This is a genomic window from Streptosporangium vulgare (assembly GCF_042428775.1).
Taxonomy (GTDB): Bacteria; Actinomycetota; Actinomycetes; order Streptosporangiales; family Streptosporangiaceae; genus Streptosporangium; species Streptosporangium vulgare.
Genome location: NZ_JBHMBS010000011.1, coordinates 1 through 111,357 on the forward strand (window position 1 = coordinate 1; position 111,357 = coordinate 111,357).

Below are 111,357 nucleotides of genomic sequence, written 5' to 3' on the forward strand. Positions count from 1 at the left end.
GTGCCACGAGCGTAGGTCCTTGCGTAGTGCGAACTTTGGTCGGTTCAGCACGGCAACCTACGCTCGTTCCCTTTTACACCGCATCTCGGACGCGACCTCACGGTTTGCACCGTGGGTGATCGAGTCATGGAGCTATCCAGACGAGAACTCATAGCCAGTTTGGAAGATTTCGGTACACGGCTTCCTGAACTGCTGCGGTGCAGGTGAGAGGCGGTCTTCCCCTGTCCGTGAGTCCCCGTGATTCCCCCTGTTCCCCAGCCGTACTGGCACGCGGGTGGCACGTCACCTACGACTCTTGATCGCTGTCTCAATACGTAGCCCAATTCCGACGGTCGCGAAGATGAGCGCTCCAAGGAGGGCGTTAGTTGTGAGCTCTTCTTCGATGATGAAGCCGAGGATGGGAACCGCTGCGCTCAGGGCAAGAGCTGCGTTCCCCCACCCATCCACTGATTCGGTGCCGTCAGTTGCCTTCCCCTGACGTGCGGCAGGGTCTTCTTGTTCACTCATGTGCTGAGCCTCCCATTGGTGTGTGAGGCCGGCAAAGGGATAGACCATGCGTACGCACGCACCTTCTCGCCGGATCTTCCCGTCTGCCTCGTCCCACCCCGGAGGGGCAACAGCTCGGAGACGGAGGGGCAAGGCCGTCTTCGCGTGTGCGTCAGCCGGTAGACGTTCCTCGGTCATGGGATGTCAACGGTCACAGACGGCCTTGATCCGGAGGAGTCGAGATGTTGGGCTTGCCTGGGACGTGGCAGGCGGGAAGATCCGGCTTCACCTTGTTATGACTTGGGAAGAGGTGGAGCTGGAGCCAGAGGTGGACACGTGGTTCGACACGCTTGATCAAGAAGGTCAGGAGACGGCGGCGTTCTATGTCGACCTGCTGGCCGAGCGGGGTGTCCTGCTTGATGAGCCCTACACCCGGCAGTTGCGCGGCAAGTTGCGTGAGTTGCGTTTTCACCTTGAGCGAGAGGCGGTGCGCGTCAGCTACTGGATCGCACCGGGCAGGCGGATCATCCTGTTGACGGTCTTCCGTAAGCAGCGGATGCGTGAGACTGCCGAAGTCGAACGTGCATGGCGAGCCATGCAGCGATGTGTTGCTGAGGCTCACACGGCAGACGAGGAGTGAGCGGAATGAGCGAGCGTAAGACGTGGGCCGACAAGCGAGAAGAAATCATGAGTCGTCCCGGTGCGGGGGCCGCGTACGAGGCGGCGCGGATCCGTTTCGAGCTTGGTGAGGCGGTACGACTGCGCCGCGAACAGCTCGGGCTGACTCAGGCCGAACTAGCCGAGCGCGCAGGGTTGAAGCAGCCCGCGGTGGCGCGGTTCGAGGCAGGTGGGACGATGCCGACGATTCCGATGCTGGAACGGCTCGCGGAGGCGTTGGAAATGCGGCTTAGCGTCCAGTTCCAGCCGTTGCGTGAAGCGAGCTGATCTGTTGAAGAGGTACTGAAGCCATCGAGTACGCAATGGCATAGGTGGTCGTTGAGGTGCCGGAAAAGATCAAAGCCCAGGTTTGAGATTCATTCCTGACCTGGGCCTTTGTGGGTGGAGCGGGTGACGGGAATCGAACCCGCGCTGTCAGCTTGGGAATCATCTGCTGATCTTGCCGCCCTGAGCTGGGGGAACGGGGGGCAGGTCAGGGATGGTCGAGTCCCCGTGAGTCCCCCTGAGTGACCGTGGTTCCCCGCCTGTTCTGGCACGCATCTGGCACGAAATCTCGATGTCGAGAGATTTCTTGACACTTTAAAGGACAGTGACCGGTTGGCTTATGGCCGTTGGCGTGTACGCGCTGCTGCCGCAAGCGGAACCACGTGCGTAGACTCGTGTTCATGACCGTTGGACATGCGCATGAGGAGCTTCACCACCTGGTGGACCGGCTTTCGCCGAACCAGGCGCGTCGTCTACTGCGCCTGGTGAAGACAGATCCAGAACTGGCCGAGGCCGCGGAGGATCAGCCGGATGAGTCCGGTCGCCGTCGTCGGTTGTCGATTGCCGGGATCGGCGCATCCGGGGAGGGCGATCTGTCGGAACGGGTCGAAGATCTGCTGGCGGAGCGATTCAATCGGTCAGTGTGAACGCCACGCTCTTGGACACCGGACCTTTGGTCGCCGTCGTTGATCGAGATGACAAGCACCACGCCTCATGCCTGCGCCTCCTGGAGGAGCTGGAGGGACCACTGCTGCTGCCTTCGACGGTCCTTATCGAAGCTGGTTGGATTATCAACAGGCATATGGGCTCCGCAGTACACGCGCAGTTCCTTGATCACGTGGTTGAAGAGTTCGAGTTGGTCGATCTGCTTCCTGCCGATGTGCGGCGCATGGCCGAGCTCGTCCGGCTCTATAAGGATGCTTGCCTCGACCCTGCTGACGCGTCCGTAGTCGCCATCGCGGAACGTCTCGGTGTTACCCAGATCGCCACGATCGATCGCCGTGACTTCACCCTGATTCGGCCTCGGCATGTGTTGGCGTTCGCATTGCTGCCTGAAGTGCTCGTCTGAGTGGATCTCAAAGCGTGGAGCGGGTGACGGGAATCGAACCCGCGCTGTCAGCTTGGGAAGTCTCTAACGCACATGGTCGCTGAGCAGGGGAGACGCCGACCTGCGGGAGAGCGGGCCGAGTGTCCGTGATTCCCCGTGGTTCCCCCTGATTTCCCTCCTGACGGGCACGCAACGGGCACGGGGTCATGCGCCAGCGTGATCGGTGAAGTCTCCACGTGCCATGGCGATGGCCTACCAGGCCGGCAAACCGCCATGCAGGCAAATCCCCCTAATCTCAACCCCATAGAGGCTTAGCTGAGGTTCCCCCCGTAGGACGGACGACAGGGCCAACTATCGCCTCAGCTAGGCCAAGAGCGCAGTTGAGGACATAGCGGCTGATCTGGGATGGCAGGCAAGATCAAAGAGTGGACGCGAGGTCAGGCCTGGTGCTCGTCTCCGCCGCGAGTTACCATCAAGTGCATATACTATTGATGGTATGTCTCAGTGGGAGATCGACCTGGAGCCGGAGGTGGAGTCTTGGCTGGACGGACTTTCCTTTCCGCTCTATCAGCGGGTCATGCGGAACGTGGACGACTACCTCGTCACCGGCGGCATCCCTGATGGGGATCACGTGAAGAAGCTGAAGGATGCCGAAGGGGTGCACGAGCTGCGTGTTGCTCTCGACCGTACGACCTGGCGGTTGACCTTCTGGAAGCCGTCCAGCAAGGTGATCGTGATCCTGACGGTTTTCCGCAAGACACAGAATGGGACGCAGGCCGCCGACCTCGACCGAGCGATCGCTGCTAAGAAGCGGTGTGAGGCAGAGCACGACCTAACCACCACGCACGTATTTGAGAGGAGCGCATGATGGGACACAGCCGTTGGGAGACCTACAAGGCGAAGCGTCTGCGCGAGATGGAGGCGGATGCGCAGCCCCACTCCGAGTACGAGCAGGCGGGCCGTGACCTGGAGCTTGGAGACCAGTTGCGTGAAATCCGTAAGCGCCGAGGCTTGTCTCAGAAGGTCGTAGCGGAGCGCTCCGGGATGTCACAGCCCGCCCTGTCTCGCATCGAGGGCGGTGGTGGCATTCCGGATATAGCGACACTGCTGCGCCTTGGGGCGGCAATGGGGGTTCGGTTCCGCGTCGAGCTCGTCGTCGACGACGACACCACTGAAATCGAGCCCCTAACAGTGCATCACCGACAGCTCACGAACGCATAAGTCGCAGGCGTAACTTCGAGGCTCAGACCGTAGGCTTCCGCTGTTCCTTCCGCGGTAGCGGTCTTCAGCCGTTAGAGGCTTGCTCGGGAGTCGCCAGCACCAGGAGAACGAGAAGGGGCCCAGCTCTAGATCACATTCTTGAGCTGGGCCTTCGAGTGTGGAGCGGGTGACGGGAATCGAACCCGCGCTGTCAGCTTGGGAAGTGCATCGATCACGCCTTGTGGGGCGGCTGAACTGGGCGTTCGGCCGGTCGTGAGTGACCGTGGTTGACCCCTCGTCACCCTGGTTAATGGCCCGCTAATGGCCCGACGGTCAAAGCTCTGGAGGGGGTGCGGTAGCGGACTCAGCAGCGATGCTGCAGGGTCACTCGACCTTTCCGAAAATCTCCTGATCACTGAGTACGGATGGGCCGAGTCGTCTCCAGTTTCCGGGCACTGGCAGGGGACAGGGTCATGGGAGTGACCCATCCCTGCCGTGTCAGGACCACTTGGGCGGGGAGAGGGGTGACCGGGTAGACCTCGACGCCCTGTGCCCAGTTCATGAGCAGTCCTTCGGTGCCGCTGGAGTCGATCAGGACGATCGAGATGGGCTGGCCGTCCTTGGCCCAGGTGTTCCAGACCGCCCACCCTTCGGGGCGGGCTTCGACGTCCAGACGGTCGCAGATCTCGCTGTAGCTCTCTTCCATGCCGACGGGAAGGGCGTCCGGCCGGAGGATGACCACTCCGGCGAGTTTCATCAGGGGAAGGTCCTCGTCGAGACATCCGTCCCCGTCGAAGTGATGGTGACGGAGTTGGCGGGCTGTTTCGATCACTGCTCGCTGAAGTGGCGTGGCCTCATCGGAGATGGTGGCAAGAGTGAGCCATCCCTCGTTGTCTGCCGCGTTGACGATCTCGCGTGCCAGGTGCTCGATGTGACGTAGGTACTCGATATCGCTGAGGTCGGTTCGGGACACCGCGACAGTGTGACATCACGGCATGAGCCTGAGCATGTGGGTTATCCGGCCGATCGGAAGATGCCGTTTTCCTGAGGTGGAGCGGGTGACGGGAATCGAACCCGCGCTGTCAGCTTGGGAATCATCTACTGACCTTGGTGGTCTGAGCTGGGAAAACGGGGGTGCAGGTCAGGGCGGGTCGAGTCCCCGTGATTCCCCGTGAGTGACCGTGGTTCCCCGCCTGTTCTGGCACGCATCTGGCACGTGATCAAGGCCGGGTCGTCGACAGGAGGAAACACGGTAGCGGTATGGATACAGGTCATTGGAGGTGGTCGCTTGCACCGGTCAGGGCATCTCGGGCGTAGTTCCTCTGTGAGAAACGCACACCAGTGGCGCGGGATGCGAAGGCGAGAGCCGCGGGGACGGCGTTTTCGGTGAAGTCATCACGGTCGAGGCCCAGTTCGTGAAGATCGGGGAGAAGATGTTCGGGGACCTCTCCGGAGCGATAGGAGTAACCGTACAAGCCGAATTCGGTGATCGGATCCCCGTCGATGAGGAGGCTGAAATCGTCGCCCTTGATGTTGGCAAACACCGTGGCCATCGTCGTGCCCGACGACAGCAACCCTGGCGCCGTGCCCCCCGACGTGCCCCATCCGTAGTCGATCAGAACTGTTCCTCCGTTGGCCGCGTAAGCTTCGACTCCGAAATCGCCGACGGTTCCAGGAACGACGTCGATTCGGTGCAGAACTTCGCGAGGGGGTAGGCCTTGCACGAAGCTGGCGCAGAGCCAGGTATCGCCAGCACCATCAGTGAACTCTTGATAGAGCCATTCGTACTCTCCTGCCGCTGCGCCGCTCATCAACATGCCTTTCCTGAAGGATTAAACCCACGATGATCTTCGCAGAGGAGACCGACAACTGTCCGCTCTGGCTGTGTTCCGTCCTTGAGCTGTCAGCTTGGGAAGTACACCGAGTACGGCAGGTGAGGCGGTTGAGCAGGGCGTTCGGCCGGTTGTGAATGACCGTGGTTGACCCCTCGTCACCCTGGTTAATGGCCCGCTAATGGCCCGGCGGGCAGCCTGGCCAATCTTTGCTCGGCGACCGTTCCGGTCAGGCGCACGACCAGCAGTAGAGCTGCTGCCCATGGTCCTTCGCGCGACGGGACAATCCGATGAGATCCTTGGCCACGGGCATCAGATACTCCAGGTCGGCTGAGCTGAAGTGTGAGAACTGCTCGCTCTTCGCCCAGCGCTCCACCACCCTCGGCAGGTGCGCGTCGTCGGCGCCGGCGAGCAGGTCACGCACATTCGTTGAGAGCTCTTCGATGCCCATGTCGCTGAGGTAGGGCGAGTCCTCAGGCAGGGCGTCCCACTCCTCGTCAGTCTGCGGGGCCGGGTCGGGATACAAGGGGTACAGGTGTACCGTGGCGACCAGTTCTGTGGACAGGTCGACGTCACCGATGAGCGCCACCAGCTCGTTTAAGGTTCCCCACGGGTCGAGCCACTTGGTCTCCTCCACGGCGTCGAACCTGGGGACGCCGTACTTGGGGTTGGCGATCACACGGGAATGCTCCGGCTGGGTGATCGCCGTCTCACGATCCGCGGCCCGGTAGTACTCATAGAAGCCCATGCGAATGATCCTGGTCCGGTACGCACAACAGGACAACTCTCATCAACGACGACGTCGTATTCCTGGCATCCTGCTTGCAAAGACGCATGCCGATCTTGCTCGACCTGCGAAGACGCAGCTCCACGCCCTGATCGCGTTCCCCGCGACTCCCGGCTGTTCTCCCTCGTTTCCCGTCCCATCGGGCACGCAACGGGCACGGCGATCATGTGGGGTCACGGGTCTGTTCTGCCGGACCTCTGTCCTACGGTGTGCGGTCACCGTATTTTTCGATGATCGAGCTGAGAGTTTGTGGGGCTGACGGCATCTCCTGCCCCAGTGGATCTGGTGAGGTGACGCCAGTGTGTACGGATCGCATCCATTCGTCGTCGACCACAGCCTGACATAGCGCTTCGGCGGTGATGAGCGTGGCGAGACCGCAACTGTTCTCCCAGGTCTCCCGACCTGCTGGGCTGGCGGCGATCCATTGCTCGACGCTGGCGAGATCAGGAACTGGGTACCAGTCCCACTCCAGCATGTCGAATTCGACCACCAGGCCGCTTTCCGTGCGATACGAGACCATCGCTGGGGCGTCATCGATCCATGTAGCGCTCAGGCAGGGGCCGTACTGCGCCAGAATGGGAAGAGCTTGATCGGTGGTGGAATCGACGCGGTAGTCCATGATGACGGTGCCCTTGCCGAGGCGCCCGATGAACATGTCGACGTCGTCTGCGAGGAAGCGCGCCGGCTGGGTGCTCTCGGGTGAGATGGCATACGCAGCCAGGACGTCGTCAATCTTGGTGGCAGAACACCACGTCAAGTTGACGACCAGCCGAGTGCGCAGGTAAAACCAGTCGCGGTAGGTTGAGTCGATCACGGACGTTCCTCTCGGCTGACAGTATCCGCTATGGGCCAGCTCAATGATCTTCGCGTATCCGCGTACCGTCCGCCACCGAACTGCGATCAGCCACGTTGCTCGGTGAGCCAGGGTGAGGAACGAACCCTGGATCGTCGATCGCCCCCAGCATGCACGGCCTCCAGCCATCCAGTGGCGATCGTAGGGCTGCATCTGTGCGGCGGCGGGGCAACCCCGGTCGGTGCGTTCGGTTGGTACGGCGGGCCGGCGTGCAGTGCCCGGCCCGGTGTCCCGCCGCCGTCCGGGACCGGCCCCCAGGCCGCACGCCCGGACGGCGGGCGGGCGTAGGGCCGGGGGTACGGCGGCGCGCCGCGCCGCCGCTTGATCCATATAAGAACAATTCGGCAGTGCGAGGAGTCTGGTATCTCGCATCCTGGGAACGAGATCATCTTGTGATGCGGGGACGGCAGGATGCCGTTGGCCTACCCCTGGAGGAGCTCACATGAAGCGTCTCGTCATCGTTTTGGCCGTGGCGGCAGTTGTTACATCTGTTGCTTATAGCGCTCAAGCCGACGCTGCCATCTCCGCTGATCCGATCAAGAGCCTGAAGCGCCAGTTTGCGGCTGGACGCGGTGTCTTGGTCTCGGAGACAACTAAGAGCACGGTCGTGGGGGTCAAGGGCTACTTCCTGACTCGAACCACCGGCAAGATCGGGTTCAGTAAATCTGAGGCTGTGAACTACGATCTGAAATCGAGATATAAGCCCAACCCTGAATTTCTGAAGACTTTGTCAGAGGCAGAGTTGGAGGACGTGGGTACTCCACTGCATGCGATTAAAGTCGGTCGGTATACGTACGTATCCGGTTTCAATTGGGGGCGGATGCCTGACGGCGTGACCTGGATCCGCTTCGGTGGTAAGGACAACAGCGGATGGGGCAGCGAAGGGCAGCGAGGCGATCAGCTTGTCGACGTCTTCAATCCTGAGATCTTGAAGAAGGTACTGGCCAAAGCGACCCTGGTCAGGCCCGGTGAGTACAGGGGCACGCTTGTTCCCAAGAAAGACCTGTACAAGGGCTGGGAGCTTCACGACGACGTGCGCAAGGTTTCCTTTAGGCTCTTCGTCAACAAGGACCAGGTGCCTGTGCGTTTGATCACGGAGTACAGCGATAGGGACCGTATGCCGAACTCCGATGGCAAACTGGTCAATCGTACTCACCGTGAAGTTGTTGACACGCGATACAGCGGTTGGGGTGCGAAGGTGGAAATCACCGCTCCGCCGCTCGACGAAGTTATCGACAAGATTGACTTGGATCATCTCAATCGAGGAGATCAGGGCGGCGGGTGGTGAGAGCTCGTTGTGCCGCCACGAAGCGCTCGTGGAATTCTTGTGCGAGGGCTTCGCGGCAGTAGCGCCGGCGGAGCACGCGGTCGAGATCTCCGGCACGGTTGACGAGGTCGGTGAGGGACTTACGGTCGATGTCGAAGGCAGCCATGCCTTGTTCGACAGCGGCGTCGAGGTTGCCGCGTCGGGCGTGGACGATGCCGAGGTCGATGTGGGCGTCGGCGACACGCATGGGAGCGTTGGATGTGCCGTCTGGTCGAGTGTGCATTTGGATCGTCTCAAGGGCGTGTTCTTCGGCGCGGTCGTTGTCCTCAAGCCAGGTGTATGCGGTGGCGGCATAGAAGACCCACTTGGCGTGGTCAAACACGAAGTGATGGTCAGGATTCCCAGGCAGGGGAAGCTTGGCGAGAGCGTCGGCTCCTCGGGTGAGAGCCTTGTCCGCTTCGCGGCGGTTGCCGATTCGGGCCAGTCCGCGGGCTTCTTGCAGAGTGAGCTGAACCTGAGCGCTGGATTGGCCGGCGACGGCCTGGCCCATGCGGGCAGAAATTACGACATCTTCATAGCGGCCCTCGACCAGGGCGAACCACGCGGACATCTCGTGTGCCCAACCCATGAGTTCACCGTGCCCGACCTGGCGGCCCATTTCATAGGCGGCGCGGCGGGCCGTCTCGGCCTCCTCGCGCTCTCCCAGGTCGTAGTGAACGCACCCGAGCAAGGCTGTCAGCCATCCAGTGATGACGAGGAGTTCCCGGTGCTGGGCGAGGGTGATGCGTCCGCCGAGTAGACCGTTGACCTGAGAGAGGCGTTTCTGGGTCCGGTCGCGCAAGGTGGCGGCCGAAACGACGGGGTAAGCGCGGCAAAGCAGGTCGACGGCCTCGGCGAGAGCTTCGAGGGTGCCGGTTCCGACGTCGGACGCCTGGAGCTGCTGGGCGAGTTCCATGGTGCCGTACAGGTCGGCTTCGGCTCGCAACGCGTCCATGGGGATGATGCTGGTGGCCTCGATGAGCTGGCCGGCTCCGCGTCTGTTCGGTCGGAATCCCAGGTCTTCGGGTTGAAGTCCGGTCAACTGAGTGATGGCGAGCCGGTACGGAGAATGGGGCCACCTGACCTCTCCGGCCTCCCAGCGCCGAATGCGCTCCTCATCGCACGCCAGGGACTCCTTGATGCCGATCAGCGTCGTATTGATCCGGTGGGCCAATTCGGCGCGCGTCAGACGGTGCTCGTTACGCCACGCCCGGAGCTGGACGTTGGGGATGTTGTCGGGCATCTAGGGCCTTCCTCCCGGCTGGGGGCTCAAGAGGGGGGATTCAGGGGGGCCGTTTGGGGGTCCTGTCCTTCTCGGATTGCCGGTGGACTTGCCATCAAGCAACACGGTACGTCAGCCCGCTTTCCGCCGCAGGGAACGCGGATCAAATTCGAGGAGATGGCGACGGTGACCCGGCCAGAGGAGACCAGCGAGACACGCCCCTGCCCCGCGTGCCGGGGACGTGGAACCAAGCTGCGCAGCTCGCGCCGTGCCCTTCTCGTCGGCGAGAGCGGTGGTGATCCCGAGACGCAGGGAGAACAGGAATGTCTCGACTGCCTCGCAACCGGCCGGGTCGAAAGGAACGTGAGATGAATCCGATCATGCAGACCGCTGCGGCCTGCCTCCAGCAGGAGCGCCAGCAGAACGAGGCGCATGCCCTCACCCGGCTGCGGAACGCGTTGCTGCGGCTCGACGTACGGGCCGAACTACGCGACAACGACAGTGCGCTGATGATTCCCCGTCCACAGGTCGGCCTACCGGTGTGGGTGTTCGTCGGCTACGGCGGCGCCTTCTACTCCTGGCAGTCGGCCGAGAAGCGCCACCCGATCAGCGACGTGGCGGGCGCTGCCCAGGTTCTGGCCGATTACGTCGGTCGATAGGCGGGCGCGGCGGGGTGGTGTCCTTTGGTGCGGAGGGCACCGAAGAGCGTTACCGCTGCCCCGTCGCGTCTGATCACGTCCCGGCAGGTAGCAGAGACGGCGTATGCGGCCCCACCCGTGTAACCGCGGCGCCCTTCTTCCCTCTCTCTGCCTGCCGGGACCTTCTCTGCTCTCGCTCCCCTTGCCTTCCGGTGACGTGACAGGCGGGGGGAGGCCAGGTTACGCTCTGACTTGGTCAAACAACCTGTCGGGTGATGGACGGTCGTAATGTCACTAGAGTCCGTGCCTCCGAAGTACGCCCAGCTTGTTCAGGCACTTCAACGGCGCATCGAGTCGGGGGACTACCCTCCGGGCTCACTCCTGCCCAGTGAGAACCAACTCATCAACGAGTTCGGCGTCTCCCGGCCCACCGTCGTCGCCGCACTGCGCGTGCTGCGCGAACAGGGCTGGATCGACTCCCAGCAGGGCAAGGGCCGCTTCGTGCGCGGTCGTCCGGCGATGACCTCGATGGAACAGCCCCGTCCCGGACAGGCATACCTGACCAGTCCGGAAAGTGCCTCCGACGGTGAGGTGGTGGAGGCTGCGGCGCTGTCCGTACCCAACCGCATCGCGGCCCTGCTGGACATCGCCCCAAAGAGCAAGGCGTTCCTGCGGCGTCGCCTGGTCAGCCGGAACGGCGAACCGACCGAGATCGTCTCGGTGTGGCTGCCGCTGGAACTGTCCGAGGGCACCGACCTGACCAGCGCTGACCTGCTGACCGAGGGACTTCGCGAGCATCTCCAGTCGCGCAAGGGGGTGCGCTTCGACCACATCGTGGAACAGATCGTCGCGCGCATGCCCACGACCGAGGAGGTCAAGCGGCTCGGCATGCCGAAGAACGTCCCGCTGCTGTGCGTCTACGCGGCGGTGCGTGATGCGACCGGTCATGCCCTAGTCGTGGCGGAGGTGCTTCTCCCGGCCGATCGGCATGAGCTGGAAGACGCCTATCCGATCGGTTAGCTCAGTCTCACCCCGCGAGCCCGCTTAGGTACTTGACCTACCAAGCGGGCTCTCTTATTCTCAAAGCACTTGATAGGTTAAGTGTCTGTCAGTTGATAAGAGGAGTGCCATCATGGCTCTGCAAGGACCCATCCCCGTCAGCTTCGCCCAGGTCTTCCCGCACGGCTGCTACGTCGTCGGGGAGGTCGAGGCGGTCAAGGACTTCGACGCCTCCACCAACGGTCGCTTCGTCCAGTCCCGCGACAAGACCACCGGAGAACTCGTCTGGCAGGTCGCGGTCATGGACGCCGACCCGACCGTCAAGCCCGGACAGAAGACCGTGGCCGTCAAGATCCTCGCCCCGGTCCAGCCCGTTCCGCCGGCCCCCATGCCGAACCTGCCTTTCACCCCGGTCGAGTTCGACCACGTCACCGCCACCCCGTACGTCAACGGCGCCGGACGCCTCGCCTACTCCATCAAGGTCCGCGAGATGCGCGCCCCGCGCACCGGTCCCGTCGCCTCCGCTCCCGCACCCGCCAAGCACACCTCCACCGCTGGAAAGGACGTCGCCTGATGACGCGTCGCAGGACTCACCACATCAGCACCATCACCCTCAACACCGGCCGTGGCGCCCGCGCCACCAACCACCCCTACCCGGCCCGGACCCCGGTCCTGGCGCTCGACTTCGGCGCCGTCTCGCTCCTGGTCACCACCTCGGCCGGCGACCTTGTGACGGCCTCCGACGTCGAGTTCGCCCGCCAGCTCGCCCACGAGGCCGACCAGTTCGCCCGCTCGGTCGAGAGCAAGTTCACCACCCCGGCCAACGAGTCCGACCAGGGCAAAGCGGCCTGACACGTAAGCGGGGCCGCTGGAACTGGCATTCCGGCGGCCCCTCGTCTCCCCAGACAGCAAATCAAGAGAGGGCTCAAGCCTATGTTCAAAAAACTGCCCGGTGACGAGGCGCAACACCTCGTCACCACGACCCCCGACACGGCTGTGGTGTTCCGCCCGGCCGTTCTCAAGACCCCTGCCATCGTCACCATCGTCATCTTCACCTGGCGGCTGCTGGCCGGTGCCGTGCGGCTGCTGTGGCGCTACCCGATCGCCTCATCCGTCGCCGTCGCTCCCGGCGCGCTGAGCTGGCTGTACGGCTGGCAGTGGGGCATCGCGCTTCTCGTCCTGGTGCCCGTCGCTCTTACAATGTGGCGGCTGGTCGATCGGGCCTCGTTCCTGCGTCTGGTGGGCTGGCGTCTGCTGGCCTGGTGGCGACGAGTGTGGATCTACCGGCGGCACTGGCAACCGGTGATGATCGTCTCCGGTCTCGGCCGTCACCTGCGGGGCCGTGACTACCTGCCCCGCCTCGTCCGCGTCACCTGCACCTCGTGGGCGGACCTGGTCACGGTGAGGATGCTCGCCGGACAGTCGGTCAAGGACTGGTCCGACCGCATCGAGAACCTGGCCCATGGATTCGGCGCCACCTCGTGCCGGGTGACCGTCGCCCGGTCGGGCCGTCTGCTGCTGGCCTTCCCTCGACGCGATCCGCTGGCCGTCCCCTTACCCGCGCTACCGATTCCCGCCGTGGCGTCGGTGGGGCCGGTCGAGATCGGCAAGCAGGAGGACGGCACCCCGTGGCGGCTCAAGGTCCACGGCACTCACGTCCTGGTCGCCGGGGCCACCGGGGCGGGCAAGGGCTCGATCATCTGGTCCACCATCCGGGGCCTGCTGCCTGCCGTCCGTTCGGGCCTGACGCAGATCTGGGCGTTGGATCCCAAGCTCATGGAACTGTCCTTCGGCCGTGACCTGTTCGACCGCTACGCCGCCGACCCGGCCACGTGCGCCGATCTACTGGAAGCCGCCGTGAAGATCATGCAGGAGCGGGCGGGCCGGTTCGCCGGAGTTCAGCGCAACCACGTCCCTACCGTCGATGACCCGTTCGTCCTGGTGGTGGTCGACGAGGTGGCGTTCCTGACTGCCTACCAGTCCGACAAGGGGCTCAAACTCCGCATTTCGGCAGCGCTGGCGACCTTGACCACGCAGGGCCGTGCGGTGGGAGTCGGCGTCCTGGCGGCGTTGCAGGACCCGCGCAAGGACGTGCTGAGCATCCGCAACCTGTTCCCCGACAAGATCGCGCTGCGGCTGGACGAGTCCGAACAAGTGGACATGGTCCTTGGTGACGGTGCTCGGGATCGGGGCGCGCTGGCCGACCTGATCTCACCTCAGCCGGACCTCGGCGCGGGCATCGCCTACACCCGACTGGAGACCTCACCCGAGCCGATGCGTGCCCGTGCCGGCTACGTCTCCGATGCCGATATCCGCGACATGGTCGCCGTGTTCACCGCTGACACGCTGCCGCTAACGGTCGAGGGGGCCTGATGAGAATCACCCTGTACGGCACCCCAGCCGAGATCGAGGGCCTGCCCTTCCGGCGGCTACGGACGTCCAACGGCTCCGACCTCGCCGAAGTGACGGTGATCGTCGATCTCGACACCGCTCGGCTCCGCAAAGACCTCTACAGCGACGCCTGCCGGATCACCGCTGACGTGGTCGACCGAGAGGAGGCCATGTGACCGACACCCCTCCTGCTCCACCGTCCACCACCCCACCGGATGGCTCCGACCGCACCTTGCCCCGCCTCGTTCGTGACACCCTGCCGTTCGCGTTGGACGTCGCGATCGAGGTCGCCAAGAACAACGGCGTCTGTATCCGCCCGATCGAGCTGCGGCGCCTCGACACCCACACCGGCACTTCCGAGTCGTTCAACATCCCCTGCGGCGCCACGCAGGAGGCCAAGTGTCCGCCGTGTGCCAACCGCAACCGCCAGCTTCGCCGGGCACAGTGCCGGGAGGGCTGGCACCTCGACCACGAACCGATCGCCGAACCTCATCCCTCCACCGAAGACCAGCGGTGGCTGATCGAGTTCCGGGCCGACGTGCAGGCCAAGCGGGACGAGGCCGAGAGGGACGGGGAGGACACCCTTGACTGGGACGAGGCGATAGCCGGGATCGATGCGGAGATCAATGCCGCTGGGATGCGGGGCAACGTCCTGGGTGGGCGGTCGGCTCCCAAGCGCTCGCGCTCGACGAGGCGGCGCCAAGATGCCCCGGACCTGCCCAAGCGGGCCAAGCAGGACACGACCCTCGGGCGGACCTTCATCGCCTCCGACGGCAAGGTCTACCGGCCGTCCCTGTTCGTCACGCTGACCCTTCCCTCATACGGACGCGTTCGCAACAGCGTGCCGGTCAACCCGAGCACGTACGACTACGCGGCGGCTGCCCGCGATGCCCTGCACTTCTCCAAGCTCGTCGACCGGTTCTTAATTGATCGCTCTCGCAGGTGTGTGGTACGTCCGGCGCGGCTCTCTCAGTCATCGTCACATGCGCGTTAATCTCCTGGTCATTGGGTGTGTGGCTCGTGCGACGGTGTCGGGGGACGCTCGTGGGGCGAAAGTTGATCATCGGTGATCTGCGGGTGCAGGAACTCGTGCATCACTCGGGCCGGGTGTCGTTCACGATCTTGGCTGCGGACGGTTCGGTGTGCGGGTTGCCCGACGGGTTCTTGCGAGGCCTGAGCGGCGGGACCGATCGAACGTATGCGTACCTGCTGGTGGATCATCTGCGGTGGCTGGAGTCTGAGGGGCTGACTGTCGAGGCGGTCTCGATGCAGGATCTCGAGCGCTACATGGGGGCGGTGGGCGCGGAGTTCCGCGGGCCGTTCGGGAATCCGTGGCGGGTGGGCAAGAAGCCCTATGCACAGAGTTCGCTGGACGGCGCGGCCGCGTGTCTGAAGGGGTTCTACGTCTATGCCGGATCACAGGGCGTGAACCCGGGCCTGGCGGAGGAGTTTTCGCAGCGGGGTGCGCGGCTGCCGACGAAAGCGGACCGGAAGCGGCTGTTTCTGGGGCATGTGGTCCAGCAGGTGGCGGCCAATCCGCTGCGGCCGGCCCGGGTGGTGCGGCGGCGACATCCGAAGATGCCACCGGAGGGCGCCCGGTCGGTGCTGCTGTCAGGGCTGGAGTCGGCACGCGACCGGATGACGGTGACCTGGCTGGCCGACGGGGGCTTCCGAATCGGGGAGTTCTGCGGGCTGCATCTGGTGGACCTGCATCTACGCGAAGGCGCGGCTTGCGGGCAGTGCGCCTCGCCGCACGTTCACATCTGCCATCGAGAGCTCAACCGGAACCGCAGCCGGGCCAAGAGCAAACCGCCTTGGGCGGTCCGGAACGGGGTGGTGACCGGCGGGCTGGTGCGGCGGGCGAGCCCTGCCATGATTCATACCTACTTCGAGTACATGACCACGGAGTATCCGCGCGACGCGGGGCACGGGATGCTGCTGGTTCAGCTGCACGGGGCCCGCAAGGGTGAGCCTTGGGCAGCGGCGGCGGCTCGGGGCATGCTGAACCGGGCCGGGAACCGGCTGGGACTTGGGAAGATCAATCCGCACTCCTGGCGGCATCAGTTCGCCACCAACGTACTGGACGCCTCCGACGGGAACACCGTGATCGCCCGAGACACGGGCGGCTGGGCCTCGGCGGTGACGGTCGATGAGACCTACGGGCACGCCGACGTTCATGACCGGAAGTTCGTTGCAGCGCTGGACCGGGCCTGGGAGATGTGATGACCACCCAGTTGGCCGTGCTCGGCGACGGCAGCAGCCGGGTTCGCCGGGATCGCCTGGAGATCCTGACCGCGCTCATCGACGGCCCGGGCTTCGATCCGCTGTTCCGGCCGGATCTGATGAAAATCCCGGCAGACCACCCGGTCTATGGCTGGGGCTGCATCGTCGACGGCTGCGAACGGATCCGCCGACTGCAGAAGAAGCTATGCGAGACCCACTTCCTGGAGTGCCAGGCCAGCGGCAGCAGCCTCATGACGTTCTTGAAGACGGCTCGGCCGTTGACCACCCGCGACCGCTTCGAGCCCCGGCCCTGCGCCATCTGCCCCGACCGGACCGTGCACAACACCAACACCGGGCTCTGCAAGTCGCACGACGCACGATGGCACCTCATCCTGAACAGCACACCCCAGGCCGACCTGCAGGATTGGATCAACGAACAGGTCCCGCTGCCCAGCTACGGCACCTGCAGCGTTCATGTCTGTTCCCGACCGGCAGCCACAGCGCTCAGGTTGTGTCGGGCCCACCTGGACCGCTACACCGCCGACGGCAAGCCGGGCGGCGCCCGAGTGCCAGGGGGATGGTGGCGCAAGGGGGACCACGCGGCCCCTCCCGCCCCTACCTATATCGACGCCCAAGCGTTCCGGAACTGGTGCCGGCAAACCGGGGAGGTCCACCAATTCGGCTCGATCAACCTGGCCGCGCTGCCACCACTCCTCAAAGCGGAGATCAAGTGGGGCCTGAACACCCACGCCCAGATGAAGCACCACTCAACCTGGGACATCCGCGACATCCAACGGATGGCGAACCGCTGCGCCGAAATCAACCTGACGTCACTGGCCGACTTCACCTCTCACGCCAAACAGGACGAAGTCTCGCACCTGACCACAGACTCCAAGTTGAAAATGATTTGTCTGGAGATCGCGGTTGGCCTGCGCATCATCAACCACAGTCCCGCAGACAGCAAGGAAGCGGGCTTCATCGAGACCGAGCACTTCGGCCGACGCTTTCCCCACTCAGGAAGCTACTTCGATCTCACCGGCGTTCCGCAAGTCTGGCTCCGGGACCTGCTCTGGGACCACCTGGCGGAGCTACTGCGCTCGGCCAAGTGCCCGCGGACTCGCGGCCACTTCGACTCGGCCCGGCGCGCCATGCTCGAACTCGGCGGCTTTCTCGCACTGGACGCTCCGCGAGGCGGCCACGACCCGAGCCTACTGGGCGCCGAGCACGCCCAGCGGTGGGCAGCCGATCTGCTGAACCGGGCACGGCACGGCATGCCGTCCCTGGGCACGATCCGCTCCGACGGCCAGCCCTCGACGGTGACCAGCACCACTCAGGGGCTCACGTTCACCTATGCCCGGAAGGTTCTGTTCCAGGCTCTCAACACGGGCCGGTCCGACCTGGCGGGCCTGGACCGGGCCTTCATCACCGCGTTGCCCCAGGCCGGCGCGATCGCCAGCACCACCCGGCATCCGTTCAACGACGAAACCGCCCGCGCTCTTGCTGACGAGACCAACCTGCAAGCCTTCGCCGACACCTTCGACCCCCACGACCGCGGCCTCCGCGACGCCTGGGAGACGATCGTGGCGACGGGACGGCGCTGCAGCGAGGTCCTCAAGCTCAGACTCGACTGCACCGGTCGCTACCGAGGCCATCCGATGCTCTGGCACGACCAGACCAAGGTCGGCAACTACAACGAAGGCATCCGTATCCCGGAGTATCTCTACACCAGGATCGCCGAACGCCGCGCCAAAACCCTGACCGCCTTCGAGGACAAGCACGGCAGAGCTCCGGCCATCGAGGAACGCAAGACGTTGGCGTTGTTCCCGAGCGAGTACAGAAACCCCAGGGGCGACAAGTCCATCTCCTACGGCCACTTCCATGCCTGTTTCAAGGAGTGGGTCACGAGCCTGGACCTGGCCGACAGCGTCATCCACCAGGCCCGCCACACCTTGGCGACCAAGCTCCTGGCCGCGGGCGCCAGCCTCGCCCATATCCGCCGCTACCTCGGGCAGGTCAGCGACCGGATGGCCGAGCACTACGCGAAGGTCGCGCACTCCGACCTCGACGACATTCTGGCGACGGTCTGGGTCGCCGGACCGGCCTCGGTCGATCCCGGCGCTCCCCTGGCCTGCAGCATCGAACCGCTCTCCCGCGAGGAGGCGACGGCTCTGGCGATCGACCTGAGCAAGCGCAGCACCCCGGTCGAGGGCGGCATCTGCACCCACCAGGTGGTCGTCAACGGTGGCGCCTGCCCCTGGAAGCTCGACTGTCACAACTGCGACAAATTCGTCCTGTCCGGCGCGGACCTGCTCTACTGGCGGCGCAAGGCCGAGCAGTGGCGGTCACTCGCCGAACGCGCGCCCACCGACGAGATGGCCGACTGGCTCCACAAGGTCTTCGAACCAACCGCCCGCGCCATCGAAGGCCTGGAGAAGGCCCTGGCCGCGATGGGGCTTCTCGACCAGGCACTCGCCCTCGACCTTCGCCGCCCTCAGGACTACTACCAGCGGATCTGGGCGATCAACTTCCGCGCGACCGACCTGGCAGAGGTCGCCGAGGCAGCTCACGAACGCGCCTTCGCCGAGGATGGATCCTGATGAGCACGCCCAGCTCGCGGACCGAGAACGCTAACCACGCCCGCCAGCGCGCTATCAAGACGATGCTGGAGCAGTTGGAGGCGACGCTGCGGCAGATGCAACGGGAACGCGCCCTGATCACCACCGCGGCGGCCGCGCGCAGAGCGCAGGTTTCGCGCAGCTTCATCTACCAGAATCCTCAGGCCCGCCAACTGGTCGCGCAAGCGGCAAAGGCCACCTCCGAGACTCGCGCAGACGACGTTGCTCGCAAAGCTGAGCAGGTCGAGGCCGCATGGAAAGACAGAGCCCTGAACGCCGAGGACGGTATCAAGGCCGCTCACGCCGAGATCGTCGCCCAACGCGGCCAGATAGGCCAGCTCCTGGCCCGCCTGCGCGATTACGAGACCGACCTCCCCGATGACGCCCACGGCAGGCTCCTCGCGGAGAACACCACTCTCAAGCAGAAGGTCCGCCGCCTCACCGACGAAACCCGGACGCTGAACGAACGGCTTCAAGCTGCCCGCTCCAACGCCCGGTTCGCCGATCGGCGCATCGCCGAACTCGAAGCTCAGCTGCTTGAACGCCTTGACTCCTAAGTGCCGTGTACAAACTGATCGTCAGGTCGATTGGCGGGACGCGGATCGTGCGAGTCGTCGTCCCATGAAGATGATCATCGCCCACAAGACCATGGCCTCGTGATGTTCGGATAACCGCTCATAGTCCCGCACGCACCGCCTGCGCTGACAGATCCACGACAGCGTTCTCTCCACCACCCACCTGCGGGGCAGGACGACGAAGCCGCTGACATCGTCGCTGCTCTTGACGATCTCCACGGTGAGCCGGAGGTGCTTTTGGGCCCAGGTCACGAGCTTGCCGGCGTAGGCGCTGTCGGCCCCAGATCGGCGCGATCCGCTCGTACCAGTCGCGCAGACGCGCCAGTGCGGGCTTGGCGCCGTCGCGGTCTTGGACGCTGGCGGCGGTGACGATGACGACCAGCAGTAGGCCCAGGGTGTCCACGATGAGGTGCCGCTTGGTGCCCTGCACCTTCTTGGCCGCGTCGTATCCGCGCGAGCTGGCGGCGACGGTCTCGGCGGCCCGCAGCGACTGCGAATCGATGATCCCCGCACTGGGCTCCGGCTCGCGTCCCTCGGCCAGGCGAACGTGTTCGCGCAGGTCATTGTGGAGAGCATAGAGATCACCGTCGGTCCACCGGCGAGTGAAGACCGAATGGACGGTGCGCCAGGGCACCAGGAAGTCCGCGGGCAGATTGCGCCACTTGCGGCCGTTGTCGACCACGTACCGGATGGCATCCATGATCAGGCGGCGGCAGTACTTCTCGGGTCGCCCGCCGTTGCTGTCCAGCCAGGCCGGCCAGGGCATCAACGGCTTGATGACCTGCCATTCCTCGTCACTCATGTCGGTGGTGTAGCGGGGCGCCCGGGTCGGGTGATCGGCTCCGCGGCCGTACCGGCAGGCCACACATGAGCAGGCAGTTTCTTCGTTACGGGAGACAACGATAGGAGCGGTGGCGTACAACGGCGGCAGACCTTCCGTTGGCGATGGGGCTTGGATAACCACCGTTGCTACCGAAAGGTCGCCCTATGTCGCCGAGAGTTTGCACTACGTCACCATTTCGCCTGATTATTGCCCCACGCCGCGGGCTCAGGGATCAGTTTGTACACGGGCACTCAGACCGTACGGTGTCCGGCGATCGCGAGCAGCGCGCGCAATGGGGCGGCGGGTGCGGGTTGGGTCCGCCACACCATGGCTTTGGTGTAGCGCACCGAAGGCTGCAGAGGGATGATCGCCACCTTCTCGTCGTGTAGTGAGGGGTCCGTCTGCGCCGACAACGCGGTGCCGATGCCTGCTTTGACCAGAGCGACTTGGAGCGCGACATCGTTGGTCTCACAGCCGGGCCGGAATGCTTCGTCCCCGTCGCAGGCCGCGAAGCTCTCTTCCAGAAGAGTGCGCAGGCCGCTGTCGCGGGCGTAGGTGATTGTCGTCGGCCCAGCCAGCTCGGTCAGCGGCAGTCGCGCGAGCTTCGCGCGATCGTCGGCCGCCGGAACGACGGCGACGATCTCGTCTTCGAGCATGGTCAGCATCTCCAGCGTCCCGGGCAGTGGCATGGTTGGCAGGGCGACCACGGCGGCTTCGAGCCCTCCGTGGCCGATCCTGGCCAGGAGTTCGGCGCTGGTGCCGCCAATGAGCTCGACGGTGACGTTTGCGTGCTGGCGGTGGAACTCGCCGAGGATCGCGGGCAGGTCCGTGCGCTCGACGCCGTCGACGGTACCGATCCTCAGGGATCCGGACAGCACGCCGGAGCGGGCGGCGAACTCCGCGACGGCGGCTGCCGTCGCGGCCAGCGCCTGGCGGGCAAAGGGCAGTAGGACGTCGCCGCCGCGTGACAGCCGGACTGAGCGCGACGTGCGCTCGAAAAGCGGCTCGCCGAGTTCATGCTCAAGCGCCCGGATCTGCTGGCTGATGGCCGGCTGGGCGACCCGGCAGCGGGCCGCGGCCCGTGTGAAGGACTTCTCCTCGGCGACGGCCACGAAGTATTCGAGGGTGCGTAGCTCCATGAGGAAATGTCCTTGACCTTTCTCATCGGGCGGCAGCTAGATCCTTGGCTTATCGATTTCAGGTTAACCCGCTTGCGCCGGGAACCGGCGCCGTCTGAACACCCAAGCGATCACCTCAGCAGCCGCGCCCCACAGCGCCAGGGGTGAGGATCGGCGTGGCGTACTGGTGATCGTAGAAGTAGATGGCGGTGTGCTGACCGCCCACCGAAGCGCAAACGGATGTACCGAAGGGTGGGCCCGAGCGGTCATTTCGTCGGGTAGCCGGAGCACATTGCTGTGCCCCGGCCCCCTCGGAACCGTGCGTGCGACTTTCACCGCACACGGCTCAAGCACGCCCTGATGGCTTCTGGGAAGGTTGCAGACTCACGCCCCAGCGAACCCGTCACCCACCATGGCAAGCGGATCCACGACCTCGTCGAATGTCTTCGCGTCCACATGTCCACTGGCCAAAGCAGCCTGGCGCAACGTCTGGCCCTTGGCGAGCGCCTCCTCGGCGATGTGCGCGGCGTTCTGGTAGCCGATAAGCGGACTGAGCACCGTGACGAGCATCAGACTCTCGTCCACGTACTGCCTGATCCTGCTCCGGTTGAGTTCGGTGTCCGCGACGGAATACACCCGGAACTTCTCCGCACCATCGGCGAGAACGCGCGAGGAGTGCAGGAAGTTGTTGACGATTATCGGGCGCATCGCGTTGAGCTCGAAGTTGCCCTGGCTGCCGGCGAAGGCGACTGCCGCGTCGTCGCCGAGTACCTGGATGGCGATCATGACCATCGCCTCGCACTGGGTCGGGTTGACCTTGCCCGGCATGATCGAGGACCCGGGCTCGTTCTGCGGCAGGAGCAGTTCGGCCAGGCCTGTGCGCGGCCCAGACGCCAGCCAGCGCATGTCGTTGGCGATCTTCATCAAAGCCACGGCGAGCCCGCGCAACGCCGCGTGGGCACGCACCATGGGGTCCAGGGAGCCCTGCGCCATGAACTTGTTCGGCGCCGTGATGAAGGGCTTTCCAGTCAGGTCGGCGATCCGGGCGGCGACATCGCGGCTGAAACCCTTGGGGGCGTTGAGTCCCGTCCCGACCGCCGTTCCGCCCGCGGCCAGCTCCAGAAGTCCCGTCCGGGCATGTTCGATCTCCGCGATACAGGCCTGCAGCTGGCAGGCCCACCCCGACCATTCCTGCTCGACGGTCAAGGGCACGGCGTCCTCCAGATGCGTACGCCCGATCTTGACCACGTCGTGCCACTGGCGGGCTTTCTCTTCGATCGTGGTGGCGAGCTGCCGGACCTGGGGCAGCAGGCGATCGTCGATCTCGAAGACCGCCGCGATGTGCATCGCAGTGGGGAAGCTGTCGTTGCTGGATTGGCCCATGTTGACATCGTCGTTGGGTGCCACCGGCTGTTGTGTGCCGAGTGTGCCGCCGAGCAGCTGGCAGGCCCGGTTGGCGATCACCTCGTTGACGTTCATGTTGCTTTGCGTTCCCGACCCGGTCTGCCAGACATAGAGCGGGAAGTCGTCGTCCAGCTCGCCGGCGATCGTCTCCTCGGCGGCCCGGACGATCGCCCGCAGCTTCCAGTCGGGAAGGCGTCCGGCGGCCGCGTTGACTTGTGCCGCCGCCTTTTTGACGTACCCGTAGGCGCGGTAGACGGCCTTGGGCATGCGGTCGTCGCCGATGGAGAAGTGAATCAGGGAGCGTTGTGTCTGAGCGCCCCAGTAACGATCCGCGGGAACGTCGATGCTCCCCATGCTGTCGAACTCCGACCGCTCGCCCGTCGCGTCGATTCCGACGGGCACGTCGCGCAAGACAGGGTGTTGTCCTTCGTCCCGGCTCATGAGCGTTCCACCGCTTCGTTAGGCTGCGGAAGGTCTCGGTAGACCGGCTGCCACATCGCCTCGCGGACGGCTTCCACAAGGTTGGCGTGGGATCTCGTGGCGACCCCGTCGACGGCGGCGGCCTGGGCCACGGCGATCGCAACTGTCGCGGACAGCGCCCGCAGGTTCGCCACTGGTGGCAACAGGGCGGCTCCCGGTTTACCGACGTCCACCTGCCCGGCCACGGCCTCGGCGGCGGCCAGCAGCATGGAGTCGGTGACGTGCTCGGCGCCGGAGACGATCGTGCCCAATCCCAGGCCCGGGTAGAGCATCGCGTTGTTCGCCTGGCCGATGAAGTAGGTGACGCCGTCGTAGTCGACGGGGTCCACCGGGATACCGGCGGCGACCAAGGCCTTCCCTCGCGACCACTGCACCGCATCCGACGGCATGACCTCGACGCGGCTGGTCGGGTTCGACAGCGGTAGCAGGATGGGCCGTTCCACTCCCGCCGCCAAGGCTTCGACGACTTCCCGGGTGAACGCACTGGCCACCGTGGAGGTCCCGATCAGGATCGTGGGCTTGACGTGCCGGATCGTGGTCAGCAGGTCGATCCGACCATCGGCCCAGTCCGCGACCTCGTCCTTCCGTCGCGAGTAAGGCTGCTGATAGTCCGGCAGGTCGGGCATGTCGTCAGTGACCAGGCCCTGCTTGTCGATGAGCCAGACGTTGTCCTTCGCCTCCTGTGCCGACGCGCCGTCCCGCACCATGGCAGCGTGGATCTGGTCGGCTATCCCGGTACCGGCGGTTCCGGCGCCGAACACCACGAGCCGCTGGTCCGCCCAGCGCTCCCCGGTCATGCGCAGGCCCGCGAAGACGGCGGCCATGACGATGGCGCCGGTGCCCTGCATGTCGTCGTTGAAGATTCGGTAGCGCTTGGCATTTTCTACCAGGATGCGCCGGGCGTTCCCAGGGCCGAAGTCCTCGAAGTGCAGCAAAGCGTTCGGGAAGAGCTGAGCCGCCGTCTCCAGATATTGGGCGACGAACTCGTCGTAGCGCTTGCCGGTGACACGCGCATGGCGGTTGCCGAGGTAGGACGGGCTGTTGAGCAGGAGCTCGTTGTCCGTGCCGGCGTCGATGTTGACCGCGACGACTCGGTCGGGGTCGATGCCCGCGGCGGCGGTATAGACGGCGAGCTTGCCGATCGAGATGTCGGTGCCGTTCACGCCCCAGTCGCCGATGCCCAGGATCTCCTGCGCGTCCGAGACGACGATGAGATCGACGTCCTCGGCGCCGAGACCCAACGAGCGAAACGAGCTCTCCACGTCCTCGGGGTGGTCGATGGACAAGTACACTGCGCGCGAATCGCGGAAGTCGCTGGACCACTGCTCGATCGCTTCGCCGACGGTGGGGTCGTAGACGATCGGCAACAGTTCGGTGAGGTGGTCTACCAAGAGCCGGTAGTACAGCACCTGATTCTGGTTGTGCACCTCGTTGAGATACAGGTACCGATGCATGTTGGAGGGCTGTTGCCGCAGCTGCGCGTAGGCACGGGCGGCCTGCTCGTCGAGGGTCTCGACGGCGGCCGGCAACCGGCCGACGATGCCCAGCTGGGCGCGCTGGGCCAGGGTGAAGGCGGTTCCCCGGTTGCGGTAGCGGTCTTGGAGAATAGTGGGTTTGACGGACATGCGGTTCCTTTGCGGTATGGCGGATTGAGGAGCCCGGCTCAAGCAGCGGTCGGTCCCGACATCTGCGTCTCGGGCCGCAGGTCGTAGAAGCCTTGCGGGTTGGCGGGCCGCTTTCCCTGCCCGATCTTCGCCGTCCGGCTCCAGGGCGCGCCGATGAGTCGTTTGGTCACCTCGAGCATCGATTTCGGCTCCAGGTTGCGGTTGGTGTCGACCTCGCTGGCGGCGTGGGCCGTCATCGTGGCGTCGACCGGCTCGGGGTCGAACCGCGCTCGGGAAAAGACCGGCTTCGGGTAGTCGACGAGCCGGTCGGAGGCGTCGTCCTCCCAGCCCGTCCTGGTCTGGAACCTGCGGTCGTTGAAGCCGGTCACCAACGGCCCCGGGTTAAACGGTCGCCACCTCGATGCCGAACTCCTGCAGTTCGTTGGCCCGGGAGGTTCAAACGGTCAGCACCACTTTGCCGACGACCTTGCCATCCGCCAGAAGTTGATGAGCTTGTGCCGCGTCGTGCATGGGCAGGACGGTGTCCACGATCGGCCGGATGCGGCCGTCGGCCACCATGGGCCACACGTTCGCGCGGACAGCGGCGACGATCTCCGCCTTCTGGCGGTGGCTGCGTGACCGAAGGGTCGTGGCCGCCACCGACCCGCGCTTGGCCATCAGCTCGCCGATGTCGAGGGCCGTAGGCGAAACGTCGCCCCCGATCATGACCAGACGTCCGTCGGCAGCCAAGGCGCGGACGTTGCGGGCGAGGTAGGGCCCTCCGACTATGTCGAGAATGACGTCCGCGCCGTGCCCTTGTGTGGCCTTCCAGACCTCGGTGGCGAAGTCCTCCTCGCGGTAATTGATCGTGACATCGGCTCCGAACTCGGCGCTTCTGGCCACTTTGTGTGGTGTTCCAGCGGTGGCCAGAACCCGGGCACCCAACGCTTTGGCCCACTGACTAGCGAAACTGCCGATGCCGCTGGTGGCGCCGTGGACGAGAAACGTCTCACCCGGCTTGAGGCGGGCCAGCATGGCGATGTTCGAGTAGACCGTGCAGGCCGCTTCAGGAAGGGACGCGGCCTGAACGAAGGAAAGGTTCGCCGGTTTGGGCAGCACCTGGCCCGCGGGGACGGAAACGGACTGTGCATAGCCTCCGCCGTTGAGCAGGGCACACACCTCATCGCCCACGGCCCAGCCAGCGACGCCTACACCGACTGCGCTGATGGAACCCGAGCATTCCAGCCCCAGCAGCGGAGAGTCGTCTGCCGGTACCGGGTACATCCCTTGACGCTGCAAGAGATCGGCTTTGTTGACGCCGGTCGCCCTGACATCGATGACGAGCTCACCCGGACCGGGGCGCGGCGCCTCAACGGTGACCCACTCCAGAACGTCCGGAGTTCCCGGCGTGCGTACCACCACGGCCTTCATTGGTCCCTCACCTTCCTCGTCTCGCTGATTTGCGTACGGACCGTGTCGGTCCCCACAGCGCGTTCCGCTGGGAGGCGACCGACACGGGTCGCCGCGTGGCGGTGGTGACCAGCTCGGCGAAGGACAGGCAGCCCGCCAGGACAGCAGCCGCGAAGCCGAAGTGGCGGAACCTGCCACGGAGCCAAACCGCCGGCGAACCGCCCGGCCGCGCCGGTCGACCCATGGGAGCAGGCGGTGACCTGCAGGACTGCAGGACGCCGGCTACGGTCCCTCACTCCAACAGCGTGCGGGCTGCGATCGCCGAGGCGCTGATGGCTGCGGGGAAGCCCGCGTAGAACGCGATGTGCGTGATGATCGCCCCGAGTTCGGCCTGCGTCACGCCGTTGTCGACGGCGTGACGCAGCTGCGCGGGTAGCTCGTCGGGGCGGTAGAGCGCCACCACCGCGGCGACGGTGGCGATGCTGCGGTCCCGGGGACTGAGGGCAGGGTCTGCCCACACCTCGCTGTACAAGGGGTCCTCCACCAAATCGGTGAGGGCCGGGGTGAAGGCGCGGGCCATTTCCCGGGGTGACACAGGCGTGGACTGAGGCTCGGGCTGTCCGGTCATTGTCAGCTCCGTGCCAGGGCATGGCGTGCGATGCTCGCGGCGAACAGCGGCGTCTCGCGGCTGTTGTGGTCGCCGGAGGCGGCCTGCCGGGCTGCGGCGGCCTCCTCGAAGGACTGCCCGTTCGCCTCCAGGAAGGCCAGGAAGTCGGTCGTGGGGTGACTGACGACACTGTTGGTGTAGGTCAGCGTGCCGTCGCCGTTGTCCTTGACGGACAGATCCCAGATCACCTGCACCGTGGTCCAGCCGTGCGGGGTCAGCACGTCAGAGGTGGAGACCATGTGGCAGTGCAGCTTCTCGGCGATCTCGGCGACATAGTGCTGGACCACCAGGCCGGTCCCGATCATCTCCACGTTGATCGACATCGGCCGGCCGTCGTCGGTCGTGGTGTAGCCCGCCGCCTTGTGATCCGGCGGAGCGCAGCGCTGGTACTCCTTGTCGGGCAGGTTCAGCAGCCAGTCGGCGATGTCGATCGACTCCAGCGGAGCCTCAATTGTGGCCGTGACCTGCGAGGACGACAGGACCATGTCGCTGACGACCTTGTTCTCCGTGCTCATGGCGATCCCTCTTTCTCTAGATTCCAGACCTCTCGATCCGACTGCCTTCCAGGCTCGCTGACCTCGAATGATAAGTCAAAGACATATTTCTTATGGTTTCAATAAGTACTCCTGATGAATCGCCGAAGCAGCGACCACCCCAGCTGGCGGCACCGGGGACAGATAGACGCCCAGAACCGCCACACGACTCTCGCCGAACCGGCGGGCCACCAATGCCCAGCACATCCGCACGTGAGCGGTCCAGCCATTGAAAGTCGTCGATGATGACCACCAGCGGCGGTCCGTGGTGCCCGCCGTCATTTCTCGTTCCGGTCCCGATGAGCGGCCAGAGCGCCGTTACCTCCAACCCTGGCCCCGGACAGTTCGCCGAGCAGTTGATGTCGGCCGAGGCCGACGCGATCTGCGGTGCGGACTACGGGCAGGTCGGCGAGCCCGTCTGAAGTCGGCCCATCCGAATTCCAGCCGGAGGGGCATTCCCGGTTTGTGATCGTCACACACATGCGTGCCGCGTGAAGTCCCAGGTCGCCCTCGTGAAGCAACAATCAGCGTTGAATAAAGAGAACGTGCAGAACCTTCGCCGGGTGGCGGGCTATGACGTGCAGTACTTCGCCTCCGTCGAACCGCAGAAGCGGCTCGCCCCGCACTTGCACATGGCGATCCGCGGGACCATGCCGCGTGCGGAGGTCAAGGCGATCGCCGCCGCGACTTATCACCAGGTGTGGTGGCCGTCCGTCGATGAAGTCCGCTTCGACGGTGACCATCTGCCGGTCTGGAGTGAGCGGGCCGAGCGTGCTGAGCCCTATCCGGACGGGCAGGCCGGCGACTACCTCGACCCGGCCACCGGTGAACTGCTGCTCACCTGGGACGAGGCGCTCGACCAGCTCGGCACCGACGAGGCGGCCGAACCGCTGCACGTGATGCGCTTCGGCGCTCAAGTCGATGTTCAGGGGGTGCTTGCCGGGTCGCCGGACGCTGACCAGTGCATCCGCTACCTGTCGAAGTATCTGACCAAGAGCCTTGGTGACCCCCTCGACCCTGAGGACCTGGACAACCACGCTCGCCGGGACCACGCGACTCGCATGGTCGAGGCTCTCCGCTACGAACCGTGCTCGCCGACGTGTCCGAACTGGCTGCGCTACGGCGTGCAGCCCAAGGGTGCCAAGGCGGGCATGCTGCCGGGTCGCTGCAAGGGCAAGGCGCACAAGGCCGAACACCTCGGCTACGCGGGCCGTCGCGTGCTGGTCTCGCGTAAGTGGTCGAACAAGACCCTCCGAGAGCACAAGCAGGATCGCCGGGCCTGGGTGCTCGACATGCTCGGCCTGCCTGACGAGACGGTGACCGACCCGCACCGCTACGTGTGGCGGCCGGTCTCCTCCAAGGATCCCAACCGCACCCCACTGGCCAAACGGCTGCTGCGTGAGGTCGCCAACCGCCAGCGCACCCGCGCACGCCTGATCGAACTCCAGGCCAGAGCGGACGGCCTCCCTGTTCCAGACCTTTCGGCAACTCCGGGACTGGAGGTGGCGGCATGACCAGGAAGACCAGGCAAGAGCCCACCTCGCCTCTCCCGGAACTCGCTCAAGGCCGGTTGCTCACCGTCGAAGAGGCGGCCGAACGGCTGAACACCTCGGTCCGCTTCCCTCGTCGCCTGATCGAGGAACGGCGGATCGCCTTCATTCACGTCGGACGCAACGTCCGCATCCCCGAAGCGGCGCTTGAGGCGTTCATCGCCGCCGGGGTCGTCGAACCGATCGCTCCAAGAAAGAGGAGGGCTGCCTGATGGGTGGCAACAACAAGGGACGTCGTCGCCGGTTCGGGGCCGTGCGCAAGCTGCCATCGGGACGTTTCCAGGCTCGCTACACCGGGCCTGACGACGTGGAGCGCACGGCACCGGAGACCTTCGCGAGCAAGACCGATGCGGATGTCTGGCTTGCTCGGAAAGAGGGTGAGATCCACGACCAGGAGTGGACCGATCCGGACGCGGGCAAGGTCCCTTTCCGCAGTTACGCGGCCTCGTGGATGACGGAGAGGACGCTCCGTCCCAAGACGGCTCAGCTCTATGAGGGCCTGCTTCGGTTGCACATCATGCCGACCTTCGGCGAGAAGCCGTTGACGGAGATCACCTCACGTCACGTTCGGCAGTGGCACACCAAGCTCATGGAGAGCGGTCCCGGCGCGTCCACCGTGGCCAAGGCGTACCGGCTGCTGCGGGGCATCCTGAATACGGCTGTGGAGGATGACCTGATCAAGAAGAACCCGTGTCGGATCAAGAACGCCGGGGTGGAGCGTCCCGAGGAACGTCCCGTGCTGACCGTCTCGGAGGTCTTCGCGCTGGCCGATGTCGTGCCTCGCCGGTTCCGCGCCCTGGTGCTCCTGGCGACTTTCGGCAGTATGCGATGGGGTGAACTCGCTGCCCTCCGGCGTCACAACCTCGACCTCACGGCGCGGACGGTGAAGATCGAGGCGTCGGTCTCGGAGATGAGGGCGGGGGAGCTCGTCACTGGCCGGCCCAAGTCGGACGCGGGCGCGCGGGTCGTCACCCTGCCTGAGGTCATCGTCGGTGACCTGGCTTGGCATCTCCAGCGGTTCAGCGAGCCGGAGCATGACGGCCTGGTCTTCGTGGGGGAGAAGGGTGCCCAGCTCCGGCGCAGCAACTTCACGAAGGTCTGGGCGAAAGCGCTCAAGGACGCCGGGCTTCCGCAGATCCACGTTCACGACCTGCGGCACACGGGCAACACCCTGGCGGCGATGACCGGGGCCTCGCTCAAGGAACTGATGGCGCGGATGGGCCACTCCAGCACCAAGGCCGCGATGATCTATCTCCACACGTCCAAAGACAGAGACCGCGTGATCGCCGATGCTCTCGGAGAGATCGTTAAGGCGGGACTCAAGAACGAGAGTAAAGATGATCGAGGCGATGATCCACTGGCCGATCAGCCAACCGTGGGCTAACCGGTTATGTGGGACTTAAAGGTACAAAGCCTACATTCGCCTGCGTTCCGCACGCGGGATAAGGGAGCATCCCCCTGCTTTACTGCTCCTTGCGTGAGAGCGGCGCATCGATCGCCCAAATGGCGAACGGCTCTCTGTTGGCGCAGAGAGCCGCTCTTACGTCCCTCGGTGATCGGTACAAGAGAGGACGTCGTTGATGAGCGTACGGAAAGGATCTCCGACAGACAAAGCGTCTGCGGCCAGCGGGGATGGGCGTCTGCCTCAGAGGTGGGTAACCATCCTGGCTGTCTCCTCCGCGATCGCCGTTGCTGCGGGGTTCCTGACCAATCCCATGGTTGGGGTGCCTGTCTGGTTGGCGGCAATCGGCCTGCTGCACCAGATCATGGACTGAGGTCCATCAGTGGGGGGTCGCCGCGCTCTTTAGACCTGATGATCGGTGGCCCCCCATGCCAAGATCAACCAATCTGGCACGGATCTGGCACGCGAGTGAAAGACAGCCGTGAAAACAATAAGGCCCGAGTCAGGATTGATGTCCTGACCTGGGCCTTAGTGTTGGAGCGGGTGACGGGAATCGAACCCGCGCTGTCAGCTTGGGAAGCTGATGTTCTGCCATTGAACTACACCCGCGTGCGGCGTGCCGCGCGTCACCACTCTAGCGGAAAGTTGGGCGACTCTCGTCCCTCCCGGGAGCAAGATTCATGCGGTCCTCCGGAGGCGGGCTTCGCGTGCCCCTCGCGGGAGCAGGATTCACCCTGTCCCTCCCAGAAGCAGGATTCATACGTCTCTCCCTGGAGCGAGCTTCACCGCTCCGCCGTTGGTAGGTTCCACACGTGCTGCTTTCCGATCGTGACATCACCGCTCAGATCGAGGCCGGAAGGGTCAGGATCGATCCCTTCCAGCCGGAGATGATCCAGCCGTCCAGCGTTGACGTGCGCCTGGACCGCTACTTCAGAGTCTTTGAGAACCACCGGTACCCCCACATCGATCCGGCGGTCGAGCAGCCCGATCTGACGCGGATGGTCGAGCCGGACAAGGACGAGCCGTTCATCCTGCATCCGGGGGAGTTCGTGCTGGCGAGCACGTACGAGGTCGTCACGTTGCCGGACGACATCGCCTCGCGGCTGGAGGGCAAGAGCTCGCTGGGCAGGCTCGGGCTGCTCACGCACTCGACGGCCGGGTTCATCGACCCCGGGTTCAGCGGGCACGTCACGCTGGAGCTCTCCAACGTCGCGACGCTGCCGATCAAGCTCTGGCCCGGTATGAAGATCGGCCAGCTCTGCATGTTCAGGCTCAGCTCCCCGGCGGAGTATCCCTACGGCTCGGAGAAGTACGGATCGCGCTACCAGGGGCAGCGAGGGCCGACGCCGAGCCGCTCGTACCTCAACTTCCACCGGACCCCCATCTGATCCTCTCCACCCGGGCGGGCTGTCAGGAAGGCTCTGAACGCGGTTTGGTGAGGGGCCGTGATGGAAATCACCCTGATTGTCCGCAGGGGCCACCGGTCTGCCCGAGCCTGGTGGATCTCGGGAAAACGTCGTGGAAGCGGGGGCTTCGGAGGGGAGTGCGGGCGACGCGCCGGACGACAGATCCGGGGGAGAGAGTCCCATACGTGACCTGCCTTCGGCATAATGTGGCCGAAAACTAGCAAAAACGGTCACCGGAAAGATGCCCGCAAGACTGCCTCAAGCCGTGTGTCGCCGGGTACCCGCCGGGTAACGACATCACGAAGAGTGCGTGTCTGGCGGGTGAAGTTCGCATTTCCGCTGGTAACCCGTACCCTTCTCTGCGGACCATCCCCGCACATCTGGAGAACGACGTGCGCCTGCGTCTCACACCTAGTGAGGACAGCTACTACGACTTGTTCGCCGACTCGGCGAACAACCTCGTCACAGCGTCCCGTCTGCTGGTAGAGATCATCAGTGACGGATCGGACCGGGAAGCCCTGGCCGAGAAGATGCGCGCATGTGAGCACGCCGGCGACGAGCGCACTCACGCGATCATGAATCGGCTCAACGAGAGCTTCATCACCCCCTTCGACCGCGAGGACATCTACCGTCTCGCCTCGAATCTCGACGACGTGATGGACTACATGGAGGCGGCCGCCGACCTGATCGTCCTGTACCAGATCGACCACCTCCCCAAGGAGGTCGTCCGGCAGGTCGAGGTCCTGGAGCGCGCCGCCGAACTCACCGCCGAGGCCATGCCGAGGCTGCGTTCGATGAAGAACCTCAACGAGTACTGGATCGAGATCAACCGGCTGGAGAACCAGGCCGACCAGGTCTACCGCCGCCTTCTCGCCAAGCTCTTCGGCGGGGAGTACGACGCGTTGACCGTCCTCAAGATGAAGGAGGTCATCGATCAGCTCGAGATGGCCGCCGACGCCTTCGAGCACGTGGCCAACACGATCGAGTCGATCGCGGTCAAGGAAAGCTAAGTGGATCTCACGCTCGCACTCGTCATCGGCGTGGTGGTCGTGGCGTTGGTGTTCGACTACACCAACGGTTTCCACGACGCCGCGAACGCGATCGCGACCTCCGTCTCGACGCGCGCGCTGACGCCGAGGGCCGCGCTGTTCATGGCCGCGGCCATGAACTTCCTGGGTGCGCATCTCGGTACGCAGGTGGCGGCGACCGTCGGCAAGGGCATCATCGACGCTCCACAGGGAAGCCACGGCCTCGTCATCGTCGGCTCGGGCCTGATCGGCGCGATCACCTGGAACCTCGTCACGTGGTACTTCGGCCTTCCCTCGTCGAGCAGTCACGCGCTGATCGGCGGCCTGGTCGGCTCCGCGCTCGCCTCGGCGAGCACCGTCCACTGGGACGGCGTGATGGAGAAGGTCGTCATCCCGATGATCCTGTCTCCGCTGATCGGCTTCAGCCTCGCCGGGCTCATCATGATCGGCATCCTGTGGGGATTCCGGCGCTCCCAGCCCACGAAGACCAACCGGGGCTTCCGCCACGCGCAGACCGTGTCCGCGGCGGCGATGGCGCTGGGCCACGGTCTCCAGGACGCGCAGAAGACCATGGGGGTCATCTTCCTCGCCCTCGTGGTCGGCGGCTACCAGAACGACGGTGACCCGATCCCCCAGTGGGTCATCCTCTCCGCCGCCACGGCCATCTCGCTCGGCACGTACGCGGGCGGCTGGCGGATCATGCGGACCCTCGGACGCCGGATCATCGCGCTCGACCCCCCGCAGGGGTTCGCCGCGGAGACGGCCGCGGCGACCGTGCTCTACACGGCGGCCATCGGCTTCGGCGCCCCGATCTCGACCACCCACACGATCACCAGCGCGATCATGGGCGTCGGCGCCACCAAGCGCCTGTCGGCCGTGCGCTGGGGCGTCGCGGGCAACATCGTGACCGCCTGGGTCCTCACGATCCCGGCCGCCGCGTTGGTCGCCGCGCTGTCCTACTTCGCGCTCCACTGGATGGTCGAGTAGTCCTCGGGTGACCGCGCCGGACCGGGGAGCCGACCCCGGTCCGGCGCGTCCTGTTTCCGGGGGCGCCCTCCCTGCCTCCGGCATGTCGGTTCCGGACGTCGGTTCCGGTACGTCGGTTCCGGTACCTCACGCGGAGACATCCGGCACGTCACATGAGGGCATCCCGTGCGTCACGCGGGGACACCCCTGCGTCACGCGGGAGGCGCCCCGTGCGTCACGCGGCGAGACCCCTCGCGTTACGCGGGAGGCTTCCTACTTCCGGTACATCACGTCGACGTCCCAGCGACTGAAGCCCAGCCTCTCGTACAGGCGGAGCGCCGCGGGGTTGCTCTCGTCGACGTACAGCATCACCTGGCTCAGCCCCCGCGAGCGCAGGTAGGCCAGGCCCGCGAGGGTGAGCGATTTGCCCAGGCCGCCTCCCCGCTCGTCGGGGTCGACGCCGACGACGTACACCTCGCCGAGGGGGGCGTGCGCGTGGTCGCCGTCGCCGTGGACCTTGGTCCAGTGGAAGCCCACCAGCCGGTCGCCCTCCCCGGAGCCGTCCGGTCGTACGGCGAGGAAGAACCCGGCAGGGTCGAACCAGGGCTCCCGCTCGCGCCGCTCCAGGTCCTCGATCGTCCACGCACCCTGCTCGGGATGCTGGGCGAACGCCTTGGCGTTGAGCGCCACCCACGCCTCCCGGTCGGAGGTGCCGGGCTCGAACGTGCGCAGCCGTACCCCCTCGGGGAGGTCGAAGGCGGGGATGTCGGCGGACAGGGGGCGGCGCATCCGCCACAGGGACCTGACCTTCTCGAATCCCGCCGACCGGGCGAGGGCCTCGGCGGCCGGGTGCCCGCCGTGCGCCCACAGGCGCAGGTGCCCGCCGGTGTGGTCGAGCACGGCCTCCAGCAGCCGCCGCCCGTACCCCCTGCGGCGGAACGCCGGGTGGACGACCAGCTCCCCGCTGGGGCCCTCGACGGGGTCGGTCGGATCGACGTGGGCGTAGCCCGCGAGATCGTCCCCGGCGTACAGCAGCACGGCTCCGGCTCGTTCGTCGCCGCCGTAGCGCAGGTGCAGCATCACATGTTCGTTGAGCGGCCTGACCCCGTCGGCCTCCGTGGCCGCCTCCACCACCGCGAGGACGTCGGACACCTCCTGCGGGCCGAGCGACCCCCGGTACTCCACACGCGCGTTCATGGTGTGGACTCTAAGCGGGCAGATGTTTCCCGAACCCACCGGGGGACTGGCAAAAGGCGCCATGTGTCCGTCGGGCGAATCGTTACCTCTCGGTCATTCCTTGCACAGACAGTCCCCTTAGTGTCGTGGTTCATGATGTCTCGTTCCTTCCAGCGGTTGGCCATGGCGAGCGTGCTCGCCGGGGCCAGTCTCGTGCTCGCGATGGGACCGGCCCAGGCGGGCAACAAGCCCGCCGCCAAGCCCGCCAAGACGGTGCCGGTCCGACTGCTCTCCCTCAACGACTTCCACGGCAACCTCGAGCCGCCGACCGGTTCGTCCGGCCGCATGGTCGACGAGACCGGCGCCACGGTCGAAGCGGGTGGTGCCGCCTTCGCCGCCACCCACCTCAAGCAGCTCTCCGACAAGAACACGCTGAAGGTCGCCCAGGGCGACCTGATCGGCGCCAGCCCCCTGATCTCCGCGGCCTACCACGACGAGCCCTCGGTGGAGTTCCTCGGCAAGATCGGCGTCACCGCCTCCGCCGTGGGCAACCACGAGTTCGACGAGGGGTACGCCGAGCTCAAGCGGATCATGAACGGCGGCTGCCACCCGGTGGACGGCTGCTCGCCCGCCGGTAAGTGGAAGGGCGCGAACTACGACTACCTCGGCGCGAACGTCATCTTCAAGCGCCCGGCGCGAGGCGCGGAGAAGCAGGCGCTGGAGGCCCTGGGCGGCACGAACAGCGGCTCGCTGCTGAGCCTCCTCAAGGACTACGGCATCCCCGCGCTGCCCCCGGTCGCGATCCGCTGGATGAACGGCGTGCCGATCGGCTTCATCGGCCTGGTCACCCAGACCACCCCGGGCATCGTCACCTCCGAGGGCATCAAGGACCTCGAGTTCATCGACGAGGTGAAGGCCGCGAACGTCGCCTCCAGGCTTCTCAAGATCGTCGGTGTCAAGGCCCAGGTCGTGCTCGTGCACGAGGGCGACCAGGTCACCGCGGGCCAGTCGCCCGACGCGTGCAGCGCCCAGCCGGGCGCGGGCAACCGGATCGCCACCCAGGTCGACGCCGAGGTCGACATGATCCTCAGCGGCCACTCCCACCAGGCGTACCTGTGCCAGGTGGCCGACCCCAAGGGCGGCACCCGTCTCTACAGCCAGGGCGGCTCCTTCGGCCGGGTCATCACCAAGGTCGACTTCCAGGTGGACGTCAAGACCCGCGACGTCGTGCGCTCCTCGGTCGTGGCCGACAACCAGGTCGTGACCAGGACCGTCACCCCCGACCCGGAGATCACCACGTTCGTCCAGACGTGGAAGGACCGCGTCGCGTCGGTGGCCAACAGGCCGATCGGCAGGATCACCGCGGACATCACCAACACCGCCGTGGCCTCCGGGGAGTCCCCGCTCGGCAACCTCATCGCCGACGGCCAGCTCGCCGCGACGAGGACCGGCGGCAACGCCCAGCTCGCCCTGATGAACCCGGGCGGCGTGCGTGCCAGCCTCACCTACGCGAGCTCGCCCGTCGGCGAGGGAGCCGGCGTGGTGACGTACGGAGAGGCGTTCACGGTCCAGCCGTTCAACAACCTCATGCAGGTGGTCACGCTCACCGGCGCGCAGCTCAAGACCGTTCTGGAGCAGCAGTTCGTCGGCGGCCCCAACGCCCAGGCGTTCACCAAGATCCTTCAGCCGTCGTCGAACTTCACCTACACCTACAGCGCGAGCGCGCCGTGGGGTTCGAAGGTCTCCGACATGAAGATCGACGGTGTCGCCGTGACGGACACGCAGACGATCAGGGTCGCGGCCAACAACTTCCTGGTCGGCGGCGGTGACGCGTTCCTCGCCTTCAAGGACGGCACGGACCTGTGGAGCGGCCCGTTGGACATCGACGCCTTCGCCGCCCACTTCGCGGCGAACCCGTCGATCACGCCCCCGGTGCCCAACCACATCACGGTCACCCCGTAACGCGGGCGAAAGGCACGCCACGCCGAGAGGATCGCGGCACGTCGTGAGGCGTGACACACCGTGAAGGCGTGACAGGCCAGAGGCCGAAGGCGTGACACGCCGGAGAGGCCCACCGGACACGGTCCGGTGGGCCTCTCGTCCTTGTGAGCCTTCCTCGTTTCCTGCGGGTCTTCCTCGTCCTGTGAGCCTTCCGCCCGGTGAGCCTCTGGCACGCGGTGCCGCCGGTGGCGTCTCGCCGTACTCCGGGAACCGCCCGGCCTGAGCCGTCCACCGGAAGCCGTGCACCGGGAGTGGTGTCCGGGGCCCGGCCGAGGCCGGCGTACGGCGGGGGATGTACGGGTGACCTCCTCCTTACAGGGGTCGGCACCGCGGGTACGGTGACCTACCGTGGCAGAGGTGAGGACCCGGAGAACCGACGCGCTGGTCGCGGCCGGGGTGCTGTCGGGGATCGTCGGGGGCACCTACGGCGGGCTGTCCAGCTCGGGTTTCCCCGAGCGCCCGCTGGACACGCTCGGCCTGGCGCTGGTCACGGTGTCGTCGCTGGCGCTGGCGTTCCGGCGGAGCGCGCCCCTGCCGGTGGGAACGATCACCGTGGCCTGCGCGGTCGCCTACTACGCCTGGCGGTATCCGGGGATCTTCGCCGCCGCGCCCGCCCTGATGTCGATCTACACGGCGGCGGTCCTCGGGCGGCGCCGTCTCGCGGTCCGGCTCGCCGTCGCGATGGCCGTGGGGGTCTACGGCCTCATCGCGCTGGCCGACGTCGACCCCGCCCCCGACGGGGGTTTCACCCTGCTCAGCGGCTGGCTGGTGGCGATGGTGGTCTTCGGGGAGACGACGAGGAACCGCCGCGCGTACCTGAACGAGGTCGAGAGACGGGCGGCCGAGGCCGAGCGGACCCGCGAGGAGGCGGCGCTGCGCCGGGCCGACGAGGAGCGGCTGTGGATCGCCCAGGAACTGCACGACACCCTCACCCACAGCATCTCGGTCATCAACGTTCAGGCCTCCGTCGCCATGCAGCTGCTCGACCACGATCCCGCGCGGTCCCGCGAGGCACTGACCGCGGTCAAGGAGTCGGGGCGGGAGGCGATGCGGGAGCTCCGCGCCACGCTGGGCGTGCTGAGGCAGGCCGATCCCGACGGTCCCGAGGCGGGCCTCGCCCGGCTGCCCCGGCTGGTCGCCAGGGCGGAGGCGGTGGGGCTGCCGGTCAGGGTCCTCGTCGTCGGGGAGCGCCTGGACCTGCCCCCGGACGTCGACCGGACGGCCTACCGCATCGCGCAGGAGGCGTTCACCAACGTGCTCCGGCACGCGGGGCCCGCGTCGATCACGCTGACGACCGAGTACCGGCCCGGGACGGTCGTGCTGCGCGTCGAGGACGACGGGGAGAGCGCCACGGAGGTCACGAGATACGGAATGGGGCTGATCGGGATGCGCGAGCGCGCCGTCGCCGCCGGAGGATCGCTCACCGCGGGCCCGCGCCCGCAGGGCGGGTTCGCCGTCCGGGCCGAGCTGCCCCTGGCGGGGCGGCCGTGATCAGGGTGCTGCTCGCCGACGACCAGGCGCTGATCCGCGCGGGCTTCCGGGCCCTGCTCGACCTGGCCGAGGACATCACCGTCGTCGGCGAGGCGGGCAACGGCGTCGAGGCCGTCGAGATGTCCCGCGCGCTGCGGCCGGACGTGGCGCTGCTGGACGTCAGGATGCCGCTGCTGGACGGCATCCAGGCCACCAGGAGGATCGGCGCCGACCCCGAGCTCGACGCGGTGCGCGTGGTGATCCTGACCAACTACGCCCTCGACGAGTACGTCTTCGCCGCGCTGCGCGCCGGGGCCGGGGGCTTCCTGCTCAAGGACATCGAACCGGCCGAGCTGCTGAGGTCGGTCCGGGTGGCCGCCGCCGGTGACGCGCTGCTCTCGCCCTCCGTGACCCGGCGGCTGATCGAGGAGTACGTGTCCACCCCGCCCAGGCCCGTCGCGGGTCCCGGCCTGGAACGCCTGACCGGCCGCGAGCTGGAGATCCTGGCACTCGTCGCCACGGGCATGTCCAACGCGGAGATGGCCGGGCACCTGGCCATCAGCCACGCCACCGTCAAGACCCACGTCAGCCGGTCGATGACCAAGCTGGGGGCGCGCGACCGGGCCCAGCTCGTCGTCCTCGCCTACGAGTCGGGGCTGGTCACGCCCGGAGCAGCCGGGGTGTCCAGGGCGTCCGGGGTATCCGGGTCCCCTGGAACAACCGGGGCGTCCGGCGCGTCCGGAGGGCTCGGCACGTCTGGCACGCCTGGTCCGTCTGGTATGCCCGGCTCGTCATCCGGTGGGCACGCTTGAGGCACGCGCGTCACGCGCACAGCCGGACACGGACGCAGACACGGCCGCGTACGCGCAGCCGCGTGCCCGCGCGGGCCTGCCCCGCTCCCGCCCTCGCCTCGCGAGAACTCCGCGGGGTGGGAGCGGGAACGTGCCACGGCCGTCTCCGGCGACTCCCGGGAACCCCGGGCTCCTGGAGGACAGGGCCGGGGAGACGAGGGGCCTTAGCGGCGCGCGGGCTCGCGCTCCTCGACGGGCTCGTTGCCGCGCTCGGGGACGAACCGGTAACCGACGTTGCGGACCGTTCCGATCAGCGCCTCGTACTCGGCGCCGAGCTTGGCGCGGAGCCGCCGGACGTGGACGTCCACGGTGCGGGTGCCGCCGAAGTAGTCGTACCCCCAGACCTCCTGGAGGAGCTGGGCGCGGGTGAAGACCCTGCCGGGGTGCTGCGCCAGGTACTTCAGGAGCTCGAACTCCTTGAAGGTCAGATCCAGCGCGCGCCCGCGGAGCCTGGCGGTGTAGGTGGCCTCGTCGATCGAGAGGTCCCCGTTGCGGATCTCGTCCGGCACCTCCTCGGCGGCGGACAGGTGGAGCTTGCCCACGGCCATCCTGAGCCGCGCCTCGACCTCGGCGGGTCCGGCGGTGTCGAGGATGACGTCGTCGGTGCCCCACTCCGCGGTGAGCCCGGCGAGACCGCCCTCCGTGACGATCACCACCAGGGGACAGGCGACGCCCGTGGTGCGCAGCAGCCTGCACAGGCTCTTGGCCTGGACGAGCTCGCGGCGCGCGTCCACCAGGATCGCGTCGGCGGGCGGGGCGTCGAGCAGGGCGGATGCCTCCGCGGGCGCGACCCGTACCGAGTGCAGTAGTAGCCCCAGCGCCGGAAGCACCTCAGTTGAGGGCTCAAGGGCGTTGGTGAGCAGCAGGAGATTGCTCACGATGCCTCCTTCCCGCGTCATGTCGGCGATAGCCGTACAAACACGTAAGGACCCGGGGGCTACGTTGCCCAGGTCCCGTAGTAGGTGAGGATAACCCACAAGGGTTCAGCGTCCAGCGAACGTCCACCTGGTGAACACCCGTTCTCCATGTGAATTCGCCGTAATGGTGCGGTAACCCTACGTGTGCTTGGGGAGTTGATTCACTGATGGCGACGGTCATTGTCAGATATTGGGCAGCGGCGAAGGAAGCGGCGGGAATCGCGGAAGAGCGTTCCGAGGCCGCGACGCTTGCCGAGTTGATGACGAAAATCACATCGAACCGTGAAGGACTGGCCCGGGTCGTGAGCCGGTCATCGTTCCTGGTGGACGGGGATCCGGTGGGCAGGCGGCCCCACGAGACGATCATCCTGACGGACGGCGCGACGGTCGAGGTGCTCCCGCCCTTCGCGGGCGGCTGAGCGGGGCGGCCCCGGGAGAGGAACCCCGGGAGGGCGAACCGGAAGGCGGGCCCTAACAAGGTGAACCTGAACAAGCTGAACCCGAACAAGGTGGGCCTGGGGCGCGTGGGCGCTACCACCGGCGCGGCGTTTCGGACAGGATTACCAGGGGAGGTCACGCGAACGGCCACCCTCGGACCGGAGAACGAACAGGGAGTCGGATGCGCAAGCTGATCGGTTTTCTCCTCCTGCTCCTCGTTCTCGTGGTGATCCTCGACAGGGTCGCCGTCACGGGGGTCCAGCGCGAGATCGCCACGCAGGCCACGGCGAAGTACGACCTCTCGACCCCGCCCGAGGTCACGATCGAGGGCATCCCCTTCCTCACCCAGGCGATCGCCGGGCGCTACGAGGAGGTCAGGGTCGCCGCGGGCGCGATGACCATCTCGGGCATCCGGCTGTCGAGCGTCGACTTCACCCTGCGCGGTGTCACGGCCCCGCTGGCGGACCTGGTGCTCCGCCCCCAGCAGGTGGACATGCGCGCCGAGCGCGTGGAGGGGGCGGTGGTCGTCCCGGTGGAGACGCTCAACCAGAAGGCGCCGCGCGGGATCAAGGTCAATGTCGTGGGCGACGAGCTCAACGTCAGCGGGGAGATCACCGTGCTGGGACAGAAGGTGCCCGTGAAGGCGGCGCTGAAGGTCGAGATCGTCGAGGGCGGCCTGCAACTCGTCCCCGGGAAGGTGACCCTGGGCGGAGGCATCCCGGTGCCCGACCCCGAGCGGTTCATCAACTACCGCATCCCGATCGGGAAGCTGCCGTACAACCTCAAGCTCACCGAGGTCAAGGCCGTTCCCGAGGGGCTGCGCATCTCCGGCGAGGCCACCGACGTGCCCCTCCGAGGCTGAACGTGCCCCGTGCCTGAACCGGATCGTCCCGCCGTACGTCGTGAGGATGTGAGCCAAGCCGGAACCGCCGACGAGCAACTCGTCAGGGCGCTCTTCGACGAGCACGGCGGGCCACTCTACGGCTACGTGCTGCGGCTGACGGGCGACTCGGGGAGAGCGGAGGATGTCGTGCAGGAAACGTTGTTGCGGGCCTGGCGCCATCCCGACGCGTTCGCCGGCCGCTCCATCCGCGCGTGGCTGTTCACGGTGGCCCGCAACCTCGTCGTCGACCAGCACCGCGCGCGCAAGGCGCGTCCCCCGGAGACGGGCGACGAGGCGCTCGCCGTGGTGCCCGCCGACGACGAGCTGGAGCGGGCCGTCGAGTCGTGGGCGATCGCCGAGGCGCTGGCCGCGCTGCGGCCCGAGCACCGCGAGGTGCTGGCCGAGGTCTACTACCAGGGGAAATCCGTCAAGGAGGCCGCCGAGTCGCTCGGCATCCCCGCCGGAACGGTTAAATCGCGCACGTATTACGCGCTTCGGGCGCTCAGACTGGCGCTGGAGGAGCGGGGGCTCGCGCCATGATGATGACCTGTGACGAAGTACGGATGTCTCTCGGGGTCTACGTCCTCGGCGCCCTGGAGCCGGACGAGCGCGTGCTCGTCGAGGCCCATCTCGCCGAGTGCGCCGAGTGCCGGGCCGAGCTGGAGGAGCTGGCCGGGGTGACGACGTTCCTCGGCAGGGTGTCCGAGGGCGACGTGGCGCAGGTGGCGAGCCCGCCCACGGCGGTGCTCGACCGGCTGCTCAGCGCCAAGGTCAGGCGGCACCGTACGAACCGCCTGATGCTCTCGCTGGCCGCCTCGGTCCTGGTGGTCGGGCTCGGCGGCGGAACCCTGTGGACCGTCACCCAGAGCCAGGGCTCCCAGGAGGCCGCCCCGGCGTCGGCGACCCTGGCGGACAGGCCGGCCGTGGCGAGCGAGGACCGGGAGAACGCCCGGTCCTTGGCGGACCAGGCCGCGCCCGACGCCGACGCCGAGGTCAGTGCCAAGGTCAGTGCCTCCAGAACCCCGATGGCCGCCCCCACCCCGTCCTCGACGGGCGGCTTCGCACCGGAGACCTCCAGGTCCTCGGCGGACGACTCCATGCCGAAGACCTCCGGGTCCCCGCTGTCCAGCCCCGCACCGCCGGACGTCCTGCTCGCCCCGAGCGAGCTGCGGTTCGAGGGAGCGGACGGCACGGGCACGGTCCGCGCGGTGGTGACCGCGTCCGTGGGCGAGGGGGCGACCACGGTCAAGGTCATGCTCACCGGGGTGGCCAAGGGCACGCGCTGCCGGCTGGAGGTGATCGGGGAGGGCGGTCGCAGGGAGACGGCGGGCAACTGGGTCGTCAACAGGGCCGCCTACGACGAGTCGGGCGGCTTCGAGGGCACCACGACGATCCCGCCGGAGCGGATCACGTCGTTCGAGATCACCACCGCCGGGGGACGGGTGCTGCTCACGATCCCCGCCCCCTGAACCCGTTCCGGCGGGGTGGTGCGGGAATGGCGGGGCGGTGCGGGAATGGGCCGGGGCGCACGTCTGTTGTCGTGTTCCGTGATCGGTTCGACGGTGGTGGTCGTCACCCTCGTCCTCGCCACGCTCGTGGGCGTGGTCATGCGGCGGCGGAACGGCGTGGCGCGGGAGGTGAGGGGCGACGTGGAGCGGCTCACGTCCGGCGACATCCACGCGGAGCTGGGAGAGCGGGCCACGCTCGTGCAGTTCTCCACCTCCTTCTGCCAGCCGTGCCGGGCGACCCGGCGGATCCTCGGCGAGGTGGCCGGGATGGTCCCCGGCGTCGCGCACGTGGAGATCGACGCGGAGTCCCGCCTCGACCTGGTCCGATCACTGAACATCCTGCGCACCCCCACCGTCCTCGTCCTCGACGCGTCCGGCCGGGTCGTGAAGCGCGCCTCCGGTCAGCCGAGGAAAGCCGACGTCATCGGCGCGCTCGGTCTGGCGGTCGGCGAATGAGCGGGGCACCCTATCGCCCATTGAACGATCATGTCTCAGAAATTGGACAGGGATGTGACAGATGGCGGGACGCCGGGGTAATGTCGTGGACATGAACTCCACGACAGAGCTGCTCACCAAGCGGCGCGCGGTTGATTTCTGCCGCGTGACCACCGCTCTCTGTCGCGTTTCCTAAGGGCGATCTCAAGCGGCCGTCGAGCCGCACCGATCTGCACAACCCTTCAGGAGCATCAGGCGATGCAGGTTGATTCCCGAGCCCTCCGCTTCGCAGCGGCCGTCACCACCGTCGTGCTCGCACTCGTCCTCGTGACGGGCAGCGCATGGCTGCTGGCCGTGCAGGCCGTCGTGTTCGCACTGGGCATTCTCGGCACCTCGCCGTACGGGATGATTTTCAAAGGGATAGTGAAGAGCCCGCCGAAGGAGTTGGAGGACCCCGCCCCGCCGCGCTTCGCGCAGGGGGTCGGCCTCGCCTTCGCTCTGGTGGGTTTGGTCGGATACGTCGCACAGATCACGCCGTTGGCCCTCGGCGCCGTCGCAGCGGCCCTTTTCGCCGCCTTTCTCAACGCCGTTTTTGGTTTCTGTCTCGGCTGCGAGATGTTTTTGATCATTCGCCGTTTACTACCCGCCGCACGATGATCCTGGAGGATCAAAATGAGCCGCTCCGCCGTCCTGGTCGACGCTGACTGGGTCGAGGCCAACCTCGACACTCCCGGTGTCGTCCTCGTTGAAGTGGACGAGGACGCCAGCGCATACGACAAGGGCCACATCCGTGGTGCCGTGAAGGTCGACTGGAAGCAGGACCTGCAGGACCCGGTCCGCCGCGACTTCATCGACCGTGAGGGCTTCCAGGCGCTGCTGTCGTCCAGGGGCATCGCCAACGACGACACCGTGGTCCTCTACGGCGGCAACAACAACTGGTTCGCCGCCTACGCGTACTGGTACTTCAAGCTCTACGGCCACGAGAACATCAAGCTCCTCGACGGTGGCCGCAAGAAGTGGGAGCTCGAGTCCCGCGAGCTGGTCAAGGACGTCGTCGCCCGTCCCGAGACGAGCTACCAGGCCAAGGACCAGGACCTGTCCATCCGCGCCTTCCGTGACGACGTCGTCGCCGCGATCGGCAAGCTCAACCTGGTCGACGTGCGCTCGCCCGACGAGTTCTCCGGCAAGCTGCTCGCGCCCGCCCACCTCCCGCAGGAGGCGGCGCAGCGCGGCGGCCACGTTCCCACCGCCCGCAACATCCCCTGGTCGAAGACGGCCAACGACGACGGCACCTTCAAGACCGACGAGGACCTCAAGGCCCTCTACGAGGGCGAGGGTGTCGACTTCTCCAAGGACACCATCGCCTACTGCCGCATCGGGGAGCGCTCCGCGCACTCGTGGTTCGTCCTCCACGAGATCCTCGACCAGGCCAGCGTCAAGAACTACGACGGATCGTGGACCGAGTACGGCTCGCTCATCGGCGTGCCGATCGAACTGGGAGAGGCCCGATAATGACTCAGGGATGCGCAGCTCCGGAACAGACGGTCGCCCTTCCGGCCGGGATCGATCTTTCGAGCCAGGCCGTCATCCAGGGCGTGGTCTCGGGCGCGGGCACGGCATACGCCCGCCTGCTCGACCACGCGGGAGAGTTCACCGGTGAGGTCGTGGTGTCCGACGAGGGCATCTTCCGCTTCTTCGCCGCTCCCGGTGACTGGACCGTCCGCATCATCGCGGGCGGCGGGATCACCAAGGACATCCCGGCCCAGGCCCGCCTGGGTGAGGTCACCCAGCTCGCCGTGGCCGTCTGACCTTCCGGGACCGGACTCACCACAGCGGACCAGCGGGTTGACCGAACGGTACGAACAGCACAAGTAGGTAGTACGAAAAGCACGGACCAGCAGGGTGAAAGGACCGGCTCCCCTTCGGGAGGCCGGTCCTTTCCGTTGCGCGGGACACGCGGGAACGCGTCGGACAGTCCCCTCGCGTCGGACAGCCGCCCCTTCGCGTCGGACGGTCCCCGCGCGTCAGGCAGTCCTAATCAGTTCTGGGAGTAAGCCATCCGGCAGACTCCTGGTGGTAGGCCGCTGGCAGGTGAGCACTCGGATCTCCTGGACGTTGAGTCCTGGCGAAAGACCGTGCCCCTGCCGGTGGGACGGGAGAAGTGATCGCTGATGGGATGTCGTGCCCGCCTCGTAGGCGTGAGCACTGCGTGATTAGGTCGCCGATGGTTCTCCCGCGGGCTGCTGAAGGTGATCGGCATCGAGAACGGGAGGACCGTTGCGACTGTTTGTGGGCGATGACTGGGCCGAAGACCATCACGACGTGGAGGTGATGGACGGCTCCGGCCGTCGGCTGGCCAAGGCCCGGCTGCCCGAGGGGGTGGCCGGGATGGCCCGGTTGCACGCGCTGGTGGCACAGCTGTCGGGGGAAGAGATCGACGAGGCCGAGGTGCTGGTGGGCATCGAGACCGACCGCGGCCCGTGGGTGCGGGCGCTGGTCGCCGCCGGATACACCGTGCTGGCGGTCAACCCGCTGCAGGCCGCCCGGTTCCGCGACCGGCTCGGGGTCTCGGGCGCCAAGAGCGATGCCGGGGATGCGCACGTGCTGGCCGATATGGCCCGCACCCACGCCCACGAACTGCGCCCCGTGGCCGGCGACACCCCGCAGGCCGAGGCCGTCAAGGTCGTGGCCCGCATGCACAAGACACTGATCTGGGAACGCACGCGGCACACCCAAAGGTTGCGGCACGCGTTGCGCGACTACTTTCCCGCCGCGCTGGCGGCCTTCGACGACCTGGACGCCGCCGACGCCCGGGAACTGCTGGCCAAGGCGCCCACCCCGACCCAGGCTGCCCGGCTGACGATCGGGCAGATCAGCGCCGCGCTCAAGCGGGCCCGCCGCAAGAACGTCGCCGACAAGGCCACCGCGATCCAGGCCGCTCTGCGTGCCGATCACCTGGGCCAGCCCGAGGTCGTGACCGCCGCCTACGCCGCCTCCGTCCAGGCGCTGATCGCCGTCCTGGACGTGCTCAACGCCCAGGTCAAGACGTTGCAGGGGCAGGTGGAGGAGTATTTTGGGCAGCACCCGGCCGCTGAGATCGTCCTGTCCCAGCCCGGGCTGGGACCGGTTCTCGGTGCCCGGGTGCTCGCGGAGTTCGGCGACGACCCTGCGCGTTACGCCACCGCCAAGGCCCGTAAGAACTACGCCGGGACCTCCCCGATCACCCGCGCGTCCGGCAAGAAGAAGGTCGCCCTGGCCCGGTTCGTGCACAACGACCGGCTCATCGACGCCCTGCTCACCCAGGCGTTCAGCTCCTTGAGGCTCTCGCCCGGCGCGCGTGCCTATTACGACCGGCAGCGGGCCCGCGGCTGCGGCCACAACGCCGCCCTGCGCCAGCTCGCCAATCGCCTCGTCGGCATCCTGCACGGCTGCCTCAAGACCGGCACGCTCTACCACGAGGCAACCGCCTGGTCGCATCACGCGGAGTCGCTTGCGGCTTGACATCTAAGCTCCTGGGATGTCTTTCGCGTTGGACAATCCCTTTCACGTCGGACAGTCTCCCCGCGTCAGACCGTGAGACGGTCCGCCAGGCGGTTCTCGACACGATCGAGGGCGTCGACGTGGTCGGGCACCGGGGACATCGCCGCCGCCAGACGCAGGTGCGGCAGGGCTTCGGCGAGACGGTTGGCGCGTTCGAGGGTCCGGCCGAGCAGGAACCGGGCGTAGTGGTCGCCGGGGGTGCGCTCCAGAAGCGACTCCAGGGTCTCCCTCGCCCTGCCGAGCTGGGCCGAGCCGAAGTAGGCGCGGGCCGCCAGCAGCCGGACGGCGGGATCGTCGCCGTGATCGGCCAGCAGCGGACGCAGGATCCACAGGGCGCCGAGGGGGTCCCGGGCGTCCAGCAGCGCCTCGGCCTGGCGCAGCCACCTCACCTCGTCGGGGAGTTCCCGCCGAGGGGCGGCGTGCCGTACCAGGTCGGCGAGGACCTCGGCCGGTTGCGCGCCCGAGACCATCGTGTCGCCGACCGCGAAGGTCGGCGAGGTGGCGACGCCCTCGGCCTTGCCGCGCAACAGCTCGGAGCGGACCTCGTCCGCGCCGTCGCCCCGGTCGAGCGCCTCGGCCATGCCGTCCAGACCGGCCTCGGCGGCGAGCGCGACCAGGGTGGCGCGGTCCCCGATGTCGGAGCCCTCGACGAAGTGGGCGCGCAGGATCCGCTCCACGACCGCGTCCTGGAGCGCGGCGCCTCCCCGCCCGTAGGCGAGGGCGACGACCCGGTGGGCGTCGAACGTGTTCGCCCGCCACACGGCGCCCCTCGGCCGGTCGCCGTCTTCGAGCCGCCCCTCCGCCGGGGGCGGCGCCGGGTGGAGGGCTCGCAGAGCGCCCTCGGCGACCGGGTCGCGAAGCTCCTCCTCCAGCGGCTCCGACGGCACCGGAGCCATCGGGTCGATGACGTACGGGCGCCAGACGATCTCCACGTCCTCGCCGAGTCGCGCCTGCTCCAGGCGTCGCCTGCCGACGTAGGCCCACGCGCAGGCCAGGTCGGCCCAGACTTCCATGCGCTTCATTGCCGCTGCAACAAACGGATCCGGCCGTTTATTCGACGGGCCCGCCGACCTCGATCGATCCGGGGTGACGAGCGCGCGGAACCCGGGGCGGCCGCCGTCTCGGCGCCCTCGACCTGGCGGGAATCCGGCCGAGCTCACGACGGCCGACGGAACCGGCGGGAGGCGGGGGAAGCGGTGTTCCGCCGGTCCCGCCGGTCGGGCTGCGCTCCGTCGGGGGAATCGTTAGCATGCGTCGGGTGCCTGAAACGCCTGTTATGCCCGCACAGTCGCCGGCAGTCGGCCGGAGGTCCGCCTCGCTCTCCGCGGCCTCGCTGCCCATGCACACGCTCAGGATCTTCGGCGCCTGCGCCCTGTCGCTGATCCTCTGGTTCTCGGCGGGCCGGGTGGTCCGTGCGCTGCTGATGGTGGCCGCCAGCGAGGTCTCCCACGGTGACTACCGGCAGGTGCGGCTCGTCATCACGATGTTCGTCTTCACGCTGATCGTGCTGAACGAGCTCGTGATCATGGTCGGCATGCTGCACTCGGTGCGCGGGGCGCTGCGGGAGATCCGGGCGCGGCGGGAGGGGGGCGAGGCGGACGAGAGCATGTTCGGCGCGCTGAACCGCGCCACGCTGGTCTTCGCCACCATCTACCTCGCCTGGAGCTTCCAGAACGCGGACGCCAGGGAGTTCATCGGGGTCGACACCGCCAGGCGGGTCGACCAGGACTTCGCGTCGAGTCTCGCGGGGAACGGGGTGGAGGGCGGCACCGGGCTCTCCACGCTGGACGTACGGGTCTCACTGGGGGTCGCCGTGGTCGCGTACCTTCTCAAGGCGCTGTTCGGCTGGTGGCACGTGAACGGCAAGGTCAAAGGCAGCGGCGTGTTCGCGACCTTCTTCGAGCTGGCCTTCGCCTTCTACAGCCTCAACGCCCTGTTCGCCTTCGCCGAGGCGCGGGCGGACTGGCTGGACCACCGGGTCGCCGTGACGACGGTCAAGGACTGGGCCGAGGCGGCGGGCGAGGCCGTGCCGTGGTGGAAGACCTTCTGGGACGCGGTCGGGGACGTCTGGCCCCATGTGATCGACGGTCTGGTCGTCCCGCTCACCTGGCTGACGGTCGCCTCGCTCGTCTACGGAGCCTTCGCCGAGGACACCCGGGCCGTCGTGCGGGGGACCAGGCTCGACAACGTGGCCACCCGGATGGAGCGGACGCACAACCTCACCCAGACCACGATGACCCGCGCCACGGCCGGGTTCCAGGAGCGCTGGGTTCCCCCGATGAACGCCTTCCGGCTCGCCGTCCGGGGCGGTCCCGCGCTGTTCGGTCTCTTCTGTCTCGGTTATGTCGGGATCAGGGTGGTCACCGACTACGCGGATCGGGGCGTGCGGACGCTGATCGGCAACGAGGACCCGTTCGTCTGGCTCGCGCTGGGCGGGCCGGTGTCCTTCGTCAGGGAACTGGTGGTGCTGACGCTGACCGTCTGCCTGCTGGCGGCCACGTTCGACATCGCGGCCACCCGCAGTCGTGAGGCGGGGGAGACGCTCACCGCCTGAAGCGCAGCACCTGGTCCTGGGCGGGGTCCTTCTGCTTCGCGGCGTTCTTGAAGATGTCCTTCACGGACTCGTCCTCCACGACGTGGTACGTCGCGGGGCGGACGTAGACCTCGACCTGCCCGGCCAGCTTCCTGGGCACCACGCCGACCATGTTGTAGGAGTAGGCGGTACCGACCTTGTGGTCCTTGGCCTCTTCCGGGAGGTCGTTGCTCTCGGGGAGGACCTTCCACACGCGGCCGTCGGAGTGCCGCACCTCGACCTGGGGCTCACCGCGCAGGCTGACGCCCTCGGCGTCCAGCGCGGTCCTCGTCACCTTGATCTTCAGCCACTGGCGGTCGGCCGGGAGGGGCTTCTGGCCGGGCAGGCTGTCCACCTGCTCGACCGAGGCCTTCCACGACACGTGCATCAGCGTCATGGCGGCTCCCGGCGCGACGGTGTGGATCCTGTCGGCGGGGTTGCCGGTCCTGTAGACGGTGTAGCCGCTCCACGCGGAGACAGCGAGGCCGAGTCCCACGGCCACGATCGCCCCGCCGGCCCGCAGCACCGTACGGCGACTCCTCGCCGGCGAGGTCTCCTCCGTGGCCGCCGCGGTCTCCGGCGGGGGGCGTTCCCCGGGCGGGGTGTCGGCGGGTGCGACGGCGGGGGTGGCCGCGACCGTCCCGGTTCCGGCGGCGGAGGGCCTGGGCAGCGGGGGGCCGGGGACGGAGGGGAACGGCTGGGTCGAGGCTCCCGGTGGCTCTTCCGCCGGTTCTTCCACGGGCGGTTTCGGGGGCCAGACCTGTTCGTCCGGGAACGTCCGCAGCGGGCCGGGCGTCCACTGGCCGCCGCCGCTCGGAGGTTGGCGGCGCTGGGGCGAGGCGGGGCGGCTTCTGGCCGGAGCGGGAGGTGTGGCGGGCAGCCCCGGGGCCGGGGGCGAGGGCGCGGCGGGGGGACCCGAGGTCGGGGTGGCCGGGCCGGTCGGGGTGGCCGGGCCGGTCGGGATGCTCGGGATGCTCGAGATGCTCGGGTCGACCGAGCCGACCGGGCCGACCGGGCCGGCAGGGCTGGGGGACGTCGGCGGCGCGGTGGGCCGAGGCCGGGGGGCGGGGGCCGGCTGCGCCGGAGCGGGGAACCCCTGCCCGGCACGGCGGTTCCCGGGCTCGGGCGGGTTCAGCCGCCGGGCCCGAGGAGGCTTGGGCCGTTCGGGATTCTGGCCGGTACCCGGGCGGTGGGGCGCGGGGGGCTCCGCGTGTCGCTCCGCGTGACGTCCGCGAGGCCGCGTGGGCGCGTCGTCGTCGAGACGACCGGGCGGTGCCGGGTGACCCGCCGGGTGACTGAGGGGGACACCGGGGAGGCCGGGGGCACCGGAGACGCCGGGATCGCCGGGGATGCCGGAGGTGCCGGCGGCGCCGGGCGCACCGGGAGGCACCGGACCCGGCGACGGCGGATACTCGCCGACGGCACCGGGCGGGGTCGGGGGGAGAGGTGCCGGGTGGGGTGGCGTCGGGCCGGGCCGCGCCGGATGCTCACCCCGGGTGCCGGGGGTGCCGGGGGTGCCGGGGGTGCCGGGGGTGCCCGGAGTGCTTGGGGGCACGGGCCAGGTGCCGAGGGTGGCGGGCCAGGGACTGCCGCGATAGGGATCGTGAGACGGCGTGGAGGAATGATCTTCCGAGGCGGGCCGGTTCTGTCGTGAGGGCCCGTTCTCTCCCGTAATCCCGGGCTCTTCCGAGGGCCTGCGTTCCCCTGCGGGCCAGGCTTCCTCCGCGGGCCAGGTCTCTCTCGCGGGCCGGGGCTCGCGTGCGGACCGTTCCTCCCGCGCGAGCCGTTCCTCCCGCGAGGCGAACCAGTCGCGGCCCTGCTCGTCCTCGGGGCCTCCCTGGTACGGCGTCCCCATCAGGTCCTGCTCGCCAACTCGTAGACGTCCTTCGCGGTGGAGGTCAGTCGTCGCGCGGCGGCCTCGTCCAGGCCCAGGTCGATCTCGATCTCGGGTCCGTTCGGCTCGATGATGAAACCGGATGAGGGGGCGAGCAGGATCCGCGCGTCCGGGAGCTCGCCGGGCGGGATCTCGAAGACCGTCACGCCCTCGGTCCACCAGCCCGGCTGGATGTAGGGATGGGTGATGGTCGACATCTGGTCCACCCTGTCGGAGGCCACGTAACGGTGCCCGTCGCCCGCCAGCAACCGGGGAGGCCCCAGCTGCTGCGGCTCCCAGGTCGCCGTGGCGCCCACCTCGACGATGATGAAGATTCCCTTGGCGGTCACCCGTTGCCGCTCGCCGCCGGGCTTCGCGGCCGCGATGGCCCTGGCCGCGTGCACCGCCCTGACCCGCGCGGAGATCCGCGAGCCGGTGACCTCCTCGTTGATGTCACCGGTCGAGGTGAGGGGCGCGTCGTGGTCGGCGATCCCCGAGCGGAAGGCCTGCAGCCCCACGGCCGAGGCCGCCAGCGCGATCCCGGCCAGCACGGCACCGGCGGCGCGCCACCGGCTCGGCGGCGCTGCGGTTCCCCGGCGGGCGGGCGTCCCGGAGCGGGTGTCCCGCGGGGGACGGTTCTCGGGCCGGGGAAGGGGCTGGGGACGAGCCTCGGACGGGGGGCGGGAGGAGATGTTCACGACTGCGTTCCCTTCGGCACGACGGGAAGCGTGACCTGAGCCGTCACCACGGGCTTCTCCTCGCCCCCGTCGTTCTCCGTCACCAGGAACCAGCCCGGCGACAGGGTGACCCCCTCACGCCACTCGTACTTGCCGACGTCGATCGTCAGCTGCTTGGGAACCCGCTGCCTGTCCTCCAGCTCGTACTTGATCACGACGCTGGTCGGCAGGGCGGGGTGGAGTTGCGTGCTCTCGCCCCCTCCGGTGGGGGAGAACACCGACGCGCCGTACTTGCCCTTGATCGCCGGGGTTATCTTGAGCAGGGACGAGCCGAGAGACCCGCCGCCCAGGCCGCCCTCGTAGGGCAGTCCCGTGATCGCGGTCTCGTCGCCCTTGTTGGTGACCCGGAGCTCGATCTCCAGGAAACGCTTGGCCGGGCTGCCGAACAGGCCGGGCTCGCTCAGGGTGCGGGACCCGACGAACGTGGTCGTGAACTGCTCCTGGTCCACGGTCGAGCCCTGGCCGAGCCGCTTGGGAGGCTTCTCGGGGGCCGTGGCGAAGCCTCCGACGGCTGCGGTGGCTCCCAGACCGGCGATCGTCACCAGGGCGACGAGCGGGACCGCGATGGGGCGCCGTCTGGTGGGACCCTCGGAAGGGGGAGTCATGAGAAATGATGTTAATCGCTGACGTACGTCTCATCCGACTCATCTGTCCCTTAAGTACTGGTGAACCTGGGGAAAATACAGCGGATTGACGGGAACGCTGCCCGAATATGATGTCGAACTCTTACGCTGTCTCCGAGGCTTCCGATGAGCCCGATGGCGGAGGTTCCGTGGCGGACGTGCATCCAGAGCATGCGCAGCTCCAGGCGGACCGGATCTACCTGGGCTGGCAGTACGCCTTGATGCACCCTGATCCGGGTCCGGCTCCCAAGCGACCCTCGCCCGTCGAGAATCCTCCGGAGCCGCTCGACCCCGAGTGGGTGCGCAGGGAGCGCCTCAACGAGGACCTGCTGAACCGGCCGGTCAAGATCGTTCGTGGGTTCATGGCCGCGCTCGCCACCCTGATCCTCGTCCTCGGTGTCACCGAGATGCTCAGCTGGTCGTTCGCCGCCGTCGGGGTGATCGCCGCCGGTGGCATCGCGGCGTTCTGCAGCTACGCCGTCCACCAGGGCGACCGGGCGGTGCGCCACCGCATCAAGGAGCGCGAGGTGGCCGGTGACCGGCTGCGGGAGGAACGCGACAGGGAGCTCTTCCTCGCCCAGGAGGAGCACGCCGCCCGTTACCGGGAGTGGGCGGAGAAGAAGGAGCGCCACGACCGTCAGCTGACCTGGTACGCGGTGGCGGTGCCCGACGAGATCGACCGGATCGACGTGGCCGGGGGCACGCTGCCCGGCTGGTCGGCGCTGATCACTCTGCTCGGCGCGACCCGCCTCTACAGCGGCGGCCACCTGACCGTGCTCGACCTGTCCGAGGGCGCGATCGCCAAGGACCTGATCGAGCTCGCGCGCAGGGGCGGCGACGACCCGCTGGTCTGGGTGCTGCCGGTCGACCTGCCCCGGCTCGACCTGGGCGCGACGCTCGCCCCGGAGGCCTTCGCCGACGTCCTCGCCCACGTGGTGAGCGTCAGCGAGGAGCACCGCTCGACCAGGGACCTGTCGTTCGACAACGCCATCCTGGAGCGGGTCCTGGAGGTCCTCGGCGAGAGCGCCACGATCAACCAGGTCACCGCCGCCCTGCGCGCCCTGGCCCAGGTCGGCGACCCCCGCGAGGACCTGCGGTTCGGCCTGATCACCGCCACCCAGCTGGAGCGGATCGGCACGCTGTTCGGCCGGGGCGTCAGCGACCGGGTGGTGATCGAGCGGGCGTGGGCGCTGGAGTCGCAGCTGCGCAAGCTGGAGACCCTCGGCTCCGAGGCGGTGCGCCTGCCGCCCGCGCGCCTGCGGGTCGTGTCGATGGACCGCCAGGCGGGCGTGTTCGGCAACCGCGTCCTCGGCACGTACGTGGCGACGGCACTCACCCACATCCTGCGCCAGTCGCCCGCCTCCGAGCGGCCGTGGTACCACACGATCATCGTCGCGGGCGCGGAGAAGCTCCGCGGTGACGTGCTCGACCGGCTCATGGACGCCTGCGAGACCTCCAGGACCGGCCTCGTGCTCACCTACCGCGCGCTGACCCCGACCGTACGGGAGCGGCTCGGGCGCGGGCACGCGGCGGTGACGTTCATGCGGCTCGGCAACGCCGAGGACGCCCGGGTCGCCAGCGAGCACGTCGGCACCGAGCACCGGCTGGAGCTCGCCCAGCTCACCGAGACGATCAGCGCCGCCGGGGCCGGGATGGACGGCGGCTACGTCTCCACGGTCGGCCAGGCCGAGGAGGGCGACGAGGAACGCGACGTGAGCCACGCGGACCTCAAGGAGGACATCACCGAGTCCACCGAGTGGGGCCGTCGCGCGACCAAGGCGATGGGGGAGACCGAGCGGGTGTTGCACCGCTCCAGGGAGTTCCTCGTCGAGCCCCACCAGCTCCAGCAGCTTCCCACCACCTCGGTGATCGTCACCGACGCCACCGCCGACGGCCGCAGGGTCCGGCTCGCCGATGCCAACCCGGCCATACTGACCTTCCCCAAGACGACGCTGGGCGAGTTCGACGAGATCAAGGAAGCCGCGCTGGAACAGGTGCACCAGGAGAAGAGGGCGGAGCCGCGCGCGTCGAGCGCGTTCGAGGACGCGCCGCCCAACCTCGGGCCGCCCCCGGCCAGGCTCGACTGGCGTCGCCGCTGATGAGAACCCGGCCCACGCCGACGAGAGCCCGGTCGGCGCGGGCTCGGGGGCGGAGGCTCCGGCGCCACCGCGACGGGCGCCACCGCGACGGCCGGTACCGCGACGGCCGGTACCGCGACGGCCGGTACCGCGACGGCCGGTACTGCGACGGCCGGTACGGATCCGGGCGACGTGGGCTCGGGGGGCGGAGACTCCGGCGTTACGGATCCGGGCTGTGGGTCCGGGCGATGCGGGTCAAAGGGGATGCGGGTCCAGGGGGAGGCTCCGGTGGTACGGGGCCGGGAGACGTGGGGCCGGGAGACGTGGGTCCGGGGGTGGAGGCTCGGGTGAGGATCGTTCGAGCGGCGGTGTTTTCGCCGGGTGCGTCAACGAGCCGTCCGTATGTCGTAATGGGATGGTCAATGCCGGGGTGCGAGCCCCGAGTCAGGTTCGACCGTGGTTGCGGGGGTGACCTACCCTCGATCTCGATCATGCGTCGGCCGGTACGACGGAGCGATCCGTGAAGCGTCAACCCTCCGGCCTGGAGCCGGGTCCCCCGGGTGGAGACCAAATGCAGCCAAGTGTGTCCCGTCCGCCCAATGCCCTGACCGGTCCCTGGTACAGAATCCAGGCGATCACGGCGCCCTCGCGCAGCTCCTCAGCCGAGTGGGACTTCGTCACCGTCCTGCCCGCCGTACTCTCCACGGCCCAGCGCAACCGGCCCTTCGTGGTCGGCTGGCTCTCGCGCGGGTCCGGCGCCCCGCTGGAGCTGATCACCAACGCGGGGCCGCTCACCCCGCCGCGCCCGCCCCGCAGGGCCGCCACCGAGGCGGAGCAGGCCCCCGGCGGCCCCGAGCCGCTGCTGTTCCCCAGCGGTGCCCGTGGTGTCCGGATCGGCGACGAGTGGCTCCGCGACCTGTCGGACCTCGCCTGGACCGTCTGCCCGGGACGGCAGGCCCCGCCGCTCGGCGGACGCCGCGAGCCGGACGCCGACGAGATCAGGCGGCCCACGCTCTTCGAGTCGACGCTGGTCACGCTCATGTCCCGGCCGTTCGCCTGGCTGGTGGTGGCCGAGCAGACCGACCTGCTCGACGCCGAGGTCGCGCACCTGCGCACCCAGCTCAACGTGCTGCGGCAGTACGGTGACGCCTCCGAGCGCTCCCGCTACGACGCCGAGCGGGCCGAGCGGCGCATGCAGGAGCTGGACGCCTTCCGGGAGGCCGGGCTCTGGAACGTCCGGGTGCTCGCCGGGGCCGCCGGGCCCGAGGAACTGCGTCAGATCGCCCCGGTGCTCGTCGGCTCCGCCGAGATGAGCCACCACCCCTACCGCCTGCGCAGCGCGCTGTCCGGCCCCGTGTACGGCTTCGCCGAGGCGCTGACCACCACCCTGCAGGACCCGGCGGACGGCGCGGCCTCCCCGTTCGCGGCCACCGCGGGGGCGCTCGCCGCCCTCGCCGGGCTGCCGCACCGGGAGGTGCCGGGGGTACGGGTCCTCGACGCGGGCTTCTTCGACGTGACCAGCGAGGCGGACACCGTGCCCGGCGCGCTCACCGTCGAGCTCGGGTCCATCCTCGACGGCCAGGACAGGCCGGTCGGCTCGTTCAAGGTCCCGCTGGCCACCCTCAACCGGCACGCGTTCATCACCGGGGCCACCGGCTCAGGCAAGTCCCAGACCGTCAGGCACCTGCTGGAACAGCTCACCGGCGCGGGCGTCCCGTGGCTGGCCATCGAGCCGGCCAAGTCCGAGTACGCCTCGATGGGCGGCCGGATCGAGCACCTCGCCCCGGTGACCGTGATCAACCCGTCGGCCCCGGAGAGCGTGCCGTTCAGCGTCAACCCGCTCGCCCCCGAGCCCGGCTACCCGGTCCAGGCCCACATCGACATGGTCCGCGCGCTGTTCATGGCGGCCTTCGACGCCGAGGAGCCGTTCCCGCAGATCATGTCGCTCGCCCTGCAGCGGGTGTACGAGGCCAACGGCTGGGACGTGGTCACCGGCTGGGCGGCCCCGGGGGCCGCGGTCCGGCCCGCCGTGCCGACCCTCGAACAGCTCCAGCGGCACGCGATGGACGTGATCAAGGAGATCGGCTACGGCCGGGAGGTCCAGGCCGACGTGGAGGGCTTCATCTCGCTGCGGCTGCGGTCGCTGCGGGTGGGCTCCGCGGGCCGGTTCTTCGAGGGCGGGCACCCCGCCGACATCGGCGACCTGCTCCAGCGCAACGTGGTGCTCGCGATCGAGGACGTCGCCAACGACGAGGACAAGGCGTTCCTGATGGGCACCTTGATCATCCGGATCGTGGAGCACCTGCGGATGCGGGCCAGGAAGGAGCGCAGCAGCGGGCTCAAGCACGTCATCGTGATCGAGGAGGCGCACCGGCTGCTCCGCGATCGGGGCGCGGGGCGGGCCAGCACGCACGCCGTCGAACTCCTGGCGGGCATGCTCGCCGAGATCCGCGCGTACGGCGAGGGCATCGTGGTCGCCGAGCAGATCCCCACGAAGCTCGTCTCCGACGTGGTGAAGAACACCGCGCTGAAGGTGATCCACCGGCTCCCCGCCGAGGACGACCGCCAGCTGGTCGGCGCGGCGACGAACCTGAGCGAGGAGCAGTCCCGGCAGGTCGTCTCGCTCCCGCCCGGCGTCGCCGCCGTCTTCGCCGACGGCATGGACCGGCCGCTGCGCATCCAGGTGCCGCTGGGCGAGGACCGCGAGCGCCCGGTCCCCGGCCACATGCCGCCCATCTGCGGGCGCCGCTCGGCGGCCTGCGGGCAGGAGTGCCGCGCCGGCCGGGCGTGCACGCTGGTCGAGCTGCGCGAGGCGGACCTGCTCGCCGGGGCGTCCGAATGGGCCTGGCTGCGGATCTGGACCGACACGCTGGTGCTGGCGTTCTGCACGAACCGGCCGGTGCCCGGGGTGCCCAGGGCGCTCGCCGAACTCTGGGCGGAGCTCCCGCCGCGACGCCGCGAGTGCCTGCTGGCCACGACGGTGGAACGCTGCGTGGGCCGCCGCGCCTGGTCGCTGCGTACCGTGAGCGATCCGGCCAAGCTGACCGAGCAGGTCGCCACGGTCGCGACCAGGCTGCTCGGCCCCGACCGCGACCCCGGCGAGCGGCCGGGGCCCGCCTGGGTCATCCCGCAGGTGCGCTGGCTGCACGAGGTGGACAGGCTCTTCCCGTACGGCCAGCCCGCGCCCAACCCGCGCGGTTCCGCGCCGGTGATGGAGTACGCCCTGTTCAACCGTCCCGCGGGCGGCACCGAGCTGCTCGGCCACCGGGCCAAGGCGCTCCGCCACCACCCGCTGTCCATGGAGGTGGACAGGAACAGGGAGCTGGCCTGGCGGGTGATCCTCGGCGACGACGAGCGCGAGAGCGTGGAGCGCGACATCCTCACGGTCACCATCGGCGTCGACCCGGCCGACCGGCTCCGGCACGTGTCCCAGACCATGGGGGCGGGCTGGCTGGAGAGCGTGCTGTCGTGGCCGCACCGGTTCGTACTGCCCTTCGACGCCGACTCGCCGGAGCCCGCGGAGCTCGCCTTCGCCGAGCAGTGAGGACGGTTCGACGGGGGTGCTTCCCGCGATGGGTTCACTTCGCGGGCGTGCTCCGCGGGGTCGCCTCGTGAGTTTTCGCGGGTGTGCTCCGCGGGGTCGCCTCGTGAGTTCGTCTCGCGAGTTTTCGCGGGCCTTTCCATGAGCGTTTCCGTGGACTTTGCCCGAGACCTTCCCATGGGCCTTTCCCGGGTGCCTTCTGACCGGGTCCGAGGGCTTTCTTACCTCACCGTCACCGGGGGGTGCGTGTGACGTGCCACCCGGGGGTGACGGTGCCGAAGCAGGGCTAAGATCTGCGGCATGAACGATTCGGTGATTCCGGTCCCGCGGCCGGGCCGGTCGGCCGCCGGGTCGTCCCGTGACGGGTCGCCAAGCGAGGAGACGGCATGACTCAGCTTCCGCTGCGGGCGCAGCTCGCCACCGCTCTCGGCCGGACGGCCGCGACCCTGTCCCGGGTCACCGGGCGTGGAGACGGATCGGTGATCGGGGGCCGGGTGAGCCTGGTCCTGGAGCCCGACCTGCTGCGCAAGCTCGCGCACGACCGCAAGCTCGCGCTGGTGAGCGCGACCAACGGCAAGACCACGACGACCCGCCTGATCACCTCCGCGCTGTCGGAGCTCGGCGACGTCGCCACCAACGCCTTCGGCGCCAACATGCCCGCCGGGCACGTCTCGGCGCTGTCGTCGGCCAAGCACGCCCCGTACGGCGTGCTGGAGGTCGACGAGAAGTACCTGCCCGAGGTGATCGACACCACCGGCGCCGGGGTCATCTGCCTGATGAACCTCAGCCGCGACCAGATGGACCGGGCGGGCGAGATCTGGCTGCTCGCCCAGAAGTGGCGCCGGGCGCTGGCGGGCAAGAACACCCACGTGATCGCCAACGCCGACGACCCGCTGGTGGCCTGGGGCGCCTCCACCGCCGCCTCGGTCACCTGGGTGTCGGCGGGCCAGCCGTGGAAGGAGGACTCCTGGTGCTGCCCCGAGTGCGGCGGCCCCCTCGACCGCAAGGGCATGGAGTACGTCCCGCCCGGCAGCGTCGGCGCCGGTGCCCCCTCGAAGGCGGGCGAGAACGACTGGGCCTGCCGCGAGTGCACCTTCCGGCGTCCCGAGCCGTCCTGGATCCTCGACGACGACGCGGTGATCGACCCGCGCGGGCAGCGCTGGGTGCTCGACATCCAGCTCCCCGGGCGCGCCAACCGGGCCAACGCGGCGATCGCGCTGGCCACCGCCGAGGTGTTCGGCCTGCCCGTCGAGCGGGCGCTGCCCCGGCTGCGCGAGGTCAGGTCGGTCGCCGGCCGATACACCACGGTGGAGCGCGACGGCCGGCACGCCCGGCTGCTGCTCGCCAAGAACCCGGCCGGATGGCTGGAGGCGTTCGACGTGCTCGACTCCTCGCTTCCGGTGATCCTCTCCGTCAACGCCCAGGGGCCCGACGGCCGCGACACCTCATGGCTGTGGGACGTCGACTACCGCGTGCTGCGCGGCAGGCCGGTCTTCGTGGCCGGTGAGCGGCGGCTCGACCTCGCGCTCCGGCTGGACGTGGCGGACGTGCCGTTCCAGCTGGCGGGCTCGTTCGAGCAGGCGCTCGCCGCGCAACCGCCCGGCAAGGTCGACGTGATCGCCAACTACACCGCCTTCCAGCAGATCCGATCGGAGTTCGGTCGTGCAGTCTGACAGCGCCCTGCGCCTTGTCTGGATCTATCCGGACCTACTGAGCACGTACGGCGACCAGGGCAACGTCCTGGTCCTGGAGCAGCGCGCCAAGCGCCGGGGCATCCCCGTCGAGACCGTGCACGTGCGCTCGGCCGACCCGGTCCCCGAGGGCGGCGACATCTACCTCATCGGCGGCGGCGAGGACCGGCCGCAGATCCTGGCCTCCGAGCGGCTGCGGCGCGACGGCGGCCTGCACCGGGCCGTCCAGCGGGGCGCGGCCCTGCTGGCCGTGTGCGCGGGCTACCAGATCATCGGTACCACGTTCGGCGGCGAGGAGGGCCAGCCGGTCGACGGCATCGGCCTGATCGACATCTCCAGCGGGCGCGGCCAGGGCCGGGCCGTCGGCGAGCTGGCGGGGGAGGCGGACCCTGCGCTCGGCATCCCGACGCTGACCGGCTTCGAGAACCACATGGGCGTCACCCGGCTCGGGGCCGGGATCCGGCCGCTGGCGCGTACGGCGGTCGGTACGGGCAACGGCGACGGCACCGAGGGCTGCTACACCGGCAAGATCGTCGGCACCTACCTGCACGGTCCCGCGCTCGCCCGCAACCCCGGCCTCGCCGACCTGCTGCTCACCTGGGCGGTGGGCGCTCAGCTGCCGCCGATCGACGACTCCTGGTTCGACCGTCTCCGCGAGGAGCGTCTGACCGCGGTGCTGCCCCACTGATCAGGTGCCGCCGTCGCCGACGGGGGCGTGCCGGTGAGAGGTCTCTCGGTGACGGGGACCTCTCCTCGGGGACGTCTCCCCGGTGACGTCCTCAGTGGCGGGGAGCTCTCAGTGGCGAGAAGCTCCCGGTAGCGGGGTTTTCCGGTGAACAGGGGCGTCCCGTCGGCGTGGGAAGTCGGCTGCCCGGCCTGGCCGGGCTGCCGGTGGCCGCGGGGGCGGTTGTCTCAGCCACCTCAGTAGACGAGGGCCTGGACGCCCTCGCCCAGCGCCTCTTCCACGAAGGTGGAGGCGCCCGCGATGCGGATGCCCTCGATCACGTCGTCGACCGTGATGTCCCGCCGGGCCGCGCACTGCGTGCACAGGGTCACCCTGCCCCCCGCGAGCACCGCGTCGAGCAGGTCACCGAGCTGGGCCGCGTGCGGGAGGGTGAACTCCTTCGCCCGGCCGGGAAGGGCGAACCAGGCGGATTCGCCCGTCAGCCAGAGCGAGACGGGAACCCCGCTCGCCAACGCCGCCGCGGCCACCGTGAACGCCTGATTGCAGCGCTCGGGTGAGTCGTCGCCTGCGGTAACCTTGATCACCAGTGATCGTGCCATGCTCGAAGCCTATGCGGCCCGGCGTCACCGGCGCGAACCATACCCGAGCGGCCCTAGGCTCGTTTTCATGGACGTTCCCGAACTGCATCCCGATCTTGAGCCGATCGCCTTCCTCGTGGGCCGATGGGAAGGCGCCGGGGTCGGGGGATATCCGACGATCGAGAGTTTCAACTTCGGCCAGGAGATCGTCTTCGGTCACAACGGCAAGCCGTTCCTGACCTACACCAGCCGCACCTGGCTGCTCGACGAGGCAGGCGACAAGGTCCGCCCGCTGGGCGTGGAGACCGGTTTCTGGCGTCAGCTCCCGGGCCGCCAGCTTGAGGTGTGCCTGTCACACCCCACGGGCATCGTGGAGGTCTACGTCGGTGAGGTGGTCTTCAACAAGATCGAGCTCCAGACCGACGTGGTGGCCCGCACCGCGACCGCCAAGGAGTACACGGCGGGCCACCGCCTCTACGGGCTGGTCAACGGCAATCTGATGTGGGCGTACGACATGGCGGCCATGGGCCAGCCGCTCCAGTCCCACATCTCGGCCGAGCTCAAGCGGGTCGGTGACTTCGTACCCGACGAGGTGTGAGGGCCGCGCCCGGGGATGGGGTTCGTCCTTGATCTCGTCCTCGTCCTCGTCCTCGTCCGAGGTTCGTCCCGGCTGAGGACCGAGGTTCGTCCCGGCCGAGGTTCGTCCCGGACGGGGGGCGTTCCCGACGGGACTCGGCTCTGACGGGGGATTCGTCTCCCGCCGGGATTCGGTTCCGGCACCGGGTGAGGCGGGGGCTGCGCCCGGTGCCCGCGACGGGGTGGGGCGGGGCGCTGGCTACCCTCTGAACATGAGCACCCCCTTCACCCCCGACGTGGTCGAGGCCATCAAGCGCCACATGAACGACGACCACGCCGATGACGCGCTGCTGATCTGCAGGGGCCTCGGCGGGCAACCCGAGGCCACCGGCGCGACGACGACCGGCGTCGACGCCGAGGCGATCGAGTTCGCCGCCGTGGTCGGCGGGCGGGACGTCACGGTCCGGGTCCCCTGGAGCGGCACGCTGACCGAACGCGCCCAGGTCCGGATGGAGGTCGTCCGCCTCTACCGTGACGCCTGCGCCGCCCTCGGCGTCCCCGCTCGCGGCGAGCACTGACCGGCGGATCCCCGTTCTCCTCCTGTTCTCTCCTTCGGCTCCTCACGCCGCCCGCCCGCCCGCGCGCCGGGCCGGATTCGGTGGAGCGGTGATCCGGCCTGGCCCGTGCCGTCCGGCCGGCGTTCGCCAGGACCTCCTCCCGAACGGTGAACGAGAGGTGGGAGGAACCCGTGGGTCGGTTGATGACGGTCCGATCACTGTCGAGACCGATCGTGGCGTTCGTGGAAAGCTCCCAGGTACCAAAATTTCCTGAAAAGGGAGGCGCGGTGAAACCACGAGCACTCGTACTGGCGCCGATGCGAGGTCAGGAGTGGAACCGCCTGAGAGAGCTGATCGACGTCCACTACGACCCGGCCGACCACCGCCCCCACCAGGCGGCCGAGCTCGCCCGGCAGCTCGTGGACACCGGCGCGCGCATCCTCATCACCGAGTCCGACGAGGTCGCCGGTCCGGTCCTGGACCTACCCCTGCTGGTGGTGGGCTGCGCCCGTAGCGAGGCGGGGAACGTGGACCTCCCGGCCGCCACGGCGAAGGGCATCCCCGTCGTCTGCGCCCCCGGACGCGACGCCGACGCGGTCGCCGAACTCACCCTCGCCCTGATTCTCGCGGTGACCCGCCGGGTGGCGGTCGGCGACAGGGAGATCCGGCAGGGCGTGGCCTCCTACCGGCGCCACCGCGCGTGGGAGCTCGCGGGCCGGACCGTCGGCCTGATCGGCTACGGGGTGGTCGGCCACGCGGTGGCCTGGCGGATGAAGGGGCTGGGCATGCGCGTCATGGTCCACGACCCCGAGGCGGCGGAGAACCGGTACGGGCTCGACGTCCTGCTGGCCCAGGCCGACATCGTCTCCGTGCACGCCCCCGCGTCCACGGGCCGGTTGGTCGGCGCGACGGAGTTCGCCGCGATGAAGCCCGGAGCGATCTTCGTCAACACCGCGGACGCGGCCCTGCACGACATGGACGCGCTCGTCGGAGCCTTGAAGACGGGCCATCTCGGCGGCGCGGCCCTCGACCGGTTCGCCGGGGAGTGGCTCGACCCGGCCCATCCGCTCGCCGACATGGACAACGTGGTGCTCACCCCTCACCTGGGCTCGGGGACCTACGACACCGAGATCAACCACACCCGGATGATCTGCGAGGACATCGTCAGGATCCTCGGCGGCGAACGCCCGCTGCACTGTGCCAATCCCGGCTTCCAGGAGTGACGGCCAAGACGACCGAGACGGCCAAGACGACCGAGACGGCCGACGCGGCTTCGAGACTTCGAGACTTCGAGACGAGAAGCGTCTCGCGATGAGAGGCACCCTCACGGGGAGGCGCGACCCCGCGATGAGCGCGCTGAGAAGGCGCTCTCACGAGGGTGAGCGGTCCTGTGAGGGAGGCGCTGATCCACGAGGCCCGCGGAGCCCGTGAGGGGACTCCCGCGAAGGGAGAAGTGGTCCTGTGGAGGAGGAGCGGCCCCGCGAAGGAGGGACGGCTTCCGGAAGGGGCTTCGGAAGAGGGCTTCGCGGAAGCGGGGTGATGGAGCAGGAAGGCGCTGGAAAGGGAAGAACCCCGGGCCACTTCCCCCTGCTCGGCAGGGGGGCCGGTGGACTACAGGCGGGATCGCCCGCCTCCGGCGGCCCGGGGTTCCGGTGATTGTCGTGGATTCGCCGAACGTCGCCAGACGCCCGGACAGAGTCCGGTCGCGGCGTCCTAGCGGACAGCCACCTCGCTAGCCCAACTATGATCAACCATCGTTCGGACCACCTCCTTTCGGCGTGCCTGTACGTTATGAAATTCCGCGCCTCCAGGGCAAATGAATTTTCCCGTCCACCGCGGTCAGCCAGGGGCAGCCTCCTGACCAGCCCCGACGCGGTTCGACGAGGAGCCGGCGGAGAGCACCGGCCTCGGCCCCGCATGCGGTTCGCGATGGTGGCGGTCGTGCTTCTCGTGTTCCGGCGGCGTAGATCTGCTCTTGACGCCGGACCCCGTCCTTTGGTCTCTCGGACCGTAGGACGACGAGGAGAGCCCCGGTGCTCATAGACTCTGTATATGACCGAGACGTCGTGGCATGAGGAACTGCGGGCGCGCGGTTACCGGGTCACTCCGCAACGCCAGCTGGTGCTTGAGGCGGTCAAGGCCTGCGAGCACGCCACTCCAGAGGAGATCTGCGCCCGGGTGCGGGAGACCGCGCGCGGGGTGAACATATCGACCGTCTACCGGACCCTTGAGCTCCTCGAGGAGCTCGGCATGGTCACCCACTCCCATCTCGGGCACGGCGCCCCCACCTACCACCTGACGGCCGAGGCCGATCATGTGCACCTGGTCTGCCGTGGCTGCGGGGAGATCAGCGAGGTCAGCCCCGACCTGGTGGAGAACTTCGTCGCCAACCTCGACCAGAAGCTCGGGTTCCTCACCGACGTGCACCATCTGACGGTCTTCGGCCGCTGCCGCAAGTGCCGCTGAAGGGGCCGAAGACCACTGCCGGGGTACGCCGCGCCGCGGCCGGGGTACCGTACGGCCCGGGACCCGGCCGGGGAAGGAAGAGGGGAAGAGCCACTGCCGCCCTCCTTGGCAGGGCCTCGTAGGCTGTGTGCATGCGAAGCCCTCTGCTGGACACCCCCGGCGCGGTCGCGGCCGAGACGCCCGACGCCGACGTCGCCGGACACTACGGCGACCCGTTCGCCGAGCAGCGCGCGCTGCTCGCCGGAGAGGCGATGGTCGACCGGAGCAACCGCGAGGTCGTCCGGATCTCCGGACCCGACCGTCTGAGCTGGCTCAACAGCCTCAGCTCGCAGAAACTCGACGACCTGAAACCCGGTCGGCCCACCGAGACGCTGCTGCTGGACGCCCAGGGCAGGGTGGAGCACCACCTCGTCCTCGTCGACGACGGCGAGGCGGTGTGGGCCCACGTCGAGCCGGGCACCGGCGCGGAGGTGACCGCGTTCCTCGACAAGATGCGGTTCATGCTGAGGGTCGAGGTCGCCGACGTCACGGATCGTTACGCCGTGGTCTCCGTGGCGGGGGAGGCGCACCCCGGCCTGCCCGAGGGCGCCGTCGCCGTCGGCCGGGACATCCTGCTCCCGCGTGACCTGCTGGCCGGGCGGCTCGGGCTGGGGCTCGCCGGGCTCTGGGCGTACGAGGCGCTGCGGATCGAGGAGCACCGGCCCCGCCTGGGCTTCGAGACCGACCACAAGACGATCCCGCACGAGGTGGGCTGGATCGGTTCGGCCCTCCACCTCAACAAGGGCTGCTACAAGGGCCAGGAGACCGTGGCCCGCGTGCACAACCTGGGCCACCCGCCCCGCCGCCTGGTCTTCCTGCACCTGGACGGCAGCGTCGACACCCTGCCCAAGCACGGCACCCCGGTGACCCTCGACGGCGCGGAGGTCGGTTTCGTCGGCAGCTCGGCGCGCCACCACGAGCTGGGCCCGATCGCGCTGGCCGTGGTCAAGCGGACCGTACCGGTGGACGCCACGCTGGAGGCCGGGGGGGTGGCCGCGTCCCAGGAGGTCATCGTGCCGCCGGACGCCGGGCGCAACGTCCAGATCGACCCGAGCCTGCGCCGCCGCATCCGCTGAAAGCCGGCGGCCGGTACCCGCCACCCGGCGGCCGTCGACGACGTGTCCCGGGCGGGCCGCTCCAGCCTGCCCGGACGCCGTGCCCAGGTTCCCCGCCGGGGCGCGTACGACCCCGGACGCGGTTCAGATGCCCAGAGCCGTGGTCGAGGTGCCCAGGATCGTGGTTCAGGTGTCCGGGATCGCGGGTCAGATGTCCAGAACCAGGGTGATCGGGCCGTCGTTGGTCAGGCCGACCTTCATGTCGGCACCGAACACCCCCGTCTCCACCCGGGCGCCCAGCCCGCGAAGCTCGGCGCAGACCGCCTCCACCAGCGGTTCGGCGACCGGGCCCGGCGCGGCGGCCTGCCAGGTGGGACGTCGTCCCTTGCGGGTGTCGCCGTACAGGGTGAACTGGCTGACCACCAGCAGGGGCGCGCCGATGTCGGAGCAGGACTTCTCGCCGGAGAGGATCCGCAGGCCCCAGAGCTTGGCGGCGAGCCTGGCCGCCTCGGCGCGCGTGTCGGTGTGGGTCACGCCGACCAGGACCAGCAGCCCCGGCTCGTCGATCGCCCCGACCGTCACGCCGTCCACCACCACCGACGCGGAACTCACCCGCTGTACGACCGCACGCATGCCCCCATCATCCCGTGCTCCCGGGCATCTCTAGACTTCGGGCGAAAGGAGACAAAGGTGTCTGCTGAGTCATTGTGCGTCGAGGTTGTCCGCTCGGGGTTCGTGGAGTCCACCCATCGGGCGCGGATGCTCGCGGTGGCCGCCGACGGGTCGCTGGTGAGAGTCCACGGGGAGGTCGACGCGCTGGTCTCGCCGCGCTCGTCCATGAAGCCCCTGCAGGCGCTCGCCATGGTCCGCGCCGGTCTCCCCCTTGCGGGGGAGCTGCTCGCGCTGGCGTGCGCGAGTCACGCGGGGGAGCCGTTCCACGTGGACGGGGTACGGAGGATCCTGGCCGGGGCCGGTCTGGACGAGGGCGCGCTCGGCTGCCCGGAGGACCTGCCGGAGGACGTCGCCTCCCGCGACGAGGTGCTGCGTTCCGGAGGGAGCCGGGCCAGGGTCTACATGAACTGCTCGGGCAAGCACGCGGCGATGCTCGCCACCTGCGTGGTCAACGGCTGGCCGCTGGAGACCTACCTCGATCCGGCGCATCCGCTGCAGCGGGCCGTGCGCGCCACGGCCGAGGAGCTGACCGGCGAGCGCGTCGCCGCCGGCGGGGTGGACGGTTGCGGCGCCCCGCTGTTCTTCGTCTCGATGCTGGGCGTGACGCGGGCGTTCCGCGCCCTCGTCCGGGCCGGCGAGGACACCCCGGAGCGCCGCGTCGCCGACGCCTTCCGCGCCCACCCCGAGTGGACGTCGGGCACCACCCGCCCCGAGGCCCGGCTGATGCGTGCGGTCCCCGGATTGCTGGTCAAGTCCGGGGCCGAGGCGTTCGACGCCTTCGTCTTCACCGACGGGCGCTCGGGAACCGTCAAGATCGAGGACGGTGGCCAGCGCGCCCGGGTCCCGGTCACCGTCGCGGCCCTGACCGCCCTCGGCTTCGAGGCCCCCGGGCTCGACGAGCTCGCCGCCGGGGTCCTGCTCGGCGGGGGGCGCCCGGTGGGCGAGATCCGCGTGCGGTAGCCGATGCGGATCCGCGTACGGCGACCGCCGTGGATCCGCGTACGGTCAGCCGGGCCGGCCGTCGCGGATCCGCGTACGGCGGTCCCCGCGCGGTTCCTACAGCGAGCGGAACTGGCGGGTGGTGGAGATCGCCCCCGAGGTGGTCATGGTGAAGGTCCGCATCGAGTCGGCGAACCTGGACAGGTCCCACTCGGCCGGGCCGTGATACCAGTACAGGTGGTCGGCCTGCTGGCCGTTGCCGGTGACCGAGGAGACCACGCGGGCCCAGCGGTCGACGCTGTCGAAGATCACGGCGTAGGGCAGGTAGCGGGAGAACAGCTCCACCCGCTGGGCCACCGGGACGTCCCCGCCGATGTCGGCGCCGGCCAGATACTCCCTGAAGCCCAGGGTGTGGGCGAGGGCGCCCGCGCCCTTCGCGGTCTTCGCGGGCATGTACTGGCCGCCCACGGCGAGGGCGGCACCGGCGATGATCAGAGCCAGGCCGAGCACCCCGTACGTGGTGAACCAGGCCAGCGCGACGGTGGCGAGGACGCCGAGGCCGGTGAGGACCACGCCGATGGTCGTCCAGCGGGTGCGGACGGTGTCGGGGCGGCGGGCGAACCAGCCCTGCGTGACCACGTCGCGGTAGAGCGCCTCGCGGACCTTGCCCAGCTTGGCGCCGAACGATCCCTGGAGCTCCGACAGCAGCACCGCGTCACGCCCGTCGAAGATGGCGTCGTGGAGCTCCCGCTCGTAGGGCATCAGCGAGGCGACCTGTGCGGCGGGCATCCGGACCAGCCTCCAGTCGGGCGTCTCGTACGTCTGCCGGGGCTGCTCGTCGATCCTGAGGTAGCCCCGGACGGCCAGGTCGACGATCGTGGCGGTCACGTCGATCACGTCGGCCTGCTCGTCCATGAGGGTGCCGATCTGGCCGGGGCGGACGCCGTCCGGCGGGGCGAAGTGGCCGTTCTCGACACCGCTGAACGAGCCCGACTCGTGGCCGACCACGCGGGCGTCGCGGCCCCGGGTCCAGTACAGGAGGGCGAGGCCGCCGAGCAACAGGAGCAGCAGGGCGGCCAGCGCGCCGCCGGTGACGGCGTTCAGGGTGAAGGCGTTGGACAGCTCGAAGCGGCGCTCCAGGATCGGCGCGCCCTTGGTCGCGCCGGTGGGGTAGCCGACGACCACGGTGAGCACCTCGTCGGCGCCGAGGTCCTGCTGCCCGAACTCGGCGGTGACGCCCGTGTGGTCCATGGAGGCCTCGGTGCAGGCGATCGCCGAGCTCAGGGGGCCGGCGAAGCACGACAGGTTCTGCATCGTGGCCGGTCCGCTCACGCTGACCTTGGCCTGCTCGACCGGGACGGACCAGGCGCCCACCGCGTACCACCGCAGCTCCTGGGCGTCGGCCAGCGGCGTGACGGCGCCCTGGACGTCGTACTCCAGGGTGGCGCTTCCGGTGCCCTTCAGGGTGATGGTCCCGCCGGTCAGCGTGGCGTCGCCCTTGAGTCCGGTGACCCGGTAGAGGCGGTCGCTGCCGTCGTCGTAGCGGGTCCGGTCGACGAGGCCGCGCGACGGCGCGTCACCCTCGAAGACGACCTCCTCCTTGACGTGGAGCACCCCGTCCTGCCGGAGCTCCATCTGGACCGTCGTGCTCGTCACCTTGCCGGCCTGCGCGAGCCGGGTGTCCCGCCCGGCCTGGAGGGACTCAGCGCCCGGACCGCTCGCCGACACCGAGGAAGCCGGCACCGAGGAAGCCGACGCCGGGGACGCGAGAGCCGGGGACGCGAGAGCCGGGGACGCGCTGAGTGCCAGCGCGAGGAGGGCCGTCACGGCCAGGCTCCCGGCTGCTCGGCGGGAGAGGGCCGACCTGCGCGAGAAAGCCGACCCGCGCGCCAAAGACCCGCGCGCGAAAACCGTTCGGAGTGAGGAGGTCGGTCGGCGCGAGGAAGCCGCTCGGTGCGAGAAAGATGCCGCCATGTGTCGGGAGCTTAGCGAGATCCACCGGTTCGTGACGGCCGACCCTGTATCCATTTTTCCCCGCTCATAAACGCATATGTGGTTATATCCGCTAGATTGCCGCCCGGAGATCCACTCTTTGGAGAGGCGGTCGCATGCGCCCACGGGGGTCGAACCCGCTGGCCTTCGGTGTGCTCGGGGTTCTCGCCACGGCGTTCGCCGTGGTCGTGGTGATCGCGGGCCTGGCCGGGGAGGAGGAGGCGGAGGTTCCCGCCGGTCCCGGGACGGCTCCGGTGGCGACGAGGAGCGCGGTTCCCCAGCAGACGGGCGACACCGAGATCACCACGCCGGACTTCACCCCGCCGGAGAAGCTGAACCTCGGCTCGCTGGGCGACGTCGCGATCGCGCCGGTCGCCGCCGGGCGGAACATGGCCGTCGACCTCCGCTACATGCGGCGCTCGGACACCGCGGCCCGGCTCAAGCGCAACCCGCTGTACGGCACGGGCCTGATGCGTCCCACCTCGTGCCGCGCCCCGCGGCCCTCGACCCAGCCCCGCGACATGCTGTCCTACCTCAACGCCGTCACCGACTGCCTGGAACGGGCGTGGTCGGCGAAGTTCTCCCAAGCCGGGGCGGTCTTCCTCCCGGCGCGCAAGGTCTACTGGTCCCGCCCGGGGCGCGGGCCCTGCGGCACCTACCCCGACGCCAACGCCTCCGCCTACTACTGCCCGTCCAACCGGGGCATGTACATCGGCCTGAGCCATGTGATCGAGCAGAGCGGCGACGTCGACCCCGCCAGGAACCACGTGCCCTACCTGACCGTGCTCGCCCACGAGTACGCGCACCACGTGCAGAACATGGCCGGTATCGGCGGAGCCTGGTGGTGGGAGGTCTCCAACAAGTCCCGTGCCGCCCAGGACTCCCACTCCCGCCGTCACGAGCTTCAGGCGCAGTGCCTCTCGGGGGCCTTCGTCCGCACCGTACGGGTCCCGCTGGGGGTCACCGCCGCCCGCTGGCAGGAGGTCCTGCGGACGGAGTTCGGGCGCGGCGACGACCAGAACGGCAACCCCCGGCGCGACCACGGCAGCGGTGACCACTACGCCGCCTGGCTCCACCAGGGCTGGAAGTACGCCAGGATCGCCTACTGCAACACCTGGTCCGTCGGCCCCTCCGACGTCAGCTGATCCACGCCCGCCCCGGCCCTGATACGGGAGGGCCGGGACGGAACCGCGGGTCCGATCGTGTTCATGAGGCGGAGTCGCCGCGATCGCCGGTGGACATCTGCAATCATGTCGGGAGCCCGACGTTTCCCGAGGTGGCATGCGCGCGCCCGTACGTAGACGACCGTGGACGCCCGCGGTCGCGTTCCTTGTGGCGGTTTCCTGTCTTGTTTCGGGATGCAGCCTTGGCGGTGGCGCGACCAGGCCGCTGGCCGCCGGTACGGCGCTCCCGCCCGCCTCGCCGCTCCCGGCCCCGCTCGTCATGATCGTCGGTGACAGCTTCACGGTCGGATCGGGTCCGGTACGGGCGTGGGACGGCTACGCGGCGAGGGTCGCGCGGGAGCTGGGCTGGCAGCTGATCACCGCGGGCGCCGCGGGGACGGGCTTCGTCAACCCCGGCCGGGTGGGGCGGACCTTCCAGGACTCCTTCCTCAAGGAGCTCTCCTGGCGCCCCGAGCCCAACATGCTGATCATCTCCGGCGGGCGCAACGACCGCCGGATCGGGGCCGCGAGGATCGAGAACGCGGCCGTCCACCTGCTGGAGCTGGTCAGGCGGCGGTGGCCGCACACCAGGATCGTGATCGTCGGCCCGATCTGGATGACCAGGGCTCCCCGGTGGGCCTACGACGTGCGGGAGGCCGTCCTGCTCGCCGCCGACCGGCAGGAGGTGCCCTTCCTCGACCCGTTCGAGGCCCTCGGCCCGCACGGCCGGGGCTGGGGGCGCGGGGCGGTCCTGCCCGACGGCGTCCACCCCACCCTCACCGGCCACGTACGCCTCTCGCGCTGGATGGTCTCCGCGCTGCGGAAGCACGGCGTCGAGGCGCGCCCTTCCTGAGGTCGCCGGACCGGTCGGCCGGAGTGAGCGGTGTCAGGGAAACCGGGGACCGGGCGGGCGTCGCTCTCGCCACGGCACCGGCCGGCGCCACCGGGGCCGACCGCGGAGGCCGGTCGCCGGCCCGGACTCCCCGGGCTCGTTCGTCGGCGCGATCTTCGCGGACCGGGCCTCTCGATAGCACATAAGGGACATTTCACTACAAAGTGACCCGCAGGGCTTCAATAACTCACATAAGCCGACAATCGTACTGTAAAAGGATTGAATTATCGTTTATAGGCAGAGACGGCAGGAAAGTATGACAAGCGGGGATGGGTTACATCTATCCATCACTAATGATTTCCGACCGATCCAGAAATGTCGGGAATCGGGGTAATTGAACCTTTCGAGGGGAAAAGCAATGCCCAAGTTCAAGAGTGTTATCGCAGGGCTCGCCTTCAGCGTGGCGCTGACCGGCGGGGTTGTCAGCATGGGCGCGGCGACCACCGTCGCGAGCGCCGCCGCGACGACCACCGCGGTCACCGCCGCCGCCTTCCCGACATGGGGCGGCGGTGGCTGCCGCCGCGGCTGCGGCTGCGGCGGCGGTTGCGGCGGCGGCTGGGGTGGCTGGGGGCGGCACCACGGCGGCCGCAGCCACGTCAGGGTGCGGATCAACAACCACAACAACAACAACAATTTCCTGTCGAACAGGAACCGCAGCGGCGGCTTCGGGTTCGACGACGACTGATGGATCTCCCGATCGCCGGACCACGCCCGCGACCTGATCCGGGCGCGGCGCGGGAGAGCCCCGTGACCGGTGCGAGTCGGTCACGGGGCCGCGGCGGGACCGCCGGTGACGGCGGTCCCGCCGCCCGGCGTACGGCCGGGAGCCGCGGCGCGGGGCGGCGAGAGGTCACCGGCGTACGGCCGGGAAACGGATCGGCGTACGGCTAGGAGACGGTGGGGGCGGGCGGGGTGCCGGTGCCCGACCAGGTGCCGATGAAGCCGAAGGTGACGGATCCCCCGGCGGGGACGGATCCGTTCCAGGCGGCGTTGGTGAAGGTGAAGACCGGAGGGGCGGCGGAGAGGGTCGAGCTCCACGACTGGCTGATGTTCACGCCCGAGGGATAGGTGAGGACCGTTCTCCAGGTGGTCACGGCCGCGGTGCAGCGGACGGTGACCTCGCCCTGGAAACCGCCCTGCCAGTGGTTGGTCATCTGGTACGTCGTGGCGCAACCGCTCGGCGGGGTCGAGGTGGTCGTGAAGGTCGTCGCCGCGGAGGCGGCCGAGGTGTTCCCGGCGGCGTCGCGGGCGACGACGGTGACGGTGTAGGCGGTCTGCGCGGTGAGGCCGGTCAGGGTGATCGAGTTGGTCGCGGACGAACCGAGCTTGGTGGTTCCCCGGAAGACGTCGTAGCCGGTGACCGCGCGGTTGTCGGTGGAGGCGGTCCAGGACAGCCGGGCGCCGGTCGAGGTGATGTCCGAGGCGGCGGGGGTGCCGGGGCGGGTCGGCGCCTCGGTGTCCGGGGTGCCGGTGCCGCCGTAGATCGTGGCCTCGACGGAGGTCTGCGCGATGCCGTTCGCCCCGTTGAACAGGCGCTGTCCCCAGGTGGTGAGGCTCGCGACGTTGAAGTTGGTCACCTGGTCGAGATACTCGACGCCACCGCCGTTGCCGCTCCACGACCAGCCGAGGTAGCCGATCCCCCTGGCCTGCGCCTGGGCCATGATCGTGTCCTCGTCGGGGTTGCCGTCGGAGTGGTTGAAGCCGAACTCGCCGATCACCAGCGGCAGTCCCGCGGTCTGGAACGCCTGCATGTAGGAGGTGACCTCGGCGGCCGTGTCGAACACCCCGTACATGTGGACGGAGAAGACCGTGTTGCGCTGTGGGTCGGCGGCGGCGACCGTGGCCGCGTTGTCGCGCATGGTGAAGCCCCAGTCCTGGCCCCAGTTGGGGGCGTCCACCATGATCAGGTGCTGGAACCCGTTGCTCCGCAGCCGGGTGATCGCGGCCGAGGTGGCCTGGGTCCAGCCGGGGGTGGTCGCGTTGTTGCCGAAGGGCTCGTTGCCGATGTTGAGGACGACGTAGTCCTCCTGGCCGACGATCGCGTTCTTGACGCTGATCCAGTAGTCCACGGCCTGGTCGAGGGTGTAGGCGCCGCTCTGCTCGCCGTACCCGGTGGTGTCATGATTTTCCAGGACACAGATGAGCTTGTTCTGCTTGCAGAGCGAGACGACGTTCGCCACGTCGGCCGCGCCGTTGGCGGTCCACCGGCCGCCGCTGAGCACCACCCTGACGGTGTTCGCGCCCAGCGACTTGATGTCCGCGAACGAGCGGGTCTGGGTCGCGTACCAGGTGTGCGCGTGGCTGGTGCCCCGCATGACGAACGCGTTGCCGTTCGCTTCGAGAATCCGCGTACCGCTCACGCGAAGACCGACGGCGGCGTGGGCGGGCGGTATGGAGACGATGAACGGGAGAAGGAGCGCCGCGAGCAGCGCCAGTCTGATGCGCATGACCTACCTCGGTTGGGGAGTGCCCGGCCGGGCGGAGGGGTCGTCGCGCCCGGCCGGGGGAGGGAGGCGTCCGGGGATCCGAAGGATCCGGGGGAGGAGCGGACGCCTGGACAATGTGGAACGAGGTGCCGGTTCGTGGCGCGGACCGGCGGGTGAGGGGGCGCCGGTCCGTGGTGCGGACCGGCCGGGTGAGGGGTGTCGGGTCGCCGGGGTGAGCGGCCGGAGTGCTCCGCCGGCCCGTGGCGCGGGCCGGCGGAGCCAGGGGTCAGCCGGTGGTGCAGTTCACCGGGGTGGGGACGCCGTTGGTGCCGTTCTGGCTCGCGGTGAAGCCGAAGGACGTCGAGGCGTTCGGGGCGAGTGTGCCGTTCCAGGACAGGTTCTTGACCGACACGTCCGCTCCCGTCTGGGTGTGCGTGCCGCTCCAGAGCTGGCTGATCGTCTGGCCGTTGGGGAAGCGCCAGGTCACCGTCCAGCCGGTGATCGTCGAGGTGCCCGCGTTCTTGACGGTGACCTCGCCCTGGAAGGCGCCCTGCCAGCTGCTGCCGACCGTGTACGTGGCCGTGCAGCCGCCCACCGGTGCCGTCGTGGTGGTGAACGTGGTGCTCTCGGAGGCGGTGGAGGAGTTGCCCGCCGCGTCCTTGGCCACCACGGAGACGGTGTACGCCGTCGCGGGGGTGAGTCCGGTGAGGGTGTGGGAGGTGCCGGTGGCGGTGGCGACCTTGGTCGTCCCCTGGTAGACGTCGTAGCCGCTGACGCCGACGTTGTCGGTCGAGGCAGTCCAGGTCAGGGTGGCGCCGGTGGCGGTGATCGCGGAGACGGCGGGCTTGCCCGGCCGCGACGGCGCCACGGTGTCCTCCTCAGGTGCCGTCGTGGTGGTGAACGTGGTGCTCTCGGAGGCGGTGGAGGAGTTGCCCGCCGCGTCCTTGGCCACCACGGAGACGGTGTACGCCGTCGCGGGGGTGAGTCCGGTGAGGGTGTGGGAGGTGCCGGTGGCGGTGGCGACCTTGGTCGTCCCCTGGTAGACGTCGTAGCCGCTGACGCCGACGTTGTCGGTCGAGGCAGTCCAGGTCAGGGTGGCGCCGGTGGCGGTGATCGCGGAGACGGCGGGCTTGCCCGGCCGCGACGGCGCCACGGTGTCCGCCGGCTCGTCACCAGGCGGGTTGCCCCACACCTTCGTCGTGCCGGCGTAGACCGTCATGTTCTGCGCCCGCACCGGGGTCGCCCCCGGCGTGGTGGCGATGCCGGTGTACGACCAGTCGTTGGACGGGTCCCACGTCCCGGTGCTGGCGATGCGGAACTGCACCTCGCGACGGTGCTGCGACTGCCCCGCCGGGGTGATCGAGGTGTTGGAGCAGTCGATGGTGACGTAGTAGGTCTTCCCGGACAGCAGGGTCGGTCCGGTCGGGGCCTTGCACTGGTTGTAGGCGGACGTCACGGAGACCTGGCTCGCGGTCGTGCTGCCGTCGAGGGTGAAGTAGTACCGGAACGAGCCGTTGGCGAGCGGGCGGGCCGGCCAGGCCGACTGGTTCCGCACGATGGCCTTGATCTCGGTGAACGCCGAGCCGGAGGCGTTCACCCCGGCCTCCACGAAGATCTCCGGGCCGTCGGGGGTCTCCGCCACGGGGAAGTTCGCGGCGGGGGCTCCGCCGTACTCGCGGTAGAGGCGGGCGAGGGCGCTGGTGAAGCCCGCGTTGTAGTCGGTGGCGACCTCGTTCATCACGTAGTCGTCGCGCTTGTCCGTGTACTTGTCGTCGGGGTCGGGCGGGCCGCCGACGAGGGCGCCGTACAGGGTGTGGCGGGTCTCGACCGGGTTGGTCATCTGGTCGGTCCACGAGCCGTGCGCGGTGCGGTGGTGCGGGTTCCTCGGCGGGTTCGCGCCGAACCCGATCATGTACGAGGAGTTGCGCGGGTTGTCGCCGAGCGCGTAGTTGATCTGCCTGACCGCGAAGTCGTGATATCTCGCCTTACGCGTCGCGTCGGTGATCGAGTCCGAGTGGACCAGCGCCACGAACGAGGTGTTGGCCGCGTAGCGCAGCGATCCCCACCGGTCGAGCACGGCCTGGCCGCCGGGCGAGTACCTGATCCGCTGCCCGTTCACCCCGACCGTCCAGAAGTCGAGCCAGCGGTTGGCGTCGTCGAGGTACTTCTGCTTGCCGGTCAGCTTGTTCAGCAGCACGTAGGCGCCGTAGGACTTGTCGTCCCAGGCGATCGTCCACTTGTAGGACTTGGTGGTGGACTGCGGCTCGGTGCCGAGGTTGTCGTAGTACGACTCGGCCTTGGCCAGGTAGGAGGCGTCCTGGGTGGCCCGGTGCAGCCAGATCGCGCCCCAGACCAGCTCGTCGTTGTAGCCGCTCCACGACTGGTAGTAGCCCGACGCGTCGGTGATGCAGTCGCTGTACTTCTTCCGCACGGTGTCGGCGAAGGTGTAGAGCTGCTTGGCGTGCGTCACCAGCGTGTCAGCATAAGTCGGATTTGTCGGGCGAAAGACGATCGACGAGGCGGCCATCGCCGCCGCCGTCTCCCCGGCCAGGTCCGACCCGCCGCAGGAGGCGTCGATCTTGTACGCGGGCCGCTCCATCTGCATCGCCTCGGCCGGGCCCCACCAGGCGTGGTCCTTGCCGCCGTTGCCGACCTGCCCGTACAGCACGTTCGCCGACGGGTGGGCCTTGATGAAGTAGTCGTTGACGAACTTGAGGTTGTTCAGCAGGTGGGTGAGCTGCCCGGAGGAGGCGTACGCGTCGCGGTACTCCACCGCGCCCCAGGCCAGCATCGTCGCGCTCGCCGCCATCGGCAGGCCGAACTTGACGTGGTCGCCCGCGTCGTACCAGCCGCCGGTCAGGTCGAGCCCGGCGTCCTGGCCGTCGGTGAGCCCGGAGGGGCCGCGCCAGCCGACGCGGTTCCAGCTCGGCAGCGTCCCCGACTGCTGGGCCTCGTAGAACCAGATGGACTTCTGCAGCGCCTCGCCGTACGCGAAGGCGGGCGCCGCGGCCTGGGCGCCGGTGGCGGACACCGTCACCGGCACGGCCGTCAACGCCAGCAGCGCGAGCGCCGCCAGGGTTCTTCTCATGGGGGGTGCGCCTCTCGGAGATGGTGCTCGGGGCGTGACGGCAGGTCAGGGGTACCGTCACGCCCCGAGGTCTCAGGGGGGTCGGGCCAGGGCCCGGTCAGGTCGGGCTCGGGCCCGGTTCAGGTCGGGCTCAGGTCGGGTTCAGGTCGGGCTCGGGCCCGGCCCGAGGGAGGGCCGGGCCCGAGGTCGGGGGTCAGGGGAAGAGGCGGCCGTACTCGGCGAGGGCGACGGCGACGTCCACCTGCGCCCAGAACCGGTGGTAGTTGAAGGACGGGGCGGGGCCGGTGCCCTTCAGGTAGGCGTCCACCTTCGGCCAGTCCGGGTCGTTCTTGTAGAAGGACCGGATGGACATGAAGGTCGAGCTGGAGTTGATCGTGTCGCCGTTGGGCATCTTGCCGGTCCAGCCCGGGGGCACGTAGACCGGGTCGTTGAGGCGGCTGTAGTCGGCCTTGGTCTCGGTGACCGACACGCCCTTGGCGTCCTGGTTGTTCTTCCACAGGCCGTCGAGCAGGCCCTTGGCGACGGTCTTGGCCGTGGCGTTACCGGACTTGGCCGCGTAGTACATCAGCACCTTGGCGTACGAACCCGCCACGCCCACGTCGGTCGTGTAGTCCCTGATGCTCACGTGCAGACCGGAGTTGGAGCCGGGGTTGTTCGGGTTCCAGGTGTCGGGCTGGCCGGTCCACACCAGCGTCGAGGGGATCTGGTAGGTCCCGTCGGCGTTGACCGTGGTGTTGTCGGTGGCCCACTTGACCCACTTGTCCAGCACGAGCTTGGCGTCGGCGTTGCCGGTCGCGTAGTACAGCTCCGCGACCCGCTCCATCGACCACGCCTGGAAGCCGAACCACTGGTTGGACGGCGGGTCGTGGTAGACCGGCTGCCAGTCGTAGGCCATCCCGTAGAAGGTGGGCAGCGTCGACGGCGGGGCCGCGTAGTGGCCCTGCCAGCTGTTGGTGGCGCCACCGGCGATCGCGCCCTCGGTCGACTGCAGCCAGCGGTAGAACTCCAGCTGCCGCTTGGTGCTGGTCGTCCAGTCCTGCACCGCGGTCGCGCCCTTGGGCTTGAGCGCGTCCACGCTGGACAGCGCCCAGGCGGCCATCGGGTTCTGGTAGCCGGAGTGGTTGTGGCTGGAGCCGATCCGCCAGGCCCAGCCGGCGGAGGTGTCGTAGGCGCCGCCCCAGGCGTAGTACCAGCTCAGCAGGTAGGCCGAGCTGTCCTTGCCGGTGCCGGCCGCACACGAGGTGCTGGTGCAACCCTGCTTCTTGAAGTACTTGTCGTACATCGCGTAGCGCAGGTAGTCGCCCATCTTCGCGGCCTTGGTGATCGTGGCCGAGACCTGCGACTCCTTGCCCTGCTCCTTGGCCCAGGTGTGCGCCCAGTAGGCCACCTGGACGGCGCGGGCGTCGGCGTCGGGGGCGTTGGTGTACTTCCACTGCTTGGCGTAGGAGCTGTCACCGGTGAACAGGTCCAGGAACCCGTTCGGGCCACCGTGCTTGAAGGTGTCGCAGGACGGCTGCGGGATGGTCTCGAAGACCGACTCCTCCGGGCCGCGCTGGTAGGTGTTGATGTACGCGGGCTTGGTGGTCCCGTCCCCGCAGCGGCCGAAGCCGTAGGTGTTGTCCACGTCCAGCAGCCAGTGCATGCCGTAGACGTCGCTGGTGCCGTAGGCGCTCTTCAGCTCGTTCGCGATCGGGTCGACGCCGACGCTCACGCCGCCGTCCAGCTTGGACGGGTACTGCTTGATGTCGTCCCACTCACCGGCGTACGTGGCGGGCTTGGACGGGTTGTAGTTGGCGTTGGTCGGCTGGTCGGCGGTGGCCGGGATGATGTACTTCTCCATCGAGGCCCAGGCCGCGTTGAACTTGCTCCAGTCGCCGGTCACCTTGCCGTACGCCGCCTCCAGCCACAGGTAGTAGCTGTAGGCCTCGGAGGTGGTCTCGTGCCCGTGGTCCGGCGCCTCGACCATGAAGGTCTCGACGGAGTGGTAGGGCACGCCCTGCGGCGAGAAGTAGCCGTTCGCCGGGTCCTTGAGCTTGTTGTACATCGCGGTGAAGCGCTTGATGTACTCGTTGTCCCCGCCGCTGGAGTCGTTGTCGACCTCGGTGGCGGTCACCTTGGCCGAGGTGTGGCCGGAGGCGGTGGAGGTGAACTCGGCGCTTCCCGAGGTCTGGTCGCTGTCCTCGGCCGCCGCGATCCGTACCGTCTGGGCCGTGTTCCAGTTGGCGGTGGTGAAGGTGAGCGACGCGCCGGAGGCGACGGTCAGGTCGGTGTCGCCGCTCGTCCTCGCGGTCGCCACGGTGACGCTCGCGGACGGGGCCTTGGAGAGCTTGACCGAGAGGTCGGCCGAACCGCCCTCGGGGACGGCGACCGTGGCCGGGGTGACGACCACGGCGGGGGCCGAGTCGGCGGTGACGGTGATCCCCACCGGGGAGGAGGTGGTGACCGCACCCTTGTCGTCGGTCGCCCTCGCGGTGAGGGAGTAGCTCCCGGCGGCGACGCCCGTCCAGTTGTAGGCGTACGGCGCGGTGGTGTCGGTGCCCAGCAGCGTGGTGCCGTTGAAGAAGTCGACCTTGGAGACGGTGCCGTCGCTGTCGGCCGCGTTGGCGGTGATCGGCACCGTCGCGGGCGCGGCGAAGGTGGCCCCGGCCGCCGGGCCGGTGACGCTCACGGTGGGCGGCTGGTTGACGGGGGTGCCGCCACAGGTGGTGCCGTTGACCGTGAAGGCGGTCGGCTTGGGGTTGGAACCGGACCAGGTTCCGTTGAAGCCGATGCTGGTCGAGGCGCCGGTGGCCAGGTTGCCGTTCCAGTCGAGGTTCTTGGCGGTGACGTTCTGGCCGCTCTGCGCCCAGGTGGCGCTCCAGCCCTGGCTGATCCGCTGGGTGGTCGTCGGGAAGGCGAACCCGAGGGTCCAGCCGGTCAGCGGGTCACCCAGGTTCTTGACGGACACGCTGGCGGTGAAGCCGCCCTGCCAGTCGTTGGTGGTGTACGTCACGTCGCAGGCGACGGCGGCGAGGGCGGGAGAGGCTGCCAGGGCGGTGGTCGTCCCGGCCGCCAGGCTGAGCAGCGCCAGCGCGGCGACCCGTCTCCGGAAGCGTGGGAGCGCTCCCGCTTTGATGGGGAACAAATGCATGAAATGGGCCTCCGTGAGTGGGGATCGATGCGAATTCGCTGGTAGTGGCGCCGCATCGGATCAAGCAAGGGAGAGAGGGGGTGGGAGCGCTCCCATAAGGGATTCTGGAGACGGTGAACGGGATGTCAATGGCAGGCGCCCCCGGTTACGCCGATGTTTCACGACCCATGCCGCCAGGCTGCTGTGATCCGGGCGGCCTTTTTCGCGGAGTATGAAAGTTTCATGACTTTCGACGCTCCCAGCCGAATGCTTGCTTGTGGGTGCCCCCGGGCCCCCGCCTCGGCGATCCGCCCCACCGGCCGACGGCCGATGGGGCGGATCCGTGGTCGCGGGGAGAGGTTTTCCGGCCCGCCCGATCAGCGCGAACGGCGATGGCTCCCCGGGCGTGGGTGGTGGTGACGGCCGCGGTCACGCTTCCCCGCCGGGAACGCCCTGTCGTTGGGCGGATACGTTATGACCGTTCGGTTCTTCTTGTTGCCGCGCGGGCCGCCCCCCGAGCCGCCGCCGGGGTCGGCGGTGGCGTTGGCGCCGGCCGGACTCTCCGCTGGTGCCGGGCAGATGCCCTCGGGGCCGACGGCCACGGTCAGCACCGGTGAGGCGCTGGGCTCCAGCCGGTTCGTGCCCGCGAAGGCCGCCACGAACTCATGGGTTCGCGGCGGGATCTTGGAAACGATCAGTTTCGCGTGGCCGGCGGCGTCCGACTGGAACTGGTCCTGGCGCACCCCGTTGGCGAAGAACTCGACCGGCCCGACAGGGGCGATCGGCCCCGGGGACGTGACGGTCGCGACGAGGGTGAGGTTGCCCGGTGATTCCGGATCGCAGAACGCGGCCAGCTTGGTGGTGGTCTTCCTCTGCGGCAAGGCCGTGCAGGCGGATCGCGTGACGGTGGTGGCGTCCAGGTTCACGGTGCCCACGCGGGCCAGCAGGCGGCCGTTCACGGTCGTGCCGCCGGCCGTGGTGATCGAGGTCAGCGCGAGGACGTTCCCGGTGAAACGGGAGCCGGCCCCCAGCGAGACCGAACCGCCGACCTGCCAGACGACGTTGCACGCCTGGGCGCCGTTGACGAGCCGCACCGTGCTGGCGGGCGCGGTGACCAGGGCGGGAGCCCTGAAGACGAAGAGGGCGTTCGGATTCCCCCGCCCGTCGAGGGTCAGCTCCCCGCCGATCTGGAAGGCGCCCGAGATGGAGTTGTAGACGCCCGGAGCCACCGTGGTCCCGCCGAGCTGCGGCGGGAGGGAGGCGGTGCCGGGCCGCCTCGCGGCGTTGTCGTAGGCGGCGGCCAGGTCGTCCTGGGCCTGTTCGGCGACGGAGTCGTCCAGGTAGACGGCGCCGGCCACGACGCCCGGCGGGAACCCGGCGGTCGTCGAACCCGGGCTCACCCCGACCTCGCCGGTGATGACGGTGGCCCCGGTGCCGACGACCGTCGTCCCCGCCAGGACCGCGAAGTCCGTGGCCGCGCCGAGCGACAGCGGCGCCGCCGGGCTCGGCTCGTTCATCGTGTTCGAGGTGTTCGCCGCGCTCGGTGTTTTCGTGGTTTTCGTCGTTTTCGCCATACGGGCCGTGCTCGCCGCGCTCGCCGGGTGCGGTGTCGCGGCGACGCAGCCCAGCGCGACCGCGACCGTTACGGCCCTCACCAGCCAGGAACGGACGGTATTTCGCGAAACGATATGGGGGTGACCAATGACTGCCACAGTTTCATCCTTTTCTTTTGGTATTTCGCCGTCCAGGCGCATTGCCGATGATGCGCCGTTTTTTCGAGACTACTGATCGGCGGTGCCGGGGTCGTCGTACGACATGCGGGTTGTTTTATCGCATTACCTGTTCGCGGACACCATGGGAATTCTGCAATATTATTGTTTGTGCGGATATTCAGTGGAATGCCGTTATGTAGGGTGCGACCCGGCGGCTTTCCCCGGCGTCGAGCTTCCGTACGCGTCAAGAAAGGGCGTGCCGCCAGGCGGCACGCCCTCGGTGGTCCCGGGGTGCGGGAAGGCCGGACGCGGACGGTCGGGGGACGACACGCGAAGCGGCGCACGGATTCACCGGGTGAATTCCCGGCGCGGAACTAGTGCGGGTGGCAGCAGCGCCTGACCCACGAGTGATGGTGGTGATGCCTGCGCTTTCGGTCCTTTATCTTGATCGCATTGTCGACTTGCTGGTGGTTTCTAATGCTCTGATGGTTTTTGCTCTTCCGCTTTGTCGGCTGTGCCGGGCAGAGGCCGTTCGGGCCGACGACCAGGGTGAGCGGCGTCGAGGCGATGGGATCCAGGTCCGCGTTGCCGGGGAAGCCGGCCACGAGCTGATGGGTTCCCGGCGGGACGCCGGTCACGGCCGGTGTGGCGCGGCCGTTCGCGTCGATCGGGGCCGTGCCCAGGCTCACCCCGTCGGAGAAGAACTCGGCCGACCCCGTGGGCGCGGCCGACCTGCCAGAAGACGTTGCACGCCTGCGCGCCGTTGATGAGGGTCACCGTGCTGGCGGACGCGGTGATGAGGGTGGAGGCCGTCTTGAAGATGAAGACGGCGTTCGGGTCGCCCTGCCCGTCGAGAATCAGGTTTCCGGGGATCCCGAAGGTGCCCGAGGCGGAGTCGTGGACCCCCGGTGTCTGGGTGGTCCCGCCCAGCTCCGCCGGGATGGTGGCGTCGACGGGCTGCCCCGCCGCGTCGTCGTAGGCGGCGGTCAGGTCGACCTGGGCCTGAGCGGCGGCGGCGTCGGCGGAGTGGATGGTGCCGACCACGACGCCGGGGGGAAGCCGGTGACGGCCGAGCCCGGGCTCACCCCGGGATCCCCGGTGATCACGCTGGGACCGGTGTTGGTGACCGTCGTGCCCGCCAGAACCGCGAAGTTCGCGGCCGTGCCGAGCGGCGGTGGCGTCGCCGCGTTCGTCGCGTTCGTCGCGTTCGCCGTGTGCGGTGTCGCGGCGACGCAGCCCAGCGCGACCGCGGCGGTCAGGGCTCCCGCCGGCCAGGAACGGACGACATCTCGCGGAACGATAGGTGGGTGGCCAGCTCTTATCACAGTGCTGCCCTTTTCTTTTGGTATTTCGCCGCCCAGGCGCATTGCCGATGATGCGCCATTTTCGCCGACCCTGCTAATCGGCGGTGTCGTACTTGTTATACGACGTGCGGGATATTTTATTGCGTGGTTATCGGAGTATTTATATGGGATGTGACTATATTGCTGATTGCGAAGATGTTTGGGATATCCGGCTCCGAAGCGGACCGGGCGGCGGAGACCGCGAGGCCGCGTCCCCGTTTTCAACCGCGCGAGGCCATGTCCCCGTCCCAAGCACGCGAGGGCGTGCCGCTCGGCGGCACGCCCTCGACGGTTCCGTGAAACGGAGAGAGGTGGTCAGACGCAGGTGATGCCGGACGCGCCGGGGGTGGAGGGTCCGTTCGCGGTGAACCCGACGACGACGGACTGACCCGCCGCGAGGTTCGCCGCGTGGCTCGGGGCCTTCGCGGTGAAGGTGGTCCCGCTCTGCGTGACGGTGGCGTTCCAGCCGCTGCCGAGCGTCACGCCGGACGGCAGGGTCCATCTCACCGACCAGTTGTTCCAGGTCGAGGTCCCGGTGTTCTTCACGGTCAGCGCGGCCTGGAAGCCTCCCTGCCAGGAGTTGGTGAGCGCGTACGACGTCTCGCAGGCCGCGGTGCCCGGGGTCGGTGTCGGAGTCGGGGTGGGGGTGGATGTGCCGCCCCCGCCGACCGGCGGGATCAGGTACGGCTGGAGGATGTCCTGCTTGTCCTGGTTGATGGAGATCCAGTCGTCCTTGGCGATGCCCCCGGTGTCACCCGAGTTGGGGTTCCACGACCAGTAGGTGAACGACATCCCGTTCACCCCGGTGCCCAGATACTTCATCAGCTCCTGGAGCCAGACCTTGTCCACGGCGGCCTGCATGGTGGTCCCGAACTCGCCGAGCATGATCGGCGCGATGTTCTGCCGGTAGAGGTAGCCCCAGTACCTGTCCCAGATCGCGGGCATGTTCGCCGGATAGTCCGGCGCGTCGAACCACGTCTGGCGGTAGACCGAGGTGGCGTAGTCGTGCGGCGAGTAGACCAGCCGGTTCGCCACGTTCAGCCGCACCGGGAACTCCCCGGCCTTCGACAGGTTGCCGCCCCACCAGCCGCAGTCCTCGTCGTTGCTCGGGTCGTTGTCCCACACGTTCGACAGGCCCCCGCTCGGGCAGCTCACGCCCTCGACGAAGATCAGCCAGTTGGGGTTGACCGACAGCACCGCGTTGCCCGCCCGCTCGGCGGCGAGCCGCCAGTCGCGCGCGGTGTCGCCGCAGCCCCAGCACGCCCCGGTGGCGGCCGGGTTGGTGCCCTCGGCGTGCGGCTCGTTGTGCAGGTCGGCGCCGATGACGGTGGTGTTGCCCGCGTACCGCTGGGCGAGCGCCTTCCAGTCGTTGATCCAGGTGCTCTCCGGTGTCGCGGCGACGTACCACAGCGGCGACTGCCCGGCCGCGGTCGGCCGGTGCCGGTCGAGGATGATCCGCATGCCCTTGCTTCCGGCGTACGCGATGACCTTGTCGAGGATCTGCAGCGGGCTGTTGCCGACCAGGTCGGGGTTGACGAAGTCGTTCACGCCGCTGGCGACCGCGCCGGGCTTGAGGGCGTCGTTGGAGAACGGCACGCGGAGGGTGTTGTAACCGAGCGAGGCCATCTTGTCGATCTGGCCCCTCCAGGGGTTGCTCGACCACAGCCCGTGGAAGGTCTTGTTGTCGGTCTCCATGCCGAACCAGTTGATGCCGGTCAACCGGACGGTCGCGCCCGTGCTGTCGACGATCTTGTTGCCGGAGGTGCGCAGGTAGCCGGTACCGGTTCCGCCCGCGGCACCGGCCGGGGAGGAGCCGAGCGCGACCGCCAGCGCCGAGGTGACCACGAGCGCCGCGAGCGCCGCCGACCACCTGCGAACACGCAGGACTTTCATTGAAGAGCCCTTCGAGGACGGGATCTGTTCGCGGGGCGGGAACCCCGCGATCGAAAGGTGCGGCCGGTCGCGTTCGCCATGGTTCGGCGCCTGCCCCGCTCCCGTCAACCGCCGCCGGGACCGGTCCCGCCCCCTCGCGGCACCCGCGACCCCTCCCATCTCGCCCTGTGCGGCCACCGCCCCGCCGATCGCCGGGTGAAAGTTTCAGGGGGACGGCGGGAGGGGCGGGCACGTCCACGGGAGGCTCGCCGGCGTTCGACGGGGCGGCGGGAATGGCGCGTCACCCGGTCCGGCCACCGGCTCCGAAATCGCGGATTCCCCATTTTCCGGCCGGGATCTCGTCGGCGAAGAAAAGCCCTCGATCGCTTTCCGCGTCCGGAGGAGCGCATTCTTGGACGCGGGGCTTTCCGGACACCGAACCGGGGCCGGTCGCCTCGGCGCACACGAAGTCGTCGGCCACCCTCAGGGCGGCCGTCACCGGATCCCGACGGTGAATTCGACGGGACCATAACCGGAAAATAATCTAAGCCCCCTCCATTTTAGAATTTGAGGGGGCTTAGTCGTATATTTCATTTTTTTCAACCGGCCAGGGCGACCGACACGAGCAGAAGCTGCGCCTCCAGGGCGCTGCGGAAGTCGTCGGGCAGCGAGCCCTCCCGGTTGCGTTCGGCGATCTTCCCTCGGATCGGGGTGAGGTCGCGGGAGCCCCAGACGCTGTTGGCCAGCACCTGCCGCAGGTCCAGGGCCACGTCGGGGCGGATCCTGCCCTCGTCCTCCCCCTTCGCGAGCACGGCGTTGAAGCGCCGCACACTCTGGTTGAGATTCGGTTCGTAGGAGCGGATCGCCTCCGTTCCCGGGATCGCCTCCACTCCCGGTGCCGCTTCCGCCGCCTGCCCGCTCCATCTGGAGGAGAGGCCGGAGGGAGAGGGACTGGGCAGTGGCGTCGTACCCGGTTCGGGGTAGGCGGTGGTGGGGTCGAGGACCGTGGGCGGCGCCGTCCCGCGACCCGGTGGACCGGCCACCCGCTCCTCGTAGGAGCCGGCGATCCGGCTCCACACCAGGAGACCCGCGAGCAGCGCCGCCACCGTCGCGACCACCGTCCAGCGCACCAGCCCGTGCCCGCGGGTCCAGTGGGCCGGGGCCGTGGCCGGCGGCCTGAGGGCCGCGGCCAGGTCGTCGGCCACCTCCTGCGCCCTCGGCCTGGCCTCGGGCCGGTGCGACAGGCAGACCTGGCATAGCGCGCTGATCCGCGCGGGCATCCCCGGCACCGCCGCCACCGGAGGCGGTCCCTCCCGGCGGACGTTCTCGATCTCCTCCCAGGTCCGTTCCGGGTACGGGGGATCGCCGGTGAGCATCTCGAACAGCAGCACGCCCAGCGCGTAGACGTCACTCGCCGGGTCCGCGACCGTGCCGGTCAGCCGCTCGGGCGCCACGTAGGGAGGGGTCCCGTAGTCGGAGGCCCGGTCGTCACCGTCCTCCCCGATGAACGCCGCGATGCCGAAGTCGAGCAGCTTGGCGCCCGCCGAGGTCAGCAGCACGTTCTCGGCGGTGACGTCCCGGTGCACGATGCCCCGCTCGTGGGCGGCGGCCAGCACGGTGGCCAGCCTGGCGGCGATCGTCGCCGCCTCCGCCCACGGCAGCGGGCCCTCGCTGATCCGGTCCGCCAGCGAGCGCCCCTCCAGCAGACGCATCACGACGTACGCGGCCAGGCGACCGTGCGAGGTCACGGTCTCCCCGTAGTCGTAGACCTCGATCGCGTCGGGGTGGATGAGGCGCGCGGTGGCACGCGCCTCCCTGCGGATCAGCTCGCGCTCCCCCAGGTCGACGCCCAGCTCGCCGTCCAGCAGCTTGACGGCGACCATCCGCTGGAGCGACTGGTCGAAGGCACGCCAGATGACACTCATGCCACCCCACGCGATCCGCTCCAGCAACAGGTACCTGCGGGTGAGCACGTCTCCCGCGCGAAGCCCGACCTGGCTAGGCGGACTCACGGACCACCAGCTCAGTGGGGAGTACGGGATTGTCGTGGGGAGCGCCGGACGAGCTCATCGAGAGCAGCAGCAACCGGGTGGCGAGCGCGGAGAACTCCTCCACCGGCTGGCGGACGGTGGTGAGCGTGGGGGAGGTCCGCCGGGCGGCGGGGGCGTCGTCGAACCCGATGACGGCCACGTCCTCCGGCACCCGGCGGCCGGCCCGGCGCAGGGTCTGCAGCGCGGCGGCCGCCATCACGTCGGAGGCGGCGAAGACCGCGTCGACGTGTGGCATCCTGCGCAGCAGCCACTGCATGCCGTGCACTCCCGACGTGTGGCTGAAGTCGCCGTACGCGACCGGCACGCCGGTCATCCCGGCCAGGGCGAGGGTCTGCATGAACCCGTCGAGCCGGTCGCGGGCGGCCGGCAGGGCGGGCGGGCCCGCGATGACGCCGATGGACCTCCGGCCGCCGAGCAGCAGGTGTTCCGCCGCCTGCCGGCCTCCGTCGCGGTTGTCCATGTCGACGTGCGGGAGGTCGATGCCGTCTGGGGGACGGCCCGCGCTCCGCACCGGAATGCCCGAGGCGGCCAGGGTCACCACGAGCGGATGCCTGTCGCGTGCGCCGATCAGCAGGACGCCGTCGATGCTTCCGGCGACGAGCGGCGGCGTGGCGATGGTGGAGGTGGCCGCCGTGGCGGTCATCACGGCGAGGGGGACGCCGTGACCGGTGAGGACCTCCTCCGCGGCTGTGATCATCCGTGCGTAGAACGGCTCGGTGAAGAGCCGGTGCGCGGGTTCGCAGACGACGATGGCCACGACCTGGTCGGATCGGCGGCCGGAGCCGCCACGGGGAGCGCGATGCCTTACGTAACCGAGACGCGATATTGCGTCATGCACCTGCCTACGAGTCGACGTGCTGACTCTGACTGAACCGGTGAGCACCCGGGAAGCCGTGGCGGGGGAGACCCCTGCCTCTGCGGCGACCTGGGCGAGTGTGGGTAGATCGGTCATAACTTCCTCCACACCAAGATCCTGCACAGGTGGGAGCGCTCCCAGTGAACCTAGCATTGTTTCGGAAGTGTCAAAAGATGTTTCCGAAAAATCACCATGTGTATGTCAAATTTCCCTGACAACCCAGTCAGGGGCAAGTATCGACATGATTACGGAGTCATACCATTCCCCGTTTAGGCGCAGGGCGTCACGGCAGACGCCCTCCTGGACGAAGCCGATCTTGCGGTAGACGTGCGCGGCCCGTTCGTTGAAGGCGTAGACCTCCAGGGCCACCCGGTGCAGCGGCGTGGTGCGGAAGACGTGGTCGAGGGTGAGCCGGATCGCCTCGCTGCCGTACCCCCTGCCGTACGCCCGGGGGCCGATCAGCGCGATGCGCAGGTTACAGGAGAGGTTGTCGGCGTCGAGCTCGTTGAGCACGATCTCGCCCACGTAGGAGTCGTCCCCGGCGGCGCAGATCGCCAGGTCCAGCCGGTCGCCGTGCTCGCCCCGCGAGCCGTACCAGGCCCTGAGCCCCTCGTAGTCGGGCTTGCCGTGCGAGCCGGTCAGCCGGACGGTCTCGGGGTCGTTGACCAGCTCCCAGAGGCCGTCCACGTGCTCGGGGCCGACCGGTCGGAGTGTCACGTGCTCTCCGGAGAGCGTGGGTTTGCGTGCGAACATCATCCGGCGTGTCTACCGGCCGGAACCCCGCCGGGCAACCCGGTTGTCCGGAGCCGTCCCCTGAGCCCTCCCCGGGGCAGCGCCCGGACCGTGCCCGGACCGTGTCGCCGGGCCACGGGGGCGAGCCCCGCCCGGTCACGTCCGGGGTTGCGCGAACTCCGGTCCCGGGACAGGTTCACCAGGGTCCGTACGGTCCCTGGTTGCCGCCCTTGCCGATCTCCCGCACGGCGGGGCGCACGTCGGCCAGGTAGATGCCCGAGGCGATGACGGACGCGATCGTGAAGATGCTCAGCACGCTGAGGTACTGCACCGCGGCGGCGAAGCCGAACAGCGCCGCCAGCCCGAGGATGACGAGCCACAGGTTCTTGGTCTGCTTGCCGGTGACCGCGAACGCCCTCGCCGGGGTCTTCACCGCGTGCACGAGCGCCCAGCCCGACAGCGCGAACACTCCGACGGCCAGGATCCAGAAGACCAGGTCCAGGGCACCGTGGATTTCGATCATCGTCTCTCCAGAACGTTCGCCTCGCCGGTCTCCCTCAGCCTAATGCCGAAAGTCCCGTTCGCGGTGTCCTCGGCCCGTACCGGCCGGGCTTGGCGGCCCGTTCCCGTGCCCGGCCGTTCCCCGTACGCGGCGGGTGCGGCCCCCCGGGACGCCCAAGGCCCGCCCCGGGAGATGCCGGGGCGGGCCTTGGGGCCGGAGTGCGTGAGGGGCGTGCTCAGCCCTTGGGCGGGGTGGACCTGCCGGTCGTGCTGGACGACTTCGAGGTGCGGGTGCCCTTCTTGGGCGTCCGGGCGGCGGCGATCGCGGGCTCGGCGGCCTCGGAGACCTCCTCCAGCTCCAGGGCGATCTCGCCGCTGGTCTTGGAGACGACCTTGCGTCCGCGGTTGGCGAACTCCTCGTACAGCTCGTTGGCCCGGCCCGCGATCTGGTCGGCGTAGTCGCGCGCCTTCCCGGGGAAGTCCTTGGCGTAGCCCTCGGCCTTGCCGGCGAGCTGCCTGGCCCTCTCCGGGAGGTCCTTCGCGGCCTCGCGGATCTCCCCGCGGCGGCCCTGCAGCCTCTGGATCTGCTCGGGAAGCTCAAGGAGCTTCTCGACGGCGAAGTCGCCGGCCCCGGCGACGGCGTAGAACGGCTTGGACTCGGCCAGCTTCTTGACTTCGGTGGCGATGGGCATGGGTTAACCTTCCTTGGTTTCCTCGGTGATGTGGCCGTTGCTCGGGGGGACCGCGTAGGGCTTCAACGCGGTGAGGTATTCCCCGGGGAGCGGCGCCTCGTCGTCAGGCGAGGAGTTCGCGTCACCTCGCCGGGGCTCCGGTGCGAGGCGTGCTTTCTGGGAGGTCTGCACGTCCTCGTCCGGGGCCTCGGCCTGATGGTTCTCCTTGCGAAACGACTCGTAGATGTCGATCAGCACCTGGCGTTGCCGCTCGGTGATGAGGTGGTCGGCCCTGATCGCGGTCAGCACGTCGCTGTCCGGCTCGCGCTCCTCGATGAGGCCCGCCTGGACGTAGAGCGCCTGCGACGAGATGTGCAGGCCCTTGGCGATCTGGTTCAGGATCTCGGCGCTGGGCTTGCGCAGCCCGCGCTCGATCTGGCTCAGGTAGGGGTTGGAGACCCCCGCCGCCGCGGCGAGCTGTCGCAGGGAGATCTTCGCGTGCGTGCGCTGCTCGCGGATGTACTCACCGATCGAGCCGACCTTCGGTAGTGCCATGCGTCGAGTCTGCCGCAAAGTGCTTGCTATTGCAAACGAGTTGGCTAACACTTGCAAGCACTTTGGGGTGAGTTTGGCGAAAGATGGACGAATCCGGCCAGAGCACCAGGGCAGGACCCGGTTTCGGTAAGCGGGCCGGCCGCACCTTCAAGAGGGGTAAACGCGGGTCAGCCTCGGCGCACGGCTGCACAGCTGCACGGCTCAGTACGGGACCAGCCAGAGCAGCGGCGCCGACGACGTCAGGACGACGGAGAAGGCGACGATGGCGTAGCGGATCCCGCGCGGCAGGACGGGGACCGGGTTCACCAGGCGCTCGACCCTCGCCATCACGGAGACGGCGGAGCTGGCGGCGCCCAGGGCGCCGTGCGGGGCGGGGACGGCGCCCGCCGTGCCGAAGCGCAGCAGGGCGGTCGCCAGGCGGCGCGCGGAGCAGCAGCGGCGGGCGACGTCGTCGGCGGCCATCTCCACGAGCAGGCCGACCTCGCCCTGCGCGTCCTTGACCACGCGCGACCAGGGCAGCGCCCGGCGCAGCGCGGCGAAGGGCAGCAGCACCAGGTCGTGCCGTTCGCGCACGTGGGCCGCCTCGTGGGCGAGCACCGCGCTCAGCTCGTCGGCGGAGAGCAGCTTGAGCGCCCCCTCGCTCACCACCACCTGGGAGCGCAGGCCGGGCACGCAGTAGGCGGTGGCGCCCGGATGGTCGAGCACCCGTACGCCGGGGACCACCGGGTCCTCCCTGGCGATCAGGGCGAGAAGGGTGCGGTGGCGGTGGCGGGCGCGGAACGTCTGCGCGCCCGCGGCGAGAAGCACCAGGATCAGCACGGCCAGCGCGGTGATCCCGGCGACGAGCGCGATGATCCTCGGCAGCTCGTACGGCTGGGGGAGCCCGCGCCCGCCGACGAACGAGGAGGCCGCGAACTCGCGCAGGCCGTGCAGCACGCCCTCGTCGTAGGGCTCCAGCGCGTAACCGAGCAGGGCGCCCGTCCCGGCCAGGCCCCAGGTGACCCCCAGCGCCTGCCACAGGACGATGGCCACGTGCGGGGCGCGGTAGGTCCACCGCGCCCGGGTGAACCTCCAGGCGCCGACCGCGCAGACCAGGGCGAGCGTCGCCAGGGCTGCCGCGGCCATCTACTCGTCCTCCAGCTCCTCCAGGTCCGTCAGGGCCCTGCGCAGGATGTCGGCTTCGGTGCCGGTGACGGCCTGGGCGAACCGGGTGAGGGCCGCCGACCGGTCACCGGTCATGTCCAGCGCCTCCAGCATAAGCTCCGCGACGTAGGCGTCGCGGCTCTCCGCCGGTGCGTACCGCCACGCGCGCCCGTCCCGGGTGCGGAGCAGGAACCCCTTGCGGGTGAGCCGGTCGAGCACGGTCATCACGGTGGTGGGCGCCAGGTCGCGGTCGGCGATCAGACGCCCGACCTCCCGCGCCGTCACGGAGGATGGCTGTGCCCAGATGATGTCCATGATGCTGCGTTCAAGCTCGCCGAGACCCTTCACGCGTCCAAGCCTAACTCCCGCACCACGAGGGGTAGTACTACGGGTTGTCGAGTGACTTGCGTCACAGGTGTTTGACCATGTAAATCTCGTCCCGATCGTCGCCCGGCGCAAGGCGGATCGACCGCGGGATCCGGCCGACCTCCGTGTATCCCAGCCGGGCGTAGAAGCCCTCGGTCCCGGTGCCGCCGCGGACCGTCAGGTGCAGCGCCTCCACGCCCAGGTCGCGGGCGGCGTCGTCGGCGGCCCGCATGAGCAGCGTCCCGTAGCCCTGGCCCTGGTGCTTGGGGTGCACCATCACCCGCAGCACCCAGCGCCAGTGCGCCCGCAGCCACGACTTCCCGTCGCCCAGGATCAGCCAGCACGCCACCTGGCCCTCCCGGTCGAATCCGGCCAGCAGGTGGTCGGGGTTGTCGCGGGTGGTGTCGCAGGCGGCGAAGGTGGCGGTGGCCGTCTCCAGGATGTCGCCGGGGGTGACCGGGGGGACGAAGCCGACCGCCCCTCCGGCGTTGACCACCTCGGCCCAGCACTCGACGAGCTCGCCGGTGAGCGCGGGGGTGAGTTCGGGGTCCACCACGAACCGCGGTTCTGCCATATGCGAACTTTACCAAATATATGAGCGCAAGTTAGGTTTGCCTTACCAAACCTCCCGGAGCCGTCCGGGGTGGCCGCGGCCAGGTCATCACGGGGCGACCGCGGCTCGCTCGCGGCGCGGCGATCGTGACCCGGTCATCGCGGGGCGACCGCGGACCAGGGCAGGGTGATCTCGCCGAGCCGCCAGCGCGCCCGGCCGCCCAGCGGCGGGCGCTCGGCCAGCGGCCAGGTCCCGGCGAGCGTCCCGGCCGCGGCGATCCAGCGCTGCCGGGAGCCGTACGCGCTCAACGGGGCGTTGACGGCCCAGGCCCGGTCGAAGTCGCGCAGGAAGGCGTGCACCGGCTCGCCGGGGACGTTGCGGTGGATGAGCGTCTTGGGCAGCCGGTCGGCCAGGTCCGAGGGGCGCTCGAAGGAGTCGAAGCGGGCCGAGAGGGTGAGCGTCCGGGGCCCCGAGCGGTCGAGCCCGGCCCAGACCGCGCGGTGGCCCACCTCCGAGCAGGTCCCCTCGACGATCACCCCGTCCGGCGCGAGCCGTTCGGAGAGCATCGCCCAGTACTCCCACGCCTGTGCCTCCCCGTACTGCCGCAGCACGTTGAACGCCCTCACCAGCAGGGGCGGCCGTGCCACCGGCAGCTCGAAGCCGCCCAGCGCGAAGGACAGCCCCGGCCGCTCGTACGGCTTCGCCGCCGCCACCCTGGCCGGGTCGATCTCGACGCCGACGACCTCGACCGAGGGGCAGATCACGCGCAGCCGCAGGAAGAGCTCCAGGGTCGTGGTGTGCGAGGCCCCGTACCCTAGGTCGACCACCAGGGGGCGGACGGCGGAGCGCAGCAGGCGGCCGTGCGCGGCGACGACCCAGCGGTCGGCCCGCCGCAGGCGGTTGTGCCCGGTCGTCCCCCTGGTGATCGCTCCTACCGGCCTCTCCGCTGGCTTCCGCACGATCAGACGCGGTTTCGGCGCATCAGACGCGGTGGACCTTGTGCTGGGCGGCCTGGGCCCGGGGGCGGATGACGAGACGGTCGATGTTCACGTGGGCCGGGCGGGTCACGCACCAGGCGATGGCGTCGGCCACGTCGTCGGCGGAGAGCGGGTCGGGCACGCCCTCGTAGACCCGTCCGGCGGCGGCCGAGTCGCCGCGGAAGCGGTTCAGGGAGAACTCCTCGGTGTGGACCATCCCGGGGGCGACCTCGACGATCCTGACCGGCCGGCCGACCAGCTCCAGCCTCAGCACCTCGGTCATCGAGGTCTGCGCGTGCTTGGCCGCGTTGTAGCCGCCCCCGCCCTCGTACGAGACGAGCCCGGCCACCGAGGTCAGCATGAGCAGCACGCCGTCGCCCGACTCGACCAGCCTGGGCAGCAGTGCCTGGGTCACGCGGAGGGTGCCGAGCACGTTGACGTCGTACATCCGCTGCCAGTCGGCGACGTTCCCGCTCGCCACGGGCTCCAGGCCGATCGCGCCGCCGGCGTTGTTGACCAGCACGTCGCAGCGGTCGAGCGAGGCCGCCAGCTCGTCCACCGACTCCTGCGACGTCACGTCCAGGGTGACCGGGCGGATGCCGGGCACCTCGGCGGCCAGCTCGTCGAGCCGTTCCCTGCGCCGCGCCGCGGCCACCACGTCGAAGCCCTCGGCGGCGAGCCTGCGGGCCGTCGCCTCGCCGATCCCGCTGCTGGCCCCTGTCACCACAGCTGTCCTCTTCATGAGTCCCCATCCTGCCAGGAGCCGCAGGGGCCGCCCGCTCGGGCCCGAAGCGGCCATGTGTCGGGAATGTTGCGGATTATCCGATGGTTGAGCCCTCTCGGAGGTGGTGTCGGTGAGGCGCCGACGGGTCAACCGAGTCGCGACGATCAGCATGCACACGTCCCCCCTGGACCAGCCGGGTACCGGGGACGCGGGCGGGATGAACGTCTACATCGTCGAGGTGGCGAAGCGCCTCGCCGAACTCGGGGTGGAGGTGGAGATCTTCACCCGGCAGACGTCCCGGGACCTGCCGCCGGTCGCCGAGCTCGTCCCCGGCGTCTCGGTCCGCCACGTCACCGCCGGGCCGTACGAGGAGCTCGACAAGGGCGACCTGCCCGGCCAGCTCTGCGCCTTCCTGTCGGGCGTGCTGCGCACCGAGGCCATGTACGAGCCGGGCCGCTACGACGTCATCCACTCCCACTACTGGCTCTCCGGCCAGGTGGGCTGGCTGGCCAAGGAACGCTGGGGCCTGCCGCTGGTGCACACCATGCACACCATGGCCAAGGTGAAGAACCTCCTGCTCGCCGCCGACGACAGGCCGGAGCCGGCCGCCCGGGTGCTGGGCGAGCAGCAGGTCGTGGACGTCGCCGACCGCCTGGTGGCCAACACCCCGACCGAGGCCAGGGAGCTCGTCGAGCTCTACGGGGCCGCCCCGGCCCGCGTCGAGGTCGTCAACCCCGGCGTGAGCCTGCGGGTCTTCCAGCCCGCCTCACAGGGCGCGGCCCGCCGCCGGCTCGGGCTGCCGCAGGACGCCCACGTGCTGCTGTTCGTGGGCCGCGTGCAGCCGCTGAAGGCCCCGGACGTGCTGCTGCGCGCCGCGGCCAGGATGCTCATCGACGACCCCTCGCTCAGGTCGAGGCTGGTCGTCGCCTGCGTCGGCGGCCCCAGCGGCAACGGCCTGGCCAGGCCCTCCTACCTCACCGACGTGGCCGCCTCGCTGGGGATCTCCGACGTGGTCAGGATCGTTCCCCCCGCGCCCCAGCACGAGCTGGTCGACTGGTACCGCGCCTCCGACGTGACCGTCGTCCCCTCCCACAGCGAGTCGTTCGGCCTGGTGGCCCTGGAGTCGCAGGCCTGCGGCACCCCGGTCGCCGCCGCGTCCGTGGGCGGGCTGCGCACCGCCGTACGCGACGGTGTGTCCGGGGTGCTCGTCGAGGGGCACGAGGCCCACGACTGGGCGCGGGTGCTCCGCCGGTTCGTCTACGAGCCCGCCTGGCGGGAGACGCTGTCGGCGGGCGCGGTGGCCCACGCGGCGGCCTTCGGCTGGTCGGCCACCGCGGCCCGGCTGGCGGACGTCTACGCCGGGGCGATGACGAACCTGCACCGCCTCCCGATCGCGGTCAACTCCTGAGGCCCGCTCACGGAGCCGGCCCGCCCGCTCACGGAGCCCGCCCGCTCACGGAGTCGGCCCGCCTGTGAGGCGGAGCCCGCTCGCGGGACGGGGGGCCCGTGGAACGCTTGCGAACTCGTGAAGCGCCCGTGAAGCGCCCGTGAGGCGGGGGCGCGCTGTTCGTGAGGCCCGCTCGTAAGCTGGGCCCATGCGCGAAGTGATCGAGGCGGCGCTGAAGAGCGCGGACGCCTCCTACGAGCAGCCCCGGCCGGGCGCCTTCCTGGTGAAGCTCCCCGGCCAGCACAAGCTCGCCACCATGACCTGGCTGATCGTCGGGGACCAGGCCCTGCACGTGGAAGCCTTCTTCTGCCGCCAGCCCGACGAGAACCACGCCGAGTTCTACCGCTGGCTCCTCACCAAGAACGGCTCCATGTACGGGGTCCACTTCGCCCTCGACCCCGTCGGCGACGTCTATCTCGTGGGCCGCGTCCCGCTGGAGGCGGTCACCAACGAGGAGGTCGACCGTCTTCTCGGGTGCGTGCTCACCTACTCCGACGAGGGCTTCGACCGCGCCCTGGAGCTGGGCTTCGCCTCCTCGATCCGGCGCGAGTGGGAGTGGCGCGCCAAGCGCGGCGAGTCGCTCGCCAACCTCCAGGCCTTCGCCCGCTTCGCCGATCCCGAGCGCTGAGGGCACCCCGCCCCACCGCTTTGCGGCCGGGCCTCACCGCACCGGGGGCGGGCCCAGGTCAGGCTCAGGGCGGGTCCAGGGCGGGTGGAGCGCCGGAGACGCCAAGCAAGCGCCCACTAAGCTTGTCCGCATGTCGACTTTGGTGCTGCTTCGGCACGGTGAGAGTGAGTGGAACGCAAAGGGTCTGTTCACCGGATGGGTGGACGCGGGGCTCTCGGCCAAGGGCGAGGAGGAGGCCCGCCGCGGCGGGCGGTTGCTGCTGGACGCGGGGGTGCGTCCCGACGTGGTGCACACCTCCCTGCTGACCAGGGCCATCCAGACGGCCAACCTCGCGCTGGGGGCCGCGGACCTGCTCTGGCTGCCGGTCTCCCGGTCCTGGCGGCTCAACGAGCGCCACTACGGCGCCCTGCAGGGCAAGGACAAGGCGCAGACGCGGGCCGAGTTCGGTGACGAGCAGTTCATGCTCTGGCGCCGCTCCTACGACGTCCCGCCGCCCCCGATCGCCGACGACGACGAGTTCTCCCAGGCCGGTGACGCCCGCTACGCGCTCCTGCCGAGCGAGCTGCTGCCGAGGACCGAGTGCCTCAAGGACGTCGTCGAGCGCATGCTTCCGTACTGGTACGACCAGATCGTGCCCGACCTCGCGCAGGGGAGGAGCGTGCTGGTCGTCGCGCACGGGAACTCGCTCCGGGCGCTGGTCAAGCACCTGGACGGGATCGGCGACGACGAGATCGCCGGGCTCAACATCCCCACCGGCATCCCGCTCCAGTACGAGCTGGACGACGCCTTCCACCCGGTCACCAAGGGCCCACCGGATCCGGTGGGCCCTTTTCGGGTTCTCGTGAAGACGTTCGTGAGGGGCGGCGGGGGTCAGAAAGCGGAGGTGTCCTGGGGCCGGGAGCCCGTCACCAGATAGACCACGTCGTGCGCGACGCGGACCGCGTGGTCGGCGTAGCGCTCGTAGTAGCGGCCGATCAGCGTCACGTCGATGGCCGGTTCGACGCCGTACTTCCAGTCGGGGGCCATCAGGACCTTGAACAGCCTCCGGTGCAGCTTGTCCATGGCGTCGTCGTCGGACTCCAGTTCCAGGGCCGACTCCACGTCGCGCGAGGCGATGCAGCTGCCGGTCTTGGTGACGAGGCGCTCGGCGATCTGCCCCATCTCCAGGATGGTGGAGCGGACCTCCGGCGGGATCGCGGAGTCGGGGTGACGCAGCCTGGCGATCTTGGCCACGTGCTCGGCGAGGTCGCCCATGCGCTCCAGGTCGGTGCCCATCCGCAGCGCAGCGATGATCATTCTGAGGTCCACGGCCACGGGCTGCTGCCTGGCCATCAGGTCGAAGATCGAGGCCTCGACCTCCGCGAAGATCCGGTTCACCTCCTCGTCCTGGGAGATGACGCTCTCGGCGAGGTGGATGTCGGCGTCCAGGAGGGCGGTGGTGGCCCGCGATATCGCCGACCTCACGAGCCGGGTCATCTCGACCAGCCGCTCGGTGAGGGCGTCGAGTTCTTCGTGGTAGGCGTCGCGCATGAGATTCACCGTAGGGCGGTAACGGTGAACGAACCTCGACCGTAAAGTGAACTTTATGGGAAAGGCCGTGGTCATGCCCCCTTAGCAGTCCTCAATGGGAAAAGCCCGACCTACCATCGAGGGCGTGAAGCCTACGGGAGGACCACGTGAGTGAGCTGATGGCGAGTCTGGCCGCGCTGGCCGGTTTCGTCGTGGGAGCGCTGGCCGTGATGGTCGTCCGCCATACCCAGGGACAGCGGAGTGCGATGACACCGGTGGACGGCGTGGAGCCCGGCGCGCTGCCGCAGGGGGTCGCCTCGGTGCTGGCCGTCCTGCCCTCCTCGGCGGTCGTGCTCGACAAGGAGGATCGCGTGCTGCGGGCCAGCTCGGCGGCACGCGCGTTCGGCCTGGTCAAGGGAGATCACCTGATGGCGGCGGAACTGCTCGCGCTGGCCAGGAAGGTACGCAGGGACGGCGAGATCCGCGAGAGCGAGATCGAGGTGGCCGGCCACAAGTTCGGCCAGGAGTCGACCAACTTCGCGGTGCGGGTCGCCCCGCTCGGCTCGCACGGCCAGGTGCTCGTCCTCGCCGAGGACCAGACCGAGCACCGCCGCGTCGAGGCGGTGCGCCGCGACTTCGTGGCCAACGTGAGCCACGAGCTCAAGACGCCGGTGGGCGCCCTGTCGCTGCTGGCCGAGACCATCCAGGACGCCGCCGACGACCCCGAGGCGGTCACCCGCTTCGCCGGGCGCATGCAGCACGAGGCGGCCCGGCTCACCTATCTCGTCCAGGACCTCATCACCCTCTCCCGCATCCAGGGCGCCGAGCCCATCCCCACCCCGGGCCCGGTCCTGATCGACGAGGCGGTGCACGAGGCCATCGACCGCTGCAACACCACCGCGGCGGCCAAGGACATCACCCTCGTCGCCGGCGGGGTCGAGGGCCTGCGGATATGGGGCGACGACGAGCTCCTCGTCACCGCCCTGCGCAACCTCATCGACAACGCGGTCGCCTACAGCCCCGAGCACACCAGGGTCGTGGTCAGCGCCCGCGCGGCGGGCCCCAACACCGAATCCGTCGAGATCAGCGTGAGCGACCAGGGGATCGGCATCCCCGAGAGCGCCCAGGAGCGGATCTTCGAACGGTTCTTCCGCGTCGACGCGGCACGCTCGCGGGCGACCGGCGGCACCGGCCTCGGCCTGGCCATCGTCAAACACGTGGCCGCCTCCCACAACGGGGCGGTCACGGTGTGGAGCAAAGAGGGTTCCGGTTCCACATTCACCCTCCGCCTGCCCGCCTTCGGCGGCATGGCGGTCACGGAACCCGCCACAGTCACAATTCCCCTGGAGGCCGCGCAGTGACTCGCGTGCTCGTTGTCGAGGACGAGGAATCGTTCTCCGACGCCCTGTCATACATGCTGCGCAAGGAAGGCTTCGAGGTGGCCGTGGCCACCACCGGGCCGGAGGCGCTGGAAACCTTCGACCGCAACGGTGCCGACCTGGTGCTGCTCGACCTGATGCTCCCAGGCCTGCCGGGTACCGAGGTCTGCCGATCCCTCAGGCAGCGCTCCAACGTGCCCGTCATCATGCTCACCGCCAAGGACAGCGAGATCGACAAGGTCGTCGGGCTGGAACTCGGCGCCGACGACTACGTCACCAAGCCCTTCTCCTCCAGGGAGCTGGTGGCCCGCATCCGCGCGGTGCTGCGCCGCCAGGGCGACGTGGAGGAGCTGGAGTCGGCGGTGCTGGCCGCAGGCCCGGTCCGGATGGACGTCGACCGCCACATCGTCGCCGTACGCGGTGAGGCCGTGCAGCTGCCCCTGAAGGAGTTCGAGCTGCTGGAGGTGCTGCTGCGCAACGCGGGGCGGGTGCTCACCCGGGGTCAGCTCATCGACCGGGTCTGGGGCGCAGACTACGTGGGCGACACCAAGACCCTGGACGTGCACGTCAAGCGGCTGCGGGCCAAGGTCGAGTCCGACCCCTCCAACCCGCGCTGCATCCTCACCGTCCGGGGGCTGGGCTACAAGTTCGATCCCGCGGAGATCTGAGCCTCCCCGCCCGTCTCCCGTTTCCAGGCGACCGTCCGCTCCCGGGACGACGCCCGCTTCTCCGACGTGCCCGCCTCCGGGAGTTCACCCGCCTCCGGACGATCTCCGGGGCTCAACCGCCTCCGGACGATCCGAGGGGCCGTACGGCGTGCCCGCGCCGTACGGCCCCTCGGCGTGTCCGGAGGCCGTCGCCGGCCCCGGAACGTCAGTGTCCGGCGGAGTGCTCGTCCCCGGTGGTGGCGGAGGGGGTGGGCGACGGCGTGGGGGCCGCGGAGGCGCCGGGCGCCTGCGGGTAGGCGGTGAACTCGCGGCTGCGGGTGATGACGGGGATCGTGAGCTGCACGATGCCGGCGTTGGCGAACTGCAGCTGCACCTTCACGCCCTCGCCGCCCCTGAGCGGCTTCTTCAGCCCCTCCACGAGGATCGTGGGGGTCGGCTTGCCGACGTTCACCCGCTGGTTGTGAGGGAGCGTCACGGGCGCGCTCACCTTCGCCGTACCGAGGGCGGGGTCGACGCCGAGGCCGACGAGCTGGTCGGAGCCCGCGTTGGTGTTGACCAGCGACAGGTAGAGCGGAGTGGCCGCCCCGGCCGGCAGCGTCGCGCCGGAGTCCGGGCCCAGGAAGAAGGCCTGGGAGATGTCGATGCCCTTCGTCTTGACCGTGAGGGCCTCGGTCGGCGAGTAGGGCTTGTTGGTGATCGCGTCGGATCCGGCACCGCAGCCGGCCAGGGCCGGAGCGGCTGCGAGGAACGCCGCGGCGACGATCGCCCGGTGGCGGATGTTGCGGGTCACGGTGCGAGTTCTCCTTGTCACGCGTGAGATAGGGCAAGGGCAACCCTATCGGCGACGTTTACCGGGTTTCCCGCCGACCCGCCTCGTCCTTTCGCGCCGCCCCGCCTCATCATCCGAAGGCGAGGAACGCAGGTCATAAGTGCTTTTTGCCCCTCTGATTCACACACTTGGTCACTTGTCAAGTCATAAGATGCGGCTTTGACCTGCAGTTATGGTGATTTCACTGTTCCGGGAGGCTGTGGATACGTGGTACTCTTGAGTACAGCGGAAGGGGTACTTGTCACATGACTTTCCAGGTCGGCGACACTGTCGTCTACCCCCACCACGGGGCTGCTCGGATCGAGGCGATCACGACCCGAACCATCAAGGGTGAGGAAAGGACCTACCTGGTTCTTAAGGTCGACAAGGGCGACCTTACCGTCCAGGTGCCGGCTGACAACGCAGAACTCGTCGGTGTTCGCGATGTCGTCGGACAAGAGGGCCTTGAGCGCGTCTTCGACGTGCTTCGAATGCCTCACACCGAAGAGCCCACGAACTGGTCCCGACGCTACAAGGCGAACCTTGAGAAGCTGGCGTCCGGCGACGTCAACAAGGTTGCCGAGGTCGTTCGCGACCTGTGGCGGCGAGACAGGGAGCGCGGACTCTCCGCAGGAGAGAAGCGAATGCTGGCGAAGGCCAGGCAGATCCTCGTCAGCGAGCTCGCGCTCGCGGAGAAGACGAACGAGGACAAGGCCGAGGCCCTGCTGGACGAGGTTCTCAACTCCTGAACAAGACATTTCCACGGGTGGGCGTCGGGGTCGACGTCCACCCGTTCGCTTCTGGCCGCGAGCTTCACCTCGCCGGTCTGCACTGGCCCGGCGAGACCGGCCTGGCCGGGCACTCCGACGGTGACGCCGCGGCCCACGCCGCCTGTGACGCGCTGCTGTCCGCGGCGGGGCTCGGTGATCTCGGCGGCCTGTTCGGCACCTCCGATCCCCGGTGGGCCGGCGCCTCGGGTGCCGCCCTGCTCGAGGAGACCGCGCGCAAGGTGCGCACCGCGGGCTTCGAGATCGGCAACGTGGCCGTCCAGGTGATCGGTAACCGTCCCAAGCTCGCCCCCCGCCGCGTCGAGGCCGAGAAGGCCCTCAGCGCCGCCGTGGGGGCTCCCGTGAGCGTCAGCGCCACCACGACGGACGGGCTCGGCCTCACCGGGCGCGGCGAAGGCGTGGCGGCCGTCGCGACCGCGATCGTGGTGAACCTGTAGCGGGTGTCAGGCGTCTTCTATACGGAACGTGGAAAACGTTCCGGCGGGCGGCGCGGAATGCTCGTCGATCCATATCGAGGCGGTGGCCCGTTTACTGGCGCGGTACGGGCCACCCCTTTTTTGGCGTGATCAGCGAATGCGCTGGGTAACCCCTGGGTGACCGTGTCTCGTAACAGGGGGAGCCAGACATGATCGTCTCGATTGTCTCCGCAATCATCATCGGCGCCATCATCGGCGCCCTGGCGCGCCTCGTCCTTCCCGGGCGTCAGAACATCAGCATCGGCCTGACGCTCATCGTCGGCATCGTCGCCGCGCTCATCGGCACGCTCATCGCCGGAGCGCTCGGTCTGATCAACACGCGCGGGGTCAACTGGTGGGAGCACATCATCCAGCTGGCACTAGCGGTGCTCGGGGTGCTCCTCGTCGTCCAGATGCAGGCGAGAAAGACGCACTGAAGGATTTTTTACCGCCTGTAGGAATATCCGTGACTCAGGGGGTAGCCACCTCCCTGTGAGAGTGAAGGTCTCACGATCACTGGGAGGTTGAAAATGACTATCGCGTCTATTCTCGGGGCCATCGTCATCGGCGCGGTCGTTGGCGCCCTCGGCCGTCTCCTGCTTCCCGGTAGGCAGGCGATCGGAGTGATCCTGACCGTCGTCGTCGGTATCGTCGCCGCGCTTATCGGTACCGCCATCGCCCAGGTTCTCGGCGTCGCCACCACGGACGGCATCGACTGGATCGAACTCGTCATGCAGGTGGGCCTCGCCGTCGTCGGTGTCGGCCTGGTCGCGGGTCTCAAGCGCTCCAGGGTCTAGCGAACACCGGGTGAGGCATCCCGGCGACCTCGCCGAGACTCGACTGGACCCCCTCCGGTCCGGAGGCACTCGCGATGACGCGCACGATGTCATCCTGCTCCAGGAGAAGACCCGCTCGGTTCCATCTGGCCTGCCGAGCGGGTCTCGGCCGTTTCCGGCCGGTTCGCGCAGTGTGCCGAACCGGCTTCCGGCCGATTCCGACACGGGCCCGGAGGTGAGAAAATCGCCGGTCCGCAGCGGGGCGCCGTTCACACATGTGTGAACGAATAGCTGCGGGCCGGTCCAACCCGGTGGATGAACGGTGGTTCCGGCAGGAGACCGCCGCTCGGTTCCACCACGGTGTGCGGCCCAGACCCCGCCGCCGCCCCCGTCACCGCCCGGCCGCCGGACAGGCCGGCCGGGCGGCGACGGGACCCGTACCACCTCCGGCCGATTCCAGCCTCGCGGCGAAACCACCCATCAGGGAACGGATCACCCGAGGAACGGCCCGAGCGGTGTGGCCTTCCCGGGCGATGACGCCCCGGGCCCACCGGCCTGTTCACATCCGGAGAACGTGGTCATCGAAACGCCTGGGCCACCCGCCCGGCGCGCACGGCGGGGCCGAAGGGACGCCGACCACGTAGCCGATCTCAGCAGTCTCAGTGGTCTCGGCGGTATCGGCCTTTTCGGCGGTTCCCGGCGGAGAGACCCGGCTGAGCCGACGGCCCGAAGACCGGGTCAGCTCCTCCCAGGCCCTGGAGCTGACCCGACAGACGTACGACCACGGCGTCCGGCTCCGTCACGTCCGGTGCCCTGCCCCCTGCCCCTTGTCCCGCGGCCATCCGCAGCCGGTTGCGCGGCACCGGGCCGACAGGTCACCGGGGCGACGTATCGCCGGGTTCGGGGCTCGTATCGTGCCCGGCTCGCGCTCGGCGACCGCGCGGGAGCCCCTGCGGACACCTGGAAACGGACCCAGGTCCGCTTTCCCGCCCCGCCCGCCCCGCCCGCCCCGCCCGCCCTCGTCTCTCACTCACCCGGCGGTACGGGCGTGCTGCGCATCCGCCCGGAGGGGGGTGCCGCGGTGCCGTCCTCCTCGTGCGACCGCGCCTCGGCCTCCTCCCCGGCCTCGGCGGCCTCGGCGCCGTGCGCAGGATCGGGGGACCTCCCGGCCTTCCGGCCCGCGCCACTCGCACTCGTCTCTCGCGCGGTCGCGGGCGCCTCCGAGCCGCCCCTCGAAGCCTCCTCCGAGGTCGTCCTAGTCGACTGCTCTGTGTGTATCTCGCCAGGCGGGACATTCGCCGGACGGTCTTTCACGGCGAGGATCGGCTGGGTGTCGGCGTCGCGCTCGCTCACCTCGGCCGCCTGCTCGCGGGGAAGGTCGGTGTCGCTGTCCCAGGTCTCCACCCGCTCGCTGACCCTGCCGCCGCTCTCGGGCTCGGGTGCCCGTACGGCCGGGCGGGGCGGGTGGACGAGCAGGTCGCCCTGGCGAGGCCGGACCAGGTCGCCCCAGCGCATCGGCTTGCCCGGCCGGGGGGCCGCGGGTTCCCGCGGGGGCGGCGGGTCCTGCGGGATGTCGGTGACCTCGGGCGTCTCCGGTGCCGCGGTGGGGCCGACCACCGGTTCTCCGGCCGGGAGGTCGTGGTGCGGGGCGGCCTCCAGGGGAGGCGCGGAGTGCGGATCGAGCATGATCTCTGCCGCGGGGTGGTGCACCAGATGCCCCGGATGCACCGGATGGTTTCCGTGACCGGAGTGGTCTTCGTGACCGGGATGGTCTCCGTGACCGGAGCGGTCTTCGTGGCCCGGGCGGGCGGGCTGCTCAGGGCGGGGCGGGGCCTGCCACCGCTCCTCGGGGTCGGGCGCGCCGGGACGATGAGCCGCCCGGCTCTCCTCGGGGAACGGCACGATGTCGCGCCCGGACGACGACGGCCCGGACAGGGCCGCGTCGCTCGCGGCCCTGCGGGCGGCGGCGTGTTTGATCAGCAGGAGCCAGAGCCACAGGGCCAGGATCAGCATCACCCAGGGGGCGACGGCGACCACGACGGCCGCGCGCCCCTCGTCCACCGCCATCCGCATCGCGGTGGACACCTCGGCGGCGGCCGCGCCGGCGAACAGCAGCGTCAGGATCACGCCCGCCTGCAGTCGTACCGGCCACCAGCCGCCTCTCAGCAGCAGTACGCCGATCATCGCGATGACGAGCAGGGCGTCGAAGGCGGCGGGATACAGATACGCGAGGCCGACGGGTGCCCTGCCCGCCACGGCGAGGGCGCGCAGATCCTCGAAGGAGAGCACGCAGGCCGCGGCGGTGAGCGCGGCCACGCCGACTCCGGTGACGGCGATCCCGGCGCGGCGCAGGGCGATGGTCACCCGGCTCGGCGCGGTGGCGGCGATGGGCAGGAGCGGGAGCGGGAGCGGGCGGGAGATCGAGCCTGCCGCCCCGGGGGATTTGACGTCCATGGCCCTTCGAGCCTACAGAATCGGCATCTAGCATGATCGAGGAAGTTTTTCGGAAGTGGCCGAGGCAAAAAGCTGGAAAATCATCCGATATCGGATGAGATGTTCGGCGCCGCGAACTTCACCGCCGTGACGACTCCCGGCGGGAGCCCGCAGGCGAGCGCCATGTGGGAGCCGTGTGGGAGAGGGTGGGCCGGAACGACATCGTGTTCTCGGCGCTCGGGGCGCGGCTTCTCGGCGGTGGAATGCGCGGCGTGAGAGTGCCGGCTTCGCCCGCGGCCCGCGCACGGCCGTCGTGGCGTCCGGCCTCGCCGGTTCTTACGGCTGCGCCGTCTCCACGTCATCGCCGTATCGAGGGGCGGGGACCGTCGCGGGGGCGCTGACCCGGGGGATGACGCGCGAACACCGGTGTGGGGCGAATGCCGGGGAGAAGGTGGGCGAACGGAACCTTCAGGAGGAGAACGGAACCCTCAGACGGAGAGGCCGGATGGAGAAGTCTTCAGACGGGGAGGCCAGACGGAGAAGGCGGTCGTCAGGACCAACCCCAGGACCAACCCGGCCCTGCCTTCCGTCACGCTGCCGTTCTGCCGGATCAGCTGGGCGACATTCGCCGCTAATGGTCATAAAACACTCTGCTGAGTGTCTTCAACGTCCCGCAACTCGGTTTGTGAGGGGAGGTGAGGCATTAGCCTTGCCTTCGTGAGCCTGCAGCTATACGACACCAGCGTACGCACTGTCCGCGAATTCGTCCCGGTCGAACCCGGCCGGGCCTCGATCTACCTGTGTGGTGCCACCGTGCAGGCTCCCCCGCACATCGGGCACATCCGCTCGGGCGTCAACTTCGATGTTCTCCGCCGCTGGATGATCAGGTCCGGCTACGAGGTGACCTTCTGCCGCAACGTCACCGACATCGACGACAAGATCATTAGAGTCGCCGCCGCCGAGAACGTGCCGTGGTTCGCCGTCGCCGAGCGCAACCAGAGGGCCTTCACCTGGGCCTACGAGGTGCTGGGCTGCCTGCCCCCCACCGTCGAGCCCCGTGCCACCGGCCACGTGCCCGAGATGATCGAGCTGATGGACCGGCTGATCGCCGCCGGACACGCCTACGCCGCCGAGGGCGACGTCTACTTCGACGTCATGTCCTACGCCGACCGGTACGGCTCGCTGTCCAACCAGAAGCTCCAGAACATGCGGGCCGCCGGTGACACCGACACCGACTCCTGCAAGCGCGACCCGCGCGACTTCGCGCTCTGGAAGGGCGAGAAGCCCGGTGAGCCGACCTGGCCGACCCCGTGGGGCCGGGGCCGCCCCGGCTGGCACCTGGAGTGCTCGGCCATGGCGACCAAGTATCTCGGGTCCACCTTCGACATCCACGGCGGCGGCGTCGACCTGATCTTCCCGCACCACGAGAACGAGCTGACCCAGTCCCAGGCGGCCGGCGACGGCTTCGCCCGCTACTGGATGCACAACGGCATGCTCAAGATCGGCGCGGAGAAGATGAGCAAGTCGCTCGGAAACTCCCTGCTGGTCCCCGAGGTCACCAAGAAGGTCCGCCCGGTCGAGCTCCGCTACTACCTGGCGGCCCCGCACTACCGCTCCTCGATCGACTACTCGGAGGAGGCGCTGTTCGAGGCCGCCGTTGCCTACCAGCGCATCGAGGGCTTCGTCACCCGCGCGGCGGAGGTCATCCATGACGTCGACGCGCACGCGCCGCTTCCCCAGGCATTCTCCGACGCCCTCGACGACGACCTGGGCACCCCCCAGGCGCTCGCCGTGGTGCACGAGGTGGTCCGCGAGGGCAACGTCGCGCTGGCCCAGGGCAACAAGGAGCAGGTCGCCAGGCTGCTCGCCGAGACGCAGAACATGCTCGACGTCCTCGGCCTCGACCCTCGCTCGGAGCAGTGGCGCTCCTCGGGCGGCGAGACCGGCATGCGGGCGACCGTCGACGCGCTGGTCGCCGTCGCGCTGGAACAGCGGCAGGCGGCGCGGGCGCGCAAGGACTTCTCGGCGGCCGACGGCATCCGTGACCAGCTTTCCCACGCGGGTATCCATGTCGAGGACACCCCCCAGGGACCACGCTGGGAACTCTCGCGGTGAAACCAGGCCGTACGCTATAGACCATGGCTGGTGGGGGTAAAGGGTCCGGGCGACCCGCGAAGAAGAAGAGTCCGACCAAGGGCACGGGCGGCAACGTCCGTCGTGGCCTGGAGGGCAGGGGGGCCACCCCGCCGGCGCATCTGCGGCACTGGCACAAGGACAAGGCGCGCACCGAGCGGATCGAGCGCGAGGAGAAGACCGGCAGGTCCTCCTCCCCGCGCACCCCGGTCCGCACCCGGCGGAGTGAAGACGCGCCCGAGCACATCGGCGGGCGCAACCCCGTCGTCGAGGCGCTGCGGGCCGGGGTTCCGGCCAGCACGCTCTACGTGGCCCTGCGGATCGACAACGACGACCGCGTCAAGGAGTCGGTCCGCATCGCCGCCGACCGGGGCATCGCGATGCTGGAGGTCGGCCGCGAGAAGCTCGACCGCCTCACCGAGGGCGGGATCCACCAGGGCATCGCCCTGCAGATCCCGGCGTACGACTACGCCCACCCCGACGATCTGGTCCGCATCGCCCAGGAGGCCGCGGAGGTCCCGCTGATCGTCGCTCTCGACAGCGTCACCGACCCCCGGAACCTGGGCGCCATCGCCCGCTCGGCCACCGCGTTCGGAGCCCATGGCCTGGTCATCCCCTCCCGCCGCTCGGCAGGGGTCACCGGCGGGGCCTGGAAGACCTCCGCGGGCACGCTGGCCAACCTGCCGGTCGCCCGCGCCGCCAACCTCACCGCCACTCTGCGCGAGTACCGCGAGGCGGGCCTGTTCGTGATCGGCCTGGACGGCGAGGGCACGGTCGACATCGGTGAGGCCAACCTCCTCGACGGCCCGCTGGTCGTCGTCGTGGGCTCCGAGGGCAAGGGCCTGTCCCGCCTGGTCCGCGAGTCGTGTGACCTGGTCGTCCGCATCCCGATGCACGCCGCCGCCGAGTCCCTCAACGCCGGGGTCGCCGCCGGCATCGCCCTCTACGAGGTCGCCCGCCACCGCCGTTCCTAACGGTTCGCAATCGGCAGGGCATACCTCGGTGACGTACGGGGAGTGAGCCGACTACACTCGTCTGGCGACCGTGCCGACGTAGCTCAATCGGCAGAGCAACAGTCTTGTAAACTGTAGGTCAGGGGTTCGATTCCCCTCGTCGGCTCGCATGTGAAAGGCCAGGTCAACCGATCTCCGGTGACCTGGCCTTTCGCCGTTCAGGGGAACTTTATGATCTTCCGTGCCCGTTGCGTGCCCGACGGCTTCTCGTGCCCGCCTGCCCGTGCCCGTTTGAACGCCTGCCCGAGCGCCTTGGCGATGGCCTTGTCCCGATCCTGACTGGCGTGCTGGTAGATCAGCGCCGCCCGCGTCAAGGCGGCGGCGCGGCGCGCCGCCGCACGGCCCTCCACCCGCCCGCCGTCCGGGCGTGCGGCGTGGGCGCCGGTCCCGAACGGCGGCGGAAATCGGGCCGCCCGCCGCACCACCCGCACGCCGCACCCAACCAACCCGCCGCACCGGGGCCGCACCGCCGCCTACAGGTTTATCCGGCCAGTGGCCCAACGCTTCGCGGCTCTTCCGGCACCTGCGACCTTGCGTCGGCCGCTCGCTCCCTACTTGCTCGACCTCATCAAGGCCCACACCACAGTGACCACAGAGATCCCCATTGCGGCGAAAAACAGGACCACGGGGAGAAACCCGAGGACATCCACGCCCCAGCCGAACGGCCCGGCTCCATACCGGCCAGACCCGATAACCGACCTGAGAGTCCCGGAAATCGCGAACAGCCCCATCAGGGCAACGAAGAGCCGGAGCGCCGAGGACATCATCAGGCGTTTACGCGGTCCATCGACTGCTTCCCCCGGCAAGGGCTTGGGATACTCCTGCCTGCGTGCTTTGACCAGCCCCCACACACCGGCTCCCAGGTAGGGCGCCACGGCAAGAACACCGATGACGATGAACACCCAGTCAAGTAGTTCGCGTACGGTGCCACCCGCCCAGAAGGTCAACGCGAGGACCTTGACCACCAATGCCAGCACCATCAGGACGAGCGCCAACTTAGACCACACCGGCATCTTGGACACGCAGTGATTATGGAGCTGGCAAGCCCTCAGGAGAAACCCCACAGCCCCGCCTGCCCAGCTCGGATCAGTCTGCAGCCGGTGGCATCACATCGCCGCGATCGGTACCGCCCTCACGATCGCCTGATGCGGGCTGATCTCCGTACGGGGCCGGGGGCGATCGACGATCCGTGCTTCGTTCCTCAGCATGGCTCACCGGGTAGCAGATACCAGGCCGACTCATCCCAGGCGTGCCCGTTGCGTGCCCGTCAGGAGGGTCACCAAGGGGGAGTCACGGGGACTCACGGACAGGGTGAGACCGCCTCTGACCAGCGTCGCAGCAGTTCACAGGGTCGCGTACCGAGATCTTGTGAACTGTAGGTCAGGGGTTCGATTCCCCTTGTCGGCTCGCATGTGGAAGGCCGGGTCAACCGATATCGGTTGACCCGGCCTTCCGTCGTTCAGCCGAACTTCATGATCCTCCGTGCCCGATGGTTTTTCGTGCCTGGCCGCCGCGCTCGCTCATCGGCCGCCGTTCGGCTGGACGGCCTCTGCCTGGGCTTTGCGGGCGAGCAGTTGAACCTCCTGGAACTGTCGTCGGTCGGTGGGCTGAGGCTCGCGAACCATCCGGGCCACCTCGGGCAGCCCGGACTCGCGCAGCATCGCGGCGAGGTGGTCAGGCCACCACCGGTAGGCCGGTGCGACCGTGTGATCGAAGACCTGCGTCGGGTGAGACGGATCATCGGTCGCCGAGAAGCCGATCAGAAGGTGGCCGCCAGGTGCCAGCACACGATGGAACCCCGCCAAGATGACGGGGAGTTCCCGCGGGGGAGTGTGGATGACGGACCAACGTGAGAGTACGCCGCCCAGCGCGCCGTCGGCGATGTCCAACGCGGCCATCGAGCCCACGTCGAACCGCAGGCCCGGATAGGTCTGCCGAGCCAACTCGATCATCGTGGGAGAGGCGTCGACCCCGAACGCCGCCAGCCCCAGCTCGTCCAGATGAGCGGTGACATGGCCGGGCCCACACCCCAGGTCCGCGACCTGACCGTTCCCACCCGCGCTCACCAGCTCGGCGAAGGCACCCAGGATCGCGCGGTCCAGGGGACTGTCACGCAGCGAATCCCGGAACAGCTGCGCGTAGGTGAGGGCGGCGGCGTCGTAAGCCTCGCGGGTGACGGTGAGGGCATCGTGTTGGACCATGCCCGGGACAGTAGTTCCCGGCTCCGAGGCGAGCCGGGAGAAGCACGATCTTCCCTCCCGCCCGTTCGCCCGGGCTGTCGCTGATTCGGAGAGGTCATGCGAGGCGAGTGAGGTGAGGGCGTGCTCGCCTCACTGATGTTCAGGGGCTTCAGACATGGGCCGTCTGGGAAACGCCCGAAGCCCCGACCTCCCGATCTGAGGACACCCCGGCTCGAAGCGTCCACGGAGAAGGTCAACAGCTGGTGCGGAGAGTTCGCCGGGGCGCGGTCAGGTGGCGTCATCCAGCTGTTCGGTCAGTCGCTCCAGGCCACCCCTGATGAGCTTCCCGTACTCGTCGTCGCCCAGTGCGCCGATCCCGGCCCGCGCCTGCCGGAGGTGCTCGCGGGCGCGGGTGAGATCACCCAGCTTGCGGTAGCAGTCGCTCAAATTGAGGTGCAACGACGGATAGAGGCCGGCCACCGAAAGCGGCACCCCGGCCTTCGCCACCTGCTCGTCGGTGACCAGATCGACGGCGGCGAGCGCCCGCAGATCCCACATCAACTCCTGGCGTACGTCGTCCTGCACGTCGGCCATCGAATGGGCGAGGACGCAAACATGCAGTGGGTCGCCTTGCTCGCCGCCGATGTCGTCCCAGATCTGCGCGAACAGGTCGCGAGCGGCCTCACGCTGACCTTGGTGGTGATGCAACTCCACGCCCCGGCCGATCCGGGTCATCGTCGGGTCGTCGGTGGTCATTGGCGGCTCCTTCACCGTCGCGGGCGACCGCGGCCAGCATACTTGCCTGACGTGGCTTAAGGATCTTCAAGTTTTTGGCCGGCCGGTTCGCTCGGCGCCCTCCGTCCCCGAGTCGTTGCCCCTCCGGGGCGAGGCGGGCGGGAAGATCCGGCGAGGCGGGGTGTGTGCGTCCGCACGGCCCTCCCGCTGTCCGGGCGTGGGCGCCGGTCCCCGGACGGCGGCGGGGAATCGGGGCACCCGCGTATCCGA

109 protein-coding genes, 2 tRNA genes and 4 pseudogenes are annotated in these 111,357 nt (G+C 69.0%); 65 read left to right on the top strand and 50 right to left on the bottom strand.

From position 1 onward, the window contains the following. Positions 1–282: 282 nt before the first annotated feature. Complete coding sequence (locus tag ACFFRH_RS22810; protein ID WP_344743126.1) at positions 283–507, bottom strand: hypothetical protein; 225 nt, start codon at positions 505–507, stop codon at positions 283–285. A gap of 307 nt (positions 508–814) precedes the next feature. On the opposite strand from ACFFRH_RS22810, the gene ACFFRH_RS22815 reads away from it, so the two are divergent. The 6 genes from ACFFRH_RS22815 (at position 815) to ACFFRH_RS22840 (ending at position 3,697) form a co-directional block, all read left to right on the top strand. Then, positions 815–1,126 carry a type II toxin-antitoxin system RelE/ParE family toxin gene (locus tag ACFFRH_RS22815; protein ID WP_386159393.1) on the top strand — a complete coding sequence of 104 codons (312 nt, stop codon included), beginning with the start codon at positions 815–817 and terminating at the stop codon, positions 1,124–1,126. A 5-nt stretch (positions 1,127–1,131) separates the two neighbouring features. After that, positions 1,132–1,431: a helix-turn-helix domain-containing protein gene (locus tag ACFFRH_RS22820; RefSeq protein ID WP_344743128.1), complete on the top strand. Its 300-nt coding sequence runs from the start codon at positions 1,132–1,134 to the stop codon at positions 1,429–1,431. A gap of 398 nt (positions 1,432–1,829) precedes the next feature. Then, positions 1,830–2,075, top strand: coding sequence for a hypothetical protein (locus ACFFRH_RS22825; protein ID WP_386159395.1), 246 nt, complete (start codon positions 1,830–1,832; stop codon positions 2,073–2,075). Further along, positions 2,072–2,497, top strand: coding sequence for a type II toxin-antitoxin system VapC family toxin (locus tag ACFFRH_RS22830; protein ID WP_344743130.1), 426 nt, complete (start codon positions 2,072–2,074; stop codon positions 2,495–2,497). The genes ACFFRH_RS22825 and ACFFRH_RS22830 overlap by 4 nt, the downstream gene beginning before the upstream one ends. A gap of 475 nt (positions 2,498–2,972) precedes the next feature. After that, positions 2,973–3,344 carry a type II toxin-antitoxin system RelE/ParE family toxin gene (locus tag ACFFRH_RS22835; protein ID WP_344743131.1) on the top strand — a complete coding sequence of 124 codons (372 nt, stop codon included), beginning with the start codon at positions 2,973–2,975 and terminating at the stop codon, positions 3,342–3,344. Further along, positions 3,344–3,697, top strand: coding sequence for a helix-turn-helix domain-containing protein (locus ACFFRH_RS22840; protein WP_012887629.1), 354 nt, complete (start codon positions 3,344–3,346; stop codon positions 3,695–3,697). The genes ACFFRH_RS22835 and ACFFRH_RS22840 overlap by 1 nt, the downstream gene beginning before the upstream one ends. Before the next feature lie 391 nt (positions 3,698–4,088). Here ACFFRH_RS22840 and ACFFRH_RS22845 read toward each other — a convergent pair whose 3' ends face one another. From ACFFRH_RS22845 to ACFFRH_RS22860, 4 genes are all read right to left on the bottom strand, one after another. Beyond that, the gene (locus ACFFRH_RS22845) at positions 4,089–4,649 is read right to left on the bottom strand and encodes a hypothetical protein (protein WP_344743134.1); all 561 of its coding nucleotides are present in this window, start codon (positions 4,647–4,649) and stop codon (positions 4,089–4,091) included. 298 nt (positions 4,650–4,947) lie between these two features. Further along, positions 4,948–5,487, bottom strand: a complete 540-nt coding sequence (locus ACFFRH_RS22850; protein ID WP_386159400.1) for a DUF6461 domain-containing protein — start codon at positions 5,485–5,487, stop codon at positions 4,948–4,950. 250 nt (positions 5,488–5,737) lie between these two features. Continuing rightward, positions 5,738–6,256, bottom strand: a complete 519-nt coding sequence (locus ACFFRH_RS22855) for a hypothetical protein (RefSeq protein ID WP_344743136.1) — start codon at positions 6,254–6,256, stop codon at positions 5,738–5,740. 241 nt (positions 6,257–6,497) lie between these two features. Next, positions 6,498–7,109 (bottom strand): hypothetical protein, encoded by a 612-nt coding sequence (locus ACFFRH_RS22860; protein WP_386159403.1) that lies wholly within the window; start codon positions 7,107–7,109, stop codon positions 6,498–6,500. A 481-nt stretch (positions 7,110–7,590) separates the two neighbouring features. On the opposite strand from ACFFRH_RS22860, the gene ACFFRH_RS22865 reads away from it, so the two are divergent. Beyond that, on the top strand, positions 7,591–8,436 hold the full coding sequence (locus ACFFRH_RS22865; RefSeq protein WP_386159405.1) for a hypothetical protein: 846 nt from the start codon (positions 7,591–7,593) through the stop codon (positions 8,434–8,436). Here the strand turns inward: ACFFRH_RS22865 and ACFFRH_RS22870 are convergent. After that, positions 8,405–9,697 (bottom strand): NsdA family TPR-like regulatory protein, encoded by a 1,293-nt coding sequence (locus tag ACFFRH_RS22870; RefSeq protein ID WP_386159408.1) that lies wholly within the window; start codon positions 9,695–9,697, stop codon positions 8,405–8,407. The two genes, ACFFRH_RS22865 and ACFFRH_RS22870, sit on opposite strands and share 32 nt — an antisense overlap. 347 nt (positions 9,698–10,044) lie before the next feature. On the opposite strand from ACFFRH_RS22870, the gene ACFFRH_RS22875 reads away from it, so the two are divergent. The 10 genes from ACFFRH_RS22875 to ACFFRH_RS22920 all read left to right on the top strand — a co-directional run bounded on the left by ACFFRH_RS22875 (position 10,045) and on the right by ACFFRH_RS22920 (position 19,099). Then, positions 10,045–10,335: a hypothetical protein gene (locus ACFFRH_RS22875; protein WP_362678139.1), complete on the top strand. Its 291-nt coding sequence runs from the start codon at positions 10,045–10,047 to the stop codon at positions 10,333–10,335. A gap of 267 nt (positions 10,336–10,602) precedes the next feature. Beyond that, complete coding sequence (locus tag ACFFRH_RS22880) at positions 10,603–11,334, top strand: GntR family transcriptional regulator (RefSeq protein ID WP_386159411.1); 732 nt, start codon at positions 10,603–10,605, stop codon at positions 11,332–11,334. 112 nt (positions 11,335–11,446) lie between these two features. Beyond that, on the top strand, positions 11,447–11,887 hold the full coding sequence (locus ACFFRH_RS22885; protein ID WP_386159414.1) for a plasmid replication, integration and excision activator: 441 nt from the start codon (positions 11,447–11,449) through the stop codon (positions 11,885–11,887). Next, positions 11,887–12,165, top strand: coding sequence for a hypothetical protein (locus tag ACFFRH_RS22890; protein WP_386159417.1), 279 nt, complete (start codon positions 11,887–11,889; stop codon positions 12,163–12,165). Before ACFFRH_RS22885 ends, ACFFRH_RS22890 begins: the two co-directional genes overlap by 1 nt. An 81-nt stretch (positions 12,166–12,246) precedes the next feature. Beyond that, entirely contained in the window at positions 12,247–13,686 is a 1,440-nt protein-coding gene (locus ACFFRH_RS22895) for an FtsK/SpoIIIE domain-containing protein (protein ID WP_386159420.1), read from the top strand. Beyond that, positions 13,686–13,880, top strand: a complete 195-nt coding sequence (locus tag ACFFRH_RS22900; protein WP_386159422.1) for a hypothetical protein — start codon at positions 13,686–13,688, stop codon at positions 13,878–13,880. Before ACFFRH_RS22895 ends, ACFFRH_RS22900 begins: the two co-directional genes overlap by 1 nt. Then, a complete protein-coding gene (locus ACFFRH_RS22905) occupies positions 13,877–14,698 on the top strand; it encodes a replication initiator (RefSeq protein WP_386159425.1) in 822 nt (273 codons plus the stop codon). The genes ACFFRH_RS22900 and ACFFRH_RS22905 overlap by 4 nt, the downstream gene beginning before the upstream one ends. Before the next feature lie 62 nt (positions 14,699–14,760). After that, positions 14,761–15,927 (top strand): tyrosine-type recombinase/integrase, encoded by a 1,167-nt coding sequence (locus ACFFRH_RS22910; protein WP_386159428.1) that lies wholly within the window; start codon positions 14,761–14,763, stop codon positions 15,925–15,927. Further along, positions 15,927–18,524 carry a tyrosine-type recombinase/integrase gene (locus ACFFRH_RS22915; protein ID WP_386159431.1) on the top strand — a complete coding sequence of 866 codons (2,598 nt, stop codon included), beginning with the start codon at positions 15,927–15,929 and terminating at the stop codon, positions 18,522–18,524. Before ACFFRH_RS22910 ends, ACFFRH_RS22915 begins: the two co-directional genes overlap by 1 nt. Beyond that, entirely contained in the window at positions 18,524–19,099 is a 576-nt protein-coding gene (locus tag ACFFRH_RS22920) for a DUF6262 family protein (RefSeq protein ID WP_386159434.1), read from the top strand. Before ACFFRH_RS22915 ends, ACFFRH_RS22920 begins: the two co-directional genes overlap by 1 nt. Before the next feature lie 21 nt (positions 19,100–19,120). Here the strand turns inward: ACFFRH_RS22920 and ACFFRH_RS22925 are convergent, their stop codons facing one another. The 9 genes and pseudogenes from ACFFRH_RS22925 to ACFFRH_RS22965 form a co-directional block, all read right to left on the bottom strand. Beyond that, the gene (locus ACFFRH_RS22925) at positions 19,121–19,369 is read right to left on the bottom strand and encodes a transposase (protein WP_386159436.1); all 249 of its coding nucleotides are present in this window, start codon (positions 19,367–19,369) and stop codon (positions 19,121–19,123) included. 55 nt (positions 19,370–19,424) lie between these two features. Further along, positions 19,425–19,919, bottom strand: a pseudogene (locus tag ACFFRH_RS22930) (IS5 family transposase); the annotation flags it as partial. A gap of 272 nt (positions 19,920–20,191) precedes the next feature. Next, on the bottom strand, positions 20,192–21,079 hold the full coding sequence (locus ACFFRH_RS22935; protein ID WP_386159438.1) for a LysR family transcriptional regulator: 888 nt from the start codon (positions 21,077–21,079) through the stop codon (positions 20,192–20,194). A 363-nt stretch (positions 21,080–21,442) separates the two neighbouring features. Then, positions 21,443–22,864 (bottom strand): class II fumarate hydratase, encoded by a 1,422-nt coding sequence (gene fumC / locus ACFFRH_RS22940; protein ID WP_386159723.1) that lies wholly within the window; start codon positions 22,862–22,864, stop codon positions 21,443–21,445. Between the two features lie 35 nt (positions 22,865–22,899). Beyond that, positions 22,900–24,567 (bottom strand): NAD-dependent malic enzyme, encoded by a 1,668-nt coding sequence (locus tag ACFFRH_RS22945; protein WP_386159440.1) that lies wholly within the window; start codon positions 24,565–24,567, stop codon positions 22,900–22,902. A 38-nt stretch (positions 24,568–24,605) separates the two neighbouring features. Continuing rightward, positions 24,606–24,935: a hypothetical protein gene (locus tag ACFFRH_RS22950; protein ID WP_386159442.1), complete on the bottom strand. Its 330-nt coding sequence runs from the start codon at positions 24,933–24,935 to the stop codon at positions 24,606–24,608. Positions 24,936–25,002: 67 nt separating this feature from the next. Next, on the bottom strand, positions 25,003–25,977 hold the full coding sequence (locus tag ACFFRH_RS22955) for an NAD(P)H-quinone oxidoreductase (protein WP_386159445.1): 975 nt from the start codon (positions 25,975–25,977) through the stop codon (positions 25,003–25,005). A gap of 271 nt (positions 25,978–26,248) precedes the next feature. After that, a complete protein-coding gene (locus ACFFRH_RS22960; protein ID WP_346114492.1) occupies positions 26,249–26,584 on the bottom strand; it encodes a carboxymuconolactone decarboxylase family protein in 336 nt (111 codons plus the stop codon). 2 nt (positions 26,585–26,586) lie between these two features. After that, positions 26,587–27,138 (bottom strand): hypothetical protein, encoded by a 552-nt coding sequence (locus ACFFRH_RS22965; RefSeq protein WP_346114491.1) that lies wholly within the window; start codon positions 27,136–27,138, stop codon positions 26,587–26,589. 263 nt (positions 27,139–27,401) lie between these two features. On the opposite strand from ACFFRH_RS22965, the gene ACFFRH_RS22970 reads away from it, so the two are divergent. The 4 genes from ACFFRH_RS22970 (at position 27,402) to ACFFRH_RS22985 (ending at position 30,090) form a co-directional block, all read left to right on the top strand. Continuing rightward, positions 27,402–27,578, top strand: a complete 177-nt coding sequence (locus ACFFRH_RS22970; protein ID WP_386159449.1) for a hypothetical protein — start codon at positions 27,402–27,404, stop codon at positions 27,576–27,578. A gap of 69 nt (positions 27,579–27,647) precedes the next feature. Beyond that, entirely contained in the window at positions 27,648–28,670 is a 1,023-nt protein-coding gene (locus ACFFRH_RS22975) for a replication initiator (protein WP_386159451.1), read from the top strand. Between the two features lie 56 nt (positions 28,671–28,726). Further along, complete coding sequence (locus tag ACFFRH_RS22980) at positions 28,727–28,918, top strand: excisionase family DNA-binding protein (RefSeq protein ID WP_386159454.1); 192 nt, start codon at positions 28,727–28,729, stop codon at positions 28,916–28,918. Beyond that, entirely contained in the window at positions 28,918–30,090 is a 1,173-nt protein-coding gene (locus ACFFRH_RS22985; protein WP_386159457.1) for a tyrosine-type recombinase/integrase, read from the top strand. The genes ACFFRH_RS22980 and ACFFRH_RS22985 overlap by 1 nt, the downstream gene beginning before the upstream one ends. A 553-nt stretch (positions 30,091–30,643) precedes the next feature. Here ACFFRH_RS22985 and ACFFRH_RS22990 read toward each other — a convergent pair. Further along, positions 30,644–30,717, bottom strand: a tRNA-Gly gene (locus ACFFRH_RS22990). Positions 30,718–30,920: 203 nt separating this feature from the next. On the opposite strand from ACFFRH_RS22990, the gene dcd reads away from it, so the two are divergent. The 3 genes from dcd (at position 30,921) to ACFFRH_RS23005 (ending at position 33,529) form a co-directional block, all read left to right on the top strand. Continuing rightward, positions 30,921–31,496 (top strand): dCTP deaminase, encoded by a 576-nt coding sequence (gene dcd, locus ACFFRH_RS22995; RefSeq protein WP_386159460.1) that lies wholly within the window; start codon positions 30,921–30,923, stop codon positions 31,494–31,496. Between the two features lie 410 nt (positions 31,497–31,906). Beyond that, positions 31,907–32,524 carry a DUF47 domain-containing protein gene (locus ACFFRH_RS23000; RefSeq protein WP_030924556.1) on the top strand — a complete coding sequence of 206 codons (618 nt, stop codon included), beginning with the start codon at positions 31,907–31,909 and terminating at the stop codon, positions 32,522–32,524. Beyond that, positions 32,525–33,529 carry an inorganic phosphate transporter gene (locus ACFFRH_RS23005; protein ID WP_386159464.1) on the top strand — a complete coding sequence of 335 codons (1,005 nt, stop codon included), beginning with the start codon at positions 32,525–32,527 and terminating at the stop codon, positions 33,527–33,529. Between the two features lie 252 nt (positions 33,530–33,781). On the opposite strand, the gene mshD is transcribed toward ACFFRH_RS23005, so the two are convergent. Continuing rightward, positions 33,782–34,705: a mycothiol synthase gene (mshD, locus tag ACFFRH_RS23010; RefSeq protein ID WP_344746948.1), complete on the bottom strand. Its 924-nt coding sequence runs from the start codon at positions 34,703–34,705 to the stop codon at positions 33,782–33,784. Between the two features lie 132 nt (positions 34,706–34,837). On the opposite strand from mshD, the gene ACFFRH_RS23015 reads away from it, so the two are divergent. From ACFFRH_RS23015 to ACFFRH_RS23025, 3 genes and pseudogenes are all read left to right on the top strand, one after another. Beyond that, positions 34,838–36,646 carry a bifunctional metallophosphatase/5'-nucleotidase gene (locus ACFFRH_RS23015; RefSeq protein ID WP_344746947.1) on the top strand — a complete coding sequence of 603 codons (1,809 nt, stop codon included), beginning with the start codon at positions 34,838–34,840 and terminating at the stop codon, positions 36,644–36,646. Positions 36,647–37,042: 396 nt separating this feature from the next. Continuing rightward, positions 37,043–38,176 (top strand): sensor histidine kinase, encoded by a 1,134-nt coding sequence (locus ACFFRH_RS23020; RefSeq protein ID WP_386159469.1) that lies wholly within the window; start codon positions 37,043–37,045, stop codon positions 38,174–38,176. Then, positions 38,173–38,826, top strand: a pseudogene (locus ACFFRH_RS23025) (response regulator); the annotation flags it as partial. The gene ACFFRH_RS23020 and the pseudogene ACFFRH_RS23025, both read left to right, overlap by 4 nt. Positions 38,827–39,170: 344 nt before the next feature. On the opposite strand, the gene ACFFRH_RS23030 reads toward ACFFRH_RS23025, so the two are convergent. Next, positions 39,171–39,884: a winged helix-turn-helix transcriptional regulator gene (locus ACFFRH_RS23030; RefSeq protein WP_344746945.1), complete on the bottom strand. Its 714-nt coding sequence runs from the start codon at positions 39,882–39,884 to the stop codon at positions 39,171–39,173. Between the two features lie 206 nt (positions 39,885–40,090). Between ACFFRH_RS23030 and ACFFRH_RS23035 the strand changes: the two genes are divergently transcribed. The 10 genes from ACFFRH_RS23035 to ACFFRH_RS23080 all read left to right on the top strand — a co-directional run bounded on the left by ACFFRH_RS23035 (position 40,091) and on the right by ACFFRH_RS23080 (position 46,688). Continuing rightward, positions 40,091–40,342: a MoaD/ThiS family protein gene (locus ACFFRH_RS23035; RefSeq protein ID WP_344746944.1), complete on the top strand. Its 252-nt coding sequence runs from the start codon at positions 40,091–40,093 to the stop codon at positions 40,340–40,342. Between the two features lie 200 nt (positions 40,343–40,542). Further along, positions 40,543–41,223 carry an LmeA family phospholipid-binding protein gene (locus ACFFRH_RS23040; RefSeq protein ID WP_344746943.1) on the top strand — a complete coding sequence of 227 codons (681 nt, stop codon included), beginning with the start codon at positions 40,543–40,545 and terminating at the stop codon, positions 41,221–41,223. A 48-nt stretch (positions 41,224–41,271) separates the two neighbouring features. Beyond that, complete coding sequence (locus ACFFRH_RS23045; RefSeq protein ID WP_344746942.1) at positions 41,272–41,784, top strand: sigma-70 family RNA polymerase sigma factor; 513 nt, start codon at positions 41,272–41,274, stop codon at positions 41,782–41,784. A 2-nt stretch (positions 41,785–41,786) separates the two neighbouring features. Further along, positions 41,787–42,713: an anti-sigma factor family protein gene (locus ACFFRH_RS23050; RefSeq protein WP_386159726.1), complete on the top strand. Its 927-nt coding sequence runs from the start codon at positions 41,787–41,789 to the stop codon at positions 42,711–42,713. Between the two features lie 138 nt (positions 42,714–42,851). Next, positions 42,852–43,208, top strand: a complete 357-nt coding sequence (locus ACFFRH_RS23055) for a TlpA family protein disulfide reductase (RefSeq protein ID WP_344746955.1) — start codon at positions 42,852–42,854, stop codon at positions 43,206–43,208. Between the two features lie 91 nt (positions 43,209–43,299). Then, the gene (locus ACFFRH_RS23060; protein WP_350969279.1) at positions 43,300–43,383 is read left to right on the top strand and encodes a putative leader peptide; all 84 of its coding nucleotides are present in this window, start codon (positions 43,300–43,302) and stop codon (positions 43,381–43,383) included. A gap of 62 nt (positions 43,384–43,445) precedes the next feature. Continuing rightward, positions 43,446–43,844, top strand: a complete 399-nt coding sequence (locus tag ACFFRH_RS23065; protein WP_344746940.1) for a DUF4395 domain-containing protein — start codon at positions 43,446–43,448, stop codon at positions 43,842–43,844. Between the two features lie 15 nt (positions 43,845–43,859). Further along, positions 43,860–44,699, top strand: a complete 840-nt coding sequence (locus ACFFRH_RS23070; protein WP_344746939.1) for a sulfurtransferase — start codon at positions 43,860–43,862, stop codon at positions 44,697–44,699. Continuing rightward, positions 44,699–44,995, top strand: coding sequence for a DUF1416 domain-containing protein (locus ACFFRH_RS23075; RefSeq protein ID WP_344746938.1), 297 nt, complete (start codon positions 44,699–44,701; stop codon positions 44,993–44,995). The genes ACFFRH_RS23070 and ACFFRH_RS23075 overlap by 1 nt, the downstream gene beginning before the upstream one ends. Positions 44,996–45,464: 469 nt before the next feature. Then, positions 45,465–46,688, top strand: a complete 1,224-nt coding sequence (locus ACFFRH_RS23080; RefSeq protein WP_425581788.1) for an IS110 family RNA-guided transposase — start codon at positions 45,465–45,467, stop codon at positions 46,686–46,688. A 65-nt stretch (positions 46,689–46,753) separates the two neighbouring features. Here ACFFRH_RS23080 and ACFFRH_RS23085 read toward each other — a convergent pair whose 3' ends face one another. Further along, positions 46,754–47,740 (bottom strand): DsbA family protein, encoded by a 987-nt coding sequence (locus tag ACFFRH_RS23085; RefSeq protein ID WP_386159475.1) that lies wholly within the window; start codon positions 47,738–47,740, stop codon positions 46,754–46,756. 263 nt (positions 47,741–48,003) lie between these two features. On the opposite strand from ACFFRH_RS23085, the gene ACFFRH_RS23090 reads away from it, so the two are divergent. Further along, complete coding sequence (locus tag ACFFRH_RS23090) at positions 48,004–49,281, top strand: hypothetical protein (RefSeq protein WP_386159478.1); 1,278 nt, start codon at positions 48,004–48,006, stop codon at positions 49,279–49,281. Here ACFFRH_RS23090 and ACFFRH_RS23095 read toward each other — a convergent pair. From ACFFRH_RS23095 to ACFFRH_RS23105, 3 genes are all read right to left on the bottom strand, one after another. After that, a complete protein-coding gene (locus tag ACFFRH_RS23095) occupies positions 49,271–50,038 on the bottom strand; it encodes a hypothetical protein (RefSeq protein ID WP_386159481.1) in 768 nt (255 codons plus the stop codon). The two genes, ACFFRH_RS23090 and ACFFRH_RS23095, sit on opposite strands and share 11 nt — an antisense overlap. 1,115 nt (positions 50,039–51,153) lie before the next feature. Beyond that, complete coding sequence (locus ACFFRH_RS23100) at positions 51,154–51,870, bottom strand: hypothetical protein (RefSeq protein ID WP_386159484.1); 717 nt, start codon at positions 51,868–51,870, stop codon at positions 51,154–51,156. Next, the gene (locus tag ACFFRH_RS23105) at positions 51,867–52,514 is read right to left on the bottom strand and encodes a hypothetical protein (protein WP_344746933.1); all 648 of its coding nucleotides are present in this window, start codon (positions 52,512–52,514) and stop codon (positions 51,867–51,869) included. The genes ACFFRH_RS23100 and ACFFRH_RS23105 overlap by 4 nt, the downstream gene beginning before the upstream one ends. Before the next feature lie 176 nt (positions 52,515–52,690). Between ACFFRH_RS23105 and ACFFRH_RS23110 the strand changes: the two genes are divergently transcribed. The 4 genes from ACFFRH_RS23110 (at position 52,691) to ACFFRH_RS23125 (ending at position 60,530) form a co-directional block, all read left to right on the top strand. Further along, complete coding sequence (locus ACFFRH_RS23110; RefSeq protein WP_344746932.1) at positions 52,691–54,631, top strand: hypothetical protein; 1,941 nt, start codon at positions 52,691–52,693, stop codon at positions 54,629–54,631. A gap of 550 nt (positions 54,632–55,181) precedes the next feature. Next, on the top strand, positions 55,182–58,154 hold the full coding sequence (locus tag ACFFRH_RS23115; protein WP_344746931.1) for an ATP-binding protein: 2,973 nt from the start codon (positions 55,182–55,184) through the stop codon (positions 58,152–58,154). A 383-nt stretch (positions 58,155–58,537) separates the two neighbouring features. After that, positions 58,538–59,824 (top strand): MurT ligase domain-containing protein, encoded by a 1,287-nt coding sequence (locus tag ACFFRH_RS23120; protein ID WP_344746929.1) that lies wholly within the window; start codon positions 58,538–58,540, stop codon positions 59,822–59,824. Then, positions 59,814–60,530: a type 1 glutamine amidotransferase gene (locus tag ACFFRH_RS23125; RefSeq protein ID WP_344746928.1), complete on the top strand. Its 717-nt coding sequence runs from the start codon at positions 59,814–59,816 to the stop codon at positions 60,528–60,530. The genes ACFFRH_RS23120 and ACFFRH_RS23125 overlap by 11 nt, the downstream gene beginning before the upstream one ends. Positions 60,531–60,763: 233 nt before the next feature. On the opposite strand, the gene ACFFRH_RS23130 is transcribed toward ACFFRH_RS23125, so the two are convergent. Then, positions 60,764–61,126 carry a DsrE family protein gene (locus tag ACFFRH_RS23130; RefSeq protein ID WP_344746927.1) on the bottom strand — a complete coding sequence of 121 codons (363 nt, stop codon included), beginning with the start codon at positions 61,124–61,126 and terminating at the stop codon, positions 60,764–60,766. Between the two features lie 67 nt (positions 61,127–61,193). Between ACFFRH_RS23130 and ACFFRH_RS23135 the strand changes: the two genes are divergently transcribed. The 5 genes from ACFFRH_RS23135 to ygfZ all read left to right on the top strand — a co-directional run bounded on the left by ACFFRH_RS23135 (position 61,194) and on the right by ygfZ (position 65,819). Then, positions 61,194–61,703, top strand: coding sequence for a heme-binding beta-barrel domain-containing protein (locus ACFFRH_RS23135; RefSeq protein ID WP_344746926.1), 510 nt, complete (start codon positions 61,194–61,196; stop codon positions 61,701–61,703). A gap of 250 nt (positions 61,704–61,953) precedes the next feature. Then, entirely contained in the window at positions 61,954–62,259 is a 306-nt protein-coding gene (locus ACFFRH_RS23140; RefSeq protein WP_344746924.1) for a DUF2470 domain-containing protein, read from the top strand. Between the two features lie 266 nt (positions 62,260–62,525). After that, positions 62,526–63,461: an NAD(P)-dependent oxidoreductase gene (locus ACFFRH_RS23145; RefSeq protein WP_344746923.1), complete on the top strand. Its 936-nt coding sequence runs from the start codon at positions 62,526–62,528 to the stop codon at positions 63,459–63,461. 829 nt (positions 63,462–64,290) lie between these two features. Continuing rightward, on the top strand, positions 64,291–64,704 hold the full coding sequence (locus tag ACFFRH_RS23150; protein WP_344746922.1) for a Fur family transcriptional regulator: 414 nt from the start codon (positions 64,291–64,293) through the stop codon (positions 64,702–64,704). Between the two features lie 131 nt (positions 64,705–64,835). Then, positions 64,836–65,819: a CAF17-like 4Fe-4S cluster assembly/insertion protein YgfZ gene (gene ygfZ / locus ACFFRH_RS23155; protein ID WP_344746921.1), complete on the top strand. Its 984-nt coding sequence runs from the start codon at positions 64,836–64,838 to the stop codon at positions 65,817–65,819. 186 nt (positions 65,820–66,005) lie between these two features. Here ygfZ and dtd read toward each other — a convergent pair whose 3' ends face one another. Continuing rightward, positions 66,006–66,431: a D-aminoacyl-tRNA deacylase gene (dtd, locus tag ACFFRH_RS23160; protein ID WP_344746920.1), complete on the bottom strand. Its 426-nt coding sequence runs from the start codon at positions 66,429–66,431 to the stop codon at positions 66,006–66,008. Between the two features lie 57 nt (positions 66,432–66,488). Between dtd and ACFFRH_RS23165 the strand changes: the two genes are divergently transcribed. Next, entirely contained in the window at positions 66,489–67,430 is a 942-nt protein-coding gene (locus ACFFRH_RS23165) for an asparaginase (protein ID WP_344746918.1), read from the top strand. Between the two features lie 96 nt (positions 67,431–67,526). Here the strand turns inward: ACFFRH_RS23165 and ACFFRH_RS23170 are convergent, their stop codons facing one another. Further along, entirely contained in the window at positions 67,527–69,236 is a 1,710-nt protein-coding gene (locus ACFFRH_RS23170; RefSeq protein ID WP_344746917.1) for a DUF2207 domain-containing protein, read from the bottom strand. 281 nt (positions 69,237–69,517) lie between these two features. Between ACFFRH_RS23170 and ACFFRH_RS23175 the strand changes: the two genes are divergently transcribed. The 3 genes from ACFFRH_RS23175 (at position 69,518) to ACFFRH_RS23185 (ending at position 72,141) form a co-directional block, all read left to right on the top strand. After that, entirely contained in the window at positions 69,518–70,546 is a 1,029-nt protein-coding gene (locus tag ACFFRH_RS23175; RefSeq protein WP_344746916.1) for a neutral zinc metallopeptidase, read from the top strand. A gap of 187 nt (positions 70,547–70,733) precedes the next feature. Next, the gene (locus ACFFRH_RS23180) at positions 70,734–71,417 is read left to right on the top strand and encodes an SGNH/GDSL hydrolase family protein (RefSeq protein WP_344746914.1); all 684 of its coding nucleotides are present in this window, start codon (positions 70,734–70,736) and stop codon (positions 71,415–71,417) included. A 397-nt stretch (positions 71,418–71,814) separates the two neighbouring features. Next, positions 71,815–72,141, top strand: a complete 327-nt coding sequence (locus ACFFRH_RS23185; RefSeq protein ID WP_344746913.1) for a hypothetical protein — start codon at positions 71,815–71,817, stop codon at positions 72,139–72,141. A gap of 202 nt (positions 72,142–72,343) precedes the next feature. Here the strand turns inward: ACFFRH_RS23185 and ACFFRH_RS23190 are convergent, their stop codons facing one another. The 4 genes from ACFFRH_RS23190 to ACFFRH_RS23205 all read right to left on the bottom strand — a co-directional run bounded on the left by ACFFRH_RS23190 (position 72,344) and on the right by ACFFRH_RS23205 (position 81,596). Then, positions 72,344–73,903 (bottom strand): cellulase family glycosylhydrolase, encoded by a 1,560-nt coding sequence (locus ACFFRH_RS23190; RefSeq protein ID WP_344746912.1) that lies wholly within the window; start codon positions 73,901–73,903, stop codon positions 72,344–72,346. Between the two features lie 265 nt (positions 73,904–74,168). Further along, a complete protein-coding gene (locus tag ACFFRH_RS23195; RefSeq protein WP_386159497.1) occupies positions 74,169–76,970 on the bottom strand; it encodes a glycoside hydrolase family 9 protein in 2,802 nt (933 codons plus the stop codon). A gap of 193 nt (positions 76,971–77,163) precedes the next feature. Further along, entirely contained in the window at positions 77,164–80,100 is a 2,937-nt protein-coding gene (locus ACFFRH_RS23200) for a glycoside hydrolase family 48 protein (RefSeq protein WP_386159500.1), read from the bottom strand. Between the two features lie 356 nt (positions 80,101–80,456). Next, on the bottom strand, positions 80,457–81,596 hold the full coding sequence (locus ACFFRH_RS23205; RefSeq protein ID WP_344750286.1) for an ice-binding family protein: 1,140 nt from the start codon (positions 81,594–81,596) through the stop codon (positions 80,457–80,459). 1 nt (position 81,597) lies between these two features. On the opposite strand from ACFFRH_RS23205, the gene ACFFRH_RS23210 reads away from it, so the two are divergent. Then, positions 81,598–81,777: a hypothetical protein gene (locus tag ACFFRH_RS23210; RefSeq protein WP_344750287.1), complete on the top strand. Its 180-nt coding sequence runs from the start codon at positions 81,598–81,600 to the stop codon at positions 81,775–81,777. 388 nt (positions 81,778–82,165) lie between these two features. Here the strand turns inward: ACFFRH_RS23210 and ACFFRH_RS23215 are convergent, their stop codons facing one another. Both ACFFRH_RS23215 and ACFFRH_RS23220 read right to left on the bottom strand, forming a co-directional pair. Continuing rightward, positions 82,166–82,480, bottom strand: a complete 315-nt coding sequence (locus ACFFRH_RS23215; protein WP_386159505.1) for an Ig-like domain-containing protein — start codon at positions 82,478–82,480, stop codon at positions 82,166–82,168. A gap of 31 nt (positions 82,481–82,511) precedes the next feature. Continuing rightward, a pseudogene (locus ACFFRH_RS23220) lies at positions 82,512–82,838 on the bottom strand (ice-binding family protein); the annotation flags it as partial. A 51-nt stretch (positions 82,839–82,889) separates the two neighbouring features. Here ACFFRH_RS23220 and ACFFRH_RS23225 point away from each other — a divergent pair. Next, on the top strand, positions 82,890–83,270 hold the full coding sequence (locus tag ACFFRH_RS23225; RefSeq protein ID WP_344750353.1) for a hypothetical protein: 381 nt from the start codon (positions 82,890–82,892) through the stop codon (positions 83,268–83,270). Positions 83,271–83,449: 179 nt separating this feature from the next. Here the strand turns inward: ACFFRH_RS23225 and ACFFRH_RS23230 are convergent, their stop codons facing one another. The 12 genes from ACFFRH_RS23230 to ACFFRH_RS23285 form a co-directional block, all read right to left on the bottom strand. Beyond that, on the bottom strand, positions 83,450–85,027 hold the full coding sequence (locus ACFFRH_RS23230) for a cellulase family glycosylhydrolase (RefSeq protein ID WP_344750289.1): 1,578 nt from the start codon (positions 85,025–85,027) through the stop codon (positions 83,450–83,452). A 578-nt stretch (positions 85,028–85,605) separates the two neighbouring features. Further along, complete coding sequence (locus ACFFRH_RS23235) at positions 85,606–87,018, bottom strand: serine/threonine-protein kinase (protein ID WP_344750290.1); 1,413 nt, start codon at positions 87,016–87,018, stop codon at positions 85,606–85,608. Beyond that, on the bottom strand, positions 87,005–88,066 hold the full coding sequence (locus tag ACFFRH_RS23240; protein ID WP_344750291.1) for a LacI family DNA-binding transcriptional regulator: 1,062 nt from the start codon (positions 88,064–88,066) through the stop codon (positions 87,005–87,007). Before ACFFRH_RS23240 ends, ACFFRH_RS23235 begins: the two co-directional genes overlap by 14 nt. A gap of 48 nt (positions 88,067–88,114) precedes the next feature. Next, on the bottom strand, positions 88,115–88,630 hold the full coding sequence (locus ACFFRH_RS23245; protein WP_344750292.1) for a GNAT family N-acetyltransferase: 516 nt from the start codon (positions 88,628–88,630) through the stop codon (positions 88,115–88,117). Positions 88,631–88,841: 211 nt separating this feature from the next. Further along, positions 88,842–89,168 (bottom strand): DUF2516 family protein, encoded by a 327-nt coding sequence (locus ACFFRH_RS23250; protein ID WP_344750293.1) that lies wholly within the window; start codon positions 89,166–89,168, stop codon positions 88,842–88,844. 214 nt (positions 89,169–89,382) lie between these two features. Next, on the bottom strand, positions 89,383–89,838 hold the full coding sequence (locus ACFFRH_RS23255) for a hypothetical protein (RefSeq protein WP_344750294.1): 456 nt from the start codon (positions 89,836–89,838) through the stop codon (positions 89,383–89,385). A gap of 3 nt (positions 89,839–89,841) precedes the next feature. Then, on the bottom strand, positions 89,842–90,372 hold the full coding sequence (locus ACFFRH_RS23260; RefSeq protein ID WP_344750296.1) for a helix-turn-helix domain-containing protein: 531 nt from the start codon (positions 90,370–90,372) through the stop codon (positions 89,842–89,844). A gap of 201 nt (positions 90,373–90,573) precedes the next feature. Continuing rightward, on the bottom strand, positions 90,574–91,497 hold the full coding sequence (locus ACFFRH_RS23265) for a M56 family metallopeptidase (protein WP_386159512.1): 924 nt from the start codon (positions 91,495–91,497) through the stop codon (positions 90,574–90,576). Next, complete coding sequence (locus ACFFRH_RS23270) at positions 91,498–91,863, bottom strand: BlaI/MecI/CopY family transcriptional regulator (protein WP_344750298.1); 366 nt, start codon at positions 91,861–91,863, stop codon at positions 91,498–91,500. 61 nt (positions 91,864–91,924) lie between these two features. Next, positions 91,925–92,455, bottom strand: a complete 531-nt coding sequence (locus tag ACFFRH_RS23275; RefSeq protein WP_344750300.1) for a GNAT family N-acetyltransferase — start codon at positions 92,453–92,455, stop codon at positions 91,925–91,927. Between the two features lie 134 nt (positions 92,456–92,589). Continuing rightward, positions 92,590–93,393, bottom strand: coding sequence for a class I SAM-dependent methyltransferase (locus ACFFRH_RS23280; RefSeq protein WP_344750301.1), 804 nt, complete (start codon positions 93,391–93,393; stop codon positions 92,590–92,592). A gap of 22 nt (positions 93,394–93,415) precedes the next feature. After that, a complete protein-coding gene (locus ACFFRH_RS23285) occupies positions 93,416–94,153 on the bottom strand; it encodes an SDR family oxidoreductase (protein ID WP_344750303.1) in 738 nt (245 codons plus the stop codon). Between the two features lie 106 nt (positions 94,154–94,259). On the opposite strand from ACFFRH_RS23285, the gene mshA reads away from it, so the two are divergent. The 3 genes and pseudogenes from mshA to ACFFRH_RS23300 form a co-directional block, all read left to right on the top strand. After that, entirely contained in the window at positions 94,260–95,543 is a 1,284-nt protein-coding gene (mshA, locus tag ACFFRH_RS23290; protein ID WP_344750305.1) for a D-inositol-3-phosphate glycosyltransferase, read from the top strand. A gap of 187 nt (positions 95,544–95,730) precedes the next feature. Further along, positions 95,731–96,210 (top strand): type III secretion system chaperone family protein, encoded by a 480-nt coding sequence (locus tag ACFFRH_RS23295; protein ID WP_344750306.1) that lies wholly within the window; start codon positions 95,731–95,733, stop codon positions 96,208–96,210. A gap of 130 nt (positions 96,211–96,340) precedes the next feature. Then, positions 96,341–97,018 (top strand): annotated as a pseudogene (locus ACFFRH_RS23300) (phosphoglyceromutase); the annotation flags it as partial. 62 nt (positions 97,019–97,080) lie between these two features. On the opposite strand, the gene phoU reads toward ACFFRH_RS23300, so the two are convergent. Then, a complete protein-coding gene (gene phoU / locus ACFFRH_RS23305) occupies positions 97,081–97,740 on the bottom strand; it encodes a phosphate signaling complex protein PhoU (protein WP_344750310.1) in 660 nt (219 codons plus the stop codon). A gap of 158 nt (positions 97,741–97,898) precedes the next feature. Here phoU and ACFFRH_RS23310 point away from each other — a divergent pair, with 158 nt between their 5' ends. After that, complete coding sequence (locus ACFFRH_RS23310) at positions 97,899–99,080, top strand: sensor histidine kinase (RefSeq protein ID WP_344750352.1); 1,182 nt, start codon at positions 97,899–97,901, stop codon at positions 99,078–99,080. Beyond that, complete coding sequence (locus ACFFRH_RS23315; RefSeq protein WP_344750312.1) at positions 99,077–99,766, top strand: response regulator; 690 nt, start codon at positions 99,077–99,079, stop codon at positions 99,764–99,766. Before ACFFRH_RS23310 ends, ACFFRH_RS23315 begins: the two co-directional genes overlap by 4 nt. Positions 99,767–99,971: 205 nt before the next feature. Here ACFFRH_RS23315 and ACFFRH_RS23320 read toward each other — a convergent pair whose 3' ends face one another. Then, complete coding sequence (locus tag ACFFRH_RS23320; protein ID WP_344750313.1) at positions 99,972–100,556, bottom strand: copper chaperone PCu(A)C; 585 nt, start codon at positions 100,554–100,556, stop codon at positions 99,972–99,974. Positions 100,557–100,840: 284 nt separating this feature from the next. Between ACFFRH_RS23320 and ACFFRH_RS23325 the strand changes: the two genes are divergently transcribed. The 4 genes from ACFFRH_RS23325 (at position 100,841) to ACFFRH_RS23340 (ending at position 102,614) form a co-directional block, all read left to right on the top strand. Further along, positions 100,841–101,323 (top strand): CarD family transcriptional regulator, encoded by a 483-nt coding sequence (locus ACFFRH_RS23325; protein ID WP_030924410.1) that lies wholly within the window; start codon positions 100,841–100,843, stop codon positions 101,321–101,323. A gap of 17 nt (positions 101,324–101,340) precedes the next feature. Beyond that, positions 101,341–101,799 (top strand): 2-C-methyl-D-erythritol 2,4-cyclodiphosphate synthase, encoded by a 459-nt coding sequence (gene ispF, locus ACFFRH_RS23330; RefSeq protein WP_344750314.1) that lies wholly within the window; start codon positions 101,341–101,343, stop codon positions 101,797–101,799. 188 nt (positions 101,800–101,987) lie between these two features. Further along, positions 101,988–102,254, top strand: a complete 267-nt coding sequence (locus ACFFRH_RS23335) for a GlsB/YeaQ/YmgE family stress response membrane protein (protein ID WP_344750315.1) — start codon at positions 101,988–101,990, stop codon at positions 102,252–102,254. Positions 102,255–102,347: 93 nt separating this feature from the next. Beyond that, complete coding sequence (locus ACFFRH_RS23340) at positions 102,348–102,614, top strand: GlsB/YeaQ/YmgE family stress response membrane protein (RefSeq protein WP_344750316.1); 267 nt, start codon at positions 102,348–102,350, stop codon at positions 102,612–102,614. A gap of 1,005 nt (positions 102,615–103,619) precedes the next feature. Here ACFFRH_RS23340 and ACFFRH_RS23345 read toward each other — a convergent pair. Continuing rightward, entirely contained in the window at positions 103,620–105,047 is a 1,428-nt protein-coding gene (locus ACFFRH_RS23345) for a hypothetical protein (RefSeq protein ID WP_344750318.1), read from the bottom strand. A 696-nt stretch (positions 105,048–105,743) separates the two neighbouring features. Here ACFFRH_RS23345 and cysS point away from each other — a divergent pair. The 3 genes from cysS (at position 105,744) to ACFFRH_RS23360 (ending at position 108,278) form a co-directional block, all read left to right on the top strand. After that, positions 105,744–107,141 carry a cysteine--tRNA ligase gene (cysS, locus tag ACFFRH_RS23350; RefSeq protein ID WP_344750320.1) on the top strand — a complete coding sequence of 466 codons (1,398 nt, stop codon included), beginning with the start codon at positions 105,744–105,746 and terminating at the stop codon, positions 107,139–107,141. 23 nt (positions 107,142–107,164) lie between these two features. Continuing rightward, on the top strand, positions 107,165–108,133 hold the full coding sequence (gene rlmB, locus ACFFRH_RS23355; protein WP_344750322.1) for a 23S rRNA (guanosine(2251)-2'-O)-methyltransferase RlmB: 969 nt from the start codon (positions 107,165–107,167) through the stop codon (positions 108,131–108,133). 72 nt (positions 108,134–108,205) lie between these two features. Continuing rightward, positions 108,206–108,278 (top strand) — tRNA-Thr (locus ACFFRH_RS23360). Positions 108,279–108,330: 52 nt separating this feature from the next. Here the strand turns inward: ACFFRH_RS23360 and ACFFRH_RS23365 are convergent. The 4 genes from ACFFRH_RS23365 to ACFFRH_RS23380 form a co-directional block, all read right to left on the bottom strand. Next, complete coding sequence (locus ACFFRH_RS23365) at positions 108,331–108,603, bottom strand: hypothetical protein (RefSeq protein WP_344750323.1); 273 nt, start codon at positions 108,601–108,603, stop codon at positions 108,331–108,333. Positions 108,604–108,723: 120 nt separating this feature from the next. Continuing rightward, the gene (locus ACFFRH_RS23370; RefSeq protein WP_344750325.1) at positions 108,724–109,194 is read right to left on the bottom strand and encodes a hypothetical protein; all 471 of its coding nucleotides are present in this window, start codon (positions 109,192–109,194) and stop codon (positions 108,724–108,726) included. Between the two features lie 498 nt (positions 109,195–109,692). Then, positions 109,693–110,373: a class I SAM-dependent methyltransferase gene (locus ACFFRH_RS23375; protein ID WP_344750326.1), complete on the bottom strand. Its 681-nt coding sequence runs from the start codon at positions 110,371–110,373 to the stop codon at positions 109,693–109,695. Positions 110,374–110,640: 267 nt separating this feature from the next. Continuing rightward, positions 110,641–111,108, bottom strand: coding sequence for a hypothetical protein (locus tag ACFFRH_RS23380; protein ID WP_344750327.1), 468 nt, complete (start codon positions 111,106–111,108; stop codon positions 110,641–110,643). Between the last annotated feature and the right edge of the window lie 249 nt (positions 111,109–111,357).

Bases quoted from the DNA above. Each gene is read 5' to 3' on its own strand.
- ACFFRH_RS23255 (WP_344750294.1), bottom strand. From the start codon at position 89,838: ATGCCCATCGCCACCGAAGTCAAGAAGCTGGCCGAGTCCAAGCCGTTC.
- ACFFRH_RS23185 (WP_344746913.1), top strand. From the start codon at position 71,815: ATGCCCAAGTTCAAGAGTGTTATCGCAGGGCTCGCCTTCAGCGTGGCG.
- ACFFRH_RS23055 (WP_344746955.1), top strand. From the start codon at position 42,852: ATGCGGCGGCGGAACGGCGTGGCGCGGGAGGTGAGGGGCGACGTGGAG.
- ACFFRH_RS22870 (WP_386159408.1), bottom strand. From the start codon at position 9,697: ATGCCCGACAACATCCCCAACGTCCAGCTCCGGGCGTGGCGTAACGAG.
- ACFFRH_RS23035 (WP_344746944.1), top strand. From the start codon at position 40,091: ATGGCGACGGTCATTGTCAGATATTGGGCAGCGGCGAAGGAAGCGGCG.
- ACFFRH_RS23105 (WP_344746933.1), bottom strand. From the start codon at position 52,514: ATGACTCCCCCTTCCGAGGGTCCCACCAGACGGCGCCCCATCGCGGTC.
- ACFFRH_RS23205 (WP_344750286.1), bottom strand. From the start codon at position 81,596: ATGAACGAGCCGAGCCCGGCGGCGCCGCTGTCGCTCGGCGCGGCCACG.
- ACFFRH_RS23265 (WP_386159512.1), bottom strand. From the start codon at position 91,497: ATGGCCGCGGCAGCCCTGGCGACGCTCGCCCTGGTCTGCGCGGTCGGC.
- ACFFRH_RS23325 (WP_030924410.1), top strand. From the start codon at position 100,841: ATGACTTTCCAGGTCGGCGACACTGTCGTCTACCCCCACCACGGGGCT.
- ACFFRH_RS22850 (WP_386159400.1), bottom strand. From the start codon at position 5,487: ATGAGCGGCGCAGCGGCAGGAGAGTACGAATGGCTCTATCAAGAGTTC.
- ACFFRH_RS23285 (WP_344750303.1), bottom strand. From the start codon at position 94,153: ATGAAGAGGACAGCTGTGGTGACAGGGGCCAGCAGCGGGATCGGCGAG.
- ACFFRH_RS22945 (WP_386159440.1), bottom strand. From the start codon at position 24,567: ATGTCCGTCAAACCCACTATTCTCCAAGACCGCTACCGCAACCGGGGA.
- ACFFRH_RS23190 (WP_344746912.1), bottom strand. From the start codon at position 73,903: ATGCGCATCAGACTGGCGCTGCTCGCGGCGCTCCTTCTCCCGTTCATC.
- ACFFRH_RS23060 (WP_350969279.1), top strand. From the start codon at position 43,300: ATGAACTCCACGACAGAGCTGCTCACCAAGCGGCGCGCGGTTGATTTC.
- ACFFRH_RS22915 (WP_386159431.1), top strand. From the start codon at position 15,927: ATGACCACCCAGTTGGCCGTGCTCGGCGACGGCAGCAGCCGGGTTCGC.
- ACFFRH_RS22900 (WP_386159422.1), top strand. From the start codon at position 13,686: ATGAGAATCACCCTGTACGGCACCCCAGCCGAGATCGAGGGCCTGCCC.
- ACFFRH_RS23090 (WP_386159478.1), top strand. From the start codon at position 48,004: ATGCCCGCACAGTCGCCGGCAGTCGGCCGGAGGTCCGCCTCGCTCTCC.
- ACFFRH_RS23085 (WP_386159475.1), bottom strand. From the start codon at position 47,740: ATGGAAGTCTGGGCCGACCTGGCCTGCGCGTGGGCCTACGTCGGCAGG.
- ACFFRH_RS23380 (WP_344750327.1), bottom strand. From the start codon at position 111,108: ATGACCACCGACGACCCGACGATGACCCGGATCGGCCGGGGCGTGGAG.
- ACFFRH_RS22875 (WP_362678139.1), top strand. From the start codon at position 10,045: ATGAATCCGATCATGCAGACCGCTGCGGCCTGCCTCCAGCAGGAGCGC.
- rlmB (WP_344750322.1), top strand. From the start codon at position 107,165: ATGGCTGGTGGGGGTAAAGGGTCCGGGCGACCCGCGAAGAAGAAGAGT.
- ACFFRH_RS22885 (WP_386159414.1), top strand. From the start codon at position 11,447: ATGGCTCTGCAAGGACCCATCCCCGTCAGCTTCGCCCAGGTCTTCCCG.
- ACFFRH_RS23115 (WP_344746931.1), top strand. From the start codon at position 55,182: ATGCAGCCAAGTGTGTCCCGTCCGCCCAATGCCCTGACCGGTCCCTGG.
- ACFFRH_RS22890 (WP_386159417.1), top strand. From the start codon at position 11,887: ATGACGCGTCGCAGGACTCACCACATCAGCACCATCACCCTCAACACC.
- ACFFRH_RS23065 (WP_344746940.1), top strand. From the start codon at position 43,446: ATGCAGGTTGATTCCCGAGCCCTCCGCTTCGCAGCGGCCGTCACCACC.
- ACFFRH_RS23310 (WP_344750352.1), top strand. From the start codon at position 97,899: ATGGCGAGTCTGGCCGCGCTGGCCGGTTTCGTCGTGGGAGCGCTGGCC.
- dtd (WP_344746920.1), bottom strand. From the start codon at position 66,431: ATGCGTGCGGTCGTACAGCGGGTGAGTTCCGCGTCGGTGGTGGTGGAC.
- ACFFRH_RS23175 (WP_344746916.1), top strand. From the start codon at position 69,518: ATGCGCCCACGGGGGTCGAACCCGCTGGCCTTCGGTGTGCTCGGGGTT.
- ACFFRH_RS22820 (WP_344743128.1), top strand. From the start codon at position 1,132: ATGAGCGAGCGTAAGACGTGGGCCGACAAGCGAGAAGAAATCATGAGT.
- ACFFRH_RS22825 (WP_386159395.1), top strand. From the start codon at position 1,830: ATGACCGTTGGACATGCGCATGAGGAGCTTCACCACCTGGTGGACCGG.
- ACFFRH_RS23340 (WP_344750316.1), top strand. From the start codon at position 102,348: ATGACTATCGCGTCTATTCTCGGGGCCATCGTCATCGGCGCGGTCGTT.
- ACFFRH_RS23140 (WP_344746924.1), top strand. From the start codon at position 61,954: ATGAGCACCCCCTTCACCCCCGACGTGGTCGAGGCCATCAAGCGCCAC.
- mshD (WP_344746948.1), bottom strand. From the start codon at position 34,705: ATGAACGCGCGTGTGGAGTACCGGGGGTCGCTCGGCCCGCAGGAGGTG.
- ACFFRH_RS23240 (WP_344750291.1), bottom strand. From the start codon at position 88,066: ATGCTAGGTTCACTGGGAGCGCTCCCACCTGTGCAGGATCTTGGTGTG.
- ACFFRH_RS23150 (WP_344746922.1), top strand. From the start codon at position 64,291: ATGACCGAGACGTCGTGGCATGAGGAACTGCGGGCGCGCGGTTACCGG.
- ACFFRH_RS22970 (WP_386159449.1), top strand. From the start codon at position 27,402: ATGACCACCAGCGGCGGTCCGTGGTGCCCGCCGTCATTTCTCGTTCCG.
- ACFFRH_RS22865 (WP_386159405.1), top strand. From the start codon at position 7,591: ATGAAGCGTCTCGTCATCGTTTTGGCCGTGGCGGCAGTTGTTACATCT.
- ACFFRH_RS23250 (WP_344750293.1), bottom strand. From the start codon at position 89,168: ATGATCGAAATCCACGGTGCCCTGGACCTGGTCTTCTGGATCCTGGCC.
- ACFFRH_RS23195 (WP_386159497.1), bottom strand. From the start codon at position 76,970: ATGAGAAGAACCCTGGCGGCGCTCGCGCTGCTGGCGTTGACGGCCGTG.
- ACFFRH_RS22935 (WP_386159438.1), bottom strand. From the start codon at position 21,079: ATGGAGCTACGCACCCTCGAATACTTCGTGGCCGTCGCCGAGGAGAAG.
- ACFFRH_RS22840 (WP_012887629.1), top strand. From the start codon at position 3,344: ATGGGACACAGCCGTTGGGAGACCTACAAGGCGAAGCGTCTGCGCGAG.
- phoU (WP_344750310.1), bottom strand. From the start codon at position 97,740: ATGCGCGACGCCTACCACGAAGAACTCGACGCCCTCACCGAGCGGCTG.
- ACFFRH_RS23375 (WP_344750326.1), bottom strand. From the start codon at position 110,373: ATGGTCCAACACGATGCCCTCACCGTCACCCGCGAGGCTTACGACGCC.
- ACFFRH_RS22855 (WP_344743136.1), bottom strand. From the start codon at position 6,256: ATGGGCTTCTATGAGTACTACCGGGCCGCGGATCGTGAGACGGCGATC.
- ACFFRH_RS23230 (WP_344750289.1), bottom strand. From the start codon at position 85,027: ATGAAAGTCCTGCGTGTTCGCAGGTGGTCGGCGGCGCTCGCGGCGCTC.
- ACFFRH_RS23040 (WP_344746943.1), top strand. From the start codon at position 40,543: ATGCGCAAGCTGATCGGTTTTCTCCTCCTGCTCCTCGTTCTCGTGGTG.
- ACFFRH_RS22810 (WP_344743126.1), bottom strand. From the start codon at position 507: ATGAGTGAACAAGAAGACCCTGCCGCACGTCAGGGGAAGGCAACTGAC.
- ACFFRH_RS23200 (WP_386159500.1), bottom strand. From the start codon at position 80,100: ATGCATTTGTTCCCCATCAAAGCGGGAGCGCTCCCACGCTTCCGGAGA.
- ACFFRH_RS23275 (WP_344750300.1), bottom strand. From the start codon at position 92,455: ATGGCAGAACCGCGGTTCGTGGTGGACCCCGAACTCACCCCCGCGCTC.
- ACFFRH_RS23135 (WP_344746926.1), top strand. From the start codon at position 61,194: ATGGACGTTCCCGAACTGCATCCCGATCTTGAGCCGATCGCCTTCCTC.
- ACFFRH_RS22965 (WP_346114491.1), bottom strand. From the start codon at position 27,138: ATGAGCACGGAGAACAAGGTCGTCAGCGACATGGTCCTGTCGTCCTCG.
- ACFFRH_RS23130 (WP_344746927.1), bottom strand. From the start codon at position 61,126: ATGGCACGATCACTGGTGATCAAGGTTACCGCAGGCGACGACTCACCC.
- ACFFRH_RS23070 (WP_344746939.1), top strand. From the start codon at position 43,860: ATGAGCCGCTCCGCCGTCCTGGTCGACGCTGACTGGGTCGAGGCCAAC.
- ACFFRH_RS23345 (WP_344750318.1), bottom strand. From the start codon at position 105,047: ATGGACGTCAAATCCCCCGGGGCGGCAGGCTCGATCTCCCGCCCGCTC.
- ACFFRH_RS22960 (WP_346114492.1), bottom strand. From the start codon at position 26,584: ATGACCGGACAGCCCGAGCCTCAGTCCACGCCTGTGTCACCCCGGGAA.
- ygfZ (WP_344746921.1), top strand. From the start codon at position 64,836: ATGCGAAGCCCTCTGCTGGACACCCCCGGCGCGGTCGCGGCCGAGACG.
- ACFFRH_RS23335 (WP_344750315.1), top strand. From the start codon at position 101,988: ATGATCGTCTCGATTGTCTCCGCAATCATCATCGGCGCCATCATCGGC.
- ACFFRH_RS23075 (WP_344746938.1), top strand. From the start codon at position 44,699: ATGACTCAGGGATGCGCAGCTCCGGAACAGACGGTCGCCCTTCCGGCC.
- ACFFRH_RS22835 (WP_344743131.1), top strand. From the start codon at position 2,973: ATGTCTCAGTGGGAGATCGACCTGGAGCCGGAGGTGGAGTCTTGGCTG.
- ACFFRH_RS23295 (WP_344750306.1), top strand. From the start codon at position 95,731: ATGCGCGAAGTGATCGAGGCGGCGCTGAAGAGCGCGGACGCCTCCTAC.
- ACFFRH_RS22955 (WP_386159445.1), bottom strand. From the start codon at position 25,977: ATGAAGGCCGTGGTGGTACGCACGCCGGGAACTCCGGACGTTCTGGAG.
- ACFFRH_RS23050 (WP_386159726.1), top strand. From the start codon at position 41,787: ATGACCTGTGACGAAGTACGGATGTCTCTCGGGGTCTACGTCCTCGGC.
- ACFFRH_RS22985 (WP_386159457.1), top strand. From the start codon at position 28,918: ATGGGTGGCAACAACAAGGGACGTCGTCGCCGGTTCGGGGCCGTGCGC.
- ACFFRH_RS23260 (WP_344750296.1), bottom strand. From the start codon at position 90,372: ATGGCACTACCGAAGGTCGGCTCGATCGGTGAGTACATCCGCGAGCAG.
- ACFFRH_RS22920 (WP_386159434.1), top strand. From the start codon at position 18,524: ATGAGCACGCCCAGCTCGCGGACCGAGAACGCTAACCACGCCCGCCAG.
- ACFFRH_RS23120 (WP_344746929.1), top strand. From the start codon at position 58,538: ATGACTCAGCTTCCGCTGCGGGCGCAGCTCGCCACCGCTCTCGGCCGG.
- ACFFRH_RS22895 (WP_386159420.1), top strand. From the start codon at position 12,247: ATGTTCAAAAAACTGCCCGGTGACGAGGCGCAACACCTCGTCACCACG.
- ACFFRH_RS22880 (WP_386159411.1), top strand. From the start codon at position 10,603: ATGTCACTAGAGTCCGTGCCTCCGAAGTACGCCCAGCTTGTTCAGGCA.
- ACFFRH_RS23015 (WP_344746947.1), top strand. From the start codon at position 34,838: ATGATGTCTCGTTCCTTCCAGCGGTTGGCCATGGCGAGCGTGCTCGCC.